107 protein-coding genes, 4 tRNA genes and 1 pseudogene (1 of these 112 cut by a window edge) are annotated in these 113,618 nt (G+C 59.4%); 37 read left to right on the forward strand and 75 right to left on the reverse strand.

The genetic code is table 11. The features are described from left to right. Positions 1 to 77: 77 nt before the first annotated feature. The 8 genes from murB to J3P84_RS19275 all read right to left on the reverse strand — a co-directional run bounded on the left by murB (position 78) and on the right by J3P84_RS19275 (position 6,940). Positions 78 to 1,097: a UDP-N-acetylmuramate dehydrogenase gene (gene murB / locus J3P84_RS19240; RefSeq protein WP_434625185.1), complete on the reverse strand. Its 1,020-nt coding sequence runs from the start codon at positions 1,095 to 1,097 to the stop codon at positions 78 to 80. Then, positions 1,094 to 1,558: a low molecular weight protein-tyrosine-phosphatase gene (locus J3P84_RS19245; protein ID WP_434569365.1), complete on the reverse strand. Its 465-nt coding sequence runs from the start codon at positions 1,556 to 1,558 to the stop codon at positions 1,094 to 1,096. The genes murB and J3P84_RS19245 overlap by 4 nt, the downstream gene beginning before the upstream one ends. After that, positions 1,558 to 2,322: a 3-deoxy-manno-octulosonate cytidylyltransferase gene (gene kdsB, locus J3P84_RS19250; RefSeq protein WP_434625188.1), complete on the reverse strand. Its 765-nt coding sequence runs from the start codon at positions 2,320 to 2,322 to the stop codon at positions 1,558 to 1,560. Before kdsB ends, J3P84_RS19245 begins: the two co-directional genes overlap by 1 nt. Continuing rightward, positions 2,319 to 2,504, reverse strand: a complete 186-nt coding sequence (locus J3P84_RS19255; RefSeq protein WP_003179363.1) for a Trm112 family protein — start codon at positions 2,502 to 2,504, stop codon at positions 2,319 to 2,321. Before J3P84_RS19255 ends, kdsB begins: the two co-directional genes overlap by 4 nt. A gap of 23 nt (positions 2,505 to 2,527) precedes the next feature. After that, positions 2,528 to 3,538 carry a tetraacyldisaccharide 4'-kinase gene (gene lpxK / locus J3P84_RS19260; protein ID WP_434625190.1) on the reverse strand — a complete coding sequence of 337 codons (1,011 nt, stop codon included), beginning with the start codon at positions 3,536 to 3,538 and terminating at the stop codon, positions 2,528 to 2,530. Next, positions 3,538 to 3,966 carry an ExbD/TolR family protein gene (locus J3P84_RS19265; protein ID WP_434569368.1) on the reverse strand — a complete coding sequence of 143 codons (429 nt, stop codon included), beginning with the start codon at positions 3,964 to 3,966 and terminating at the stop codon, positions 3,538 to 3,540. Before J3P84_RS19265 ends, lpxK begins: the two co-directional genes overlap by 1 nt. Beyond that, positions 3,963 to 4,598, reverse strand: coding sequence for a MotA/TolQ/ExbB proton channel family protein (locus tag J3P84_RS19270; RefSeq protein ID WP_305496069.1), 636 nt, complete (start codon positions 4,596 to 4,598; stop codon positions 3,963 to 3,965). The genes J3P84_RS19265 and J3P84_RS19270 overlap by 4 nt, the downstream gene beginning before the upstream one ends. A gap of 95 nt (positions 4,599 to 4,693) precedes the next feature. Further along, positions 4,694 to 6,940 carry a DNA internalization-related competence protein ComEC/Rec2 gene (locus tag J3P84_RS19275; RefSeq protein WP_434625193.1) on the reverse strand — a complete coding sequence of 749 codons (2,247 nt, stop codon included), beginning with the start codon at positions 6,938 to 6,940 and terminating at the stop codon, positions 4,694 to 4,696. Positions 6,941 to 7,084: 144 nt separating this feature from the next. Between J3P84_RS19275 and J3P84_RS19280 the strand changes: the two genes are divergently transcribed. Continuing rightward, on the forward strand, positions 7,085 to 7,615 hold the full coding sequence (locus tag J3P84_RS19280) for a DUF2062 domain-containing protein (protein WP_434569369.1): 531 nt from the start codon (positions 7,085 to 7,087) through the stop codon (positions 7,613 to 7,615). A gap of 164 nt (positions 7,616 to 7,779) precedes the next feature. Here J3P84_RS19280 and J3P84_RS19285 read toward each other — a convergent pair whose 3' ends face one another. The 3 genes from J3P84_RS19285 to J3P84_RS19295 all read right to left on the reverse strand — a co-directional run bounded on the left by J3P84_RS19285 (position 7,780) and on the right by J3P84_RS19295 (position 10,252). Continuing rightward, positions 7,780 to 8,559 (reverse strand): ABC transporter permease, encoded by a 780-nt coding sequence (locus tag J3P84_RS19285; RefSeq protein WP_434574258.1) that lies wholly within the window; start codon positions 8,557 to 8,559, stop codon positions 7,780 to 7,782. Positions 8,560 to 8,561: 2 nt separating this feature from the next. Further along, positions 8,562 to 9,494, reverse strand: coding sequence for an ABC transporter ATP-binding protein (locus tag J3P84_RS19290; protein ID WP_305496072.1), 933 nt, complete (start codon positions 9,492 to 9,494; stop codon positions 8,562 to 8,564). A gap of 134 nt (positions 9,495 to 9,628) precedes the next feature. Beyond that, positions 9,629 to 10,252, reverse strand: coding sequence for a glutathione S-transferase family protein (locus J3P84_RS19295; protein WP_434625195.1), 624 nt, complete (start codon positions 10,250 to 10,252; stop codon positions 9,629 to 9,631). Between the two features lie 278 nt (positions 10,253 to 10,530). Between J3P84_RS19295 and J3P84_RS19300 the strand changes: the two genes are divergently transcribed. Both J3P84_RS19300 and J3P84_RS19305 read left to right on the forward strand, forming a co-directional pair. Further along, positions 10,531 to 12,978, forward strand: coding sequence for an acyl-CoA dehydrogenase (locus tag J3P84_RS19300; RefSeq protein WP_434625197.1), 2,448 nt, complete (start codon positions 10,531 to 10,533; stop codon positions 12,976 to 12,978). A gap of 88 nt (positions 12,979 to 13,066) precedes the next feature. Beyond that, a complete protein-coding gene (locus tag J3P84_RS19305; protein ID WP_305496075.1) occupies positions 13,067 to 13,474 on the forward strand; it encodes a PA2817 family protein in 408 nt (135 codons plus the stop codon). A 173-nt stretch (positions 13,475 to 13,647) separates the two neighbouring features. On the opposite strand, the gene J3P84_RS19310 is transcribed toward J3P84_RS19305, so the two are convergent. The 4 genes from J3P84_RS19310 to J3P84_RS19325 all read right to left on the reverse strand — a co-directional run bounded on the left by J3P84_RS19310 (position 13,648) and on the right by J3P84_RS19325 (position 14,060). Beyond that, positions 13,648 to 13,723, reverse strand: a tRNA-Gly gene (locus J3P84_RS19310). A gap of 3 nt (positions 13,724 to 13,726) precedes the next feature. Further along, positions 13,727 to 13,802 (reverse strand) — tRNA-Glu (locus J3P84_RS19315). 104 nt (positions 13,803 to 13,906) lie between these two features. After that, positions 13,907 to 13,982, reverse strand: a tRNA-Gly gene (locus tag J3P84_RS19320). A 2-nt stretch (positions 13,983 to 13,984) separates the two neighbouring features. Continuing rightward, positions 13,985 to 14,060 (reverse strand) — tRNA-Glu (locus J3P84_RS19325). Between the two features lie 371 nt (positions 14,061 to 14,431). On the opposite strand from J3P84_RS19325, the gene J3P84_RS19330 reads away from it, so the two are divergent. After that, a complete protein-coding gene (locus tag J3P84_RS19330; protein ID WP_434625199.1) occupies positions 14,432 to 15,190 on the forward strand; it encodes a hypothetical protein in 759 nt (252 codons plus the stop codon). A 225-nt stretch (positions 15,191 to 15,415) separates the two neighbouring features. Here J3P84_RS19330 and J3P84_RS19335 read toward each other — a convergent pair whose 3' ends face one another. From J3P84_RS19335 to J3P84_RS19350, 4 genes and pseudogenes are all read right to left on the reverse strand, one after another. Continuing rightward, complete coding sequence (locus tag J3P84_RS19335) at positions 15,416 to 16,297, reverse strand: methyl-accepting chemotaxis protein (RefSeq protein WP_434631434.1); 882 nt, start codon at positions 16,295 to 16,297, stop codon at positions 15,416 to 15,418. Between the two features lie 27 nt (positions 16,298 to 16,324). After that, positions 16,325 to 17,383: pseudogene (locus tag J3P84_RS19340) on the reverse strand (methyl-accepting chemotaxis protein); the annotation flags it as partial. A gap of 110 nt (positions 17,384 to 17,493) precedes the next feature. Further along, complete coding sequence (locus J3P84_RS19345; protein WP_434625201.1) at positions 17,494 to 18,891, reverse strand: PLP-dependent aminotransferase family protein; 1,398 nt, start codon at positions 18,889 to 18,891, stop codon at positions 17,494 to 17,496. Positions 18,892 to 19,098: 207 nt separating this feature from the next. Then, complete coding sequence (locus tag J3P84_RS19350; protein WP_434625203.1) at positions 19,099 to 19,860, reverse strand: SDR family oxidoreductase; 762 nt, start codon at positions 19,858 to 19,860, stop codon at positions 19,099 to 19,101. Positions 19,861 to 20,085: 225 nt separating this feature from the next. Between J3P84_RS19350 and J3P84_RS19355 the strand changes: the two genes are divergently transcribed. Then, a complete protein-coding gene (locus J3P84_RS19355; RefSeq protein WP_434625205.1) occupies positions 20,086 to 21,090 on the forward strand; it encodes an NADP-dependent oxidoreductase in 1,005 nt (334 codons plus the stop codon). Positions 21,091 to 21,224: 134 nt separating this feature from the next. Here the strand turns inward: J3P84_RS19355 and pyrF are convergent, their stop codons facing one another. Next, complete coding sequence (gene pyrF / locus J3P84_RS19360) at positions 21,225 to 21,923, reverse strand: orotidine-5'-phosphate decarboxylase (RefSeq protein ID WP_434569389.1); 699 nt, start codon at positions 21,921 to 21,923, stop codon at positions 21,225 to 21,227. 272 nt (positions 21,924 to 22,195) lie between these two features. Here pyrF and J3P84_RS19365 point away from each other — a divergent pair, with 272 nt between their 5' ends. Together J3P84_RS19365 and J3P84_RS19370 are read left to right on the forward strand one after the other, a co-directional pair. Then, positions 22,196 to 22,954 (forward strand): response regulator, encoded by a 759-nt coding sequence (locus J3P84_RS19365; RefSeq protein WP_434625207.1) that lies wholly within the window; start codon positions 22,196 to 22,198, stop codon positions 22,952 to 22,954. Then, positions 22,954 to 24,000: a sensor histidine kinase gene (locus J3P84_RS19370; RefSeq protein ID WP_434625209.1), complete on the forward strand. Its 1,047-nt coding sequence runs from the start codon at positions 22,954 to 22,956 to the stop codon at positions 23,998 to 24,000. The genes J3P84_RS19365 and J3P84_RS19370 overlap by 1 nt, the downstream gene beginning before the upstream one ends. Before the next feature lie 32 nt (positions 24,001 to 24,032). On the opposite strand, the gene J3P84_RS19375 is transcribed toward J3P84_RS19370, so the two are convergent. From J3P84_RS19375 to J3P84_RS19410, 8 genes are all read right to left on the reverse strand, one after another. Then, positions 24,033 to 25,070 (reverse strand): AI-2E family transporter, encoded by a 1,038-nt coding sequence (locus tag J3P84_RS19375; protein WP_434603211.1) that lies wholly within the window; start codon positions 25,068 to 25,070, stop codon positions 24,033 to 24,035. Positions 25,071 to 25,130: 60 nt separating this feature from the next. Then, on the reverse strand, positions 25,131 to 25,937 hold the full coding sequence (locus J3P84_RS19380; RefSeq protein WP_434625211.1) for a DUF4892 domain-containing protein: 807 nt from the start codon (positions 25,935 to 25,937) through the stop codon (positions 25,131 to 25,133). Positions 25,938 to 26,084: 147 nt separating this feature from the next. Continuing rightward, a complete protein-coding gene (locus J3P84_RS19385) occupies positions 26,085 to 26,936 on the reverse strand; it encodes an alpha/beta hydrolase (protein ID WP_434625213.1) in 852 nt (283 codons plus the stop codon). Next, positions 26,933 to 27,727 carry an alpha/beta fold hydrolase gene (locus tag J3P84_RS19390; RefSeq protein ID WP_434569392.1) on the reverse strand — a complete coding sequence of 265 codons (795 nt, stop codon included), beginning with the start codon at positions 27,725 to 27,727 and terminating at the stop codon, positions 26,933 to 26,935. Before J3P84_RS19390 ends, J3P84_RS19385 begins: the two co-directional genes overlap by 4 nt. A gap of 291 nt (positions 27,728 to 28,018) precedes the next feature. Next, complete coding sequence (locus tag J3P84_RS19395; protein ID WP_434569393.1) at positions 28,019 to 28,462, reverse strand: hotdog fold thioesterase; 444 nt, start codon at positions 28,460 to 28,462, stop codon at positions 28,019 to 28,021. Positions 28,463 to 28,511: 49 nt separating this feature from the next. Next, complete coding sequence (gene sixA / locus J3P84_RS19400; RefSeq protein WP_434625216.1) at positions 28,512 to 28,964, reverse strand: phosphohistidine phosphatase SixA; 453 nt, start codon at positions 28,962 to 28,964, stop codon at positions 28,512 to 28,514. Continuing rightward, a complete protein-coding gene (locus J3P84_RS19405; RefSeq protein ID WP_434569395.1) occupies positions 28,961 to 29,308 on the reverse strand; it encodes a DUF4389 domain-containing protein in 348 nt (115 codons plus the stop codon). The genes sixA and J3P84_RS19405 overlap by 4 nt, the downstream gene beginning before the upstream one ends. Positions 29,309 to 29,338: 30 nt before the next feature. Beyond that, positions 29,339 to 30,364: an NAD(P)H-dependent glycerol-3-phosphate dehydrogenase gene (locus J3P84_RS19410; protein ID WP_434625219.1), complete on the reverse strand. Its 1,026-nt coding sequence runs from the start codon at positions 30,362 to 30,364 to the stop codon at positions 29,339 to 29,341. Between the two features lie 164 nt (positions 30,365 to 30,528). Between J3P84_RS19410 and J3P84_RS19415 the strand changes: the two genes are divergently transcribed. From J3P84_RS19415 to fabB, 5 genes are all read left to right on the forward strand, one after another. Continuing rightward, on the forward strand, positions 30,529 to 32,688 hold the full coding sequence (locus tag J3P84_RS19415; protein WP_434625220.1) for a TonB-dependent receptor plug domain-containing protein: 2,160 nt from the start codon (positions 30,529 to 30,531) through the stop codon (positions 32,686 to 32,688). Beyond that, on the forward strand, positions 32,689 to 33,621 hold the full coding sequence (locus J3P84_RS19420; protein WP_305496092.1) for an ABC transporter substrate-binding protein: 933 nt from the start codon (positions 32,689 to 32,691) through the stop codon (positions 33,619 to 33,621). Further along, entirely contained in the window at positions 33,618 to 35,519 is a 1,902-nt protein-coding gene (locus J3P84_RS19425; protein ID WP_434625222.1) for an ATP-binding protein, read from the forward strand. The genes J3P84_RS19420 and J3P84_RS19425 overlap by 4 nt, the downstream gene beginning before the upstream one ends. A 249-nt stretch (positions 35,520 to 35,768) precedes the next feature. Next, entirely contained in the window at positions 35,769 to 36,284 is a 516-nt protein-coding gene (fabA, locus tag J3P84_RS19430; RefSeq protein ID WP_030138344.1) for a 3-hydroxyacyl-[acyl-carrier-protein] dehydratase FabA, read from the forward strand. An 11-nt stretch (positions 36,285 to 36,295) separates the two neighbouring features. Continuing rightward, positions 36,296 to 37,516 (forward strand): beta-ketoacyl-ACP synthase I, encoded by a 1,221-nt coding sequence (gene fabB, locus J3P84_RS19435; protein WP_434625224.1) that lies wholly within the window; start codon positions 36,296 to 36,298, stop codon positions 37,514 to 37,516. A 194-nt stretch (positions 37,517 to 37,710) separates the two neighbouring features. On the opposite strand, the gene J3P84_RS19440 is transcribed toward fabB, so the two are convergent. Both J3P84_RS19440 and J3P84_RS19445 read right to left on the reverse strand, forming a co-directional pair. Next, on the reverse strand, positions 37,711 to 38,175 hold the full coding sequence (locus J3P84_RS19440) for a DUF3859 domain-containing protein (RefSeq protein ID WP_134925307.1): 465 nt from the start codon (positions 38,173 to 38,175) through the stop codon (positions 37,711 to 37,713). Positions 38,176 to 38,384: 209 nt separating this feature from the next. Further along, entirely contained in the window at positions 38,385 to 39,401 is a 1,017-nt protein-coding gene (locus J3P84_RS19445; RefSeq protein WP_434631437.1) for an amidohydrolase family protein, read from the reverse strand. Between the two features lie 119 nt (positions 39,402 to 39,520). Here J3P84_RS19445 and J3P84_RS19450 point away from each other — a divergent pair, with 119 nt between their 5' ends. After that, entirely contained in the window at positions 39,521 to 40,381 is an 861-nt protein-coding gene (locus tag J3P84_RS19450) for a pirin family protein (protein ID WP_434625226.1), read from the forward strand. Between the two features lie 142 nt (positions 40,382 to 40,523). On the opposite strand, the gene J3P84_RS19455 is transcribed toward J3P84_RS19450, so the two are convergent. The 4 genes from J3P84_RS19455 to J3P84_RS19470 form a co-directional block, all read right to left on the reverse strand. Next, on the reverse strand, positions 40,524 to 41,252 hold the full coding sequence (locus J3P84_RS19455) for a dienelactone hydrolase family protein (RefSeq protein ID WP_434625228.1): 729 nt from the start codon (positions 41,250 to 41,252) through the stop codon (positions 40,524 to 40,526). 70 nt (positions 41,253 to 41,322) lie between these two features. After that, positions 41,323 to 43,227 (reverse strand): molecular chaperone HtpG, encoded by a 1,905-nt coding sequence (gene htpG, locus J3P84_RS19460; protein WP_434625230.1) that lies wholly within the window; start codon positions 43,225 to 43,227, stop codon positions 41,323 to 41,325. Positions 43,228 to 43,314: 87 nt separating this feature from the next. Beyond that, complete coding sequence (locus J3P84_RS19465; protein ID WP_434625232.1) at positions 43,315 to 43,776, reverse strand: PaaI family thioesterase; 462 nt, start codon at positions 43,774 to 43,776, stop codon at positions 43,315 to 43,317. Then, a complete protein-coding gene (locus J3P84_RS19470) occupies positions 43,773 to 44,249 on the reverse strand; it encodes a PaaI family thioesterase (RefSeq protein WP_434625234.1) in 477 nt (158 codons plus the stop codon). Before J3P84_RS19470 ends, J3P84_RS19465 begins: the two co-directional genes overlap by 4 nt. Positions 44,250 to 44,407: 158 nt before the next feature. Between J3P84_RS19470 and J3P84_RS19475 the strand changes: the two genes are divergently transcribed. Further along, complete coding sequence (locus J3P84_RS19475; RefSeq protein ID WP_030138335.1) at positions 44,408 to 44,659, forward strand: hypothetical protein; 252 nt, start codon at positions 44,408 to 44,410, stop codon at positions 44,657 to 44,659. 72 nt (positions 44,660 to 44,731) lie between these two features. On the opposite strand, the gene J3P84_RS19480 is transcribed toward J3P84_RS19475, so the two are convergent. The 11 genes from J3P84_RS19480 to sdhC all read right to left on the reverse strand — a co-directional run bounded on the left by J3P84_RS19480 (position 44,732) and on the right by sdhC (position 58,855). Continuing rightward, positions 44,732 to 45,469, reverse strand: coding sequence for a DUF599 domain-containing protein (locus J3P84_RS19480; RefSeq protein WP_434603187.1), 738 nt, complete (start codon positions 45,467 to 45,469; stop codon positions 44,732 to 44,734). Positions 45,470 to 45,701: 232 nt separating this feature from the next. Next, entirely contained in the window at positions 45,702 to 47,015 is a 1,314-nt protein-coding gene (brnQ, locus tag J3P84_RS19485) for a branched-chain amino acid transport system II carrier protein (RefSeq protein ID WP_305496103.1), read from the reverse strand. 454 nt (positions 47,016 to 47,469) lie between these two features. Beyond that, positions 47,470 to 48,354 (reverse strand): succinate--CoA ligase subunit alpha, encoded by an 885-nt coding sequence (gene sucD, locus J3P84_RS19490; protein WP_305496104.1) that lies wholly within the window; start codon positions 48,352 to 48,354, stop codon positions 47,470 to 47,472. After that, the gene (gene sucC / locus J3P84_RS19495) at positions 48,354 to 49,520 is read right to left on the reverse strand and encodes an ADP-forming succinate--CoA ligase subunit beta (protein WP_305496105.1); all 1,167 of its coding nucleotides are present in this window, start codon (positions 49,518 to 49,520) and stop codon (positions 48,354 to 48,356) included. Before sucC ends, sucD begins: the two co-directional genes overlap by 1 nt. 196 nt (positions 49,521 to 49,716) lie before the next feature. After that, on the reverse strand, positions 49,717 to 51,153 hold the full coding sequence (gene lpdA / locus J3P84_RS19500; protein WP_434569407.1) for a dihydrolipoyl dehydrogenase: 1,437 nt from the start codon (positions 51,151 to 51,153) through the stop codon (positions 49,717 to 49,719). Between the two features lie 111 nt (positions 51,154 to 51,264). After that, positions 51,265 to 52,488 (reverse strand): 2-oxoglutarate dehydrogenase complex dihydrolipoyllysine-residue succinyltransferase, encoded by a 1,224-nt coding sequence (gene odhB, locus J3P84_RS19505; protein ID WP_434625238.1) that lies wholly within the window; start codon positions 52,486 to 52,488, stop codon positions 51,265 to 51,267. A gap of 44 nt (positions 52,489 to 52,532) precedes the next feature. Continuing rightward, positions 52,533 to 55,364 carry a 2-oxoglutarate dehydrogenase E1 component gene (locus J3P84_RS19510; protein WP_434625240.1) on the reverse strand — a complete coding sequence of 944 codons (2,832 nt, stop codon included), beginning with the start codon at positions 55,362 to 55,364 and terminating at the stop codon, positions 52,533 to 52,535. A gap of 262 nt (positions 55,365 to 55,626) precedes the next feature. Next, positions 55,627 to 56,331: a succinate dehydrogenase iron-sulfur subunit gene (locus tag J3P84_RS19515; RefSeq protein WP_039594133.1), complete on the reverse strand. Its 705-nt coding sequence runs from the start codon at positions 56,329 to 56,331 to the stop codon at positions 55,627 to 55,629. 11 nt (positions 56,332 to 56,342) lie between these two features. Further along, entirely contained in the window at positions 56,343 to 58,115 is a 1,773-nt protein-coding gene (gene sdhA / locus J3P84_RS19520; RefSeq protein WP_434625242.1) for a succinate dehydrogenase flavoprotein subunit, read from the reverse strand. Positions 58,116 to 58,118: 3 nt separating this feature from the next. Next, complete coding sequence (sdhD, locus tag J3P84_RS19525; protein ID WP_053182233.1) at positions 58,119 to 58,487, reverse strand: succinate dehydrogenase, hydrophobic membrane anchor protein; 369 nt, start codon at positions 58,485 to 58,487, stop codon at positions 58,119 to 58,121. After that, the gene (gene sdhC / locus J3P84_RS19530) at positions 58,481 to 58,855 is read right to left on the reverse strand and encodes a succinate dehydrogenase, cytochrome b556 subunit (RefSeq protein WP_053182236.1); all 375 of its coding nucleotides are present in this window, start codon (positions 58,853 to 58,855) and stop codon (positions 58,481 to 58,483) included. Before sdhC ends, sdhD begins: the two co-directional genes overlap by 7 nt. A gap of 364 nt (positions 58,856 to 59,219) precedes the next feature. On the opposite strand from sdhC, the gene gltA reads away from it, so the two are divergent. Further along, complete coding sequence (gltA, locus tag J3P84_RS19535; protein ID WP_092400176.1) at positions 59,220 to 60,509, forward strand: citrate synthase; 1,290 nt, start codon at positions 59,220 to 59,222, stop codon at positions 60,507 to 60,509. 125 nt (positions 60,510 to 60,634) lie between these two features. Here gltA and J3P84_RS19540 read toward each other — a convergent pair whose 3' ends face one another. The 13 genes from J3P84_RS19540 to J3P84_RS19600 form a co-directional block, all read right to left on the reverse strand. Further along, on the reverse strand, positions 60,635 to 62,221 hold the full coding sequence (locus tag J3P84_RS19540) for a (2,3-dihydroxybenzoyl)adenylate synthase (RefSeq protein WP_434625245.1): 1,587 nt from the start codon (positions 62,219 to 62,221) through the stop codon (positions 60,635 to 60,637). Further along, a complete protein-coding gene (locus J3P84_RS19545) occupies positions 62,218 to 63,468 on the reverse strand; it encodes a hypothetical protein (protein ID WP_434625247.1) in 1,251 nt (416 codons plus the stop codon). Before J3P84_RS19545 ends, J3P84_RS19540 begins: the two co-directional genes overlap by 4 nt. A 41-nt stretch (positions 63,469 to 63,509) precedes the next feature. Further along, positions 63,510 to 64,691, reverse strand: coding sequence for a beta-ketoacyl synthase N-terminal-like domain-containing protein (locus J3P84_RS19550; RefSeq protein ID WP_434625249.1), 1,182 nt, complete (start codon positions 64,689 to 64,691; stop codon positions 63,510 to 63,512). 4 nt (positions 64,692 to 64,695) lie between these two features. After that, positions 64,696 to 66,510, reverse strand: a complete 1,815-nt coding sequence (locus J3P84_RS19555; protein WP_434625251.1) for a non-ribosomal peptide synthetase — start codon at positions 66,508 to 66,510, stop codon at positions 64,696 to 64,698. Between the two features lie 112 nt (positions 66,511 to 66,622). Further along, complete coding sequence (locus J3P84_RS19560; RefSeq protein WP_434625253.1) at positions 66,623 to 67,465, reverse strand: metal-dependent hydrolase; 843 nt, start codon at positions 67,463 to 67,465, stop codon at positions 66,623 to 66,625. Between the two features lie 62 nt (positions 67,466 to 67,527). Beyond that, the gene (locus J3P84_RS19565) at positions 67,528 to 68,940 is read right to left on the reverse strand and encodes an isochorismate synthase (RefSeq protein WP_434625255.1); all 1,413 of its coding nucleotides are present in this window, start codon (positions 68,938 to 68,940) and stop codon (positions 67,528 to 67,530) included. Then, complete coding sequence (locus tag J3P84_RS19570) at positions 68,940 to 69,284, reverse strand: isochorismate lyase (RefSeq protein ID WP_434625257.1); 345 nt, start codon at positions 69,282 to 69,284, stop codon at positions 68,940 to 68,942. Before J3P84_RS19570 ends, J3P84_RS19565 begins: the two co-directional genes overlap by 1 nt. 83 nt (positions 69,285 to 69,367) lie before the next feature. Beyond that, the gene (locus J3P84_RS19575; RefSeq protein ID WP_434625259.1) at positions 69,368 to 70,363 is read right to left on the reverse strand and encodes a Rieske 2Fe-2S domain-containing protein; all 996 of its coding nucleotides are present in this window, start codon (positions 70,361 to 70,363) and stop codon (positions 69,368 to 69,370) included. Positions 70,364 to 70,399: 36 nt separating this feature from the next. After that, positions 70,400 to 71,398 carry a beta-ketoacyl synthase N-terminal-like domain-containing protein gene (locus tag J3P84_RS19580; RefSeq protein WP_434625261.1) on the reverse strand — a complete coding sequence of 333 codons (999 nt, stop codon included), beginning with the start codon at positions 71,396 to 71,398 and terminating at the stop codon, positions 70,400 to 70,402. Continuing rightward, positions 71,398 to 71,844: a 3-hydroxyacyl-ACP dehydratase FabZ family protein gene (locus J3P84_RS19585; protein WP_434625263.1), complete on the reverse strand. Its 447-nt coding sequence runs from the start codon at positions 71,842 to 71,844 to the stop codon at positions 71,398 to 71,400. The genes J3P84_RS19580 and J3P84_RS19585 overlap by 1 nt, the downstream gene beginning before the upstream one ends. Continuing rightward, positions 71,841 to 72,146, reverse strand: a complete 306-nt coding sequence (locus J3P84_RS19590) for a phosphopantetheine-binding protein (protein WP_434625265.1) — start codon at positions 72,144 to 72,146, stop codon at positions 71,841 to 71,843. Before J3P84_RS19590 ends, J3P84_RS19585 begins: the two co-directional genes overlap by 4 nt. A gap of 31 nt (positions 72,147 to 72,177) precedes the next feature. Next, on the reverse strand, positions 72,178 to 72,927 hold the full coding sequence (locus J3P84_RS19595) for an alpha/beta fold hydrolase (RefSeq protein ID WP_434625267.1): 750 nt from the start codon (positions 72,925 to 72,927) through the stop codon (positions 72,178 to 72,180). 6 nt (positions 72,928 to 72,933) lie between these two features. Beyond that, entirely contained in the window at positions 72,934 to 73,200 is a 267-nt protein-coding gene (locus tag J3P84_RS19600) for an acyl carrier protein (protein ID WP_434625269.1), read from the reverse strand. 968 nt (positions 73,201 to 74,168) lie between these two features. Here J3P84_RS19600 and J3P84_RS19605 point away from each other — a divergent pair. Both J3P84_RS19605 and asnB read left to right on the forward strand, forming a co-directional pair. Further along, the gene (locus J3P84_RS19605) at positions 74,169 to 75,173 is read left to right on the forward strand and encodes a Rieske 2Fe-2S domain-containing protein (protein WP_434625271.1); all 1,005 of its coding nucleotides are present in this window, start codon (positions 74,169 to 74,171) and stop codon (positions 75,171 to 75,173) included. Between the two features lie 53 nt (positions 75,174 to 75,226). Then, positions 75,227 to 77,224, forward strand: coding sequence for an asparagine synthase (glutamine-hydrolyzing) (gene asnB, locus J3P84_RS19610; RefSeq protein ID WP_434625273.1), 1,998 nt, complete (start codon positions 75,227 to 75,229; stop codon positions 77,222 to 77,224). A 96-nt stretch (positions 77,225 to 77,320) separates the two neighbouring features. Here the strand turns inward: asnB and J3P84_RS19615 are convergent, their stop codons facing one another. The 3 genes from J3P84_RS19615 to J3P84_RS19625 all read right to left on the reverse strand — a co-directional run bounded on the left by J3P84_RS19615 (position 77,321) and on the right by J3P84_RS19625 (position 80,461). Further along, positions 77,321 to 78,979: a cation acetate symporter gene (locus J3P84_RS19615; RefSeq protein WP_434625277.1), complete on the reverse strand. Its 1,659-nt coding sequence runs from the start codon at positions 78,977 to 78,979 to the stop codon at positions 77,321 to 77,323. Continuing rightward, the gene (locus J3P84_RS19620) at positions 78,976 to 79,287 is read right to left on the reverse strand and encodes a DUF485 domain-containing protein (protein ID WP_305496111.1); all 312 of its coding nucleotides are present in this window, start codon (positions 79,285 to 79,287) and stop codon (positions 78,976 to 78,978) included. Before J3P84_RS19620 ends, J3P84_RS19615 begins: the two co-directional genes overlap by 4 nt. Before the next feature lie 319 nt (positions 79,288 to 79,606). Then, positions 79,607 to 80,461: a glycine betaine ABC transporter substrate-binding protein gene (locus tag J3P84_RS19625; protein ID WP_434625280.1), complete on the reverse strand. Its 855-nt coding sequence runs from the start codon at positions 80,459 to 80,461 to the stop codon at positions 79,607 to 79,609. 427 nt (positions 80,462 to 80,888) lie between these two features. Here J3P84_RS19625 and J3P84_RS19630 point away from each other — a divergent pair, with 427 nt between their 5' ends. Then, a complete protein-coding gene (locus J3P84_RS19630; protein WP_434625282.1) occupies positions 80,889 to 82,187 on the forward strand; it encodes a serine/threonine protein kinase in 1,299 nt (432 codons plus the stop codon). After that, positions 82,180 to 82,968 carry an MlaA family lipoprotein gene (locus tag J3P84_RS19635; RefSeq protein ID WP_434569412.1) on the forward strand — a complete coding sequence of 263 codons (789 nt, stop codon included), beginning with the start codon at positions 82,180 to 82,182 and terminating at the stop codon, positions 82,966 to 82,968. Before J3P84_RS19630 ends, J3P84_RS19635 begins: the two co-directional genes overlap by 8 nt. A gap of 132 nt (positions 82,969 to 83,100) precedes the next feature. On the opposite strand, the gene J3P84_RS19640 is transcribed toward J3P84_RS19635, so the two are convergent. Further along, entirely contained in the window at positions 83,101 to 84,015 is a 915-nt protein-coding gene (locus J3P84_RS19640; RefSeq protein ID WP_434625284.1) for a DUF808 domain-containing protein, read from the reverse strand. Positions 84,016 to 84,146: 131 nt separating this feature from the next. Here J3P84_RS19640 and J3P84_RS19645 point away from each other — a divergent pair, with 131 nt between their 5' ends. Continuing rightward, positions 84,147 to 84,755 carry a TetR/AcrR family transcriptional regulator gene (locus tag J3P84_RS19645; RefSeq protein ID WP_198798355.1) on the forward strand — a complete coding sequence of 203 codons (609 nt, stop codon included), beginning with the start codon at positions 84,147 to 84,149 and terminating at the stop codon, positions 84,753 to 84,755. 133 nt (positions 84,756 to 84,888) lie between these two features. Here J3P84_RS19645 and J3P84_RS19650 read toward each other — a convergent pair whose 3' ends face one another. Beyond that, positions 84,889 to 85,347 carry an REP-associated tyrosine transposase gene (locus J3P84_RS19650; protein WP_434625286.1) on the reverse strand — a complete coding sequence of 153 codons (459 nt, stop codon included), beginning with the start codon at positions 85,345 to 85,347 and terminating at the stop codon, positions 84,889 to 84,891. Positions 85,348 to 85,556: 209 nt separating this feature from the next. After that, a complete protein-coding gene (locus tag J3P84_RS19655) occupies positions 85,557 to 85,997 on the reverse strand; it encodes a GlcG/HbpS family heme-binding protein (RefSeq protein WP_434625288.1) in 441 nt (146 codons plus the stop codon). Positions 85,998 to 86,264: 267 nt separating this feature from the next. On the opposite strand from J3P84_RS19655, the gene gcl reads away from it, so the two are divergent. The 9 genes from gcl (at position 86,265) to J3P84_RS19700 (ending at position 97,258) form a co-directional block, all read left to right on the forward strand. After that, positions 86,265 to 88,040, forward strand: a complete 1,776-nt coding sequence (gcl, locus tag J3P84_RS19660) for a glyoxylate carboligase (protein WP_305496119.1) — start codon at positions 86,265 to 86,267, stop codon at positions 88,038 to 88,040. 127 nt (positions 88,041 to 88,167) lie between these two features. Further along, positions 88,168 to 88,950 carry a hydroxypyruvate isomerase gene (gene hyi, locus J3P84_RS19665; protein ID WP_434625290.1) on the forward strand — a complete coding sequence of 261 codons (783 nt, stop codon included), beginning with the start codon at positions 88,168 to 88,170 and terminating at the stop codon, positions 88,948 to 88,950. A gap of 164 nt (positions 88,951 to 89,114) precedes the next feature. Then, positions 89,115 to 90,005 carry a 2-hydroxy-3-oxopropionate reductase gene (locus tag J3P84_RS19670; protein WP_434625292.1) on the forward strand — a complete coding sequence of 297 codons (891 nt, stop codon included), beginning with the start codon at positions 89,115 to 89,117 and terminating at the stop codon, positions 90,003 to 90,005. A gap of 143 nt (positions 90,006 to 90,148) precedes the next feature. Beyond that, positions 90,149 to 91,429, forward strand: coding sequence for a glycerate kinase type-2 family protein (locus tag J3P84_RS19675; RefSeq protein ID WP_434625294.1), 1,281 nt, complete (start codon positions 90,149 to 90,151; stop codon positions 91,427 to 91,429). Beyond that, positions 91,419 to 92,834, forward strand: a complete 1,416-nt coding sequence (pyk, locus tag J3P84_RS19680; protein WP_434625296.1) for a pyruvate kinase — start codon at positions 91,419 to 91,421, stop codon at positions 92,832 to 92,834. The genes J3P84_RS19675 and pyk overlap by 11 nt, the downstream gene beginning before the upstream one ends. A gap of 121 nt (positions 92,835 to 92,955) precedes the next feature. Then, positions 92,956 to 93,867 carry an urea transporter gene (locus tag J3P84_RS19685; protein WP_434625298.1) on the forward strand — a complete coding sequence of 304 codons (912 nt, stop codon included), beginning with the start codon at positions 92,956 to 92,958 and terminating at the stop codon, positions 93,865 to 93,867. A gap of 21 nt (positions 93,868 to 93,888) precedes the next feature. After that, positions 93,889 to 94,713, forward strand: a complete 825-nt coding sequence (locus J3P84_RS19690; RefSeq protein WP_434625300.1) for an ion transporter — start codon at positions 93,889 to 93,891, stop codon at positions 94,711 to 94,713. 93 nt (positions 94,714 to 94,806) lie between these two features. Beyond that, positions 94,807 to 95,805: a sulfate ABC transporter substrate-binding protein gene (locus tag J3P84_RS19695; RefSeq protein ID WP_434625302.1), complete on the forward strand. Its 999-nt coding sequence runs from the start codon at positions 94,807 to 94,809 to the stop codon at positions 95,803 to 95,805. Positions 95,806 to 96,058: 253 nt separating this feature from the next. After that, on the forward strand, positions 96,059 to 97,258 hold the full coding sequence (locus tag J3P84_RS19700) for an MFS transporter (protein ID WP_434625304.1): 1,200 nt from the start codon (positions 96,059 to 96,061) through the stop codon (positions 97,256 to 97,258). A 60-nt stretch (positions 97,259 to 97,318) separates the two neighbouring features. Here J3P84_RS19700 and J3P84_RS19705 read toward each other — a convergent pair whose 3' ends face one another. The 4 genes from J3P84_RS19705 to J3P84_RS19720 all read right to left on the reverse strand — a co-directional run bounded on the left by J3P84_RS19705 (position 97,319) and on the right by J3P84_RS19720 (position 100,637). Continuing rightward, the gene (locus J3P84_RS19705; protein WP_053149901.1) at positions 97,319 to 97,510 is read right to left on the reverse strand and encodes a PLDc N-terminal domain-containing protein; all 192 of its coding nucleotides are present in this window, start codon (positions 97,508 to 97,510) and stop codon (positions 97,319 to 97,321) included. 70 nt (positions 97,511 to 97,580) lie between these two features. Next, the gene (locus J3P84_RS19710; protein WP_434569425.1) at positions 97,581 to 98,111 is read right to left on the reverse strand and encodes a hypothetical protein; all 531 of its coding nucleotides are present in this window, start codon (positions 98,109 to 98,111) and stop codon (positions 97,581 to 97,583) included. Positions 98,112 to 98,201: 90 nt separating this feature from the next. Next, the gene (locus J3P84_RS19715; protein WP_305496129.1) at positions 98,202 to 98,720 is read right to left on the reverse strand and encodes an ankyrin repeat domain-containing protein; all 519 of its coding nucleotides are present in this window, start codon (positions 98,718 to 98,720) and stop codon (positions 98,202 to 98,204) included. A 93-nt stretch (positions 98,721 to 98,813) separates the two neighbouring features. Further along, complete coding sequence (locus J3P84_RS19720) at positions 98,814 to 100,637, reverse strand: long-chain-acyl-CoA synthetase (RefSeq protein ID WP_434625307.1); 1,824 nt, start codon at positions 100,635 to 100,637, stop codon at positions 98,814 to 98,816. 355 nt (positions 100,638 to 100,992) lie between these two features. On the opposite strand from J3P84_RS19720, the gene J3P84_RS19725 reads away from it, so the two are divergent. After that, the gene (locus J3P84_RS19725) at positions 100,993 to 101,271 is read left to right on the forward strand and encodes a DUF3509 domain-containing protein (RefSeq protein WP_186637286.1); all 279 of its coding nucleotides are present in this window, start codon (positions 100,993 to 100,995) and stop codon (positions 101,269 to 101,271) included. An 87-nt stretch (positions 101,272 to 101,358) separates the two neighbouring features. Here J3P84_RS19725 and mtnC read toward each other — a convergent pair whose 3' ends face one another. Genes mtnC through aroC form a run of 5 tightly spaced genes read right to left on the reverse strand, consistent with a single transcriptional unit; the run spans position 101,359 to position 105,499 of the window. Next, the gene (gene mtnC / locus J3P84_RS19730; RefSeq protein ID WP_434625309.1) at positions 101,359 to 102,042 is read right to left on the reverse strand and encodes an acireductone synthase; all 684 of its coding nucleotides are present in this window, start codon (positions 102,040 to 102,042) and stop codon (positions 101,359 to 101,361) included. Positions 102,043 to 102,046: 4 nt separating this feature from the next. After that, a complete protein-coding gene (locus tag J3P84_RS19735; protein ID WP_305496132.1) occupies positions 102,047 to 102,592 on the reverse strand; it encodes a 1,2-dihydroxy-3-keto-5-methylthiopentene dioxygenase in 546 nt (181 codons plus the stop codon). 18 nt (positions 102,593 to 102,610) lie between these two features. Then, a complete protein-coding gene (locus tag J3P84_RS19740) occupies positions 102,611 to 103,231 on the reverse strand; it encodes a methylthioribulose 1-phosphate dehydratase (RefSeq protein ID WP_434625311.1) in 621 nt (206 codons plus the stop codon). Next, complete coding sequence (locus J3P84_RS19745; RefSeq protein WP_434625313.1) at positions 103,228 to 104,373, reverse strand: MFS transporter; 1,146 nt, start codon at positions 104,371 to 104,373, stop codon at positions 103,228 to 103,230. The genes J3P84_RS19740 and J3P84_RS19745 overlap by 4 nt, the downstream gene beginning before the upstream one ends. 34 nt (positions 104,374 to 104,407) lie before the next feature. Then, positions 104,408 to 105,499, reverse strand: coding sequence for a chorismate synthase (aroC, locus tag J3P84_RS19750; RefSeq protein ID WP_434625315.1), 1,092 nt, complete (start codon positions 105,497 to 105,499; stop codon positions 104,408 to 104,410). A gap of 129 nt (positions 105,500 to 105,628) precedes the next feature. Between aroC and J3P84_RS19755 the strand changes: the two genes are divergently transcribed. Both J3P84_RS19755 and J3P84_RS19760 read left to right on the forward strand, forming a co-directional pair. Beyond that, positions 105,629 to 106,594 (forward strand): alpha/beta hydrolase, encoded by a 966-nt coding sequence (locus J3P84_RS19755; protein WP_434625317.1) that lies wholly within the window; start codon positions 105,629 to 105,631, stop codon positions 106,592 to 106,594. Between the two features lie 118 nt (positions 106,595 to 106,712). Continuing rightward, positions 106,713 to 107,501: a hypothetical protein gene (locus J3P84_RS19760; RefSeq protein WP_434569433.1), complete on the forward strand. Its 789-nt coding sequence runs from the start codon at positions 106,713 to 106,715 to the stop codon at positions 107,499 to 107,501. Positions 107,502 to 107,770: 269 nt separating this feature from the next. Here the strand turns inward: J3P84_RS19760 and prmB are convergent, their stop codons facing one another. After that, the gene (prmB, locus tag J3P84_RS19765) at positions 107,771 to 108,679 is read right to left on the reverse strand and encodes a 50S ribosomal protein L3 N(5)-glutamine methyltransferase (RefSeq protein ID WP_434625319.1); all 909 of its coding nucleotides are present in this window, start codon (positions 108,677 to 108,679) and stop codon (positions 107,771 to 107,773) included. A gap of 252 nt (positions 108,680 to 108,931) precedes the next feature. On the opposite strand from prmB, the gene J3P84_RS19770 reads away from it, so the two are divergent. The 4 genes from J3P84_RS19770 (at position 108,932) to J3P84_RS19785 (ending at position 111,585) form a co-directional block, all read left to right on the forward strand. After that, positions 108,932 to 109,522: a cysteine hydrolase family protein gene (locus tag J3P84_RS19770; RefSeq protein ID WP_434625321.1), complete on the forward strand. Its 591-nt coding sequence runs from the start codon at positions 108,932 to 108,934 to the stop codon at positions 109,520 to 109,522. Positions 109,523 to 109,651: 129 nt separating this feature from the next. Next, positions 109,652 to 109,972, forward strand: coding sequence for a hypothetical protein (locus tag J3P84_RS19775; RefSeq protein WP_305496140.1), 321 nt, complete (start codon positions 109,652 to 109,654; stop codon positions 109,970 to 109,972). 74 nt (positions 109,973 to 110,046) lie between these two features. Further along, entirely contained in the window at positions 110,047 to 110,604 is a 558-nt protein-coding gene (locus tag J3P84_RS19780; RefSeq protein ID WP_434603147.1) for a Smr/MutS family protein, read from the forward strand. Positions 110,605 to 111,393: 789 nt separating this feature from the next. Next, positions 111,394 to 111,585, forward strand: a complete 192-nt coding sequence (locus tag J3P84_RS19785) for a hypothetical protein (protein ID WP_434625323.1) — start codon at positions 111,394 to 111,396, stop codon at positions 111,583 to 111,585. A gap of 892 nt (positions 111,586 to 112,477) precedes the next feature. On the opposite strand, the gene J3P84_RS19790 is transcribed toward J3P84_RS19785, so the two are convergent. Continuing rightward, a complete protein-coding gene (locus J3P84_RS19790; RefSeq protein WP_434625325.1) occupies positions 112,478 to 112,942 on the reverse strand; it encodes a hypothetical protein in 465 nt (154 codons plus the stop codon). A 651-nt stretch (positions 112,943 to 113,593) separates the two neighbouring features. Between J3P84_RS19790 and J3P84_RS19795 the strand changes: the two genes are divergently transcribed. Beyond that, positions 113,594 to 113,618, forward strand: the 5' portion of a protein-coding gene (locus J3P84_RS19795; RefSeq protein WP_434625327.1) for a metal-binding protein. It continues 797 nt past the right edge of the window; the window shows 25 of its 822 coding nt (coding positions 1–25); its start codon is at positions 113,594 to 113,596; its stop codon lies beyond the right edge, outside the window.

Below are 113,618 nucleotides of genomic sequence, written 5' to 3' on the forward strand. Positions count from 1 at the left end.
CCCTGCACAATCCTGCACGAATGAGCGTGTGCAGGTCATGCAGGGCGTTTTTTTGTTCGCGCAGGGCCAAGCGCCTGTCAATACCGATTCGGCTCCATCTCCAGATCGACCTGGAAACGTTCGGCAATGTCCTTCTGGATCCGTTGAGCCAGGTCCAGCAATTGCAGGCCCGTGGCGTTGCCATAATTGACCAGCACCAGTGCCTGCAACTTGTGCACGCCAGCGTCGCCCTCGCGAAAGCCCTTCCAGCCGGCCCGTTCGATCAGCCAGCCGGCCGCGATTTTCATCTGCCCTCCAGGCTGTGGATAAGCCACCAGGTCAGGGTATTGCAGCTTGAGATGCGCCACATGACTGACCGGCACCAAGGGGTTCTTGAAGAAGCTGCCGGCGTTGCCGAGTACGGCGGGGTCCGGAAGCTTTTCGCTGCGAATGCTGCAAATCGCCCGGCTGACGTCCGAAGGCGTTGCCTGATCGATGCCTTGCTCGCTCAGGCGCTGGCGGACCGGGCCGTATTCCAGGTGCAGATGCGCGACACGACTGAGGGCAAAACGTACCCGCAGGATCAGCCAGCGTCCCGCCTGCTGCTTGAACAGGCTGTCGCGGTAGGCGAAGGCGCATTCTTCAAGAGTGAAGTCGCGCAACTCGCCGTTATGGCGATCCAGCGCGGTAAGGCCGGCGAAGACATCCTTTATCTCGACGCCGTAGGCACCGATATTCTGCATCGGTGCCGCCCCTACCGTACCGGGAATCAGGCTGAGGTTCTCCAGCCCCGACCAACCTTGCGCCAGCGTGTGCTGGACAAAAGGATGCCAGGGCTCCCCGGCCTCGGCCTCGATCACCACGCGTTCGCCGTCGTCGCTGAGCAGGCGGATCCCCCGACTGGCCATGCGCAACACCAGCGCGTCGATGTCGTCGGTCAATAGCAGGTTGCTGCCGCCGCCGATCACCAGCAACGGCAGATCATGCCCGGCGGCATAGACCAGCGCCTCGCGGACATCGGCATCGCTGTGGGCCTCGGCGAACAACCGTGCGGCGACGTCCACGCCAAAGCTGTTGAACGGCTTGAGGCTGACACCGGCCTGGACATGCAAGGTCATAACCGCCCCTTCACTTCGATGACCAGACGATCCGTGGCCTGTTCGATCAGGTCGAGCACCTGCTCGAAACCCTGTTCGCCGTCGTAGTACGGATCTGGGACATCATCGAGCTCAGCCTCGTAGCGACGCAGAAACAGATCGAGCTCGGCCTTGCCACTGGCCGGTTGCAGTGCCTTGAGGTTGCGCAGGTTATTGCTGTCCATCGCCAGGATCAGATCATAGGCGGCGAAATCGGCGCGGGTGACTTGCCGGGCCCGCTGGGCCGACAGATCGTAGCCACGTCGCAGGGCCGCGGCCATGCTGCGTTTATCCGGGGCCTTGCCGACGTGCCAATCACCGGTACCGGCAGAGGCGACTTCCACTTGCCCCTCCAGCCCGGCTTCGCGCAGCTTATGGCGCAAGATGCCTTCGGCGGTGGGCGACCGGCAAATGTTGCCAAGGCAGACGAACAGAACCCGCATCAAGCCTCCAGCAGGCGACGAACGCGCTCGAGGTCTTCGGCAGTGTCTACACCGGTCGGCGGCGCGATCAGCGCATCGGCGACATGGATCCGCACGCCATGCCACAACGCTCGAAGTTGCTCGAGGGCTTCGGTGTTTTCCAGCCAGCAGGGGCCCCAAGCGACGAAGTCCTGAAGGAAACCGGCGCGGTAGGCATAGATGCCGATATGGCGACGGTACGGCACGCCTTCGGGCAGCACTTCGCGGTCCTGAGCGAATGCCTCTCGGGCCCAAGGCAAGCTGGCACGACTGAACGTCAGTGCCAGGCCGTCGAGGTCGCTGACCACCTTGACCACGTTGGGATTGAACAGCGTCTGCACGTCCTCGATCGGCTCGGCCAGGGTGGCCATGCGCGCCTCTGGGTGCGCCGCCAGGTTCGCGGCGACCTGATCAATTACGCTCGGCGGAATCAGCGGCTCGTCACCCTGCACGTTGACGACGATGGCGTCGGGCGCCAGACCGAGTTTCCCAGCCACTTCCGCCAGGCGGTCAGTACCGGAGTTGTGATCCTCGCGAGTCATCACCACTTCGGCGCCAAAGCCCTGGCAGGCCTCCACGATGCGCGCGTCGTCCGTTGCCACCACCACACGCTGGGCGCTGCTCTTGCAAGCCTGCTCCCAGACATGCTGGATCATCGGCTTGCCGGCGATCAGCAGCAGCGGTTTACCGGGCAAGCGCGTGGAGGCAAAGCGCGACGGAATGACAACAGTAAACGCTGTATTCATTTATCCAGGCGCTCGTCGGTGGTCAGGGTACGGGCTTCGCTTTCGAGCATCACCGGGATGCCGTCGCGAATCGGATAGGCCAGGCCGGCGCCCTTGCTGATCAGCTCGGTCTTGTCGGCACTGAGCTTGAGCGGGCCTTTGCAGACCGGGCAAGCCAGGATATCGAGCAGTTTGGTGTCCATGAAATTCCCCTGGGTATAACGTTTTAAGGCAAGAGCCGATCCGGCAACAGGCGCATCAGCTGCGTATCGAACCAGGCCGCGAAGGCTGGCGAAGGCGCTGCGTCAACCGCCAGGTACCACCAGTCGGGCGCGGCGAAGGCACGGCATTTGACCGCGTCCTTTTCCGTCATGACCACTGGCAATGACGGTTCGAAATCGAAGGCCTGGGCACTGTATTCGGCATGATCGGCAAACCCGTGCGGTACAGGCCGCCAGTGTAGCGTTTCGAGGGTCTTGAAGAAACGCTGGGGATTGCCGATGCCGGCCACGGCATGCAGGGTCTGGCCGGGAGGAAAATGGTCGAGGGGGCGCCGCTCGCCGCTGGCCAGGTTGATCAGCGCGGTGGGCCGCAACTCGAACGCGAAGCCGTCCTCGCGATCAGCGCTGGCGCCGTTGAACAGCACGGCGTCGACCGAGCGCAGGCGCTCCACCGGCTCGCGCAACGGGCCGGCCGGCAGGCAACGGCGGTTGCCCAGGCCACGGGCGCTGTCGATCAATACCAGTTCGAGGTCGCGGGCCAGGCGGTAATGCTGCATACCGTCGTCGGACAGGATCAGGTCCAGCGGCTCGGCGTCCAGCAGCGCCCGGACAGCGCGGCTGCGATCAGGATCGATCATCAACGGCACGCCGCTGCGCTGGACGATGAGCAGCGGTTCGTCGCCCGCGACGTCGGCGCCCTGCTCGGCCTCGACTCGCCATGGCAATTGCGGCGGCCTGGCGCCGTAACCCCGGCTGACCACGCCGACCCGCAGGCCACTGCGCTGGCAATGCTCGATCATCCAGAGGATCAACGGCGTCTTGCCGGTGCCGCCGACGGTAATGTTACCCACCACAATCAGCGGCACCGGCGGCTGGTAGATCTCGCCCTCGCCCGCCAGGAAGCGCTCGCGCTTGCCGGTCACTACGCGTCGGTACAGCCATTCAAGCGGGCGCAGCAGCACCAGGGCGGGATGCCCCTTGTACCACGCGGCAAGCAATCGATCGGACATGGCCATCAAGGTGCCGGCGCCGCCTCGATCGTGGTCATGCGCAGGTGGCTGAAGCCGAGCTTGCCAGCCGCGTCCATGGCGGTGATGACCGATTGGTGAGGCGTCTTGCCGTCGGCGCTGATGGCCAGCGGCAGGTTGGTATCACCGCCGGACTCCCTCTGCAGCGCCTCGATCAGGCTCGCCAGGTCGCTCTTGGGCAGCAACTGGTTGTTCACCGAGAACGCGCCCTCGGCGCTGATGGTGACTTCCAGGTTTTTCAACTGCTGGTCCTCGGCCGGCGAGCCACTCACCGCTTGCGGCAGCTCAACCTTCAACTGGGTTTCCCGGGTGAAGGTGGTGGTCACGACGAAAAAAAGCAGCAGGATGAACACCACGTCGATCAGCGACGCCAGGTTGATCTCGATATTTTCCCGTGGTTTGCGGCGGAATTTCACTTCTTGCCCCCGGCCAGGTCCACGTCACGGTCGCCCTGCACCACCTCGACCAGCTTGATGGCTTCCTGCTCCATGCCCACCACCAGCTCGTCGACGCGGCGTTGCAGGAAGCGATGGAAGAACACCGCCGGAATACCCACCATCAGGCCCGCGGCGGTGGTGATCAGTGCCTTGGAAATACCGCCCGCCAGCACGGCGGCATTGGTCGTCATGCCGGAACCGGTGAACGCGCTGAAAATGTCGATCATGCCCAGGACCGTGCCCAACAGGCCCAGCAATGGCGACATGGCCGCGATGGTCCCAAGGGCATTGATGTAGCGTTCCAGGTCATGGATGACGCGCGCGGCGGCCTCCTCGATGCACTCCTTCATGATCTCGCGACCATGCTTGGAATTCGCCAGGCCTGCCGCGAGGATCTCCCCCAGCGGCGAGCTGGCTCGCAGTTCCTTGAGCTTGTCCTTGTTCAGCTGCTTGTCCTTGATCCAGACCCAGACCTGCCCGAGCAGATGCTCCGGGGTCACGCGGCTGGCCCGCAGGGTCCACAGGCGTTCGGCAACGATACCCAGTGCCGCGATGGAACTCAGAATGATCGGCAACATCATCCAGCCGCCGGATTTGACCAATTCCCACACAGTGACAGCCCCCTCGAAAAAGTGCGCCACTTTATCATACAGACTCGCTGTGCAGGCCCGCCCTGCCGACAACACGGCAAGAACGCTGCGCCAGATCAATGCTCCGACGCTGGCCCGGCGGGCGGCGGATCGCGCCAGTAACGGCGAATGCCCGCCTGCCCAAGCGCAGGTGTAAAGGCGCCGAGTTGCAGACGAATGGCACCTTGTTCAGCACTGTCGTAGATCACCATGCCCAAGCGTCGATAACGCTCCATCACCCACGGATGGGGATGGCCGAACGCATTGTTGCGCCCCCGGGAAATCAATACCGAATGGGGCTCGAGGCGCGCCAGCAGCGCCATCGACGATGAGCTGCGGCTGCCATGGTGCGGCGCTGCCAGCCACTGGGTCGGCATCGCCAAGGGACTGTCAAGCAAGGCCCGTTCGGCATGGGTATCGATATCTCCGGTCAGCAGCAACCGCTCGCCACCGGCCTCGACCAGCAAGACACAGGATTTCTGGTTGCTCTCGACAGCCGATGCCCAGCGCCACAGTTCGAACCTCACCCCGTCCCATTCCCAGCGTTCGCCGCTATCGCACGCCCCTGCCTGCAGATCGACGGGCAGCGCCTCGGGATCGCCGCTGACCACCCGACGGGTCGGCAATCCGTTGCGTACGGCTTGTGCACCGCCGGCGTGATCGGCGTCGGCGTGACTGAGCAGCAGCATGTCCAAGGTACGCACACCGAGCCTGTGCAAGGTCGGCACCACCACGCGCTCGCCCGCATCGGCGTCGCCAAAACGCGGCCCCGCGTCATAAAGCAAGACGTGCCGCTGGGTGCGCACGAGGATCGCCAGCCCCTGGCCGACGTCCAGTTGCCAGATTTCGGCTTGCCCGTGGGGTACTTCTTCCCGTGGGGGAAAAACCATCAGCATCAGCATCGGCCAACCCAGGATCCGCAGCGGTACGCCCTTGGGCAGCAACAGCAGCGCAGTGCCGAGCGCCGCCACGCACCAGGCCCACAGCGGCACCGCGGGAGGCACCCAGGCTGGCATCTGCCCGGCTGCCAGCGCGAGCGCCTTGAACAGCAGATCGAGCAAGCCGCCGGCAATCCAGAGAAGGCTCTCGCCTATGTAAGGTATCGGTAGCAACGCGGTGCCAAGCAAGGCCGAAGGCAACACCAGCAGACTGACCCAGGGCACCGCCAGCAGATTGGCCAACGGACCGCTGAGGCTGACCGGCAGCCCGAGGATCAAGAGTAGCGGGCACAGCCCGAGAGCAATCAGCCACTGGGCGCGGGTCCAGGTCTGCCACCAACGCCAGGGGCCCAGGCGACCGCCGAAGGTAAACATCAGAACGGCCACCGCGGCGAACGACAACCAGAACCCCGGCCGCAGGCTCGCCAGCGGATTGAGCAGCAGCACTGCCAGGAGCGCCAACAGCCAGGCTTTCCAAGGATCGGCCTGGCGAAAGCGCAAGCGCCACAGCAGCACCAGTCCGATCATCACACAGGCCCGCCGCACCGGCACTTCGAAACCGGCGAGCAGGCCGTAACCCAGCGCCGCGGTGAACGCCAGCACGCACGCCCAAGGCAGCCATGGCAACCACGCCGGCCAGACACCATGACGCGCCGCGCCGGCGACCAGCAGGTATACGAGGCCGGCGAACAGGCCGATGTGCTGCCCGGAAATGACCAGCAGATGGATCGTGCCGGTGTCTTGCAGCACCTGCCAATCTTCGCGACTCAACCCGGAGCCATCGCCAAGGACCAATGCCATCAGCGCCCCGGAACGCCCTTGGGCATCGACTTTCGCCAATGCCTGGCGCACCCCGTCGCGCCAGGCGCCCTGGGCCGGTTGCAGGCGTCGCCCTTGCTTGACGCTGCCGGTCGCGCCAATGCCGCGGCTCAACAGCCACGCCTCATAGTCGAAGCCATGGGGATTGAGCAGCCCCGCGGGTCGCTTGAGCTTTACCGCCAGGCGCCATTTCTCACCGCTGCTGACCGGCGGCCCGCCATACCAGGCCAGGCGCATCGAGGTTGGCAAGCGCGTGCGCCTTGACTGGATATCGGCCAATTCGAAACGCACCGTTCCATCGCCGTGTTGCGGCAAACCGACGACCCGCCCTTCGACCCAGCGCGTCTCGCCGTCCAGTGCGAAGGGCAACCGTCCGTCCAGTGCATGGTGTGCGGCGAGGCTCGCCCAGACCAGCCCGAAGAGGAAGCAACCCGCCGGGTACAGGCGAAACGGCAGTACCATCAACGCCAGCGTCGCCATGGCTGCGATCAGCCATGGCGACGGCAGTACCGGTAGAAAAACCGGGGCCAGCAGCCCCAGTGCAAGCGCGACCATTGCCGTGCGCATAAGCCCATCCTTGAGAGTCCCTCTCCAGGCTTAGCCGGTGCGGGGCACCGTGGGCGTTAACAATTGTCACAAAGTCTGAATCTCCCGGTTGTAGAATCCGGACATACTTGCGGCCTTACTGCTCTGACCCGACCGAGAAGCCTTATGCCCCGGCGATTATTCAAACGTTACATGCCTGACCCCGCGAGCATTCGGGAACATAAATCCTTACGCTTTCTCGGCACCCTGCTGCACGATCCCAACCTCTGGCACCTCAATCGTCATTCGGTGGCGCGGGCGATGGCCGTTGGCCTGTTCGCCGCTTTTCTGCCGATACCGCTGCAAATGCTCCTGGCCGCCGCGCTGGCCGTCACGGTTCGCGGCAACATCCCGATCGCGGTAAGCCTGGTCTGGCTGACCAACCCCATCACCATGCCCGCGGTATTCTTCTGCACCTATCAGACCGGCGCCTGGCTGATGGACGTTCCAGCCCGGACGCTGCCGGACGAATTGACCTGGGAGTGGATCACCAACCAGCTGTCAACGTTGTGGCAGCCGTTTTTGCTGGGGTCGGTGGTCACTGGGTTGGTGCTTGGAGTCTTGGCTTATTTCGTCACCATGGCGTATTGGCGATGGTGGGTTGCCAGGCAGTGGCGGCGGCGCAAGCGCAGTCGGATGAGAGAAAAGCTGGACTGACCGCGTTTCCCCTCCAGACACGAAATTAGAGGGTAATCCGAACTCCTTGTGGGAGCGAGCCTGCTCGCGAAGAGGCCATCACAGCCAACATCTGCATCGGATGATGCTCAGCCTTCGCGAGCAGGCTCGCTCCCACAGGTACGACACTTCAGACACAGACCGGGTCAGGTACGCATCCCTCGCCCACTCACCAGCAACCGCGCACAGCTCACATAAAGCACCACGGTCGCCACTAGCATGAAGGTAATTGCAATACTGATGCGAATGTCCGAAACGCCAAGGATCCCGTAGCGGAAAGCATTGACCATATGCAGCACCGGGTTGGCCAGCGATACGGTCTGCCAGAACGGTGGCAGCAGGGAAATCGAGTAGAACACCCCGCCCAGATACGTCAGCGGCGTGAGCACGAACGTCGGGATGATGGAGATGTCATCGAAGTTTCGCGCGAACACCGCGTTGATGAAGCCCAGCAGCGAAAAGATCGTCGCCGTCAGGACCACCACCAGGATCGTCACCCCCAGGTGATGCACCTGCAGATTAGTGAAGAACAGCGACAGCAGCGTCACGATCAGGCCGACCGCCAGCCCGCGCAGCACGCCACCCAGGGTGAAGCCGATCAGGATCGTATGGGGTGAAACCGGTGAAACCATCAGCTCTTCGATGGAGCGCTGGAACTTGCTGCCGAAGAAACTCGATACCACGTTGCCGTAGGAGTTGGTGATCACCGACATCATGATCAGCCCCGGCACAATGTAGTCCATGTACGTGAAACCGCCCATGTCGCCGATCTGCCGGCCGATCAGGTTACCGAAAATCACGAAGTACAGGACCATGGTGATCGCCGGGGGCAGCAGGGTCTGCGGCCAGATCCGCATGAAGCGCCGGACTTCACGATAGACAATGGTATTGAGGGCGATGAGGTTGGGGCGCAGTTCCGAACTCATACTCATACCGCCACCTTCGCCAGGTTTTTTTCCACCAGGGACACGAACAACTCCTCAAGGCGATTGGTCTTGTTGCGCAGGCTCAGCACTTCGATGTTTTGCACGGCCAGCTGGGTGAACAGCCCGGTGATACCGGCGGACTTGTCAACCTGGACCTCCAGGGTATGGCCGTCAAGCAGGCGAGCCGGATAACCCACCAACTGCGGCGCGGCGCTCAGGTCATGCTTGAGATCCAGCAGGAAGGTTTCCACATGCAGCTGACTCAGCAACTGCCGCATGCTGGTGTTCTCGACGATGGTGCCGTGGTCGATGATGCCGATGTTGCGGCACAGCTGCTCGGCCTCTTCCAGATAGTGCGTGGTGAGGATGATGGTGATGCCTTTCTGGTTCAGCTCGGTGAGGAAGGTCCACATCGAACGACGCAGCTCGATGTCCACGCCGGCGGTGGGTTCGTCGAGGATCAGCAGGCGCGGTTCATGCACCAGCGCGCGGGCAATCATCAGGCGTCGCTTCATGCCGCCGGACAACGAACGGGACGGCACATCGCGCTTGTCCCACAAGCCAAGCTGGGTCAGATACTGCTCGGCGCGCTCGTTGGCGATCTTCGGCGGGATGCCGTAGTAGCCGGCCTGGGTCACGACGATGTCGAAGGTCTTTTCGAACTGGTTGAAGTTGAATTCCTGGGGCACCACGCCGATGCAGCGCTTGAGCGCGGCGGGCTCGCGGTCCAGGTCATGGCCGAAGACGTTCACCGTCCCGCCGGATTTGTTCACCAGCGTGGAAAGAATGCCGATGGTGGTGGATTTGCCGGCACCGTTGGGGCCCAGCAAGGCAAAAAAATCACCTTCGGCGACATCCAGATCGATACCACTCAGGGCCTGGAAACCGTTGCCGTAGGTTTTGGTTAGCTGCCGTATGGACAGAGCGGAACTCATATCGGATTACGCACCAAGAAGGGGAGGAAGAAGAATAGATAAGGGCCGGCGGCGAGCAATACAACCACGGCGCATGAAGGCAATGGTGCGTGGCGTCGCCGCACAAGTACAGTGAAGTGTGTCGATAGTAAGTATTAAGTCAACGCGGTCATGACGGCCTTGCGATAAGCCGGACGCTGCTGGAGCCGCGCATACCAGGCCTCCAGCCGAGGCAATGCGGCGCGCTCGATGGGCATCTCGAACCAGGCATAAATGAAACTGCCCAAGGGAATGTCGCCCATTCCGATTTCCTCACCGCAGAGGTAAGGCTGTTCGCCGAGGGCTTGCTCCACCATTGCCAGCAACTGGTCGCACTCCTTGATTGCCGCATTGATGGCCGGCCAGTCCTGCTGCTCGGCCGGGGTGCGCAGCACGCCCCAGAACACCGTGCGAAACGGAGCGGCAAAGCTGGACGTGGTCCAGTCCATCCATTTTTCAGCGCTGGCGCGGGCCTGTATGTCATCGGGATACCAGGCCGAGCCTGAGGCATGGCGAGCCACCAGGTAACGCACGATGGTATTGGATTCCCAGAGCACGAAGCCGTCGTCTTCTATCATCGGAACCCGGCCGTTGGGATTTTTCGCGCGGTACTCGGGCGTATCCACCACGCCAAACGCGCCGCCCGCGTCGATGGCCTCGTAGGCCAGCCCCAGCTCTTCGGCACACCACAGCGCCTTGCGTACGTTCGACGAATTCTTCCGACCCCAGATCTTCAGCATCACGGCTTCCTCAATGGATAAATGCCGCAGCAGCATACGCCGGATCAACCGCGACTCAAATCACCCCTGCACGTCGCCGAGCAATAACGGCGTTTCAGCCAAACAATGGCGTTTTCTCACCTGACCAACGAACGATTTCCTACCGGTGTTGCCAACCAGACTGGCGCAATGCATCCAAGGTTTCCCACGAAATCAATCACATCGCGCCGACCGCCGGTTTTACAGAGGACGTCTAAGCTCTGAGGGTCGGTCTTGCCCTGGTTCACGGAGGATTATTTATGCTGTTGTTGTGGATACTGGTTCTGGTCGTCGGGATAGCCTGGCTGGCACACCGCCGCACCGCCCCGCTGCCAGCGCTGGGCATCGTTGCGGTCTACCTGTTGGCGATGGGCATCTTCAGCCATGCGCCCGGGTGGCTGCTGCTTGTCCTATGGTTGGTACTTGCCGCCGTTGCAGCCCCGCTGTTGCTACCTGACCTGCGCCGTAGATATTTCAGCGCGCCGATGTTCGACTGGTTCCAGAAAACCTTGCCACCGATGTCCGAGACCGAGCGCGATGCCATTGATGCCGGCACGGTGTGGTGGGACGGGGAATTATTCAGCGGCCGGCCGGACTGGGACATGCTGCTGGCCTACCCAAAAGTAAAACTGACTGACGAAGAGCAGGCGTTTCTCGACGGTCCAACCGAAGAACTCTGCGCGATGGTCAGCGACTGGCAGATCGGCCAGGCCATGGACCTGCCGCCCGAAGCCTGGGCCCATATCAAGGAACATGGTTTCTTCGCCCTGATCATTCCGAAGGAATACGGTGGCAAGGGGTTTTCCGCCTACGCCCATTCCCAGGTAGCGATGAAACTGGCGACCCGCAGTGGCGACCTGGCGTCCACCGTGATGGTCCCCAACTCCCTCGGCCCGGCGGAACTGCTGCTGCACTACGGCACCGATGAACAACGCAACCATTATCTGCCGCGACTGGCCCGGGGTGACGATATTCCCTGCTTCGCCCTGACCGGGCCGCTGGCTGGCTCCGATGCGGGGGCGATGCCCGACACCGGGATTATTTGCAAGGGCGAATGGCAAGGCCAGGAAACCATCGGCCTGCGCTTGAACTGGGAAAAACGCTACATCACCCTCGGCCCCGTCGCCACCCTCCTCGGCCTGGCCTTCAAAGCCTATGATCCCGACCATCTGCTAGGTGACGAAGAAGACCTGGGGATCAGCCTGGCGCTGATCCCCACGGATACGCCCGGTGTCAATATCGGTCGCCGTCACCTGCCTCTTGGCGCCGCCTTCATGAACGGACCGAACTGGGGCAAGGACGTGTTCATCCCGCTGGACTTCCTCATCGGCGGCCAGGCCATGCTCGGCAAGGGCTGGATGATGCTGATGAATTGCCTGTCGGTCGGGCGCTCGATTTCCCTGCCAGCGGTAGGGACCGGCGCGGCGAAGTTCACCAGCCTGGTCACCGGCCAGTACGCCCAGGTAAGGGAACAATTCAACGTGCCGTTGTCCGCCTTCGAGGGCATCCAGGAAGCCATGGCACGTATCGGCGGCAATGCCTGGCTGATGGACGCCGCACGCATGCTGACCGCCAACGCGGTGGACCTCGGCGAAAAACCCTCGGTACTCTCGGCCATCCTCAAGTACCACCTGACCGAGCGCGGCCGCGAGTGCATCAGCCACGCCATGGACGTGCACGGCGGCAAGGGCATCATCATGGGGCCGAACAATTACCTGGGCCGCAGCTGGCAAGGTGCGCCGATTTTCATCACGGTCGAAGGCGCGAATATCCTCTCGCGCAACCTGATGATCTTCGGCCAGGGGGCGATTCGCTGCCATCCGTTCGTATTGAAGGAAATGGCCCTGGCAACTCGAGAAGACAAAGACCAGGCATTGGTCGAATTCGACGGGTTGCTGCTCAAGCACATCGGTTTTGCCATCGGCAACGCCGCCAGCACCCTGGTCCTGAACCTCGGCCTGGGGCACTTCGACAACGTGCCGGGCAATGCCCTGAGCCAAGGGTATTTCCGTGCCCTCAACCGGCAGGCGGCGGCATTCGCCTTGCTGGCGGACCTGAGCATGATGCTGCTGGGTGGCGAACTCAAACGTCGCGAACGCCTGTCGGCCCGCCTGGGGGATGTATTGAGCAACCTTTACCTGGCCTCGGCGGCGCTCAAGCGCTATCACGACCTTGACTCGCCAGACCATATGGCGCCGCTGTTTCGCTGGGCCATGGAGGAAAGCCTGGGACAATCGGAGCGGGCACTGGACGAACTGCTGGTCAACTTCCCGAACCGGCTGCTGGGCGGCCTCTTGCGAGTGGTGGTGTTTCCTTTCGGCCGCCGTCACAAGGGACCGAGCGACAGGCTGGACGCCGAGGTGGCTGCCGTTATCGGTCGCGCCAAGGGCGATCCGACTCTGGAAGAGCTGCTCCAAGGCTGTTATCGCCCGCAGTCGGAAGAGGACCCGGTGGGTGCGCTGCAACATGCCGCCGACCTGCTGGCCGCCGCCCAGCCCCTTCACAAAAAGCTCCATGGAGCGTTCAAGCAGGGTCAACTCAACCCGGCGCCCGGCGAACCTATCATCGATGCGGCCCTGGAGGCGGGTGTCCTGCAAGCCGGTGAGGCGCAGACCCTGCGCGCAGCCGAAGCGGCACGCCGCAAGGTCATCGATGTGGATGATTTCGACAAGGAGGAACTGACGCTCGCCGAGGCCAAGGTGCGGTGATGCTGGCAGCGATCTGATCGATAGCATGTAAAAGCGGGCGCAGGAGCTTTATACTCCTGCGCCCGTTTTGCTCTTGAGGACTTATCTCGTGTCCAACGTCGTTGCCGATCACCTCGTCTTGCTTGACCACTTGCGCAGCATCCTGGTCGCCGTGGGTGAGGCCGAACAGGTTCCCGAAGAAAGCCATGCGCTGTTCCTGGAGCGCTTTGACGAATTGCGCGCGCAACTGCCAGTCGACCCGATCGAAAGCCAGTACCTGGGCCAGGACCTGCTGTGCCAGGTGATCGTGCGTTATCCACAGATCGCCCACCTGGTGCCCCGAGACCTGCTGTGGTATTTCGGCGGCGATTGCCTGCACTACATGCCCGACGAAGAGATCGCCCTGTACCAGGCCCTCGAGGAACGTCGTTTCGAAGCCGAGCAAAACGACGAGCCGTTCGACTGGAACCAGGAAAAACAATTGCTGGCCATGTCTGATCAGGACAGCAAGCACTGATTGCAAACAGCACGACAAAGACCCGCATGGCTTAAAAACTCTGCGGGTCTTTTTTTGATCTTTTATCGAGCCAGGTTTGGCAGTGCGCGCGTGGTACACAGCCTTGAGGGCTGAATAGACTTTTTTCACGCGCATAAAAAAACGCCGCTCAATGAGCGGCGTTTTTTTGAATTTGGAGCGGGAAACGAGACTCGAACTCGCGACCCCGACCTTGGCAAGGTCGTGCTCTACCAACTGAGCTATTCCCGCAAATGGCGTCCCCTAGGGGACTCGAACCCCTGTTACCGCCGTGAAAGGGCGGTGTCCTAGGCCACTAGACGAAGGGGACACGCTAACTGGAACACATGGTGTGTATCCCAGTGCCCAAATCCGCATCCGAAGATGTCGGCTCTGGTTTCACTCAGCCCTGCCCGAAAGCAACGCTGTTTAAATTGGAGCGGGAAACGAGACTCGAACTCGCGACCCCGACCTTGGCAAGGTCGTGCTCTACCAACTGAGCTATTCCCGCATTGGCGTCCCCTAGGGGACTCGAACCCCTGTTACCGCCGTGAAAGGGCGGTGTCCTAGGCCACTAGACGAAGGGGACACACGTACAACATTCACTGCTTATCGCGTTTGGCTGAGTGCTTTACGCTGTAAGTGGCGCGCATTCTATGGATGGATTGGAGGGTCGTCAACCCCCGAATATAAATTTATTTAAATCAATGACTTCGCCCGGTTTGAGGAGGATTCGCGGATTTTCCCCGTCCGCTCTCTGGCGCCTATATTCTGTCGCCCGCCAAGGGGTTATAGTCGCGCCCGACAAATAGTGGCAATGTGCATCTACTCCGCTACGCGCCGCGTGAACAGTACGTCGCCCGTCTAATCGCGTCGCTCGGGCCTATGCGCTTAAAAGCCAAGCCACTACACTCATGACATGCGAACGCTAATAAAGAGGTCTTACCGGTGACACCACTCATGATCACCCTGCTCGTCGTAGCCGGGATCGCACTGTTGATCGCCATTGGCTACATGAACCATGTGGTGGAAAACAACAAGCTGGAAAAGGCCCGCACCAAAGTCGAACTCAACGACCGCTTGCGGCGTTGCGGCGAGCTCACGGAAACCTTCCCCGGCCAGTTGATGACCCCGGCCCTGAAGTTGCTGATGACACGCCTGGAGATGAATGTCTGCCAGCGCTTGCTCAATCTTGAAAAGTCCAACGCTGCGGTCAAGGCTCGCCTGGATGAACTGTCCGCATTGGCTGCTCAGGGTGAGTCGATCCCGGTAGGCAACCCGCCGGCACCGATACAAACCGAGGCCAAGGCCAAGGATGTGCGGTTTCTGCTCGAAGCGTTGCACGGCCAGATCACCCGCGCCGCGCAGGATGGCTTCCTGCCGCCCAACGAGGCCAAGCGCTGGATCCGTGAAGTGCGGCACCTGCTGGTGCTGCTGCACATCGAGTTCTTCAACAATCTCGGTCAGCAAGCCTTGCAACAGGAGCAGCCGGGGCAGGCCCGCCTGGCATTCGAGCGAGGCGTGCAATACCTGCGCAAACAGCAGGAGCCGCAGGTCTATGCCGAACAGTTGGCCTATCTGGAGAAGCTTCTGGCCCGCGCCAATGCCCAGGTCCTGGCCAGCACCCAGCCGGTCGAGGGCGAGGTTAACCAGTTGACTGAAGGGTTGAAGGAAGACGAAGCGAACGACGAGTGGAAGAAAAAGAAAGTCTACGATTGAGTTCGGACTGATAGCCCGCCCGTTTCTTGTGCAAACACATTTCTCTGTGGGAGCGAGCCTGCTCGCGAAGACGGTGGTTCAGCCAGCATGAATAGTGGCTGACACACCGCTTTCGCGAGCAGGCTCGCTCCCACACGGTTTCGCGGCGTGCATTAACTCTGTGACTGATGAAGATCCAAGGTGGTAGCGAGCCTGCTCGCGAAGGCGCTCAGTGCAGCCCCACACTCACAACCTGAAATGCCCCACCATCCCCTTCAACTCGCTCCCCAGCTGTGCCAGCTCAATGCTTGAAGCGGCATTGCCCTGCATGGCCATGGACGATTGATCGGCGCTGGCACGGATACTGGTAACACTGCGGTTGATCTCTTCAGCCACCGAACTCTGTTGCTCGGCTGCCGCCGCGATCTGTTGGTTCATCTGCTGGATCAACGACACCGCCGCCGCAATGCTGCCCAATGCGCTTTCGGTCTGCAGCGCATCGCTGACGGCCATTTTCACCAATTCGCCGCTGCTCTGGATCTGTTGTACGGAGGTCTGGGCGGCCGAGCGCAGGGCGCTGACCAATCGCTCGATTTCCTCAGTGGACTGTTGCGTACGCTTGGCCAGGGCTCGCACCTCATCGGCCACCACGGCAAAACCCCTGCCCTGCTCGCCCGCCCTGGCCGCCTCGATAGCGGCGTTGAGCGCCAGCAGGTTGGTTTGTTCGGCGACGCTCTTGATCACGCTCAGCACCGTGCCGATGTTCTGTATCTCGGCGCTGAGGCTTTCGATGCTGGTGCTGGCCGACGTCGCCGAATCAGCCAGTTGTCCGATACGCACCATGCTCTGGCGCACCACCCGCTGGCCGCTTTCAACCTTGTCGTCGGCGGTCTGGGCTGCTCGCGCGGCCTCTTCGGCGTTGCGCGCCACGTCATGCACGGTGGCGGTCATCTGGTTCATGGCCGTGGCCACCTGCTCGGTTTCCTCCTTCTGGCTGCTGACTTCAAGGTTGGTCTGCTCGGTCACGGACGACAGCGACTGTGCCGAGCTGGCCAATTGCTCGATGCCGGCCTGCAAACCGCTGACGATGCTGCTCAAGCCGGCCGCCATCTGCTGCATGGCCAGCATCAACTGGCCGATCTCATCCCGACGTGTCACATCGACCTTGGCACTCAAGTCACCTGAAGCAATCTGTTGGGCGACGCGAATGACACTGCGCAGCGGCGTAACGATCAGCCGGGTGATGAGCCAGGCAGCGATCAATCCCACCAGCAGGGCCAGGGCCGACGAACCGACGATCATCAGCGAATTTTTCTTCAGCTCCGCCTGCATTGCACTGTCTTCAGCGTTGTAGGCTTGGTCGACCCGCGCCACAACCTGGTCGGCACGCTCATGCAATTGCTGGTAGACGGTTTTCTCCTTGGCCAGCAAACCGGTGTATTCGGCCAACTGCTGATTGAATCCGCCGATGTGCCCGGCCACTTCGTTGAGTACGGTCTGGTAACCCGGATCCTTGACCGCGCCCTTGAGTACTTCGGCCAGTTTCATGGCCTGCTCGGCCTGTTCGATGTTGCCTTGCCCGGCGTTCTCCTCGCTGCCTTTACGGCTCTGGTCCAGGCGAACCCGCGCTTCGTTCATGGCCTGCAGCATCAGCCGCGAGACCTCGCTGACCTGGTTGGCCTGCTCGATGAATTCCGCACCGTCCTTGCCTTCGGACTCTTTCAAGGTATAGGCGCCGTCATCGGCCAGACCCGCCTGCAACACCTCCAGGTTGTTGGCGACACTGGAAACAGACCAACTGGCCATTTCCAGGGCCAGGTCCTTGCTCTGGCTCAGATCCACAAACTCATCGAATGCCTTGCGATACGCCGCCAGAGCCTGCTCCACTTCATTCATCACCGGTACATTGGCAGCCGATTGCGCCTTGAGCTCATTCGCCAGGGCAACCAATGCATCGACACCCTGGCGCAAGGCATCGGCCGTCTTGGGGTCGGAGCGCGAGGCGTATTCCTGCTCAAGTAACCGGACCTTGAGCAACCCGCTGTTGAGGGACGACATCTGTTTCAAACCATCGAAACGCTGACTGATGGTTTGCAGGGACCAGACACCGATGGCCGCCACCAACGCAGTGAGCAGCAACACCAGGAAAAACCCGATGCCCAGTTTTTTCGCCATACCGAGGTTGGCGAAACGTCCTTGCACGGCCGTAATCATTGCGCCCAGTCCTCTGCCAGTGTGTGTTGCTTGCAGATTCGCAACGAGACACCTCGCAACACAAGATGCCTGCGTCGGAATAATGGCAAAAAGCTACATCCGCGTCGTTTTCAGGACACTTGAGGTCGATCCAGAGCCGTGGCATGGAAAAACGCCAACGCCTTGGGGTCTCGGGCATGGGCCACGTTGATCCGCAACCAGTCAGTGTCGGTGCCTGAAGGACTGAACGCCGTACGCGAGGACAGCTGGATGCCGGAGTACCTGGCCAGACGCTGCAACCTGCCGTAGTCGCAAATGGGCGGGCGCGCCCAAATGAACAGCCCCCCTGCCGGTTTGCCAAAAACTTCCCAGTCGGCCTCGTCGAGCAACTGCAACGTCATGGCCATATCGGCATTCAGCCGCTGCCGCTGGCGCTGGACCAGTTTTCGGTAGGCACCGTTGGCCAACAGATTGGTCAGTACCGCTTCAGAGAATCGCGACCCGCCCATGCTGGTTATCCCCTTGACCTCGCTCAATCGCGCGATAACGCAGGGCCCGGCCACCACGAAGCCGACTCGTAACGAACTGCTGAGGGTTTTCGAGAAACTGCCGAGGTAGATCACATCGGCATCCAGAGCGGCCAGGCGGACTCGCGTCGAACCCTGGAAATCGGCATAGACATCGTCCTCGATAACCAGCATGGCGTGCTCTTTCGCCAACTCAAGCAATCGCTGGGCTACAGCCGGGGAAAGATTGCTGCCGGTTGGGTTGTGGCAGGCACTGTTGATGAACAGGGCGTTGGGGCGATGCATCGCCAACAGACATTCGAGCGCAGCGATGTCCGGGCCGTGCGGTGTTCTCGGCAGTTCGATCATGTCGATCCTGTGCAGCCTGAGCAGGTCGAACAGTTTCGAATAACCCGGGCTTTCCACCACGACGCAGCTTCCTGGCAGCAGAAGAGTGCGCACGATCAGGTCCAGCCCGTGGCTTACCCCCGTCGTGGTCAGGATCAGGTTTTCATCGGCATCGATATCGAACTGTTTCAGGCGCCTGGACAATTGCTCGCGCAAGGCCGGCAGCCCCATCGGCGTGCTGTAGTTGAACAACCCCGCCATATCGGTGCGGGTAACCTGGCGGATCGCATAACCAAGGTCGTCGCTTTCACGCCAGCTCTCGGGCAACCCGCCGCCCCCCAGTTCCAGAGCCCCTGGCGAACCGTCCCCCAACCCCGCCTGCTGGCAAGAAATGCCCGGCGGCCAAAACTGATCGACCGGCTCATGCCATGCCAAAGGGCCTGAGGCGACCAGAAAACCTGAGCCATGACGAGAGGCCAGCAGCCCCTGGGCCACCAGCCGCTGGCAGGCTTCGTGGACACTCGCCTGGCTTAGCAGGTTTTCCCGCGCGAGCCGCCGGATCGATGGCAGGCGCGCCCCTGGCGGCACCACACCCTGGCGGATCCGGCTGGCCAGCGCGTCGACAATTTGCTGCACGACAGGCACCAGGGCCTGCCGGTCGATTCTCAACTCCATGAGTAAACCAAGCTCCTAAGCGAATGTTTTACGTTCGAAAGAGTTAAGCACAGGGCCGAGTCGGACGATGTAAGCCAAAGACGTGAAAACGCCTGCTTCTCATCCTTTGAAATACATTGGCCGGTCAATCGAGCGCACCTGCCTCCAAAAACGAAGCCCGCATCCAGTGCGGGCTTCGTCCTGCATGCAGGGTTGCAACCATGACGATCAGAACGCCGTGACCCCGCCGTCCACGGCCAGCGAATGCCCCGTAGTGAATGCCGCCCCGTCGCTGCACAGGTACAGCACCGCGCTGGCGATCTCCTCGACCTTGCCAATACGCCCCACGGGATGCATCGCATTGGCGAATTCGCCTTTCTTCGGGTCCGCCTCGTAGGCGCGCCGGAACATATCGGTGTCGATGACCGCCGGGCAGACCGCGTTCACACGGATTTTCTTCTTGGCGTATTCGATGGCAGCCGACTTGGTCAGCCCGATCACCGCGTGCTTGGATGCTGCATAGATGCTCATTTTCGGCGCGGCCCCTAGCCCGGCCACCGAGGCCGTATTGACGATAGCGCCGCCCCCTTGGGCCAGCAGCAACGGCAATTGATACTTCATGCACAGCCAGACGCCTTTGACGTTGACCCCCATGATCGCGTCGAACTCGTCAAGCGTGCCATCGGCCAGCTTGCCCTTCTCGATCTCGATGCCGGCGTTGTTGAATGCGTAATCCAGGCGACCGTAGGCACTGATCACCTCGTCCATCAGACGTTGCACATCGCTTTCCACGGTCACGTCACAGCGCACGAACACCGCCTCGCCACCGGCATCGCGAATCAACTGCACCGTACCCTCGCCGCCCGCCATGTCCAGGTCCGCCGCGACCACTTTCAGGCCTTGCGCCGCGAACGCCTGGGCGGTGGCGCGGCCAATGCCTGCCGCCGCGCCCGTGACCACGGCAACCTGTCCGGAAAACGTCATGCTCATCGTCAATGCCTCGAAGAATTACGGGAGTCACTGAATATAGTCATCGTCCGCGCTACTGCGGCAGCACTATGCAAATGCCGGTTGGATATTCATGGATGCCAGTGATAACAGCCCCGCCCGCATCATCACCGCGTTGGATCGACGTGCATTCGCTGTGTCGGCAAACCTTGCGGTCAACCCGCCGAGGGTCTATCAACAAGGCTTCATTCATCTTGAGTCCCAGCCATGACTGCCCAGATCAATCGCCAGTTCCTGCTCGCCAAACGCCCGGTAGGCGCCGCGACCCGCGAGACATTCACTTATCAACAAGTGCCGGCCGGCGAACCGGCAGCCGGTCAGATCCTGGTGAAGAACGAATACCTGTCTCTGGACCCGGCCATGCGTGGCTGGATGAACGAGGGTAAGTCCTATATCCCGCCGGTCGGCATCGGTGAAGTCATGCGAGCCTTGGGCGTAGGCCAGGTGGTCGCGTCGAATAATCCGGGCTTTGGGGTCGGGGACTACGTCAACGGTGCATTGGGCGTGCAGGATTATTTTCTCGGCGAGCCACGAGGTTTCTACAAGGTAGATCCGAAACTGGCGCCGCTGCCGCGTTATTTGTCCGCGCTGGGCATGACCGGCATGACCGCCTATTTCGCCCTGCTGGATGTCGGCGCCCCCAAGGCCGGCGAAACCGTAGTGCTCTCGGGAGCCGCCGGGGCGGTGGGCAGCATCGCCGGGCAGATCGCCAAAATCAAAGGCTGCCGCGTGGTCGGCATTGCCGGCGGTGCCGATAAATGCCGGTTTCTCATTGATGAGCTGGGCTTTGACGGCGCCATCGACTACAAGAGCGAAGACGTCCACGCCGGCCTCAAGCGCGAATGCCCGAAAGGCGTGGATGTGTACTTCGACAACGTCGGCGGCGACATCCTCGATGCGGTGCTCAGCCGCCTGAACATGAAGGCCCGCGTGGTGATTTGCGGTGCGATCAGCCAATACAACAACAAGGAAGCGGTGAAAGGACCGGCCAACTACCTGTCGCTACTGGTCAATCGCGCACGCATGGAAGGCTTCGTGGTCATGGACTACGCCGCGCAATTCGCCGCCGCCGGGCAGGAAATGGCCGGCTGGATGGCCAAGGGGCAGCTCAAGAGCAAGGAAGACATCGTCGAAGGGCTGGAGACCTTCCCCGAGACGCTGACCAAGCTGTTCAGCGGGGAGAACTTCGGGAAGTTGGTGTTGAAGGTCTGACAGGAAGCAACTGTGGGAGCGAGCCTGCTCGCGAAGGGGCCGTGTCAGACAATATCTAATTGACTGACATACCGCTTTCGCGAGCAGGCTCGCTCCCACAGATGGGGTGAGCAGATTTGAACCGCAGGTGGGCGTCAGGCCAGCTCGGCCACCACCGCCGCCAGCGCCTTGGCCGGATCGGCGGCCTGGCTGATCGGACGGCCGATCACCAGATAGTCAGAACCGGCATCCAGTGCCTGGCGCGGCGTCAGGATACGACGCTGGTCGTCCTGGGCGCTGCCCGCTGGACGAATCCCCGGGGTCACCAGTTGCAGCGACGGGTGGGCCGTCTTCAGGGCGCCGGCTTCCAGGGCCGAACAGACCAGACCGTCCATGCCGGCCTTCTGCGCCAGCGCCGCCAGACGCAACACCTGCTCCTGGGGCTCGATGTCCAGGCCGATTCCCGCCAGGTCCTCACGCTCCATGCTGGTCAGCACGGTCACGCCGATCAGCAGCGGTTTCGGACCGCTGCGCTGGTCCAGCACTTCCCGGCACGCCGCCATCATGCGCAGGCCACCGGAGCAGTGCACGTTGACCATCCACACGCCCATCTCCGCAGCGGCCTTGACGGCCATGGCGGTGGTGTTGGGGATGTCGTGGAATTTCAGGTCGAGGAAGACCTCGAAGCCCTTGTCGCGCAGGGTACCGACGATTTCCGCAGCACAACTGGTGAACAGTTCCTTGCCGACTTTGACCCGGCAGAGCTTGGGGTCCAACTGGTCGGCCAGCTTCAGGGCGGCGTCACGGGTAGGGAAATCCAGGGCGACGATGATAGGCGTCTGGCAGGCGGACATGAGCGGGCTCTCAGGCAAGTCGAAATCGGCGCGCATTGTAGCGGAACCAGCGCCTGTGCGGGACCCGATGATCGGTAAATCGTCGTCAGCCCTGGCGCCCTTTGTGTCCGCGCCGATACATTCATGACACGCATGCAACACGCCGGCACGTTAATCTGCGCCGCCGCACCCGGTTATTCCGGCGCTTCACGGCCCACCGGCCGAAGCTTATGCTCTAACCACGCCTCGCCGCCTCTCTGCGGTTGGCAGTCAACCTGGCAGATGATGCACCCATGCAGAACACCCCTGTTGCAAATTCTGGCGACCCACAAGTACTCGACGACGATAAGCGTTGGAGCACCCACGCACTGATCGTCGATGACGACGTACCGATCCGAGAACTGCTGATCGACTACCTGGCCCGCTTCAGCATTCGCGCCATCGGCGTGACCGATGGCGCGGCCATGCGCCAGGCGCTGCAGGCCGGGCATTTCGATGTGGTCGTCCTGGACCTGATGTTGCCGGGCGAGGACGGCTTGCAGCTGTGCCGCTGGCTGCGGGCCGAATCGGACATTCCGATCCTGATGCTGACTGCCCGCTGCGAACCCACCGATCGCATCATCGGCCTGGAACTGGGTGCCGACGACTACATGGCCAAGCCCTTCGAACCCAGGGAGTTGGTGGCGCGAATCCAGACCATCCTGCGCCGCGTGCGTGATGATCGCACCGAGCAGCGCGCCAATATCCGCTTCGACAACTGGCGGCTCAACAGCGTACTGCGCCAACTGATTTCCGCCGACGGGCTGGTGGTGCCGCTATCCAACGCCGAGTTCCGGCTGCTATGGGTGTTCATCGAGCGTCCGCACCGAGTGCTCAGCCGTGAACAACTGCTGGACGCGGCCCGCGGTCGTTCGATCGAAGCCTTTGATCGCAGTATCGACCTGCTGGTCTCGCGCTTGCGTCAAAAGCTGGGTGACGACCCGAAGGCCCCGCAGTTGATCAAGACCGTACGCGGTGAAGGCTACCTGTTCGACGCGCGAGCCATCAGTTGATGCGCATGCGCCTGGACACCCTGTTCGGCCGGCTGTTCGGCGTGCTTTTGCTGGCGATCGTCCTGGCGCACCTGCTGGCTTTTGCCTGGTTTTTCTACTACGGCCCGCCACCGCCTCCGGGACCACCACCCGAGTCTTCCCGGCCAATCGAAGGCGGCCAAGGCTCGGCGCCACCAACCGATCGTCCTTTGCGCCCGCGGTTCGGCGGTCCCGTGGTGCCGCTGACATTTCAGTTTGTGTTCCTGATCGTAGCCGCCTGGTACGGCGCCAAGCTGTTGACCCGGCCGATCCAGCGCCTGAGCGAGGCCGCCGAACGATTAAGCGAGAACCTCGACAGCCAGCCATTGGATGCAAGCGGCCCCAGGGAGGCACGCCAGGCGGCCCATACGTTCAACTTGATGCAGCAGCGGATCCGTGAGCAGGTACAACAGCGCTCGCGGATGCTCGGCGCGGTCTCCCACGATTTGCGAACGCCGCTGTCACGGCTAAAGTTGCGCCTGGAACAGATTGACGACCCCAAGCTGCAAAACCAGATGCGCCAGGACCTGGACGACATGATCGGCATGCTCGACGCCACGCTTTCCTACTTGCATGAACAACGCACCAGCGAAGCGTTGCAATGGATGGATGTGCAAGCCTTGGCGGAATCACTGAGCGAGAATGCCCAGGATCAGGGTGCCGATGTCCAGGTCAGTGGTGCCTGCGCCCCGCTGCTGGTGCAGCCCATGGCGCTGCGCTCGTGCATCAACAACCTCATCGACAATGCCTTGCGCTACGCCGGTCATGCCTCGATCGTCCTGGAAGACCAGCGCCACCAATTGCTGATCCGAGTGATCGATCACGGCCCCGGCATCGCCGCAGACAAACGCGAAGCTGTGTTCGAGCCGTTCTTTCGCCTGGAAGGCTCGCGCAACCGCAACTCCGGCGGCGTAGGCCTGGGCATGACCATCGCCCGGGAAGCCGCCGAACGTCTGGGTGGGCAACTGAGCCTGGAGGAAACTCCCGGGGGCGGATTGACGGCGGTGATCGGCCTGCCCCGTCGTTGATGTGAGGCAATCGAAAATCCGTGGCGGTAGCGTTACCGCGCGTGGCTCTTGCTCCAATCCGTCAGCAAGCTGTACGCCACCGCCAACAGCGTCGGACCGATGAACAGGCCGATGAAACCAAAGGCGATCAACCCGCCGAAAACCCCCAGCAGCACGATGACCAGCGGCAGGTTTCCGCCGCGGCTGATCAGGTAAGGCTTGAGCACGTTATCCACGCCGCTGATGATGAAGGTGCCCCAGATACCGAGGAATACCGCCATCCCGTATTCGCCCTTCCACGCCAGCCAGGCCGTGGCGGGGATCCAGACCAGCGGCGGGCCCATGGGAATCAGGCTGAGCAGGAAAGTGACAATACCAAGCACCAGTGCTCCCGGCACGCCCGCGATCAGGAAACCGATCAGCGCGAGCACGGCCTGGGCCGCCGCGGTACCGATCACGCCGTTGACCACCCGCTGCACCGTACCGGCCACCAGGTCGACGTAGTACCCGGCACGGTCACCAATCAACCGCTCCAGCAAGCCTTGGACAAAGGCCGCCAGGCGCGGGCCGTCACGGTAGAAAAAGAACACGAACACGATGCTCAACGTCAGTTCGAGAATACCGCCGCCTACTTGCGCGCTACGGGCCAGCAACCAATTGCCGACCCTTCCGAGGTATGGCTTGATGGACACCATCATCGCCGCGCCCTGTTGGTCGATGCTGTCCCAGAGCGTCACCAGCCGCCCACCTACCAGCGGCACACCAGCCAGCCATTCCGGCGCTGCGGGCAGGCCGTCGACCTGGACATCCCTGATGAACGCCGTGGCATCGCGCACATGATCGGCCAGGTTGAATCCCAGCCACACCAGCGGCACCGCCACCAGTAACATCCAGCCGACCGTCAGCAACGCCGCGGCGAGGGATTCACGCCCGTTGACCCAGCGGGTCAGCAAGCGCATCAGCGGCCAGCTGGCGAAAGCCAGCACGGCGCCCCAGAATAGCGCCGACCAAAATGGCGCCATCACCCAGAGGCTTGCGCCGAACAACACCAACAGCAGGATCTGCACCAATAGCCGATCGTTATTGAGCATGAAAGGTCTCGAAAAATTAACGGGGCCGGTCAACGGCGTGGGGTGCATCCCTGAAACAGCTTATCGCAACAGTTCAAGGTGCAGACCCTTCGCGTCATCGCTGGCCGTCTCCATGCGCGCGGCCCGCACACCCTGGCCAATGAGGGCCTGGCGCCACACCTCGGCCTGCGGGCCGGCGATGCTGACCCGAAGGCCGGTGTCCAGGTTCAGCGCCCGGGAGAGCAAACGCAGCCAGGCGTCGTCCGGCTCGCCGGCAAGACGCGGCAGATCCAGCACGCCGGTGTCCTTGAGCTGGCGCAGCAACGTCGCAGACGTCGGCAGCAGATCCCCCAGGGGAGCGTTCGCTTCGAACTGTTCGACGTGCAGGTAGGCCTTGCGGTTGCCGCGGGTGATGGCATACAGCGCGATCAGCGTGTTGTCCGCCGGCGGCGCCAGGCGCAACAGCAGATAGGCCTGGCCGCTGTCGGCACCATAGAGCTTGGCATTGCCAAACACCTGGTTGGCCCACAGGCTGCTCTCACCGCAATCACGCGCCTGGCACCAGAAAAGCAGCTCGGCGTCCTGCTTCTGCAGTGCTTCGCGAGCAGCAGTAAAAGCCTGGGTGGCGGTGTGCTCCGGCGGTAATTCATAGGTGACTGACGTGACGTTGCCACGGGCGTCGACCTGCCCATCGAAGCGCAGCTGGCCGCTGATCCTGCGGATCGAGCCCATCGGGTAGATACGCTCAAGGTCGCTGGTTTGCTTGTAATCGACGATTTGCGCGTCGGGCATCCGCGGCACGCGCGCCAGGTCCCGGCTGCCGGGCACATCGGCGGCCAGGGCGGCCGGACCGAAAGCGGCCAGCGCCAGCAGGGCGAATGAATACATGGATAGTTTCATCGGATCGACTGTGCCTGGACCCGCGCGACGCGAAGGCGTCTTTTAATGCTGATGCGCAGCAAGGCGAATGTACGGTTTTCTGTCATGGTTGGCTCCCTTTCCACCCGCCAAGCCTCGACAGTTGCCCGGCGCAAGTCAAGAAACGCTGAAGAACCGATTGAAACAGTCTGCTACAAGAGCCGCACCGACCTCATCGTTCAGGTGCAAATGATGACCGCCAGGCAACCGCTCATGACTGAAGGGTAGCCGTTCCAGCAACTCCGGATGCTGGGCCAGCATGCCGTCAGCTGCCACCACCAGGTGCGCTGGACAGGCGACTCGGGCCAAGAACGCCATGGCCTGTTCATCGGTCAGGCGCAGTGGCGATGGCAAAGTCAGGCGGTTGTCGGTGCGCCAGGTATAGCCGCCCGACACTGGCATCAGGCCGCGCTGGGCGAGCAACTCGGCGGCCTCGCGACTGACCGCCACCAGCCCTTTCATGCGCGCTTCGATGGCTCGGTCGAGGGTTGTGTAGACCGGTTTGCGCTTTTCCTGCAAATCCAGCTGCGCCTGCAGGGCCATGCCCATCCGCTCCGCCGCATTGTCGCCCTTGGCTGTAGGCGGAATCACCCCGTCGATCAGGCCCAGGTGCGTGATCCGCTCCGGCAGGGAGCCGGCCAGCACCAGCGAAACGATGGCGCCCATCGAGTGCCCCAACAGCGCGAAACGTTTCAAGCCCAATTGCTCGGCCACTTGCAGCACATCATGGGCGTAGTCCCACAGGGCGTAACCGGCCCCGGGCGGGCGGTGTCCGGAATGACCGTGGCCGGCCATGTCCAGGGCAATCACCCGCACACCCTCCAGCCGTGGGGCGAGCCGGGCGAAGCTGTTGGCGTTGTCCAGCCAGCCATGCAGCGCGATCACCGGCCGGCCATCCTCCGGTCCGAACAGGTGGGCGGCGAGTTCGATATGGGGCAAGCTCAGGCGAACCTCTTCGACGGCGTTCATGCGTCAGGCCCTTGCCAGCGCTGAAGCAGGTCCTTGAGCAGGTTGGCCGTGTCCTGGGGATATTCGAGGGGAAACATGTGGCCACCGGGCATGGTCAGGGATTCACCCTGCGGCATGCGCCCCACCACACGCGTGTGATGACGCATCACCACGCGACTCTGCCGGCCCCGTACTACCGCCAGCGGAACCTGGAGTGTTCCAGCCCTCGCGGGGCGGGTATGGGGCACGCCACGGTAGATGCTGATCTCCGTGGCCGGGTCGAAGCGTAGCCGCAGCCGGTCACCGACAGGTTGCAAGCCATGTTGCAGATAAGCTTCAAAGCATTCCGGGTCGAAACCGCGAAACAGCGTTTTGCCGGCAAAATAGGCCCGCGCCGACGCCAGGTCGCTGAATTCCTCGCGCCGTCCCAGGGTCCGCCCGGCCGGGGTCAGGCGATCAATGAACCCCATGCGCTTGGCGGCCAGGATCAGCCATCGGTCGGCGCGGGTCAGCACCGGGGAATCGAGCATGACCACGCCGCGATACAACCGAGGGCAACGCAACGCCGCGTGCAAGTGCAACACACCGCCCAGGGAATGCCCGACGCCCCACACCGGTTCCGGTTGCTGCTCCAGGTGATGAATCAGCTCGTCCACCAGGTTGTTCCAGTTGTCGTCCACCGGAAACCGTGGGTCGTGACCGTGCAGTTCGAGGTGCGCGACCTCATATTGCGGCGCCAGCGCGGCGAACAGCTTGCCGTAGGTAGCCGAGGGGAAACCATTGGCGTGGGCGAAAAACACCTGTTGTGACATGTTGGCCGATCCGTTGCGAGAACTGCCACCGATTGTCCGCAGAACCCGATAGCCCGGCAATGACCGTAACTGACAGGAATGATGACAGTCGGGGTTGGGATATGGCACTGCAAGCCGAGTGAGCAGCGAAACCTGTGGCGAGGGGATTTATCCCCGCCGGGGTGCGAAGCGCCCCCAGGTTTGCCGACTCGATTAGCCTGGTACACCGAGTTGCCTGATTTTGGGGCTGCTTCGCATCCCAGCGGGGATAAATCCCCTCACCACAAAAGCCTGCTCCAGCGTCGCGGGCAATCAACGCGCCGGCGGCTGCTCGCCCAGCGGCACCACCGCCATGGTCAGGCGCGATACACAGTTGACCTTGCCATCATCATTGACCAGGCGAATGTCCCAGACCTGCGTGGTGCGGCCCAGGTGAACCACGCGAGCCGTCGCGGTGACCCGCCCGCTGCGCACGCCGCGCAGGTGGTTGGCGTTGATTTCCAGGCCGACGCAATAGAACTTGCTGGTGTCCACGCACAGGTAGGCGGCCATGGACCCGACCGTTTCGGCCAGCACCACCGACGCGCCGCCGTGCAGCAACCCGAACGGTTGGTGGGTACGGTGATCCACCACCATGCTCGCCGTCAGGGATTCGTCATCGAAGGATTCGAAACGGATGTCCAGCACTTCGCTGATGGTATTTTTACCGGCGGCGTTCAGTTGTTCGATGTTGGGGGTGGTGCGCCAAAGACTCATCGTGCCCTTCCTTCGTGATTTTTTGTTTTGCCCGCCCGGAAGCGGTTTCTCAGGGATGCCTGAGGCTCTTGAGTTTCATCGAGCCGGCCAACGGCAGGTCGCCTTCCAGCTCGGCCAGACCGGCCGTTTGCACCTGTTCAGGTTGCTGCAAGTGGCCGTGCTGCAACAAGCCCAACAGGCTGCCCACCAGCGGGTTGTGGCTGACCAGCAGCACGTCGTCCTGGTCCTCCAGATGTTTCAACACATCGGCCGGCCGGGTCTCCGGGGTGAGCCAGTCGACCGTGATCAACTCTGGCTCGAACCCCAGGGCTTCACGCAACAGTTGCGCGGTTTGCTGGGCACGCACGTAGGGACTGGCATAAATGGCCCGCAACGGCTCAGCCATCAACTGCCCGGCGCTGCGCAGCACCTCTTCGCGGCCATGGACCGTCAATACCCGCTCAGGGTCCGGACGAGCCCCGTGCGGCTCTGCTTCACCGTGACGCAATACCCACAGTTTCATAGTTTCGGCTCCTCGTCACGGACCGGGTGCGGCGCCGGCGCCACGGTGTGAGGCGCTTCGCCTTCCGGTGTCCGCGGGGTCGGCCAGTCAGCGAAGGGCCAGGGTTTCTGGTCGCTGTGGAAAGTGCCGAAGCGGCCGATCTGCGCGAGGAACTGGCTCAGGCTGTCGCCAAAATTCATCAGGCTGGCGCTGGGTGCGCCGTAGATCAGTCGATAAACCAATTGCACCAGCACCACGGCGCCGAGGATGAATTGCGCCACCTGCCAGACCAGCAGGTAGATCACCATCCACAGCACACGCAGCAGGATGGATTCGTATTGTGGCTGCCCTTTCGGATCGTTCATGGTTCGCTCCTGCTTGCGGTCGATACGGAATCAGTTGAAACCGCTGGTGGAAATGAAATCGACATCGGTCTTCGGTTCGCCACGCATCAACAGTTCGATGACCTGCTCCAGCGTGCGCCCTTCAAACAGAATGGCGTGCAGTCCCGCGACCAGCGGCATATACACCCCGGTCTCCTGGGACTTGGCCTTGAGGACCTTGAGGGTATTGACCCCTTCCGCCACTTCACCCAGGCGCGACACGGCCTCGTCCAGGCTCAGGCCCTGGCCGAGGGCGAAGCCGACCTGGTAGTTGCGACTCTTGGGCGAAGAGCAGGTGACAATCAGGTCGCCCACCCCAGCCAGCCCGAGGAATGTCATCGGGTTGGCTCCCTGGCTGACGGCAAAACGGGTCATCTCCGCCAGCGCCCGGGTGATGAGCATGCTCTTGGTGTTTTCGCCCATGCCCAGCGCGACCGCCATGCCGGCGATGATCGCGTAGACGTTCTTCAGCGCCCCGCCCAGCTCCACGCCGAAACGATCGGCGCTGGCATAGACCCGGAAGGTTCGGCCATGAAGGGCGGCCTGGACCCGCTGGCAAAGCTCCTCGTCTTCACTGGCGACCACGGTGGCGGTCAGCGCATGCTCGGCGATTTCCCGCGCCAGGTTCGGCCCGGAAATCACGCCGATGCGCGCCTTGGGGGCGATTTCCTCAAGAATCTCGCTCATCAGCTTGAAGGTCTGCGCCTCGATGCCTTTGGTCAGGCTCACCAGCAACTTGCCGCTCAGGCGTTCGGCGTGGGACGCCAGCACCGAGCGCAGGGCGCTGGAAGGCAAGGCAACGAAGAACAGATCGCTGCCCTCGAGCGTGGCCTGCAAATCGGTGACCGGCTCCACTTCAGGGCGAACCTTGATGCCTTTGAGGTAACGCGGATTCTCCCGGTTGAGCCGGATGGCCTCGGCCTGCTCCGGGTCACGCATCCACTGGCGCACCGCGTGGCCGTTCTCCGCCAGCAGGTTAGCCACGGCGGTGCCGAAACTCCCGCCTCCCAGGACCGCGATCGGGCGCTGTTCAGTCATATGCAATCCGCTCTTCCATACCAAGTGGCAATGCCCGGCATTATACGGAGCAGCCGAACCGCGACCAGCCCCGTCAGCAATTACCGATGGCAGTAGCAAGCTGACAATCAACTGCGAGGAAAATGCTGCCAACGTGAATGGAAAACTCGCACGGCTCGGTTAACATGCCCGCCATCCCTCCTTCAATCAAAGGCTGTGCCGTGTTCGTTGGCCCTTCCCGTCCAGGTTCATCACTGCTGTTGGCGCTGGTCATCAGCCCCTCCGTGGTGGCCGATGATCTGTTCGTGGACAACCAGCCCCTGCCCCAGGTACTTACCGCCACGCGCCTGAAACAGTCGCCGGCGGCGGTGCCGGGCAGCATGACCGTGCTTGACAGCGAGTTGATCAAGGCCAGCGGTGCCCGGGACATCAGCGAACTGTTGCGCCTGGTGCCGGGCATGATGGTCGGCAACCTCAGCGGCAACCAGGCCACGGTGAACTACCACGGCACCAACGCCAGCGAAGCGCGACGCATGCAAGTGCTGATCGACGGCCGCTCGGTGTACCGCGCCGGCCTCGCCACGGTGGACTGGAGTGACATTCCGGTCGCCATGGAAGACATCGACCGGATCGAAGTCTTCCGCGGCCCCAACACCGTCAGCTACGGCGCCAATGCGCTGATGGCAGTCGTCAATATCATCACCCGCGCCCCGGCAGGTAGCCACGGCACCCGGTTGAAAATGACCCGGGGCCAGCGTGGCATCAGCGACTGGTACGCCAGCCAGGGCAGCGGTTGGGAAAATGGCGATATGCGCCTGTCCTTGTCCGGCCAGGAAGACGACGGTTTCGACAGTGACCGCAACGGCGCGGACTACCGCGACAGTCGGCGCCTGAATCGCATCAACCTTTCCGTCAGCCAGGCCCTGGACGAATGGCAGAGCATCGATTGGCAACTGAGCGCCAAGGAGGGCAGCAACCAGCGGCCCTATACCTATCGCCCGGTTTTCGCCGGGATAACCGCGGCCGGGGACAACTCCGATGTCATCGCCAAGGACTACGCCGGTTCGTTGCGCTGGAACCTCGACCTGGACCCCAACCACAGTCTCTACGTACAGGGCTCGATCCAGCATTGGGATCGCCAGCAGACCTGGCGCGCCTGCGATGCCGAGGTGTCCTTCAGCCCGCAATTGACCGACCTCTGGCAGCTCAACCCGAATTACGCCGAGAAGCTGGCGCGCAATATTCCAAGCTTCCTTGGCACAGGGGCACCTGCCGGCACGGCCCAGGAGCAGGCGCTGGCCAACCAGGTGATCGATCAATGGCGCAACGGTGCCTCGCGAACCCTGTGCGGCGACATCGACCAGAGCGCCCGGGAGTCACGTTACGACCTGGAAATCCAGGACACCCTGAGCCTGTCCGATAGCCTGCGCCTGGTCACCGGGGCGAATTATCGCTACGACCGGGCCGACTCCGAGACGTACTTCAACGGCACGCTGGACGACACCACCTGGCGTCTGTTCGGCCAACTCGAATGGCGCGCCAGCGAGCATTGGCTGCTGCAGGGTGGGGCGATGTTCGAAGACACCCGCCTGACCGGCAGCTCACTGACCCCGCGAGTCGCGGTCAATTACCTGATCAACCCGCGACACGGGCTTCGGGCGGTGTACTCCGAAGCGGTGCGCTCGCCAGACATGTTCGAGAACAACGTCAACTGGAGCTACCAGGTCACCAACCTGCGGCCCGCCGCGTTCGGCCAGGACAGCGCGCGCTATTTCGTCCGCACGCGCGGCCCGGGGAACCTCGAGCAGGAGCACATGCGCTCGCGAGAGCTGGGCTACAACGGTTATTTCATGGACCTGGGCCTGACGGTGGATGTGAAGCTGTTCCATGACGAAATCACCGGCATGATCAGCGAACCGCTGCGCAACAACCAGTACATCGCCAGCAATGCCAACGACTCGCAGTTCGACGGTGCCGAGACCCAGCTCGACTGGCGCCTGACCAGCGCCGATCGCCTGCGCCTGACCTATGCCTACGTCGATGCCCAGGCCAGCAATCCTCTCGACGAACAACTGACCGCCCGCAACAGCGGCTCGGCCGGATGGCTGCACGACTGGGGCCAGGGCTGGAACAGCGCGGTTTTCTATTACGGGGCCGACGATCTCAATGGCTACCGCTACGAGCGGGTCGATACCCGCGTCGCCAAGCGGATCCCCCTGGGCAAGGCCAGCCTGGAGCTGGCGGGTATCGTGCAGCAGCGCCTCGATCACCAGCCGACCACGTTCGCCGACAATCGCTACGACGCCCGTCACGTCCTGTATTTCAGCGCGGAGCTGTCGTTCTAGATGTCTGCGGACCAACCGCGCAAGACGCCCCTCCGCGGCCGCCTGCCGCTACTCCTGTGCCTGGCGTTTGTCAGTCTGCTGACGACCCTCGATGCCCGGGCCGCCGAGATTCTCTTGACCGGCGCCCAGGATAGCCCCGGCGTGCAATCGTTCACCCAGGCCCTGCAAGCCCGACGCCCGCAAGACAACGTGCGGTTCGCGCCATTGGCCAGCCTGCCGTCGCCGGACCGTCTGCCCGGCGATGTGCGCCTGGTCCTGCTTGATCCGCCAAGCCTCGACTGGCGCCTGCAAAAAAACCACGGCCCGGCCACGCTGGTCCTGCGCATCAGTCGCTTGCAGGCATACGAACGCCTGGGCGAGGCAACGCCTGAGCGTCTGAGCCTGCTGTGGAGCGATCCGCCCATGGCGCGGCAACTGCAACTGATCCGCAGGGTGCTGCCGCAAGTGCGGCGGGTCGGCGTGCTGTTCGACCGGCACAGCGAATTCCTGCTCAAGGACATCCAGCAGGCAGCCAGGCCGCTGGGCCTGGAAATCGTCAGCGAACGCTGGGACGACAGCAGTGACAACCGTCCCTTGCAGAACCTGCTGGGCCGCAGCGACGTACTGCTGGGCCTCGATGACCCCGACCTCTACAACCCCAAGACCGTGAAAAACCTGCTGCTCAGTAGCTACGCCCGGCAACGCGCGCTGATCGGGCCAAGCGCCGCGTTTGTCAGGGCCGGCAGCCTGGCCAGCACCTACAGCGACCAGGACGACTGGCTGGCGATCCTCGACGAATTGCTCGACCGTCCCACCGCCAGCTGGCCGCGCACGCTGTATCCGGTCCGTTTCAAAGTCATGAGTAACCAGCAGGTCGCCCGCTCGCTGGGCATTGAACCGATTGATGCCGAAGCCGTCGCTGCGCAGTTGGCAGAAGGAGAACACCGCCCATGACCTTGCGTCGACGTTGGGATATCAATACCCGCACCCAGCTCATTGCGCTCGGCCCGGCATTGTTGCTGACCGTGCTGTTGATCAGCTTCTTTACCTTCGTGCGAATCCAGGACTTGCGCCAGGAGCTCAACCACACCGGGCAACTGATCGCCAACCAGCTGGCTCCGGCTGCGGAATACGGGGTGATTTCCGGCAACAACGAGGTGCTGGAAAGTTTGCTCACCGCCACCCTGGCCACCCCTCATGTACGCTTCCTGGAAGTCCAGGACCGCACGGAGCGGATCCTCGTGTACGTCGAGCAACCGGCGCAGACGCGCAACCACTCGCGGCAGGTAGAAGTGTTCCAGGCTCCGGTTCGCCTGCAACGCATTGCGCTGAACAATGACTTCCTGCAAGGCACCAGCCCGTCCACCGAGGCGCCCGGCGAAGACTACCTGGGCCGCGTGATCGTCGGCATGTCCAGCGATGCCTTCAGCGAGCGCCAGCAGGAGATCCTGCTCAAGGCCGCGATCCTGGCGTTGTTCGCCCTGCTCTTTACCTTCCTGGTGGCGCGCCGACTGGCCGCCAGCCTGTCACAGCCGATCCGCGACATCGGCAATGCGGTCAAGGCGATCCAGCAAGGCGACTACAGCACCCCGTTGCCAATCGTCGACGACGGCGAACTGGGCGCTCTGTCGCGGCACATCAACAATCTGGCCGACGGCCTCGAACAGGCCAGCCGCGAACAGCAGCAAGCCATGGCGCAGCTGATCCAGACCCGCGAGGAAGCGGAAAAGGCCAACAGCGCCAAATCGGAATTCCTGGCCATGATGAGCCATGAACTGCGCACGCCCATGAATGGCGTCCTGGGCATGTTGCAGTTGCTGGAAACCACCCAGATGACCGACGAGCAGCACGAGTACACCGCGCTGGCTTCGGAATCCACCGAGCACCTGCTGAAGGTGATCAACGACATTCTCGACTTCTCGCGCATCGAACGTTCGGCCCTGGAACTTGAACATATCGCTTTCAACCTGGCGGAACTGGTCGGCAGCTGCGCCCAGTCGTTCCAGCACAGCGCCGCGCAACGCAAGCTGGGCCTGGACCTGCTGATCCCCGACGACATGCGGGCCCTGCAAGTGCAAGGCGACCCGACGCGGATCCGCCAGATCCTGGTCAACCTGATCGGCAACGCACTGAAGTTCACCGACCAGGGGCGCGTCATCGTGCAATGCCAGTGGCAGGCGCTGGATCACGAACTGCTGTGGTTCACCTGCACGGTACGCGACAGTGGGATCGGCATCCCGGCCGACAGCCTGGAGCGCATGTTCGATGCGTTCCAGCAGGCCGACAGTTCGATTTCCCGGCGCTATGGCGGCACGGGCCTGGGCCTGCCGATCGCGCGCACCCTGGCCGAACGCATGGGCGGCACACTGCGGGCCCAGAGCGTGGAAGGCCAAGGTTCGGTGTTCACCCTGGAAATCCCGCTCGCGCTGTCCCGGCAGTCCCCACCGACCCTGGCCCCGCGCGCGCCCGGTGGCGGCAATGATGGCGAGGGCCGCAACGTCTTGCTGGTGGAAGACAATCCGGTCAACCAGACCGTGATCGAAGCCATGCTGCGCAGCCTGGGCTTCACGGTCAGCGTCGCCACCGATGGCGCCCAGGCCGTGCGCAGCGCCGAAAGCCTGATTTTCGAAGTGATCCTGATGGACTGCCGGCTCCCGGTGATCGACGGCTACGAAGCCACGCGACAGATCCGTCAGTTGCCGGGCTGTGCCGAGGTGCCCATCATCGCCCTGACGGCCAACGCGTTGCAGGGCGACCGTGAAGCCTGCCTGGCCGCAGGCATGAACGATTACCTGGCCAAGCCATTCAAAAGAATTGACCTGCAGCAGATTTTGCAGCGCTGGGTACGTTGATCCGGGGCCCCGGACCATCTGTGACTGGCGTGAAAGGCGAAAGTGCGGCAGTCTTAAGCACCCGGACAAGACTCGATCGGGAAACGAATAACAATTTCAGTGCACAGGTGTACATTCATTTTCCCGTGTGCTGTGACTTTCACTACAACGCAATAGTCTATGAGTAGGCTGCCGACTCGAGGCATGAACGCTTCGATCGGCCGGGAAGATTTGCCCCACCCTGCCGCATGGGACTATTGAGGAGCTCGCATGACCAAACAAAACGCCTTTACCCGGGAAGATCTGCTGCGCTGCAGTCGCGGTGAGCTGTTCGGCCCAGGTAACGCGCAACTGCCCGCCCCGAACATGCTGATGGTGGATCGCATCACCCATATCAGCGACGAGGGTGGCAAGTACGGCAAAGGTGAATTGGTCGCCGAGCTGGATATCACTCCGGACCTGTGGTTCTTCGCCTGCCATTTCGAAGGTGACCCGGTGATGCCGGGCTGCCTGGGCCTGGATGCCATGTGGCAACTGGTCGGCTTCTTCCTTGGCTGGCAGGGCCTGCCGGGTCGCGGTCGCGCCCTGGGTTCGGGCGAGGTGAAGTTCTTCGGTCAGGTGCTCCCGACCGCGAAGAAGATTACCTATAACATCCATATCAAACGCGTCCTCAAGGGCAAGCTGAACATGGCCATTGCCGATGGTTCGGTGGCTGTCGACGGTCGCGAGATCTACACCGCCGAAGGCCTTCGGGTCGGCGTTTTCACCTCCACTGACAACTTCTAAGGGTTATCCGCATGCGCCGCGTCGTTATCACTGGTCTGGGCATCGTTTCGTGCCTGGGCAATGACAAAGAGACCGTCTCCGCTAACCTGCGTGCAAGTCGCCCTGGCATCCGGTACAACCCGGAATACGCCGAAATGGGTCTGCGTAGCCAGGTTTCCGGCTCCATTGACCTCAATCTCGAAGAGCTGATCGATCGCAAGATCTACCGTTTCGTCGGCCACGCGGCAGCTTATGCCTACCTGGCCATGAAGGACGCAATCGCTGACTCCGGCCTGACCGACGAGCAGGTTTCCAACGTGCGCACCGGCCTGATCGCCGGTTCCGGTGGCGCGTCGACCCTGAACCAGATGGAAGCGCTGGACATCCTGCGCGAGAAAGGCGTCAAGCGCGTCGGCCCGTACCGCGTCACGCGGACCATGGGCAGCACTGTGTCGGCCTGCCTGGCCACGCCATTCAAGATCAAGGGCCTGAACTACTCGATCTCCTCCGCCTGCGCCACCAGTGCCCACTGCATTGGCACCGCGGTCGAGCAGATCCAGATGGGCAAGCAGGACATCGTCTTCGCCGGTGGCGGCGAAGAAGAACATTGGAGCCAGTCGTTCCTGTTCGACGCGATGGGCGCCTTGTCCAGCAAGCGTAACGACTCTCCGCAGACAGCTTCCCGTGCCTACGATGCCGACCGTGACGGTTTTGTCATCGCCGGCGGTGGCGGCATGGTCGTGGTCGAGGAGCTGGAACACGCCCTCGCCCGTGGCGCGAAAATCTATGCGGAAATCGTCGGCTACGGCGCCACTTCCGACGGCTACGACATGGTCGCGCCAAGCGGCGAAGGTGCCGTGCGCTGCATGCAGATGGCCATGTCCACCGTCGATACGCCAATCGACTACCTGAACACCCACGGCACCTCGACTCCGGTCGGCGACGTCGCGGAGATGAAAGGCGTACGTGAAGTGTTCGGCGACAAGGCCCCGGCCATCAGTTCCACCAAGAGCCTGTCGGGTCACTCCCTGGGCGCCGCCGGCGTTCATGAAGCGATCTACTGCATGCTGATGATGGAAGGCAACTTCATAGCCGGTTCGGCCAACATCGACGAGCTGGACCCGGAAGTGGCCGACCTGCCAATCCTGGCCAAGACTCGCGAAAATGCCACCATCAACACCGTGATGAGCAACAGCTTCGGCTTCGGTGGCACCAACGCCACCCTGGTGATGAAGCGCTGGCAGGGCCAGTAAGCCCCGCTGCTACGCCGCATACAAAAACGCCCCGACTGGTTCGGGGCGTTTTTTTGTCCGGCAAATGTGCCTGGGTTCATTTGTGGGAGCGAGCCTGCTCGCGAAAGCGGAGTGTCAGGCAACGATTCCCTGACTGTCGCCCTGCCTTCGCGAGCAGGCTCGCTCCCACATTTTTGATCTGCGCAAATGAAGGTTCAGCGCACGACAAACCGCTGCTGCGTCAGCAACCGATCACCCTGGAACACCATGAATCGCCACTCCCCCGGCACCACTTCGTGGCTTTCGGTGAATTCGTAGGCCATCACATCCTGCGGCGCGCCAGGCACCAGCTTCTGGATGACTTCGAATTTGTCATGGCGCACGCCATCGGGGGTACGGATGCCCGGGGTGAAATACAACAAGGTCAACGGCTGCTCATCGGCGACCTTGCCGGCCAGCTGGTAGCGCATGCCAAATTTGGTACCCAGCTTTGCCGGTACGCTCTCGGTCTGGCGGATCTGCTCATTGCTGCGCCGCAGGACCCGCTCGCCCGATTGCAACTCGGCTTGCGGCCCTTCGAAGACACCGTATTCCACCGGACCTTCGACACGGACTTCGGCCTGTGCCAGGCCGCAGGTCAACAACAGCGCGACCAGTGCGCTTGAACGGGTGAGATGCATAGTGCGCTCCTTGATTGAGATGAGCGCGAGGGTATGACGCGGGAGTGACAGCCTGATGACAAAGCGATGTTCGCCATGCCACCGATAGCCCAGGGACTGGCAGACCTGTGGCGAGGGAGCTTGCTCCCGCTCGGCTGCGCAGCAGTCGCCAGATTTTGGGGCTACTGCGTAGCCCAGCGGGAGCAAGCTCCCTCGCCACAAAAACGGACTTAGCGGGTCACTGAGCGCGGCAATACCGAAAGGAAGTTATCCCGCGCCACTTTCCTCGCGACATCTTCCGGCAAGGCATCAAGGAACGGGTCGAAGCTGTGCAGCTCCTTGCCCAGCTTGTTGAAGCGTCCGACCACATCAGACCCGAGCATGAAGCGCTCCGGGAAGCGCTCCACCAGTTTTACCCATTCCTCGCGGGGCTTACCCGCCTCGTCGAGCAAATACGGCGTGAGCATGCTCCAGGACAGGTCGATGAACAGATTGGGATAAGACTCAAGCATCCGCGTCAGGGTGGGCAACAGGAAATCCAGCCGAGTCTGGTGCCGATGGATTTCCATGCTGGTGCCGGCATGAGCCCAGATGAATCGCGTATGGGGATGATTGCGCAACGGCTCTTCGACCTCCGCCAGGTACAGCGCATTTTTCTCACGCTTGGAGGTGATGTTGGAATGCAGCATCACCGGCAGGTCATTTTCCGCCGCGAGGTGATAGATCCGCGTCATCGCTTCGTTGTTGGCGCGCGGTGTGTCGCCGGAGGTCAGCGCCGTCAGGTCATCATGGCGGGTGAAGACTTCGCCGATGCCTTGCCACAGCCCCGGATACAGGTCGAGCATGCGCTGGATATGAGCGTCGGAGTTCTTGTCATTGGGATTGAAGCCGGACAGGAACGGATGGAAGTACTGCCGCTGTTCGGCGGGCAGTTTGTTTACCGCGGCGGCCACAATCACATCGGTGGCGCTGTACCAATAGGCGTCGGCATCGTCACCGGCGTAATAGCGCGGGCGCTTGGGTTCGTCTTCATGCCATTTCTTGGCCACCGGCACGCCGGAGATCATCACATGCTCGATGCGATTGTCCGCCATGGCCTTGAGCAACTTGGGCATGCCGGCCGTTTCCTGGAAGAAATCGACGTAGTGCAGGTGCGCATCGCTGTAGGTGTATTCGCGAGCCACAGCGCCGGTGCTCGAAACAGCCAGCAGCCAAATGAAGATCAAACGGGTCAAAGGCACAGGCAGTCTCCGAAAAGCCATAAGCAGCATAGACCCATCCGTCCCGCCTGGGTTCAGCCAGCGCTGCCGTCCGCTGTAGCCTCGGGTTATGCTTTGCGCATTCGTCGTTCAACCTGGAAGACACCATGACCGCTCCCCTGATCGTTCGTCCCCGCGCAGAAGACGTGGAGGGCCAGCCGATTCTTCGCCCGCTGCCGTCCGCCAAATGCCGCAGCGTCGGGCCTTTCGTGTTTTTCGACCATATGTTGCAAACCACCTACCCGGCAGGCAAAGGCATGAACATCCGCCAGCACCCGCACATCGGGTTATCCACCCTCACCTACCTGTTCGAAGGGAAACTCCAGCACAAGGACAGCCTGGGTTCCGACCAGGTAGTGGATGCCGGGGATGTCAGCTGGATGACGGCGGGCAGCGCGATCGCCCATGTCGAGCGCACTCCGCAATCGTTGCTGGGCAGCGCTTTTGTCATGCATGGCCTGCAAGTCTGGCTGGCCTCGCCCCAGTCTCATGAGCAGGGACCCGGGCACTACAGCCATCATCCGGCACCGACCCTGCCGGTCACCGAGAACCTGGGCGTCAGCATCCGCATGATTGCCGGGTCAGGCTTTTGCCTGGAGTCGCCAGTACCGGTGCTCTCGCCTACGTTGTATGCCGAACTGAACCTGCAAACCGCGACGACATTGTTGATCCCCACCGAGCATGAAGAGCGCGCACTGTATGTATTGAGCGGCGAGGCACAGCTGGACGGTGAGCCGCTGGAGCCTCATTCGCTGGTCATCCTGCCGGCCGGAGAAGAGATGGCCCTGTTCGCCAGCAGCGACTGCCATGCCGTGCTGTTCGGCGGGGCACCGCTGGACGGGCCACGGCGGATGAACTGGAATTTCGTCGCCAGCGACCCGGCCCGTATCGATGAAGCCCGCCGGCGCTGGGCGGCCGGGGACTGGCCGACTGTGCCGGGTGAAAGCGAGCGGATCGAATTGCCCTGATTTCAGGGGTGTCTCATATGCAGCCATCGCGAGCAGGCTCGCTCCCACACTGGATCGGCGCGGTTCGCAGGTCTCGCGTACAACTCGATTCAATGTGGGAGCGAGCCTGCTCGCGAAAGCAATATGACAGAAGCCAGGGCAATCAGCCCTTGAACACCTCATCCAGCAAATTATGCATCGACCGGAACGCCCGCCCGGCGACCTTGGCGTTGTACATCATCTTGCCCGGCACATTGGCCTGTGGATCGGTGAAGGAATGCACCGCGCCGCCATAACTCAGCAATTGCCAGTCCACCCCAGCGGCGTTCATCTCCTCCTCGAAGGCCGGCAACTGTTCTTTCGGCACCAGCGGATCGGAGGCGCCATGCATCACCAGGACGGCGCCCTGGATATTCTGCGCATCGGCCGGGTTCGGCGTATCCAGGGTCCCGTGGAACGAGATCGCAGCCTTGAGCGGTGCGCCGCTGCGAGCCAGCTCCAGTGAACAGCAACCACCGAAGCAGAAGCCGAACGTGGCCAGTTTCGCCGTGTCGACCTGCGCTTCGCCCTGGTTCTGCAATTGCTCCAGCGCTACCTGCATGCGCTTGCGCAACAAGGCCCGGTCGTTCTTGAGCGGCATCATTGCCGCTCCCGCCTCGTCGGCGTTGCTCGGGCGCAGCGTCTGCCCGTACAGGTCGGCGATCAGCACCACGTAGCCGTTGGCGGCCACCAACCTGGCAATGTCTTCGGCCCCCGCCCCCACGCCCATCCAGTTCGGCGCCATCAGCAACCCCGGACGCGGGCCCTGCTGGTTGACGTCGAAGGCCAGGCGACCTTCATAGCTTTGCCCATCGATCTGATACACCAGTGAACGAACCGTAACCTGACTCATGACGGACTCCTTTATTGACTTAACACCAGAAATGACAAAACCCGCCTGAGCGGGTTTTGTATTCACTTGATCAAGCTGACAGCTCAACCAGCAGCTTGTTCAAACGCCGGACATAGGCCGCCGGGTCCTTCAGGCTGTCGCCGGCCGCCAGGGCCGCCTGGTCGAACAGGATGTGCGAGAGGTCGCCAAAACGCTCTTCGCTCTGCTCGTTGTCGAGTTTTTCCACCAGCGGGTGAGCCGGGTTGAATTCGAAGATCGGCTTGGAATCCGGAACCTTCTGGCCGCTGGCCTCAAGGATCTGGCGCATCTGCAGGCCGAGGTCCTGCTCGCCGATGGCCAGGATGGCCGGGGAGTCGGTCAGGCGGTGCGAGACACGCACTTCGCTGACGGCATCGCCCAACGCAGTCTTGATCCGCTCGACCAGGCCTTCCTTGCTCTTGGCGACTTCTTCGGCGGCTTTCTTGTCTTCTTCCGAATCCAGGTTGCCAAGGTCGAGGTCGCCACGGGCCACATCGACGAAGCTTTTGCCGTCGAACTCGTTGAGGTAGCTCATCAGCCACTCGTCGATGCGGTCGGTCAGCAGCAGCACTTCGATGCCTTTCTTGCGGAAGACTTCCAGGTGCGGGCTGTTCTTGACCTGCGCATAGGTTTCGCCGGTCAGGTAGTAGATCTTGTCCTGGCCTTCCTTGGCGCGGGCCAGGTAATCGGCCAGGCTGACGCTCTGCTCGCCGTCGTCACTCTGGGTCGAGGCAAAACGCAGCAGGCCGGCGATCTTCTCTTTGTTAGCGAAATCTTCGGCCGGGCCTTCTTTCATCACCTGGCCGAAGTTCTTCCAGAAGCTCTTGTATTGCTCAGGCTCGCTCTTCGCCAGCTTTTCCAGCATGTCGAGGACGCGCTTGGTCAGCGCCGACTTCATGGAGTCGATGATCGGATCTTTCTGCAGGATTTCCCGCGAAACGTTCAGCGACAGGTCATTGGAGTCCACCACACCCTTGATGAAGCGCAGGTACAGCGGCAGGAACGATTCGGCCTGGTCCATCACGAACACGCGCTGCACGTACAACTTCAGCCCGCGTGGTGCTTCGCGCTGGTACAGGTCGAATGGCGCACGGGTCGGCACGTACAGCAGCGAGCTGTATTCCAGCTTGCCTTCGACCTTGTTATGGCTCCAGCTCAGCGGGTTCTCGTAGTCGTGGGCGATGTGCTTGTAGAACTCCTGGTATTCCTCGTCCTTGATCTCGGTACGAGGACGGGTCCACAGGGCACTGGCGCGGTTGACGGTTTCCCATTCCACTTCAGGTTTTTCTTCGCCTTCGGCAGCGGTGACTTCCTTCGGCAACTCGATCGGCAGCGCGATATGGTCAGAATATTTCTTGATGATGTTGCGCAGGCGCCAGCCATCGGCGAACTCTTCTTCACCGGACTTCAGGTGCAAGACGATGCGGGTACCGCGCTCAGCCTTGTCGATGGTCGCGACTTCAAATTCGCCTTCGCCCTTGGAGGACCAGTGCACGCCTTCGCTCGCTGCGAGGCCGGCACGGCGGCTGAACACTTCGACCTGATCGGCAACGATGAACGCGGAATAAAAACCGACGCCGAACTGACCGATCAGATGGGAATCCTTCTTCTGGTCGCCCGACAGGTTTTTCATGAAATCGGCGGTGCCTGACTTGGCGATGGTGCCCAGGTGCGTGATCACCTCGTCGCGGCTCATGCCGATGCCGTTGTCTTCGAGCGTGACGGTTTTCGCGTCCTTGTCAAAGCTCACACGGATTTTCAGCTCCGCGCCGCCTTCCAGCAGTTCTGGCTTGGACAGCGCTTCGAAACGTAATTTGTCGACTGCGTCAGAGGCGTTCGAGATCAGCTCGCGAAGAAAAATTTCCTTATTCGAATACAGCGAGTGAATCATCAGGTGCAGCAGCTGCTTCACCTCGGTCTGGAAGCCCAGGGTTTCCTTTTGAGTTTCCACGCTCATGGTCATCAAACTCCAAGTGGATGGTGGTGTCCGCCTCGCTGAGATTGGCGGCGGGATGTCCACAAGGTGGGGGCACCGGTGATGATTTCAAGGGGCGGTCGGCCTGGAGGGTGCAGGGATCTTGAAATGGGCCCTAGCCGTGGCAATCGGTTCGGCTTCGGATTCCTGCCAGGCGGTGATCGCCACATTGGCCACGCGCCGGCCCTGGCGCCAGACCTGACACCGGGCATAGGTGTCACGAAACTGCCCGGCGCGCAGGTAATCCAGGGAAAAATCGATGATCTTCGGCACCCCGGTCGCACGGGTCGCAATCAGCAGATGAACGGCGGCCGACAGCTCCATGAAACCGGCAATCACCCCGCCATGGATCGCGGGCAGTAAAGGGTTACCAATGTTGTCCTTGTTGGCCGGCAGGCAAAACAGCAACTCGTCGCCCTGACGAGAACATTCGACGCCGATGAGGCGCGCATAGGGGATCGAGGCCAGCAGCAGCGCGTAGTCGCCATGCTCGCAGGCCTGGCGCAGTTGTTCCTCGGTGATATCGCTCATGGCTTTTGCGCCGCAGCCGTCAGGCCACCCTTTCCCATTCCCCGAGCGCTATCGCCCAGGCGCATGAAAGTGCCCACCACATGGGCGATGGGTTGCCCGGGATCATCCTGGTAGGCAAAACCCCGGCTGAAAATCACGTCCGGCGTGACCCTATAGCACTGTGCGAAACCATAGATGGCTTTATCAGGCATGGCCGCGTGCATGTAATCGATGCGCAGATCCAGGGTCGGGCAGACCTCGAATTGCGGCAGCACGCACAAGGTCGACATGCCGCAAGCGGTATCCATCAGCGTGGTCAGCGCTCCGCCATGGACGATGCCTGTCAGCGGATTACCGACAATGGAGGGGCTGTAGGGCAACATTACCGTCAACCCTTCGGAACTGGCGCTGTGCAGCGTCAGACCCAGCACCTGGCAATGCCTCAGCGCGGATAAAAAGCGTGTCGCACGCTCAAAAACGGAATCCTCAGCCATTTGTGTTAATGCCCTTATGTATGAAGAAGCCCAACAACCACCGTGGGCCATAAAGTTCCGCTGCGCTGCAAAGTTATATATCTAGAGCAAAAGAGGAACTTAACCCGAGGGGGCGCGCTCAAAAGGCCAGTAGTTATATCCATAAGGAGAAACACCCCATGCGTAAGACTTTTGCTATTGCCTTGATGTTGGCCGCCTCCCTCGGTCTCGCTGCCTGCGATAAAAAATCCGAGGACAAGGCTCAAGATGCCAACCAACACGCTGAACAAGCTCAGCAAGACATGAACAAAGCACAGGATAAAGTGAACGACGCGGCGAAAGAAAACGCCGAAGCTGCCAAAGCTCAGTCTGAATCGAACAGTGCCGCCCAGCAGGAACAAGCCCCTGCTACCGCGCCTAAAACCAACTGATACGGTTTCAGTGGTAAAAGAAAACCCGCCTGGTGCGGGTTTTCTTTTGCCTGCGATTTGAGAAAGCTGCGATCAAGCCGCTTCCTTGCCGGTTTCGGGCACCGGCGCTTCGGTAGGCGTGTAGACCATCACGTCCAGCACATCCGAATGAAACTCGCGTTGATACAACACAAACACCACGCCGGCGCTCATCAGCATGAACAGCCAGGGGCTGACGAACCATGCCAGCATGGTCATGCCGAAATAATAGGCACGCAAGCCGAAGTTGAACTGGTTGGCCGCCATCGAAATGACCCGCGCCGCCCTCGAAGCAAAGGCCTTGCGCTCCAGCTCGGACACATGCCGCTCGCCGATCATCGGCGCAGAACCTACCAGGACCGCGGCGAAGTTGTATTGGCGCATGCACCAGCTGAACGTGAAGAACGCGTAGACGAACACCAGCGCAAGACACAGCAGCTTCACTTCCGCCATGCCCTGGGAGGCCTGTTGTACCAGCGGCAGGTCCGCAAGCAGCGATACCGCGCGGTCAGACGCCCCGAGCACGGTCAGGATACCGGCCAGGATGATCAGCGTGCTGGAGGCGAAGAAGGACGCGTTGCGCTCCAGGTTGCCGATCACGCTGGCATCGGCAATGCGGTTGTCGCGCAGCAGCATGCGACGCATCCAGTCTTCGCGGTACAGGTGCATCACGCTGGCCAGGCACGCCGTGTCGCGGGCCTTCCAGGAGGCGTAACGGGTATAGCCGGCCCAGCAGATGATGAACCAGACGGCGGCGAGCAGATGGATCAGGTTGGCTTGGATGAATGACATGCAGTTCCCTGTGATGAAACAAAACCTGCGGCAATAATATCAGCGAACCCTGTGGGAGCGAGCCTGCTCGCGATAACGATATAACTTTCGCTTCTATGTCAGCAGTTCGGGCGCTTTCGCGAGCAGGCTCGCTCCCACAGGTCCACGGAAAAAGACACTGTCCCAATAAAAAATGCCCCGCATCGATTGATACGGGGCATTTCGTTTTACCGATGGGCCTGCTGGAAGCCGCTTACGCCAACGCTTCGCTGCGCTTGCCCAGCAGTCGATCGCAGACCACCGCGACCACCAGGGTCATGACCGAAGGGACCAGCCAGGCCAGGCCCTGGTCGCTCAACGGCAGGTGGGCCAACTGCGTCGGCAGCCAATCCGCCAGCCCGGCGCCCTTGAGGGCGTCGATCAAGCCGAACAGGAACGACACCAGCATGACCGGGCCGACGATCCGCCCCTGCTCATGCCAGAAGTCTTTGCAGAAGCTCAGGGCGACCAATGCGATGCAAGGTGGATAGATCGCGGTGAGGACCGGAATCGAGAAAGCGATCAGCTTGGTCAGCCCGAGGTTGGACACCAGCAGCGAAAACGCCGCCAGGATGATCACCAGCGTCTTGTAGGACAGCGGCAGGACGCGGCTGAAGTACTCGGCGCAGGCGCAGGTCAGGCCAACCGCCGTCACCAGGCACGCCAGGGAGATCAGTACCGCAAGGAAGCCGCTGCCCAGGCTGCCGAAGGTATGTTGCACGTAGGCATGCAGGACGGCCGCGCCGTTGGTCGCGCCCGCGGCGACTTCATGGCTGCCCGAACCCAGGCGGAACAGGCTGACATAGACCAGCGCCAACCCCACCCCGGCGATAAGCCCGGCGATGATGGCGTAGCGGGTGATCAAGGCCGGAGACTCGACCCCTCGGGAACGGATGGCGTTGACGATGACGATGCCGAACACCAAGGCACCGAGGGTATCCATGGTCAGGTAGCCATTGATGAAGCCTTGGGAAAACGGCGCCGCCACGTATTCGGGAGTCGCCACGCCGATGTCGCCCGCCGGCAAGGCAAACGCGGCGATGCCCAGCACCGCCAGGGCGATGATTTTCAGCGGCGCGAGAAAGCGCCCGACGGTGTCCAGCAAGCGGCCCGGATAAAGCGAGATGAAGAACACCACCAGAAAGTACACCGCGCTGTACAGGAACAACGCCAACGGGCTCTCGCCGGTCAGCGGTGCCAGGCCGACTTCGAACGATACGGTGGCGGTTCGCGGGGTGGCGAATAGCGGGCCGACCGCCAGGTAGCACACCGCTGCCAGCAAACCACCGGCGATCTTGCCGATGGGGCTGCTCAAGGCGTCCATCGCGCCACCGACCTTGGCCAGCGCAACGACCGTGATCACCGGCAGCCCGACCGCCGTGATGAGAAAGCCCAGCGCCGCCATCCAGACATGAGGCCCGGACTGCAAACCGACGATAGGCGGAAAGATGATGTTGCCGGCCCCGACGAACAGGGCAAATGTCATGAAACCAAGCGCCAGGATGTCCTGGCCTTTCAACACTTTCATTAAGGAAACCACACTACTGAATCGGAATTTAGAGAGGGATTTCCCTTATGGGTGAGGGAAATGCTGCCGATCCGTATGAGACCGACCCGTTTAGCGCGTCGCTTCCTTGTGGGCAGCGGTCGCAAAAATGGCTGCTAGCCTAACGAATTCAAGTGAAAAACGCACTGTTACAGGGCGAACTATCCGATACACGACATTGCTGTGTCGCATTTACGTATCTATTTTTCCACCAGGCCGCAGCAATGCCCCCCGTGGCGAGGGAGCTTGCTCCCGCTGGGCTGCGCAGCAGCCCTCATTCAGGCGCCTGTATTTATGCAGACAAAAATGCGCTGTCCAGTTTACGACTGCTACGCAGCCGAGCGGGAGCAAGCTCCCTCGCCACAAGAGCGAACCAGAAACGACAAAGGCCACCCGAAGGTGGCCTTTGTTGCTGGAACGAAGGGTCAGCCGAAGCTTACTTCTTCATTTCCCAGCCAGTCAGCTCGGCCAGGGCCTTGCCGATGTCTGCCAGCGAACGCACGGTTTTCACGCCTGCGTCTTGCAGCGCAGCGAACTTCTCGTCCGCAGTGCCTTTGCCGCCGGAGATGATTGCACCCGCATGGCCCATGCGCTTGCCCGCAGGGGCAGTCACACCAGCGATGTAGGAAACGACCGGCTTGGTCACGTTTGCCTTGATGTAGGCAGCGGCTTCTTCTTCAGCGGAACCGCCGATCTCACCGATCATGACGATCGCTTCGGTCTTCGGGTCTTCCTGGAACAGCTTCAGGATGTCGATGAAGTTGGAGCCTGGGATCGGGTCACCGCCGATGCCGACGCAAGTGGACTGACCGAAACCGGCGTCAGTGGTCTGCTTCACGGCTTCGTAGGTCAGGGTGCCGGAACGGGAAACGATACCGACCTTGCCTGGCAAGTGAATGTGACCTGGCATGATGCCGATCTTGCATTCGCCTGGAGTGATCACGCCTGGGCAGTTAGGGCCGATCAGGGTAACACCCAGTTCGTCGCACTTGACCTTGGCATCCAGCATGTCCAGGGTAGGAATGCCTTCGGTGATGCAAACGATCAGCTTGATGCCGCCGAATGCTGCTTCCAGGATGGAGTCCTTGCAGAAAGGAGCTGGAACGTAGATCACGCTGGCGGTGGCGCCAGTGGCAGCTACAGCGTCTTTCACGGTGTTGAACACTGGCAGGCCCAGGTGCTCGGTGCCGCCTTTGCCCGGCGTTACACCGCCGACCATCTGGGTGCCGTATTCGATGGCTTGCTGGGTGTGGAAGCTACCTTGCGAACCGGTAATGCCCTGGCAGATAACCTTGGTGTCTTTGTTGATCAGGACGCTCATTATTTGCCCTCCGCAGCTTTGACGACTTGTTGAGCAGCGTCGGTCAGGCTGGTAGCAGCGATGATGTTCAAACCGCTTTCTGCCAGTACTTTAGCGCCCAGTTCAGCGTTGTTGCCTTCAAGGCGCACAACAACCGGGATTTTCACGCCGACTTCTTTCACGGCGCCAATGATGCCTTCGGCAATCATGTCGCAGCGAACGATGCCGCCGAAGATGTTGACCAGTACTGCAGCGACGTTGGAGTCGGACAGGATGATCTTGAACGCTTCGGTAACGCGTTCCTTGGTAGCACCGCCGCCCACGTCGAGGAAGTTGGCTGGCTTGCCGCCATGCAGGTTGACGATGTCCATGGTACCCATGGCCAGGCCGGCACCGTTGACCATGCAGCCGATGTTGCCTTCCAGCGCTACGTAGTTCAGTTCGAACTTGGCAGCGTGCGCTTCGCGCGGATCGTCCTGCGACGGATCGTGGAAAGTCTTCAGCTTAGGCTGACGGTACATGGCGTTGGCGTCGATGTTGATCTTGGCATCGAGGCAGTGCAGATCGCCGTCGGCCTTGATCACCAGCGGGTTCACTTCCAGCAGGGCCAGATCGTGATCCTGGAACAGTTTGGCCAGACCCACGAAGATCTTGGCGAACTGGGCAACCTGCTTGCCTTCCAGGCCCAGCTGGAAAGCCAGCTCGCGACCCTGGAATGGCTGTGCGCCAACCAGTGGATCGATGGTGGCCTTGAGGATTTTTTCAGGGGTGTCGTGAGCGATTTTCTCGATGTCCACGCCACCTTCGGTGGAAGCCATGAACACGATACGACGGCTCGAACGGTCAACGACAGCGCCCAGGTACAGCTCTTTAGCGATATCAGTGCACGATTCAACCAGGATCTTGGTGACTGGCTGACCGTTGGCGTCAGTCTGGTAAGTCACCAGACGCTTGCCCAGCCACTGCTGCGCGAAGGCTTTGGCGTCTTCTTTGCTGCGAACCAGCTTGACGCCGCCCGCTTTACCGCGACCACCGGCGTGAACCTGGGCTTTGACGACCCATTCGCTGCCGCCGATCTTGTCGCAAGCTTCTGCTGCCGCTTCCGGGGTGTCTACCGCGTAACCGGTGGATACTGGCAGGCCGTACTCAGCGAACAGCTGCTTACCCTGATACTCGTGAAGATTCATGCTTATTACCGTCTTCGTTAGGTACTGCGCATTCGGTGCTGCACCGTTGTGGTGCCGCACCACCTGTGACTGCTGCTTGCGTAGCGTTCCGGTTAACCGGTGCCGCTACGCAAGACTGCGTCCAGCGGACATTCCGCGGTGAGTCTTGCACGCAAGGCTCGCGACGGGCCGCACCGCCGTGGTTTCTTATTATCCGTTAACGCTTCTTGCGGTTGGCCACGTGGATGGCGCCGCCATTCACGGCCAGGGCCGCTTCGTGCAAGGCTTCGGACAGGGTCGGATGGGAGAAGACCATCATGCCCAGGTCTTCAGCGCTGGTGCCGAATTCCATACCGATCGCGCCTTGCTGTACCAGCTCGGCAGCGCTTGGGCCAATGACGTGAACGCCCAATACGCGGTCGGTCTTGGCGTCGGCGATGACTTTCACGAAACCGCCGGTGTCGTTGGCTGCCATGGCGCGGCCGCTGGCGGCGAACGGGAAGGTGCCGACGTTAACTTCAACGCCTTCGGCTTTCAAGGCCTGCTCGGTTTTACCGACCCATGCGATTTCCGGGTGGGTGTAGATAACCGATGGGATCAGGTCGTAGTTCATCTGGGCCTTGTGGCCCTTGATGCGCTCGACAACCATGATCCCTTCTTCGGACGCCTTGTGCGCCAGCATCATGCCGCGAACCACGTCACCGATGGCGAAGACGCCCGGTACGGCGGTTGCGCAATGGTCATCGACCGCGATGAAGCCGCGCTCGTCGATTTCCACGCCGCAGTCGGCGGCCAGCAGGTCAGTGGTCACCGGACGACGGCCGACCGCTACGATCAGCTTGTCGAACGTGATGGTCTGTTCGCCGTTGGCGTCGGTGTAGTTGACCACGACTTCTTCGCCGTTGACCTTGGAGCCGGTCACGCGAGCGCCCAGCTTGATGTCCAGGCCTTGCTTGGTCAGGGTTTTCAGCGCTTCCTTGGAAACCGCGGTGTCGGCGGCCATCAGGAAGGTGTCGAGGGCTTCGAGCACGGTCACTTCAGCGCCCAGGCGCGACCATACCGAACCCAGCTCCAGGCCGATCACGCCAGCGCCGATCACGCCCAGGCGTTTTGGCACGGTCTGGAATTCCAGGGCACCGGTGGAGTCGACGATGACGTTCTGGTCGACCGGAGCCGGCGGGATGTCGATCGGACGCGAGCCTGGCGCCAGGATGACGTTTTCGGCTTCGATCACTTCAACCGAGCCGTCTGGCTTGGTTACTTCGACTTTCTTGCCCAGCAGCAGCTTGCCGTGGCCTTCGATGGAAGTCACGCCGTTGGCCTTGAACAGGGTGGCAACACCGCTGGTCAGGTTCTTGACGATGCCGGCCTTGCGGCCAACCATCGCGGCGACGTCCATTTTCACTTCACCGGTAGAGATACCGTGAACGTTGAAGCTTTCTTTCGCTTCCTTGTATTTCCAGGAGCTGTCCAGCAGCGCCTTGGAAGGAATGCAACCGACGTTCAGGCAAGTACCGCCCAAGGCTTGCTTGCCTTCCTTGTCGGTGTATTTCTCGATGCAGGCAGTGGTAAGGCCCAGTTGCGCAGCCTTGATGGCCGCTACGTAGCCGCCAGGGCCCGCACCAATCACTACCACGTCGAATTTCTGAGTCATGAGTCATTCCTTTTCGAATCAAACCGGACGGTCACTTGTGGTGACCGTCGAGGGACGAAACCGGTTGTTTCAGCAAGAGGCCGGTCAACAGACCGGCCCTCGCGGCGAAAATCAGATATCCAGCAGCAGACGAGCCGGATCTTCAAGCAGGTTCTTGATGGTGACCAGGAACGTCACGGCTTCTTTGCCGTCGATCAGGCGGTGATCGTAGGACAGTGCCAGGTACATCATCGGACGAATCACGACTTGACCATTGATCGCCATCGGACGCTGCAGAATGTTGTGCATGCCGAGGATAGCCGCTTGTGGCGGGTTGACGATCGGGGTCGACATCATCGAACCGAATGTACCACCGTTGGTGATGGTGAACGTACCGCCGGTCATCTCTTCGATGGACAGCTTGCCGTCACGGGCCTTCTTGCCGAAGGTGGCGATGCCGCCTTCGATTTCGGCCAGGCTCATCAGCTCGGCGTTGCGCAGTACCGGAACCACCAGGCCACGGTCGCTGGAGACCGCGACACCGATGTCGGCGTAGCCGTGGTAGACGATGTCGGAACCGTCGATCGACGCGTTGACGGCCGGGAAGCGTTTCAGCGCTTCGGTGGCAGCCTTGACGAAGAACGACATGAAGCCCAGGCGTACGCCATTGTGGGACTTCTCGAACAGATCCTTGTACTTCGAACGCAGGGCCATGACTTCGGTCATGTCGACTTCGTTGAAAGTGGTCAGCATCGCCATGTTCGACTGGGCTTCGACCAGACGCTCGGCAACCTTGGCACGCAGGCGGGTCATCGGAACGCGTTTTTCCACGCGGTCGCCGGCAGTGAACACTGGTGCGGAAGCGGCAGGCGCGGCAGGCTTGGCTGGTGCTGCGGCCGGTGCGGCTTTCTTGGCGGCAACAGCTGCAACCACGTCTTCCTTGGTCACGCGACCACCCTTGCCGGTGCCGGCAACGGAAGCGATGTTGATACCGTTCTCTTCAGCCAGCTTGCGAGCAGCAGGGGCAGCGACTGGATCGTCTTCGCCCGATGCAGCAGGAGCAGCGGCCTGAGCGGCAGCCGGTGCAGCAGCAGCGGCTGGAGCGGCGGCGGCAGCGCCGCCCTCTTCGATCGAGCCCAGGACCTGGTTCGACAGAACGGTAGCGCCCTCTTCGGCAATGATTGCGCCCAGCACGCCGTCGGCTTCGGCCAATACTTCCAGCACGACCTTGTCGGTCTCGATGTCGACGATCAGGTCGTCACGCTTGACGGCCTCGCCTGGTTTCTTGTGCCAGGTGGCAACGGTGCCATCGGCAACCGATTCCGGGAATGACGGGGCTTTGATTTCGATAGCCATTATCTGTGGGTCCTTAAAATTCGGTTTCAGTCAGCACGAAGGCGTTAAACAGTGAAGGCATCTTGCAGCAGTTTTTCCTGCTGCTCGGCGTGCATCGACGCATAACCACACGCAGGGGCGGCAGAAGCGTCACGACCGGCGTACTCCAGGCCCAGGGCCTTGTTATGGTTGCCGATGCTGCGACGCAGGTGATGCTGGCTGCTGTACCACGCGCCCTGGTTCATCGGTTCTTCCTGACACCACACCACGTGGGTGAGGTTGGTGTAAGGCGCGATGGCCTCCATCAGGTCGTCTTCCGGGAACGGGTAGAGCTGCTCGATACGCACGATGGCGATGTCTTCGCGGCCTTCGGCACGACGTTTTTCCAGCAGATCGTAGTAGACCTTGCCGCTGCACAGGATCAGGCGAGTCACCTTTGCCGCGTCCAGGGTATCGATTTCCGAGATAACGGTCTGGAAGGAGCCTTCGGCCAGGTCTTCGAGCGTGGAAATCGCCAGCTTGTGCCGTAACAGCGACTTGGGCGTCAGCACGATCAGCGGCTTGCGCAGCGGACGGATGACTTGACGACGCAGCAGGTGGTAGATCTGCGCCGGGGTCGTCGGTACGCAAACCTGGACGTTGTGCTCGGCGCACAATTGCAGGTAACGCTCCAGACGTGCCGAAGAGTGCTCCGGCCCCTGCCCTTCATAACCGTGTGGCAGCAGCATGGTCAGGCCGCAGAGACGACCCCACTTGTGCTCGCCGCTGGTGATGAACTGGTCGACAACCACCTGGGCACCGTTGGCGAAGTCGCCGAACTGGGCTTCCCAGATCACCAGCGCGTTAGGCTCGGTGGTGGAGTAGCCATATTCGAACGCCAGGACGGCTTCCTCGGACAGCAGCGAATCGTACAGGTCGAAACGTGGCTGGCCTTTGTACAGGTGTTGCAGCGGGATGTAGGTGCTGGCGTCTTTCTGGTTGTGCAGCGCCGCGTGGCGGTGCGAGAAAGTACCGCGGCCTACGTCCTGGCCGGTGATGCGAATCGGGTGACCTTCGAACGCCAGGGTCGCGTACGCCATGGTTTCGGCGTAACCCCAGTTGATCGGCAGGCCGCCGGCTTGCATCTTCTGGCGGTCTTCGTAGATCTTCGCAACCTGGCGCTGGACCACGAAGCCTTCCGGGATTTCCAGCAGCTTGGCCGACAGTTCCTGCAAGGTCTTGAGGTCGAAGCGCGTGTCGTGACGCGCGGTCCAGGCGTGACCCAGGTAAGGACGCCAGTCCACGAACAGTTCCTTGTTCGGTTCCTTGACCAGGCTTTTTACAACGTGCAGGCCGTTATCCAGGGCGTTGCGATATTCATCGACTTTTTCCTGGATACGTGCGGCATCCAGAACACCGCTCTGGGTCAGGCGATCGGCGTACAGCTCGCGGGTGGTGCGCTGCTTGGCGATCTGCTGGTACATCAGTGGCTGGGTACCGCTTGGCTCGTCGGCCTCGTTGTGGCCGCGACGACGGTAGCAGACCAGGTCGATCACCACGTCGCGCTTGTACTGCATGCGGTAGTCGATGGCCAGCTGGGTCACGAACAGCACGGCTTCCGGGTCATCACCATTCACATGGAGAATCGGCGCCTGGATCATTTTCGCGACGTCGGTAGCGTACTCGGTGGAACGCGAGTCCAGCGGGTTGCTGATGGTGAAACCGACCTGGTTGTTGATGACGATGTGAACCGTACCGCCAGTCTTGAAGCCGCGGGTCTGCGACATCTGGAAGGTTTCCATGACCACGCCCTGACCGGCGAATGCCGCGTCACCGTGGATGGAAATCGGCAGGACCTTTTCACCGGTCGGGTCGTTGCGACGATCCTGGCGGGCACGGACCGAACCCTCGACCACCGGGGAAACGATTTCCAGGTGGGACGGGTTGAAGGCCATGGCCAGGTGGACTTCGCCACCGGTGGTCATCACGTTGGACGAGAAGCCCTGGTGGTATTTCACGTCACCGGAACCCAGCTCGACCTTCTTCTTGCCTTCGAACTCGTCGAACAGCTCGCGCGGGTTCTTGCCGAAGGTGTTGACCAGTACGTTCAGGCGACCACGGTGGGCCATGCCGATGACGACTTCCTTGGTACCGTAGGAGCCGGAACGCTGGATCAGCTCGTCGAGCATCGGAATCAGGCTTTCGCCGCCTTCCAGGCCGAAACGCTTGGTGCCCGGGTATTTGGTACCCAGGTATTTCTCCAGACCTTCACCGGCGGTGACGCGCTCGAGCAAGTGGCTCTTGATGTCGGCGGAGTACGTCGGACGGCCACGAACGCTTTCCAGACGCTGCTGGAACCACTGGCGCTGCTCGGAATCGGTGATGTGCGTGAATTCAGCGCCGATGGTGCGGCAATATGTCTGCTGCAACGCTTCGTGAATTTCGCGTAGGCTCGCTTCCTCTTTGCCGATGAACAGGTCGCCGGCACGGAAGGTCGTATCAAGATCGGCATTGGTCAAGCCGTAATGAGTGATCGACAGGTCTGCAGGTGCAGGACGCTGCCACAGCCCCAGCGGGTCCAGCTGGGCTGCCTGGTGGCCGCGCATCCGGTAGGCCTGGATCAGTCGCAGTACTTCAACTTGCTTCTTCTCATGCTCGGAGCTCACGCTGCCGGCAGACACCGGTTGGGCGCGGCGCTGGTTCTTTGCCAGCAGCACGAAATGATCGCGAATCGTCGAGTGCGAAACATCGGTGGCAGAGTTACCGTCAGCCGGCAACTTCTGAAAGTAGGTGCGCCATTCTTCTGGCACAGCGTTAGGGTCGTGCAGGTAGAGCTCGTAGAGCTCTTCCACATAGGCAGCGTTACCACCGGAGAGGTGGGCACTGTTCCACATGCGCTGCATCACGCTTTCTTGCATGCTTGGTCACCCTCGATTAGGGGAACACCACCGGCGAAAACACCGAGCAAACTTGCAGAAGTCCGAGTGCAGCGACTAAAACAAGCCACTTAGGATCACGCTGATAGTCCGGGTACCAGCCCGGATGCCCCTGCTTGTCTCATTTCTTCAAAATAAGAACGGCCGCTTTGTGAGTGGCTGCTCTGGTTATAGCCAGGACGTGGGTTGAAGCCCACGCCCTCGCCTTTACGGGTACAGCGGTTCTACGGGTACAGCAGCTGAATCACACGCCGTTTTGCAGCAGCATGTTACGTACGTGACCGATAGCCTTAGTCGGGTTCAGGCCTTTCGGGCAGACGTTGACGCAGTTCATGATCCCGCGGCAGCGGAATACGCTGAACGGGTCATCCAGTGCGGCCAGACGCTCGGACGTCTTGGTGTCACGGCTGTCTGCCAGGAAGCGATACGCTTGCAGCAGGGCGGCCGGGCCCAGGAATTTGTCCGGGTTCCACCAGAACGATGGGCACGAGGTCGAGCAGCAGGCGCACAGGATGCACTCGTACAGACCGTCGAGCTTTTCACGCTCTTCAGGAGACTGCAGACGCTCGATGGCCGGAGCCGGCGTGTCGTTCTGCAGGAATGGCTTCACCTTCTCGTATTGCTTGTAGAAGATGCTCATATCGACGACCAGGTCACGGATGACCGGCAGACCTGGCAGCGGCCGAACGATCAGCTTGTTGCCCTTGACCACCGCCGACAGCGGCGTGATGCAGGCCAGGCCGTTCTTGCCGTTGATGTTCATGCCGTCGGAGCCGCAAACGCCCTCGCGGCACGAGCGACGATAGGAAAAACCTTCGTCCTGCTCTTTGATCAAGGCCAGCACGTCCAGCACCATCAGGTCTTTACCACCGGTATCGACCTGGAAGTCCTGCATGAACGGCGCGGCGTCCTGATCAGGGTTGTAGCGATACACACTGACTTGCAACATAGCGGTCACCCTTAATAAGTCCGGACTTTAGGTTCGAAAGTCGGAACAGTCTTCGGCGAGAAGTTCACGGCACGCTTGGCGACGCGTTTTTCACCCGGGAAGTACAAGGTGTGGCACAGCCAGTTTTCGTCGTCACGGTCTTCGAAGTCTTCGCGGGCATGGGCACCACGGGACTCTTTACGCACTTCAGCCGCGATGGCGGTGGCTTCGGCCACTTCCAGCAGGTTCTGCAGTTCCAGCGCTTCGATACGGGCAGTGTTGAACGCCTGCGACTTATCGTTGATCTTCACGTTGGCGATTCGTTCACGCAATTGCGCCAGCTGGGCAATACCCTTCTGCATGTATTCGCCGGTACGGAACACACCGAAGTAGTTCTGCATGCAGCTTTGCAGCTCGCGACGCAGGGTGGCGACGTCTTCGCCTTCGGTACGCTCGTTGAGACCGGCCAGACGCTTGAGGGCCACGTCGATGTCGGTGTCGCTGGCGTCGCGGTATTCGATACCGTCGGTCAGCGCTTTTTCCAGGTGCAGACCGGCAGCGCGGCCGAATACCACCAGGTCGAGCAGCGAGTTGCCACCCAGGCGGTTGGCACCGTGCACCGATACGCACGCCACTTCACCCACTGCGAACAGGCCAGGGATGATTTCGTCCACGCCTTCGGCGCTTTGGGTGATTGCCTGGCCATGAATGTTGGTGGCAACGCCGCCCATCATATAGTGGCAGGTTGGAACCACTGGAACCGGCGCAACGACTGGATCGACGTGAGCGAAGGTCTTGGACAGTTCGCAGATACCTGGCAAGCGGCTGTGCAGCACTTCTTCGCCGAGGTGGTCGAGCTTGAGCATCACGTGGTCGCCGTTCGGGCCACAGCCGTTACCGGCAATGATCTCTTTAACCATCGAACGAGCCACGACGTCACGACCGGCAAGGTCCTTGGCGTTCGGAGCATAACGCTCCATGAAACGCTCGCCGTGCTTGTTGATCAGGTAACCACCTTCACCACGGCAGCCTTCGGTGACCAGTACACCAGCGCCGGCGATGCCGGTCGGGTGGAACTGCCACATCTCGATGTCCTGCACCGGCACGCCGGCACGCAGGGCCATGCCGACGCCGTCACCGGTGTTGATCAGGGCGTTGGTGGTGGACGCGTAGATACGGCCCGCACCGCCGGTCGCCAGCACGGTGGCCTTGGCGCGGATGTAGGTGGTTTCGCCAGTTTCGATGCAGATCGCGATCACGCCGACGAAGGCGCCGTCCTGGTTCTTCACCAGGTCGACAGCGTAGTACTCGTTCAGAAACACGGTACCGGCTTTCAGGTTGCCCTGATAAAGGGTGTGCAGCAGTGCGTGACCGGTACGGTCGGACGCAGCGCAAGTGCGTGCAGCCTGGCCGCCCTTGCCGTAGTCCTTGGACTGGCCGCCGAACGGACGCTGGTAGATACGGCCCTGTTCGGTACGCGAGAACGGCATGCCCATGTGGTCCAGCTCGTAAACAGCAGCCGGGCCTTCCTGACACATGTATTCGATAGCGTCCTGGTCACCGATGTAGTCGGAACCCTTGACGGTATCGTACATGTGCCAGCGCCAGTCATCGTTCGGGTCGGCCGAAGCGATGGCGCAAGTGATGCCACCCTGGGCGGAAACAGTGTGCGAACGGGTCGGGAAAACCTTGGTGATCACGGCAGTCTTGTGACCGCCCTGTGCCAGTTGCAGCGCTGCGCGCATGCCGGCACCGCCACCACCAATGATGATGGCGTCGAAAGAAATCGTTGGAATGTTAGCCATGAATCAGATACCCCAGAGAATCTGCACACCCCAGACGAAGTAAGCGAACATCGCAACGCCGCATACCGCCTGGAAGAGGAAACGCACTACAGTCGCAGACTTGCCAAGCGCCATAGGCGTTAGATAGTCGGTCGCGACGGTCCACATCCCAACCCAGGCGTGAGCCCCTAGCGCAACAAGAGTCAGGAGGCTGAAAATACGCATCCAGTTATTTGCAAACAGCGCGTGCCACTGGTCGTAGCCAATGCCAGGATTTGCAATGAGATATCCAATCAGGAAGATGAAATAAGCCGCGAGAACGACCGCAGACACCCGCTGAGCCATCCAGTCGTACAGACCCGAACGCGAGAGGTTCGTGACATTAGTTACCATATCCATACTCCTGCCAAAACGATCAGTACCGCGGATACGGCAATAATTATCTTCGAGCCCAGCTTGCCACCCTCTAGCGTCTCGCCGATGCCCATGTCCATCATCAGATGGCGCACGCCGGCCACCATGTGATAGAGCAACGCCGAAAGCAGGGCCCAAGCTATGAACTTGGCCAAGGGGCTGGTCATGTACGCCTTCACCTCGGCAAACCCTTCGGCGGACTCCAGCGACTTGCTCAATGCATAAAGCATGATCACAAGGCCAAGAAACAGAATGATGCCGGATACACGATGAGTGAACGACGTGACGGCTGTAATGGGGATTTTGATGGTTCTAAGGTCTAGGTTTACAGGTCGTTGGCTTTTCACGGCTTTTTTTCACACTGAAGAGCCCCTAACAATCAGGGCAAAGTTGTTGGGGCGCGCACTGGTCAGGTACTCACCACCCAGGGAGTGACGACCCCCAAGAAAGCAGGCCCAAAAGCCCCTGGCGGTCGGTGGCCGAGTATAGACAGTTAGGCTACTAATGACAACGCGTTCACCTTCCCCTAATAGCGCATTGCACAAGCGCGGCAAAAGGCGTAAACGGCAGGTAATTTCGCGGAAAAAGTCCGCTTAAAGCCTTCTGGAGCAAGACTTTAGGCAAATTGACATTCGGATTTATCTCACTATAGTGGTGCGGGCCCTGCGTGGGGGGTCTGTCTGATGATTCCAAGCATTAATAGGAGGCCACATGGCTGACAAAAAAGCGCAGTTGATCATCGAGGGCGCAGCCCCCGTCGAGCTGCCCATTTTAACCGGCACCGTTGGTCCCGATGTAATCGACGTACGGGGCCTGACGGCCACGGGCCGTTTCACCTTTGACCCAGGTTTCATGTCGACCGCCTCGTGCGAGTCGAAAATCACCTATATCGACGGCGACAACGGCATCCTGCTGCACCGCGGCTACCCGATCGAGCAACTGGCTGAAAAATCGGACTACTTGGAAACCTGCTACCTGCTGCTCAACGGCGAGCTGCCAACCGCAGAGCAAAAGGCCCAGTTCGTCAGTACCGTGAAGAACCACACCATGGTTCATGAACAGTTGAAGACCTTCTTCAACGGTTTCCGTCGCGATGCCCACCCGATGGCCGTCATGTGCGGCGTTGTCGGCGCCCTTTCGGCCTTCTACCACGACTCCCTGGACATCAATAACCCCCAGCATCGCGAAATCTCCGCGATCCGCCTGGTGGCGAAGATGCCGACCCTGGCAGCCATGGTCTACAAGTACTCCATGGGCCAGCCCATGATGTATCCGCGCAACGACCTGACCTATGCAGAGAACTTCCTGCATATGATGTTCAACACCCCGTGCGAGATCAAACCGATCAGCCCGGTGCTCGCCAAGGCCATGGACCGGATCTTCATCCTCCATGCCGACCACGAGCAGAACGCCTCCACGTCCACCGTGCGCCTGGCCGGTTCGTCGGGTGCCAACCCGTTCGCCTGTATCGCCGCCGGTATCGCTGCACTCTGGGGCCCGGCCCACGGCGGTGCCAACGAAGCGGTACTGACCATGCTCGATGAAATCGGCGATGTCTCGAACATCGACAAGTTCATCGCCAAGGCCAAGGACAAGAACGATCCATTCAAGCTGATGGGCTTCGGTCATCGGGTCTACAAGAACCGCGACCCACGCGCCACCGTGATGAAGCAGACCTGCGACGAAGTGCTCAAGGAACTGGGAATCAAGAACGATCCGCAACTCGAACTGGCCATGCGCCTGGAGGAGATCGCCCTGACCGACCCGTACTTCATCGAGCGCTCGCTCTACCCGAACGTCGACTTCTACTCGGGGATCATCCTCAAGGCGATCGGCATTCCAACCAGCATGTTCACCGTGATCTTCGCCCTGGCGCGGACCGTGGGCTGGATCTCCCACTGGAAGGAAATGCTCTCCAGCCCGTACAAGATCGGCCGCCCACGCCAGTTGTACACCGGCTACGAGTCGCGTGACATTACCCGGTTGGAAGACCGCAAGTAACCGCACACAATCGAAGCGCCGATAGCTACAAAAAAACCTGCCCTTTGTGGCAGGTTTTTTATGCGGTCACGATATTAGTTCGTTTCAGTCCAGCAATCGCTACCGCTACGATAAACACGACGAGCTCACGCCATCGACGCGTACTGCGCGGCCAGCTTCTTCTTATCAATTTTGCCAACAGCCGTAAGCGGTAGGGCACTGACCATGATGACCTCATCGGGATATTTGTAGCCTGCGACGCCCTGGACCTCAAGGTAGCGACAAACCTCTTCCCTACTGAGGGTCTGCCCACGAGGCTGGATAAAAAATATAACCCGGTCACCCTCCGCTATGCGCTCCACCCCAACTACGGAACAAGCATCGATTCTGTCCCACGCGAGCAATACTCCTTCGGTATCTGCGGGCGAGTACTTTTCTCCCGCTCGATTGATCTGCTCTTTGACTCTGCCCAGCACTATCACATTGCCACCCTCATCAAGCCGAACCAAGTCTCCAGTCTTATAAAAACCTTCCGAGTCGAACCCCTCACGGTTGGCTTCTGCATTATTGAAATATCCCCGAATCGTGTAGGGGCCTCTGACATACAGCTCTCCCACCCCACCTTGTGGCAAATCCTGACCGTGTTCATCAACAACGCGCAGAAGATCGACGGCGCTCAACGGCCGTCCCTGGGTGCTGATCTTGAGTGACACCGGATCAAAACGACGGTTGAAACAGAGCAGCCCTTCCGCCATCCCATAAATATGCTGGAGCTCACAATTCAAAAAAGACCGTATCTTCTGGGCTGACGCTTCGGAAAACTTCGCCGCACCGACCTGGATCAGTGTGAGGCTGGAGAACGCCTCGACGCCCAACTCCATATACTCAACAAGCAGCTCAGCCAAAGCAGGCACCAGCGCCGTAACGGTGATCCGCTCCTGAGAGACTATTTCAGAAAAAACCAGGATATCGGGGCGCGCCAAGAGGTAAGCAAATCCGCCCATGGCCATGATGCCCAGAACGCCCGGGCAGCCAAGCGCGAAGTTATGAGCCACCGGCACTGCACACAAATAACGAGAAGAAGTGTCAAGCAGGCACTCGGTGGCCATGTGGGTGAAATTGAACACATAATCGGCATGAGTCCTAGGAATCAGCTTTGGTGTATTCGTAGTGCCTCCCGACAACAACAACAAGGCAATATCATCAGGTGCAGGAGGAACAAAGGCATCTTCTTCGTGCTCATCGATCGCCCTTGAAAAGCCGAGATCATCGAAAAAGACAACACTATTTTTATCCAGCCCCTCACCGATCAGCATCGTCGCAATGCTTTCATAGCTGAAGTGATCATGCTCGCGTTGCGCTATATAGAAACGAGCGTCAGCGACCTTATGCACGCCCCTGATCTCATGCGACCGATGCCCCGGCAGTACCAGAACCGGCAAGGCCCCCACACGAATAACAGCGAACAGTACGATAAAAAAATTGACACAGTTAGGTAACTGAACAAGCACCCGATCGTCACGCTGCAAACCACGAGATGAGAGTAAGCGGGCAAATCCTGATGCTTCCTCAAGCAACTGCCGATAAGACAGTTGCCGAAACTCATCCTTCAACGCAACACGTTCGCCAAACTCATCAGCCCAATCAACGAGCGATGAAAATAGATCGGCCTTAGGTAGCACCCCCTTCTTGAAATAATCATCGAATATGATTTCAGGCGTGCTCGACTTCATTCTTGTAGTCCTTTCGTGTATGCCTCACTGAATAAAATCAACTCGGCCTCTGGCAAATTTACCTTAACAACCAAACACCCCGGATTAGCGACCGACGGATATATTTGAACAAATCGAATAGGGTCCGAAAGAGGCAAGTCAATGTGAGACGGGCCACCACCAAAATCAAATTCCTTATAAGGCATGGCCATCAGGTTATTAAATAACAGCCCCGAGCCGTACATACTGTCATAAAGCGGCTTAAGCAAATAACGGCCTTTAGCGCTCCGCTGAGAAAAACACGCAATCTCCTGAATCTCTTCAAGCAATTCGTCACCCTTAACGACGAGATCAAAAGCCCCTTCGCGTATCAACGAGGACAGCATATCCAACTTAATAGTGGCAATGTCTGACGTCGACAGGTGGATAGAAGGGTAACATAATAAATTCCCAACATAGTTTGGTCCCACCGTGGTAAGTTGCCTTGCGTCATACACTGGATAGAGTGACACAGTATCATCAACGTCCAAAGCCAAACCTGCACTGATGTACTTCCATGCGTCCGCTATGATGTAGTCGTAACGCATAAAACCAACGCAGTCGAAGCCGCCTACGATTCGAGCCACTGACGCTTCATTCAAAACGAAAGTGGCCTCCGAAAAGAGGGGAGATTTTTCCGGGCCGGTAGGTGTATCCCATACATCAACAAGCAACGAAGTGACATCTGCCCCCCTTCCCTTGCCGATACGAGCAAAATCCGGTGTATGGCTTTCGGTCTCGAGCCCCATGTACAAACGTGACAGGAGCCGGATGAAATTAAAGAAGGTGGAGCCATCCGACAACGAGTGCCAGACACTCAAACCCAAAACGCTCGCCCCCTCAAATTCAGATAGTTTTATCTGGAACAGGGGGTGCTTGAAGCTTGAGCGTGAAAGCCTATGCCCTGCCCTGAAGTCCTTCCCACAGAGCAGGTCATACCCGTGGTAGTCGTTCTCGTAGAAGCGCGATGGTAACTCAACGTTGAACTGTTGGGTCTCCAGCAACACACCTTCATTTCCACCAGTGACAAACGTTTGAACACCATCCTTGGAATATTTCCTTCCGGAAAAATAGGGATTAATATCAAGCGCAGCCTGAAGACTCGTAACGAAGCGCTCCTTATCCAAGGTGTGCGGATACACAATTATATAATCCGCCCAAGATTCAAGCATTACATCAACACCATTCAATAATAGCGCTGGCACCTCATTTTTCCCTGCAACAATCATCTCGCCTCCCTTGCATCAAAAATATCTACCCGCCTGATGCTTCAGGCTCGCGTAAAGACGACCGATACATTCTGCCCACCAAAGCCGAATGAGTTAGAAATGACACTTTCAATATGAGCATGGTGGTGATTGGCATCAACAATCGTGACACCGTGATCCGCCATGCCACCATCATAGTTTAGCGTTGGTGTTACGACCTGATGCTTCAAACTTAAAACCGACACCACCGCCTCAATCACGCCGGCGGCATGAATGGTATGACCGATCAACGACTTAACTGACGTCACTAATGTTTCTTTTCCCAACAACTCCCCAATAATCTTGGTTTCCATCCGATCATTCTCGGGTGTACTCGTACCGTGCGCATTCACGCAACTGATCGCCGAGGGAGTCAGTCCGGCATCTTCAATCGCTTTGAGCATGCAGTTCTTGATACCGGCCCCTTGCGGATCACCTTTGGTCCGATGAACGTTATCCGTGGTATTTCCGCAGCCGCTGAGATAAGCGTAGATTCTCGCGTTTCGTTTCTTGGCTATATCTTCCCTTTCAAGCACGATACACCCACCCCCTTCACCAATTACAAACCCGTCACGACTTTGACTAAAAGGGCGACATGCCGTACTCGGCGAATCATTACGTGTTGACAACGCCGACAGGTTATTAAACTTAGTAACGGTTTCGTCATAAATCGAGCTGTCCGCGGCTGCAACTAAGACCCTTTTGGCATTCCCGCGGACAATTGCTTCGTAACCCAACTGAATTGCGCTTGCAGAGGATGCGCATGCGGTTGCGATGATTGCCGGATACTGAGCAAGGCCATACGTTTCAAAAAAAAACGCAGACAATTCCTCCTCAGAAGAAAACGTCTCAAAAGCATTGCGTACCGATTGGGGGCTTGCCGTTCGATCCGCGAGACGCTCATGCCAATAATACATGCCATTAGGAAGCGAATAATACATGCGATCAAACGTACCACCGCCGGCATCAATGCAGGCTTCCGCAACAACCTCCTTAATATACGTTTCTATAACTACCCGAGGATTTAATTCTTCTTCGAAGCGATCATCGACTGCCGCGAAAGAAGTTCGTATACTTTTCCCGCATAGCCGCTTTGAATGTTTAAAATTTGACCCACCGCTCACCATCGCCTGCCAATTTTCATTAACCCCCTGACCAACAGACGTACTCACACCCAGCCCCACCACCACAACTTTGCTTTTCATGATCTCATCCGACCTTAATTAAAGAGGCTGTATTTTTAACGTTAGGCCTCAACAAAAAACTACTTAAATTAATCCTAACGCCACACTGGTCCTCTAACGCCTTGACAAATCGAACGGCCAACAGTGAGTTGCCACCTTTTTCAAAAAAATCTGTTTCAAGGCTGGTTACAGGAATACCTAAGAGCTTTGAAAACAACTTCGCAACGACAGCCTCGTTTTCGTTGAATCCAAGCGACGTCGAGTTGATCCGAGCATCAAGCAGCGCCTCAATTGCCCTTCGATCCAGCTTACCGTTGCTCGTCACAGGAATTTTGTTGATTGCATACATCTGTTTGGGCTGCATAAAAGCAGGCAGTTTTCCGATAAAACCGGAAAAGTAGGTCGCGTCCACTTCATCGATTTCGAGCGGCCCCTCCCACGCCCTACCCGTTAACACGACGAGCCCGATTAAAACTTTCTCAACGGAGCTCTCGCCCAGCTGCCTGACGACAGCAACGGCCTCTTTGACCTCCGGAATGCTCTTTAAGCCAGCCTCGACCTCACCCAACTCGACACGATATCCGTTCAACTTTATCTGTGTGTCTCGACGCCCTTTGTAAATAATCTCACCGGCCTCATTGACTTGAGCAATATCCCCGGTTCTATAAACACGTTGCGCCTTCCCGGAGGGGGTTAATATTTCAATATATTTATCATGGCTACCGGCAGCCGAATTAATATACCCCTTTGACAGGCATGCTCCGCCCACACATAGCTCACCGTCCTCCCCCATCGCGCATGGCTGAAGTAACTCATTTAGAATGTACGTCTGCACATTGCCAATCGCTTTGCCAATGGGAACGTGATAAGGCCAGCGATCAAATGGGGCATTATTACTATACGTGGTAACCACATGCGTTTCTGTCGGACCATAATGATTGATCAAGCGGCAGTCCAATCGACTTAACCATTTGATGATTTCTTTGGTCATTAGCAACTGTTCGCCAGCGGTGATCATGTGTATAAAGGCGCCAGGACCTTTCGCCTCCTGACGTTCATACTCTATCGCTAAGGTCTGCAATACAGAGTAAGGGAGAAATGCTCTTTCCAGTTCGTGGACACGAATGAACTCGAACAGCTTCGATGTATCGGCTCTAATATCGTCAGGAGCAATGACCAACTCACCACCGACCGCGAGACATGAAAGTACCTCTTGGCAAGAGACATCAAATCCAGGTGATGCAAATTGCAGCGTACGCAGGGGCCGTCTAAACAAAGCATCATTTTCCAACTGGTCGTCAATCAGATTGGCTATCGACTTGTGCGGCATTTCCACACCCTTGGGCATCCCCGTTGACCCAGACGTGTACAAAACATAGGCAATTCTATCGGGGTCGGCACTCTCTATGCCTCGTGGTCGCTTCTGCCGTTGCAGTGTAGAATCACTTCCCCCCTGCCTTGGTATATTCATGAACAGTGTGCGTACGCCCTCTTGCATCAACGCAGAAGCGTGAACAGGATCGGTGATCACAAAAGCCAGATCACTGTCGTTGATCATATATCGACAACGTTCAAAAGGAAGCGTCACATCAATAGGAACATATACCAAGTCCGCTCTAAATATGGCCAGCATCGCGATGAAGACATCAAACTTATCACCCAGATACACACCTATTCTTCTCTGTTTCTCCGGCGTCATTTCTGTCAAGATTTCCGCAAGTGCGCGGACATCTTGTTCTAGTGTAAAATAATCGTACGAACCTTTATCGCCGGTCAGTGCCGGGGCATACGGAGTCCGCTCAGCCTGAGCGCTTAAATAAAAACTTAAACATTTATCCATAATAACCACGCTCCTCTGCAGCCGGATTAAGTTAACGAACTCACCGACGTTAACTATAAATCAGCGCTCACCTTTATCGATTCTAAAAGCCACTCGTGCCTGTTGCAAAAAATCACGCTAGCGCATTGTCAAGATGATTGACGACCGAGGCAATCAGATGACTATTATCGTGATCCCACGGGTGAAAATCGTCACGATAAAAATCTTCTATGTATTTCATCATACCTTTCAACAACCCGTCGCCAGCATTCAAAAACTCCGTTTTCTCCAACCATTCCTTGATGACTCGAGGTTTCCCACCTTCCATCATGTACATCTGGCAAATTGTGTACGTTAGGTTTTTGCACAGCTGGCCGACGGTAAAATCCATCGTCTGATTAAGCAGGGCTTTATCGCCACATACGTTCATATAAACATCAAAGGCAACTGCTTTATGTTCAATCTCCTCCAACGAATGCCATAACCAAAAGTCTTTCACTGCTCCTTTCGCACGGCCGAGGCAACGCTCATCAGTAATTACCAAGTGCGATGTAACGGCCGTCAGGTGTTCCATGCACACTGTAGTGGCTAACAACGAAACTGGCGAAGCGTGCTCCGAAATATATTCATTGTGTTTTTTATAGGGAGCTTCTAACCGCTCCAGATCGTAGCCTCGATGTTCTGCAATCAAACGATTATAGGCAATATGCTCTTTGGTGTGAGCCGACTCTTGTTTAAAAAAAACACCGACCACCCTCTTCAACTGCGGATCACTTAATTGTTCAAGAAAATACCTGACTGATTTTATGAATAGCTTTTCACCACTGGGCAATGGAATGGAAAGCGCGTTGGCCAAAATTGTTTTAAATTGGTCATCCTGATTCCAGTTCGCACTCAGGTCCCTTTCCAAACAGAACTCGTACCGCCGGGATACCATATCCAGATCAACATCACGAGAACTTTTATTTCTATCCATTTATCCCTCGCATAGCCGCAATCGATATTTGGAGCAGCTGAGACGGCCAGAGTAATTCCTAGTCAAGCCAGCATCAGACTTGCAATAGGTCGAGCGCTATCAATTAGCGCCTGTTGCAGACCGGATAATTTCAGACATGTTTCTTGATATTCTTGTTCTGGGTCCGAGTCGCTGACAATGCCGCATCCCGCAAAGAGCCTACAATTAACGCCTGATACTAGTGCGGATCTGAGCCCTACAATAAAATCTCCATTCCCGTCGGCATCAAGCCAACCAAGAGGAGCAGCGTACCAACCTCGATCCAGTTCTTCGTGCTTGCGAATATAATCAAGCGCCGCCTGGCGTGAATGGCCGGCAACCGCAGGCGTTGGATGCATAGCCGCGACTATATTGAGTAAGCTAACCTCCCCTTTGACTTGAGCACGAATGGCGGTATTGAGATGCTGGACTTTGGGAAGGCAGTGCAAAGTCGGCTCTTGGGAGATTTCCAGCTCGGATACCAACGGCGTCAGCGCCTCACGAATCGCCTCGACGACAAGGGCATGCTCGTGCCGCTCCTTGCTCGACTCAAAAAGCATCTCCCCTAAGCGCCGGTCTATTGCAGCGTCCTCATCCCGGCGAGTGGTTCCCGCCAATGCATGGGTGTGAAGATTTCCGTCGAGGACACAAGCCAGACGCTCAGGCGTTGCTCCAACAAAGCAACTATCACCCCGGCTAAAAGCGAACAGATGCGCTTGGCTATTGCTGCTTAAAGCTCTCACCAAAGCGCCGGGATTGATGGGCTCGTCATGTACCTGCTGGACGGACCGGGCCAGCACGACTTTGGTAAATGCCTGGCACTGTATTTTCTCGACAGCCAGCCTGGCTTTTGACTTCCATTGACCAGCGTTCGCCGGTTCGTACAACGCAAAGTTGGACGATCCGTGCGCCAGTTTCTTTTCGCGCCCGCATAAAAGTTCGATGTGTTTTTTGTAGCTAGCCACCAACAAAGCCACATCCGCACCTGGATCGACATAGCAGTGGCAAAGCAGCCAATCCCGATCTGGCGCATGGACAACCAGCGTTTTGTACAAACTCATGCAGGCGTCGGGGAAGTCCCTCCAACACGGATCCTTGTCACCATCCACATCAAATCGAAATCCGCCAACCAACCTAGGCCCTAAAGGTCCACGGCATACCGAGTGCTCAAGAAGCGAACGCCAGAGTGCCTGCACCTCGGAAAAACGTGTTTCGCCTTGGACGTTGATTTCAACCTCCGTACCCCAGCCAAACATGCAGACCGCCGGGTCTCTAGCCTTCCAAAACGCGTAGGAATCGTGGTAGCCCTGAGCTCTTTCCAACAGCGACAGCGGATCCACCGTTGCGACAACACAAGAAAAAGCCGCGAGCACAGGGCTTGCCGTTTCAAGCGCTTTTTTATGAGCCTCTTCAATACATAGATAAAGCCCTGTGTAATCCACATCGAGAATACTCATTATGCGAGGCCTCGTTGTTGTCGCCAATAACCAACCTGCTCAGCGATATACCAATTGATAATCTGGCTAAACAGACCTTGTACAAAATCACCATCCAACCCCGCCTCTTCTGCCCAGTTCCGACGCTGAGGAAGCATTTCTGCCACACGCGCAGGCGCTGGGATACTAGATTCAGAGGGTTTGAAACGAGACGCGGACCGGACATATAACATACGTTGTCCCATCGCACGGATAATGTGTTCATCTAAGCCGTCAATCGCCCTACGGATATCTGCGAGATTTTCACACTCATCCGGTTGTTTGGCGGTAAGTTCTCTAAATATTTTATCGACCGTCATCATCATGAGCGCCTCATCGCATTACTACAAAGCAGGAAGAAATACACAAAACAGATAGGATTTAGCATAAATGCCATAGTACTCAGACACTACCGACCTTGAAATGCCGCACTTCCGTCGTAAAACCCCTGGCACCATTGGCGAAACTTGGCAATCGGACCATCAACGCGACTTAATGGAGGGCGTTCTATATACTTTTTGTTCTCCCAAATATCGAAATCCTTGGCCAACTCACCAGCTAATCGAGGGATAAGGTATTTAATCAGCATCGCATCTTTACGAGGGTCGCCCGTGTGTTTAACGGAAACGCTCATGCGGATTACAACGTTCTCATTGTCTATCGGGGAAACGTAGAGAAAACTCCTAAACCTTATCTTCCCACCATCCACATTGACTTCAACTTTATGCAACCCCAACCCATCCAATACGACGTTGGCGTGCGCCACCGAAGACTTCCCACCGATATCACTGGAGCTAATTGATGTCCAACTAGCACGTGGCCAAGTGAATGAGAGCTCTCTTAACTCGCCAATGGATTCCGCATTATGTACCGTTGTAAAGTGAGCAACATCCACTCCATTTTCCGCCACCTCTTGGACGTGCGTCTTCAATGACCAGACACTTCCCTTATCCAGTCGCGGCGAGGTCCATCCAAAGGAATCCACTGGGTCCACATTCCAACCAGGCTCACTTTGCGTGCCGCCGTACCAGACTTGGAGCATGCCTGCGTGAATAATCGAGTGCCACCGTTTCAAGCCAACTTTCATGGTACCGTCATAGAATGGAATACGGCTACACTGCCCACCGCTACCAAACTCCCAGCCATGAAACGGGCACCGGATATTTTCACCGATGACCACCCCACCAAACCCCAAGTGTGCGCCTAGATGAGGGCAATGGGCATCATATACCGCAACTTCCCCTGAAGCAGTCCTAACGACAACAATGTCTTTGCCGCAGAGCCGCACACTTCGGATAGTTTCATTATCAATATCGTCAGCCCATGCTACGGCATACCAGCCGCAGGGATACGAGCCAAATGGAAACCGATTAGTCACCGGGTGAATTTGATTTTGCGAGTCCATGAAAAACCCCGTTAATGCATTCCGAATGCTGTCCGACTATAAAACATCCACGAGAAATGCTTCGAAATGTGCTCTTCCTACCTGGGTTATCAGTAGTATTCGCTTGCGGCGTTGCAACTGCAGCATTGGCTTAAAATGCAACAATGAAAACAGGACTTGAGTGGGCAATGTCGATTCAAATAGACTGCCGAAATAATCGGCGATATTGACGCCTACAATCCCAACGCCTTCAGGGAACCAATATGCAGGAGGACTGATGCCGGGATGAAAACTTGCCGAAACGGCCGACACTTCATTCTCGATAATAATCTCGGCTAAGTTCTTCAGATCAAAGCGCTCAAGTCGTGAAATACCGGCTATCGCGTCGGTCGGTACCGATCCGAGTACCATACAAGTCGCTGCGCTGCCGAATACGATGGGCGTTGATCCACAATGGTTTATTGAGGCAACGTACTCATCGTGAATTTCCTGATCACCGTTGAACACGCCCCCTACGATAGAATGGTGCGCCTGCCCACTCGAGAGTTTCTCGATAGCATGCGTCACCGCTTGTACCGAAGCAGACGCTTCTCCGACGAACGTTACGCTCTCGCCTTTAGCACCAAACACTATCGAAATGTTAGCTGAATACAAATTCGGTAGTTCAGCAAGGAAATGGGTAGGCCGTAAACGGCTCAACTCGGCGTTGATGTCGAGCGTACCGATTTTAGCCGCTTGTATAATAGCGGCATCGACATCCTTATTTCGTTCACCGATTTTCGAAGCCATAAAAATGTCATAGCTTGTAAGATCGCTGCCCAGCAAGCGTGCGTCCTCCAATGCCAAGCCTGCGGCACAGACCAACATTTTTTGTCCCAAACCCATAGAGTTGATATCACGCTGTTTAGTAATATATCTACTCACCGGGAATTCAGACGCGCTGACTTTGCTCGTGCCGATAAGGAGCGGCGAAAAAGCCATCCATGGATCGCGGGCCTGTAAACATCCCAAGTTGGAGACTCCGCCGACACCCAGAATAAAGGCGCTGTTATTCATCACTCACCCCTCGCCGACTTTACCGAACTGACAACACTTTCCTTGAGAACGTCATTAGGAAAATCCATTAGTTTCAACATGAGCTCGGCGTTGGCCACCATCAACGGCGCGCTAATACTGGCTTTGAAAACCAAATAACCGTCTCCTTGATGAGTTAACTGCGACTTCACGTCAAGCACCTCACCTGGCGAGACAAACCGCTTAAACTTCGCGCTTTTGATATTTACCAGGTAAGGCATCCGCTCAAAACCCGATGACAACATATAAAGATAACCACTCGCTTGAGCCATCATCTCCACCAGCAACACGCCTGGAACGATTGGGTTACCTGGAAAATGCCCCTCAAAGAGAGGGGCCTGTGTTGGCACCGTGCTGCGACAGGTAATACGTTCCCATTCAGAAACGTCCACAACCTTATCGACCAACGCGTTAACTTCGAAATTCATGCCTCAACCAATTTCGGCACTATTAGTGCGTAAACTGCATCCACGAAATCGCACATCTTGGATTCATTTTTTTTACCGTCAGGCACATCCGCCGACCATTGCTCAAGTGGAAACTGAATTTTATAGGTATCTTCGATCTCAAAAACGATATCGAGGAAGTCAACACTGTCAACGCCTAGCTCTTGGGTCAGACTGACGTCGGGATCGATACCGGTAATACCCAGATCCGCCGCATCGCAGTACTGCAAAATGATTCGTTCAATATTGCTGTACAGCGCCTCTTTGGTCACATCAGCTTCCATTTTGCCATCTCCATTATTTATTAATGTTTATTTACGAAACAATAAAACTCTTAACTTCTTCCATTATCGTTTCACTCCTAAAAAACCCAGAGTGTCCTTGCCCATTCGTCGCTCGAAACAAGGCGCCGCCCCAACGTTCCGCAAGTTGCTCGCCACCTTGTTCGAATTCAATTACCGGATCATCGCGATCGTGATAGATCAGCGCATCTAGCGTCAGGAATTGGCATAGGTTGATCGTCGAATACTCCTCCCTCCATGAACTGCCGAATGACGATGATATTTCTTGCTCCAGGTCATCCATGCAAACACCCCGGTCAGCCTGAAGCGCGAGGAACCGCTTGAAGACATATTCCTGAGTCGCAGCGGGGGACAAGCAGACCACACGTTGGACGTGTAATCCGTTCCTCATCGCCCACAGTGCCCAGCTGCACGCCATGGAATGCGCGACAACCGCATAGATTTCGCCGTATTTTTTTTGCAGGGCGAGGAGGCTGAACCCGATATTGTTGGACGGGATAAAACGACCCTGCGCATCGTGGGATGGTATATCTACCGCAATAACGCCATGACCCACTTCAGTCAACTTGGAAATCAGCTTTCCAAACTGAGCCGAATTGCCATTGGAACCGTGGAGGCATAACACAGTACGTTCGCCGGGCCAGCGATACAGCCTCACTTCGAGGTCCCCCACTAAAAGCCGGTCCTGCTCGGCTTTTTCAAATAGAGATTTATATGCCTTGGGGATTTTTGGAGCGGTGACGACCGCAATCGGACTGTGCATACTTTCCTACTCAAGCTGTGCTTCAAGCTGCAACTCGCTTGTAATGAAAGCGCTTTGCCTATTGATAGTATTCAATGCGTAAAAATTTTTGACTTCCATCTTCACACCAAATTTCTTCATACACTTTACGAAAAGACTCATGACCTTTAATGAACTGCCACCGACACTTAGAAAATCTGAGTCTTCATCGAAGCTCTGCGAGGGGAGCAACTCTCTCCATAGGTGATGTAACTCCTCTTTGACTTGAGCCGTGTTCATATCTGTAATTCTCATGGTAATTAGTCCAAAGCAAAACTCGTCTAACACGACGGCCGGCAATCAAGCGAATAGATTTTCCACATATCTTAGCCGCTGGTTTAATAAGAGCCAGCGAGAATACTCCGTGCCCCGGGATACTCAGCCGATACCAAAACCTTCATCATGCTGTTCCGCCAGCCTGGGGTTGGTATTTATGAGTTCATTTAGATTTGCTTGGCTAAGTAGAGTTTACGACTCACAGTCTTTCGAACAGGTGGCACTCGCCCGCGCTTGGATTATTAAGGCACGATCAGTTTTGCAATTGAATCGACCACTCGGAGAGGCAACGGTTCGTTGTGCCTGGCGGCGATAGGATGAAAATTTTTTAAACGATACCGCACACCCGCCATTTCCGAGCGAGTAGTTAGGTAGAGGATTATTGCGAATTTTGCATCCATTCATCGAAGCATGTCCTTATCATTCCTTGATAGAGCTTACTGCCTGAATCATCAGCATCAATCAAACCAAAAGCCTGACCTTGACAGTGTCCATTGCTGCAACGTGCCATCGAGCAGCAAAGGCTTGAGTTGCTATCTAGCCTAATCATCCAGAGATCGACTTTGCAACAAAAATTTATGGTTTCGTATTCTCCTAATGTCCCTGTTCCCTACAGCGCGGGGGCGAAAGAGCGAATTTATCCTAACGCTCCTTCGTTTTTTGTACGATCGTGCTTGAATCATACATAACCAGGAAATAGCCGTTTAAAATCAGCAGGTTATGTGTTTTTCACAAGAGCCACGACCGCTGAAATTTCCGATCCTGGGAACTCACTGTTTTTCTTGGTTTGTTTTAGGAAGGGGTGAATTTTTTCCAGCTAGAGTGTTGCGTCAAATGTCAATTTACGTCTACTCTCTGCCGCGGCCGATATGGATCACGGCCATTTTTCAGGCTTCTTTTGCATCTAAATCCGGCTGTAAGCAGAGCATCAATTATGGAGAATTGAGATGGCTGTTGATTTTTCCTGGAGTAAAATTTCCCAGTATTTCCATCCTGTTCTTGATGAAAAGAAATTGCGTAATTCACCCGTTCAGGTCGAAATTGGTGATTTCAAGATTGTGCTTTTCAGGGGGGCGGAAAACGAAATCGTAGCCATGCCTGATCGGTGCCCTCATCGATTTACTCCCCTGTCAATGGGAACTGTTTTACCCAACGGTTCGATAGAATGTCCTTACCACGGCTGGACCTTCGATAAAGACGGCAAAGGCGCCATTCCTTCCTCTCCAAAAGTAAAAACATGCACGATTCCTGTATTAAAGACGGTGCAACGCCATGGCGTCATTTGGGTAGGAGGACAGGAAGCCTCTCCTCCTCCTGAGTTTGAAGATCCTGATTACGTATTTTTGGGACAGTTCCCCGTTGTCTTCAAGTGTCCCTTACACGTTGCCCTGGATAATTTCTCTGAAGATGAGCATTTTCCGTATGTACATCAAACGTTCGGTTGGGACCGGGAAGGCGCAAAGCACGTCGAATACGAATTTGAACAGTTCGATGACAGCACCAATAACTATTACCGAGGTCCCATTCGAAAATTTCCGCTAATGTTCCTTACCGGTGTTCAGCCAGGGGATATCTCCCACAACCGGTTTATTACGTTTTTTAATCCAGTTCGCAGTACCTACGAGTCCTGGGTCACGCGTCGGGAAACCGCCGCATCTATTGGCGGGCGGATCAAAACCACCATATTCTTTGTTCCAAACAGTGCGCAGCGCACTACCCTCTACAGCTTCGTCTTTGGAAAAGCGGAGGATAAGAAATCTGCTTTCCTTCAAAAGAACCTTAAACGCTTTGTCTTGAAATTCATAAAAAAAGAATTTGAAGCAGACGGTAAATTCTCCGAGCGTCTTGCTCATCTTCCCTATGCACTGAACGGCACCAGGCTAGGAAAATATGACAAGCCTCTGGTTGTGCACAGAAAAATGCTTGAACGTATTTATTTAGGCGATCGCTAGTAACCCGGGCTCATCGAGACTGCCCTTCCTCATTAAAAATTGGCGCGAACGTTATGTGCGGTATTTTCTCATCCCTTGGTTTTGACATCGATACTCATTATGTGGAGCGTGCGCTAGACGCTTTGCACCACAGGGGTCCTGATGGACGTAGCTCCTACTTTGATCATGAGGAAAAACTCGTTCTGGGTCATACCCGACTGTCCATTATCGATCTTGATAATGGTGGTCAGCCACTGTTCAGCAAAGACGGCAACAAGGTCCTTGTTTGTAATGGCGAGATCTATGATCACGACCGGTTAAGAGCCGAGTTGATCGAAGAGGGTTATTCATTTTCCTCATGTTCGGATTCTGAAGTCATTCTTCATCTTTATGAACGTGATGGGATCGATTTTACCAGCTCCCTGCGGGGCGAATTTGCGTTCATACTATTTGACCGAACTCAACGAAAACTGCATATCTGCCGAGACCGTTTTGGTATTAAGCCGTTGTACTATCATCTGGATCAAACCTGTGGCCTGAAGATAGCCTTCGCCTCGGAAGCCAAGGCCCTTTTCGCGGCTGGCATTCTTGCTCCAAAGCTAGATGTCGTTGCTATTCGCGACATGCTCAGCTTTGTGCCAATGGACAGTATTTTTGAAAATATCAATGTGGTGAAGCCTGCTACGTTGATCACCATCGACCTTGAGCGCTCAAGTCTCGAAAGCCATGTGTACTGGGAACCAGACCTGCTACCTGATGCCTTTGATGCCAAACGGCACGATGAAGCTCAGGTATTGGCAGAACTGAAGCAAAGACTTGAGGAATCCATCTCACTAAGGCTTCGAGCGGACGTGCCCGTGGGCATTTATCTCAGCGGTGGCCTGGATTCGGCGGCGGTCGCTGCGATCGCCGCGAAAATCCTGCCGTCGCCACCCGAAGTTTTTTCCATTTCCTTCAATGAAGATGAGGACTATGACGAAGCAGCCATTGCAATGCGCATGGCCGCGAAAATTGGCGCCAACTTCCATAAAATTCAATGCAGCGAAGACGACCTGCTGGGTAACCTTGAGGATTGCCTCTGGTTCAGTGAAACCCCGGCAGTCAATTACAACGGCGTCGGCAAATACCTGTTATCCAAACTAGCAGCCCAGCATGTCACCTGCGTCCTGACGGGGGAGGGCTCAGACGAACTGTTTCTAGGCTATGCCTACTTCAAGGACCGCAACGAGGGGTTATCGAGTCACGCCTATCGGCGCGCGCCGAAGAAGCCCACAAGAGCGCAAAACCGCTCGGAACAACGGATCAATCGAACCTTCGGGTTCGTTCCTCAGGTCGAGATGATTGATCTTTTTTCTACCAGTACTCAGGCGTTTCTGCACAATCTCTTCGCCAAGTGCAAGCGGCCGATATTGCGCACTACATCGCCGATAAGCCGTTTAACACAACGTATCGACAAAGCGCAGACCGACCCGCTTGAACCGGTCAATAAGATGCAGATGTTCAGCATCAAGGGTTTGCTGTCCCCCTTCATTCTGTCCAATCTTGGGGATCGCCAGGAAATGGCTCACTCCCTTGAAGGTCGAACTCCTTTTTTGGATCATCATTTGTTCGACTGGGCGTGCAAGCTGCCGAACACGCTGAAGATCAAAGACGGTGTAGAAAAATACATTCTTCGTGAGCTGGTCAAAAATGACATTACGGATGAAGTCTATGCTCGCAAGAAGTGGCCCTACATCACGCCTCCCATTTGGGTCGACGCCGGAAGGTCAGAAAAAATGGCCAAGCTGGTCGACACCTATCTAACGCCTCAAGCGATCAAGACCAGCGGGATATTTTCAGCATTTTCCATTCGACTGATGCTCAAGCTGGTGAAAACGCGCGTGGTGCCACGACACCTTCGAGAGAGGCTCAACAACATCCTGCTTTATGTTCTGACCGTACAGATCCTTGACAACCAGTACGTTCAGAATCTCGATACGTGGTTGGAGTCAAGTAAAGCGACCAGGTCTCGTAAAGCGCAAAATGACGTCCCTGTATCGCGCCATCGAGCGCCTCCGATGATGATTCCATAAGCCCATCCGTGCGGACAAAAAAATACCCCGGCCTCTCGACCGGGGTATTTCTTTAAACACAACGCTTTAACTTGATGCCTTCAGCTTGCCGCTGCCTCAGTGATTAACCGCCCCACTCGCCCCCAGGCCAGTCTGCGAACGCACGAATTGCGGGAAGAACAGCGCCCGCTCGTTTGCACCTTCAGCCGACTTGTCGGTGATGGAGAAGAACCAGATGCCGATGAACGCAATGGCCATCGAGAACAGCGCTGGGTATTCGTACGGGAAGATCGCCTTCTCGTGACCCATGATCTGCACCCAGATGGTCGGACCGAGCACCATCAGGCCCACGGCACTGACCAGGCCCAGCCAGCCGCCGATCATGGCGCCACGGGTGGTCAGTTTCTTCCAGTACATCGAAAGCAGCAGTACCGGGAAGTTGCAGCTCGCCGCGATGGAGAACGCCAGGCCCACCATGAACGCGATGTTCTGCTTCTCAAACAGGATACCCAGGCCGATCGCCAGCACCGCCAGACAGATAGTGGTGATTTTCGAAACCCGAATCTCATCCTTCTCGTTGGCCTTGCCTTTCTTGATCACGCTGGCGTACAGGTCATGGGACACCGCCGAGGCACCGGCCAGGGTCAGCCCCGCTACCACCGCCAGGATGGTCGCGAACGCCACCGCCGAGATGAAGCCCAGGAAGATGCTGCCGCCAACCGCGTTGGACAGATGCACCGCCGCCATGTTGTTGCCGCCCAGCAAGGCACCTGCCGCGTCCTTGAAGGCCGGGTTGGTGCTGACCAGCAGGATCGCGCCGAAGCCGATGATGAAGGTCAGGATGTAGAAGTAGCCGATGAAGCCGGTGGCATACAGCACGCTCTTGCGAGCTTCCTTGGCGTCGCTCACGGTGAAGAAGCGCATCAGGATATGTGGCAGGCCAGCGGTACCGAACATCAGCGCCAGGCCGAGGGAGAAGGCCGAGATCGGATCCTTCACCAGGCCGCCAGGACTCATGATCGCTTCACCTTTAGGGTGAACCTTGACCGCTTCGGCAAACAGCATGTTGAAGTCGAAGTTGACGTGCTTCATCACCATCAGCGCCATGAACGAAGCACCCGACAGCAACAGCACGGCCTTGATGATTTGTACCCAGGTGGTGGCCAGCATACCGCCGAACAGCACGTAGAGGCACATCAGGATACCGACCAGGATCACCGCAACGTGGTAGTCCAGGCCGAACAGCAGCTGGATCAGCTTGCCGGCACCGACCATTTGCGCGATCAGGTAGAACGCCACCACCACCAGCGAGCCGCAGGCGGACAGACTGCGGATCTGGGTTTGCCCGAGGCGATAGGACGCCACGTCGGCAAAGGTGTATTTACCTAGGTTGCGCAGACGCTCGGCGATCAGGAACAGAATGATCGGCCAGCCCACCAGGAAGCCGATGGAGTAGATCAGGCCGTCATAACCGGACGTGAACACCAGCGCGGAAATACCCAGGAAGGAAGCCGCCGACATGTAGTCGCCGGCAATCGCCAGGCCGTTCTGGAAGCCGGTGATCTTGCCGCCAGCCGCATAGTAGTCGGCCGCCGAGTTGTTTTTCTTGGACGCCCAGTAGGTGATGTACAGAGTCGCGCCGACGAAGGCCACGAACATCAGGATAGCCGCGACGTTGAGGGGCTGTTTCTGCACAGCCCCCGCCACGGCATCAGCCGCCCAGACGCTCGGTGCGAACGCAGCGATGCTCAAAAGAGCCAGTAGACGCCGGATCATTGCTGAGCCTCCTTGAGAATCGCATTGTTCAGGTCGTCGAACTCGCCATTGGCGCGTCGTACGTAAATGCCGGTCAGGACAAAAGCCGAGAGAATCAGGCCGATCCCGATGGGAATGCCCCAGGTGATCGTTCCCTCAGGCGTGATCTTGGCGCCGAGAATATGCGGCCCGTAGGCAATCAGAAGGATGAATCCCGAGTAAAGCCCTAGCATGATCGCCGAGAGAATCCAGGCGAACTTTTCCCTTTTACTCACCAGCTCCTTGAAGCGCGGGCTGTTTTGTATCGAGAGGTAAATGCTGTCGTTCATTGTTTTTATCCTCGCAGCACAGATTTAAGTTGGAACGAGCCTACTCTATGCGGCTCAAGGCCAGGTTCCAGACGACCTTAGTATTAGAACGACATGACGGTTTTGCCAGTTTCCCGGATATTTTCGCAAGTGCCCCTGCCCTCCTGTGGGAGCGAGCCTGCTCGCGAAAGCTGCTTGCGGGTCAAATGCAGGGTCAGCTGGCAGATCGCTTCGCGAGCAGGCTCGCTCCCACAGGGGTGCGTCGAATTGAGGAATCACGGGCACAAAAAAACCGCATGAACAACTCATGCGGTTTTTCGGAACAGTCAGACCAGGCCGATTACTTGCCGGTCCACTCCTTCACGCGGTCCGGGTGCTTGGCAACCCAATCCTTGGCGGCGGCGTCCGGCTTGGCGCCTTCTTGGATCGCCAGCATGACTTCACCGATTTCGTCTTTCGAGGCCCACTGGAACTTCTTCAGGAACGCGACCACTTCCGGCGCCTTGGCTTCCAGGCCTTTGCTGCCGATGCTGTTTACGGTTTCAGCCGCGCCGTAGACACCCTTCGGATCTTCCAGGAAGCGCAGTTTCCACTTGGCGAACATCCAGTGCGGCACCCAACCGGTGACGGCGATGGACTCTTGTTTCTTCTCGGCACGGGTCAGCTCGGCGATCATGCCGGCGCCGGAACTGGCCTTGAGTTGATAACCGGTCAGGTCGTAGTCCTTGATCGCCTGTTCGGTCTTGAGCATCACGCCTGAACCGGCGTCGATGCCGACGATGCGTTTCTTGAAGGAATCGTCGGTCTTGAGGTCTTCCAGCGACTTGGCCTTGACGTACTCCGGCACGATCAGGCCGATCTTGGCGTCCTTGAAGTTCGCGCCGTAGTCGACCACGTTGTCCTTGTTTTTCGTCCAGTAGTCACCGTGAGTCACCGGCAGCCAGGCCGAAAGCATTGCATCGAGCTTGCCGGTGGCCACGCCCTGCCACATGATCCCGGTCGCCACCGCTTGCAGCTTCACGTCATAACCGAGTTTCTGCTTGATCACTTCGGCCGCCACATGGGTGGTCGCGACGCTGTCGGACCAGCCGTCGACATAACCAATGCTCAGGGTTTTGGTTTCGGCGCTGGCCAGGGTGGAGCTGATCGCCAGTACCAGTGCGGCACCTGCGCCCAAGAGTCGTCGCATCTTCATCGTTACTTCCCCGAAAGTGCTGCGCCCGACGGATGCCGAGCAGCGTCAACGTATTGTTATGGTGCACAGCGCCCCCATCACGCTCACCTGCAAACCGGTTCGAAGGCCAGTGGAGTACTGACAGGCTGATCATCAACCTGCGCCGATCTGGAACCTGCTCTGTCTGCGACCCTGAGGCAGCGAGAAACGACATCAGAAAGCCAGCAAGCCATTCCGGGCGTTTCAGACCGCGGATTTCGATCAAATCTTGCATGCCTGAACCAGGCGAGCCGCCAGGTCACTAGCGGTCACCACGCCTCAACGTGTATCGTCCCGCTACTATCGCGACCCGTCCGCGCTTGTTTTGCAGCCGTCATGGCACTTGGCTTCACTTCGGTGGTCATAGGCTGCGAACTTCATTCGGCACCTTCCTCTAAGGGATCCAGACATGCTCCGTTCCTTGCGCTTCGCTGCCCTCGCCGGCGGCCTTATCCTGAGTGCGTCCGCGCTGGCGGTGGATGTCGACGCCGCCAGCTATGGCTACCCCTTGACCAACCCGTTCGAGGCGACCATCGCCACCACGCCGCCGGACCTGCGCCCGGAGCTGCCGCTGAATGAGGACATCAACCAGTCAGACCAGAGCCTGACCCTGCGTCCGGAGCGCGAATTCATCCTGCCGGACAATTTCTGGCCGGTGAAAAGCCTCACCTACCGCATGGCCACCCAAGACAAACCCGCGCCGCTGATCTTCCTGATCGCCGGCACCGGCGCGCGGTATGACAGCACACTCAACGAGTATTTGAAGCGCCTCTACTACAAGGCCGGCTACCACGTGGTGCAGCTATCATCGCCCACCAGTTTCGACTTCATGAGTGCCGCTTCGCGCTTCGCCACACCGGGCATCACCAAGGAAGACGCCGAAGACATGTATCGCGTGATGCAGGCCGTGCGCGCGCAAAATCCGAAAGTGCCCGTCACCGAGTACTACCTGACCGGCTACAGCCTCGGCGCCCTGGACGCGGCCTTCGTTGCGCACCTGGACGAGACCCGGCGCAGTTTCAACTTCAAGAAAGTCTTGTTGCTGAACCCGCCAGTGAACCTCTACACCTCGATCACCAACCTGGACAAGCTGGTCCAGACCGAGGTCAAGGGCATCAACAGCACCACGACATTCTATGAACTGGTACTGAACAAACTGACCCGCTACTTCCAGCAGAAAGGCTACATCGACCTCAACGATGCCCTGCTCTATGACTTCCAGCAGTCCAAGCAACACTTGAGCAACGAGCAAATGGCGATGCTGATCGGCACCTCGTTCCGTTTCTCGGCGGCCGACATCGCCTTTACCTCAGACCTGATCAACCGTCGCGGCCTGATCATCCCGCCGAAGTTCCCGATCACTGAAAGCACCAGCCTGACGCCGTTCCTCAAGCGCGCGCTGCAATGCGATTTCGACTGCTACCTCACCGAGCAGGTGATCCCGATGTGGCGCGCGCGCACCGACGGCGGCAGCCTGCTGCAACTGGTTGACCAGGTGAGTCTGTACGCGTTGAAGGATTATCTGCAGGCCAGCACGAAAATCGCGGTGATGCACAACGCCGACGATGTGATTCTCGGCCCGGGCGACCTCGGCTTTCTGCGCAAGACTTTTGGCGACCGCCTGACCGTTTATCCACTGGGCGGCCATTGCGGCAACCTTAACTACCGCGTCAACAGCGACGCCATGCTGGAGTTCTTCCGTGGCTAAATACCTCCTGCTTATCGCCGCGTTAATGAGCGCGGGCATGGCCCACGCCGATGACAGCAAGGCCAATGCCCCCGTGGTGGTGGATTCGGACGGCTTCAAGGAGCCGCTGACCAAACTCAAGTTCAACCCCGGCCTGGATCAGCGCGAATTCGAACGCTCGACGCTCAACGCCCTGAACGTCTACGACCCGCTGGAATCGTGGAACCGCCGCGTCTACCACTTCAACTACCGCTTTGACGAATGGGTCTTCCTCCCTGTTGTCGACGGCTACCGCTACGTCACCCCGAGCTTCGTGCGCACCGGCGTCAGCAATTTCTTCAACAACCTGGGGGACGTCCCGAACCTGATGAACAGCCTGCTGCAATTGAAGGGCAAGCGTTCGATGGAAACCACGGCGCGCCTGCTCCTCAATACCACCGTAGGCATCGCCGGCCTCTGGGACCCGGCCACGGCCATGGGCCTGCCGCGTCAGAGCGAGGACTTCGGCCAGACCCTGGGTTTCTATGGTGTGCCCGGCGGCGCGTATTTCGTGCTGCCGATCTTCGGTCCTTCGAACCTGCGCGACACTTCGGGCCTGCTGGTGGATTACACCGCGGAATCCGCGATCAACTTCCTGAACGTCTCGGAGGTCAGCTCCAACCACCCGGAACTGCTGCTGTTGCGCGGCGTGGACAGGCGCTACCAGACCAGCTTTCGCTACGGGCAGCTGAACTCGCCGTTCGAGTATGAGAAGGTGCGGTACGTGTACACCGAGTCGCGCAAGTTGCAGATCGCCGAGTAACTTGCGAACACCATAGAACCCATTGTGGGAGCGAGCTTGCTCGCGATGGCGTCGGTTCAGCTACATTTGCATTGGCTGATACACCGCTATCGCGAGCAAGCTCGCTCCCACAGTTGTTTTGTGTTGCCGGACTCAGCCTTTCAGCGCTTTCCAGATTTTGCCCACTACGAGCACACCCGCCAACACGGCCGCACCCGCGACAATCCCCGCCACCGCATTGAGCAGCATCGGCACGATGAACCCGGCGCCGCCGGCACCAGCCGCCACGCCTTCGATCCAGTGATGCACCGCCGGTACGCCATGGGTCAGGATGCCGCCGCCCACTAGGAACATCGCCGCCGTACCGATCACCGACAGGCTTTTCATCATGTAGGGCGCGGCGCGCAGGATGGCGCCGCCGATGCTTTTGGCGGCCTGGCCAGGCTTTTGGGTCAGCCACAAGCCCAGATCATCGAGCTTGACGATCCCCGCCACCAGGCCGTACACGCCGACAGTCATGACAATCGCAATGCCCGACAGCACGATAACCTGCTGGGTCAGCGGCGCATCGGCGACAGTGGCGAGGGTGATGGCAATGATTTCCGCCGAGAGAATGAAGTCGGTGCGCACCGCGCCCTTGATCTTGTCCTTTTCGAAGGCCACCAGGTCCACCGCTGGGTCGGCCACCGCCTCCACCAGTTGCGCATGCCCGGCCTGGTCTTCAGCCTTGCTGTGAAGGAACTTGTGGGCGAGTTTTTCGAACCCTTCGAAACACAGGTAGGCACCGCCCACCATCAACAGGGGTGTCACCAGCCAAGGCACGAAGGCACTGATTGCCAGCGCCGACGGCACCAGGATCAGCTTGTTGATGAAGGAACCCTTGGCCACCGCCCAGACCACCGGCAGCTCCCGCTCGGCCCGCACACCAGCGACTTGCTGGGCATTGAGCGCCAGGTCGTCGCCGAGCACGCCGGCAGTTTTCTTGGCGGCCATCTTGGTCATCAGCGCCACATCGTCGAGCACGGTGGCGATGTCGTCGATCAAAACCAGCAAACTGCTTCCAGCCATGGAGGGGCTCCTTGAACAATAATGCTGCGCAGCATACCGCGAGCGGCGCCGACTTGGGGCATTCTTGAGCGGCCCGCGAGGCCGGTGCTACCATGCGCCACCGCCAGAACCGGCAAGGAACCCCAGGGTTTATGAGCACTATCCGCGAGCGCAACAAAGAACTGATCCTGCGTGCCGCCAGCGAAGAGTTTGCCGACAAGGGCTTCGCCGCGACCAAAACCAGCGACATCGCGGCCAAGGCGGGCCTGCCCAAACCCAACGTCTACTATTACTTCAAATCCAAGGAGAACCTCTACCGCGAGGTCCTGGAAAGCATCATCGAGCCGATCCTCCAGGCCTCCACGCCCTTCAACGCCGACGGCGAGCCGGGCGAAGTATTGAGCCACTACATCCGCTCCAAGATCCGCATCTCCCGCGACCTGCCCTTCGCCTCGAAAGTCTTCGCCAGTGAAATCATGCACGGCGCCCCGCACCTCAGCGCCGACCTGGTCGAACAACTCAACGCCCAGGCCCGGCACAACATCGACTGCATTCAGACCTGGATCGACCGCGGCCAAATCGCCCCCATCGACCCCAACCACCTGATGTTCAGCATCTGGGCCGCCACCCAGACCTACGCCGATTTCGACTGGCAGATCAGCGCCGTGACCGGCAAGGCCAAGCTCGACGAAGCGGATTACGAAGCGGCGGCGCAGACGATTATCCGGTTGGTTTTGAAGGGGTGTGAGGTGGATCGCTAGGCTCTGGAGCGAGTCGCCGCTTTCGCGAGCAGGCTCGCTCCCACAGGGTTTTGCTGTGAATTCAGAATCTGCGAGCAACCTGAATCCCTTGTGGGAGCGAGCCTGCTCGCGAAGGCAACGCCTCGGTTTCAAGTCAAAGCCAGATGGCATCCCACAGCGGATAGTCGCCAAGCCGCTTCACCAGGCCTGCCCGCAGTGGGTTGGCGACGACATAGCGCGCCATAACTATCAATCCATCCTCCTGCCTCAATGCTCGTTCATGGTATCCCGGCTGCCAAAGGCTGCCTCTATAGCCGGTGGATATGTTTACTGCCCGAGCGCTCAAGGACTTGGTCTTTTGCATCAGCTCGTTCAGTGAGCTTTGTTGCAACTCAACCAGCCAATGAAAATGGTCCGGCATGACCACCCAGGCTAATGACTTTGCCCATCGTTTATCCTCAGCACATCGAAATTGTTCAACGACCAATCTGCCTAAAGCGAAATCATGGAAGACGGGCTTTCGATCAGCCGTGTTAGTGGTCAATAAATAGATTCGACTCAACTCACCGTAGCGGCCGGTTCGCAAGCGGTGTGAAGCGGGTAGGTCAGACATTCCTGCGCCTCCAATGATCAGGTCATCAAAGGCTAGGCCAGTGGATTTTGAACGCCGGACAGACTCTTCGCAGGATGTGTCGGGTAGATCGTCATCGCGAGCAAGCTCGCTCCCACATTGGATTTGCGCATTTCTTAAATTATGTGTCCAACACCCAACCCTGTGGGAGCGAGCTTGCTCGCGATGGCGCCAGTCCAGTCACTACATAATCAAACAGCAACCCCCACATCCGCCCTCAACCCCGACACCTCCACCGCCCTGACCGCCACCTGCTCATCCACATCCGAAACATCCCCGCTGACACCAATCGCCCCCAGCACCTTCCCGTCCTGATCCCTGATCAACACTCCGCCCGGTGCCGGCACGATGTTGCTTTGGCCCATGCCGTTCAAAGCGGCAAAGAACGCCGGGCGCTGCTGGGCGTCCTGGGCCAGCAGGCGTGAGCCCTTGCCCAGGGCGATCGCGCCCCAGGCCTTGCCGATAGCAATTTGCGGGCGTAACAGGCTGGCGCCGTCCTCGCGCTGCAAGGCTACGAGGTGTCCGCCGCTGTCCAGGACCGCGACGGTCAAGGGGGCTGCGCTGATCTCGCGGCCTGCGGCAAGGGCTTGCCCCGCCAGGCTGACGGCGATTTTCAAGGTGAGATCGCTCATGGGTGCTGTCCTTCTTTAGTCATGGGAGAGCCTCGAGGCTTTACTTTCAGCAAAACCGAATTCAGCAAATAGAACACAACAAACATAATTTTTGTATACAATAATTTTCACTATCCGTCTTAAACTACAAAAGGCATCAGCAAAATCTGGCATCTGACGAACCAAACAGCTGCTTGAGAAAATCAATTGACCTTAGCCGTCTGCCGTGAATAAACTCCGAACAACAGCCACTTGTATACAATTACAAAACGTAAGAGGCACAAAACAATGAGCAAAATGAGAGCAATCGAAGCCGCCGTCCTGGTGATGCGCCGTGAAGGCGTGGACACCGCCTTCGGCATCCCGGGCGCCGCGATCAACCCGCTGTACTCTGCCCTGCAAAAGGTTGGCGGCATCGATCATGTCCTCGCTCGCCACGTTGAAGGCGCCTCGCACATGGCCGAGGGCTACACCCGGACCAAGGCCGGCAACATCGGTGTGTGCATCGGTACCTCGGGGCCGGCGGGCACTGACATGGTCACTGGCCTCTACAGCGCTTCGGCCGACTCGATTCCGATCCTGTGCATCACCGGGCAAGCGCCCCGCGCCCGCATGCACAAGGAAGATTTCCAGGCGGTGGATATCACCAGCATCGTCAAGCCCGTGACCAAATGGGCGACTACCGTGCTGGAGCCGGGACAGGTGCCCTACGCCTTTCAGAAGGCTTTCTTCGAGATGCGCTCCGGCCGTCCGGGCCCGGTGCTGATCGACTTGCCGTTTGACGTGCAGATGGCCGAGATCGAATTCGACATCGACGCCTATCAGCCGCTGCCCCTGGCCAAGCCGGCCGCCAACCGGGTGCAGATCGAGAAGGCCTTGGCGATGCTGAACCAGGCCGAGCGCCCATTGCTGGTGGCGGGTGGAGGCATCATCAATGCCGATGCCAGCGATTTGCTGGTGGAGTTTGCCGAGCTCACCGGCATCCCGGTGATCCCGACCTTGATGGGCTGGGGCACGATCCCGGACGATCATCCGTTGATGGTCGGCATGGTCGGCCTGCAAACCTCGCACCGCTACGGCAACGCCACCTTGCTCAAGTCGGACGTCGTGCTGGGCGTCGGCAACCGTTGGGCCAACCGCCACACCGGTTCGGTGGACGTCTACACCGAAGGCCGCACGTTCATTCACGTCGACATCGAACCGACCCAGATCGGCCGGGTATTCACCCCCGACCTGGGCATCGTTTCCGACGCAGCCTCGGCCCTGACCGTGTTCATCGAAGTGGCCCGCGAATGGCAAGCCGCCGGCAAGCTGAAGAACCGCAGCGCCTGGCTTCAGGATTGCCAACAGCGCAAGGCCAGCCTGCAACGCAAGACCCATTTCGACAACGTGCCGGTGAAGCCGCAGCGCGTCTACGAGGAAATGAACCAGGTGTTCGGCAAGGACACCTGCTATGTCAGCACCATCGGTCTGTCGCAGATCGCCGGGGCGCAGTTCCTCCACGTCTACAAACCACGCCACTGGATCAACTGCGGCCAGGCCGGTCCCCTGGGCTGGACCATTCCGGCCGCGCTGGGAGTGGTCAAGGCCGATCCGGATCGCAAGGTCGTGGCGCTGTCGGGCGACTATGATTTCCAGTTCATGATCGAAGAACTGGCGGTGGGCGCACAATTCAAGCTGCCCTACATCCACGTCGTGGTGAACAACTCCTACCTGGGCTTGATCCGCCAGGCTCAGCGCGGCTTCGACATGGACTACTGCGTGCAGCTGTCGTTCGACAACCTCAACGCCCCGGAGCTCAACGGTTATGGCGTGGACCACGTCGCCGTGGCCGAGGGCCTGGGTTGCAAGGCATTGCGGGTGTTCGAACCGTCAGGTATCCAGCCAGCGCTGCGCAAGGCCCAGGAGATGATCGAAGAGTTCAGGGTGCCAGTGATCGTCGAGATCATCCTTGAGCGGGTGACCAACATTTCCATGGGCACCGAGATCAACGCCGTCAATGAATTTGAAGACCTGGCGCTGGTGGGCAACGATGCACCCACCGCGATTTCATTGCTCGACTGACCTTCTCTTGTGGGAGCGAGCCTGCTCGCGAAGGCGATCTACCCTTTATTGAATGTTGAATGACATACCGCTTTCGCGAGCAGGCTCGCTCCCACAGGGACCTGCCAACTATTTACAGGAGACCACCATGCCGCGTTTCGCCGCCAACCTGTCCATGCTGTTTACCGAGCAGGATTTCCTCGCCCGTTTCGAAGCGGCCGCCAAGGCCGGTTTCAGTGGTGTCGAATACCTGTTTCCCTACGACTACAGCTCCGCTGAACTCAAGACCCTGCTCGATGCCCATGGCCTGACCCAAGTGCTGTTCAACCTGCCGGCCGGCGACTGGGCCAAGGGTGAGCGCGGTATCGCCTGCCTGCCGGATCGGGTCGAGGAGTTCCGCGCCGGGGTCGACCTGGCGATTGCCTATGCCAAGGTGTTGGGCAACACCCAGGTCAATTGCCTGGCCGGGATCCGTTCGCAGAAGTGCGACGAAGCGCTGGCGGAAAAAACCTTCGTCGCCAACCTGAAGTACGCCGCCGAGAAGCTCCAGGGCGCCGGCATCAAGCTGGTGATGGAAGCCATCAACACCCGCGACATCCCGGGTTTTTTCCTGAACAACACCGCCCAGGCCCTGTCGATCCGCGAACAGGTGGGCAGCGCCAACCTGTTCCTGCAATACGACATCTATCACATGCAAATCATGGAAGGCGACCTGGCCCGGACGCTGTCGGCGCACCTGGGCGAGATCAACCATGTGCAACTGGCGGACAACCCGGGCCGCAACGAGCCCGGCACCGGCGAGATCAATTATCGGTTCCTGTTCGAACACCTGGATCGCATTGGTTATCAAGGTTGGGTCGGCTGCGAATACAAGCCGCTCACCACGACCGAAGCAGGCTTGGGCTGGCTGAAGACCCATAACGCGATCTGACCTGACACGAGCTTTTGTGGCGAGGGAGCTTGCTCCCGCTCGGCTGCGAAGCAGACGCATGTTTTTTTACCGATGGATTTCTGGGGCCGCTTCGCGGCCCAGCGGGAGCAAGCTCCCTCGCCACAGAATCCGCGGGGCACCTTAAACAAGAGAGGATTTTCCACATGGCTAAAATCGGATTCATCGGCACCGGCATCATGGGCCACCCCATGGCACTGAACCTGCAAAAGGCCGGGCACAGCCTGTTCCTGACCCAGCATCACGACGCTGCCCCGGCCGACCTCGTGGCAGGCGGCGCGGTGGCGCTGGCCAACCCGAAGGAAGTCGCCCAGGAGGCCGAGTTCATCATCGTCATGGTCCCGGATACCCCCCAGGTCGAGGACGTGCTGTTCCGCGCCGACGGCGTAGCGGCCGGCGTGGGCGCGGGCAAGGTGGTGATCGACATGAGTTCGATCTCCCCCACCGCCACCAAGGCGTTCGCGGCGAAGATCAACGAAAGAGGCGCGCAGTACCTCGACGCCCCTGTATCGGGCGGTGAAGTCGGCGCCAAGGCCGCGACCCTGAGCATCATGGTCGGTGGCGACAGCGCCGCGTTCGAGCGCGCGCTGCCATTGTTCCAGGCGATGGGCAAGAACATCACCCTGGTGGGCGGCAACGGCGATGGCCAGACCGCCAAGGTGGCGAACCAGATCATCGTCGCGCTGAACATCCAGGCCGTGGCCGAGGCCCTGCTGTTCGCCTCGAAGAACGGCGCCGACCCGGCCAAGGTCCGTGAAGCGTTGATGGGCGGTTTCGCCTCGTCGAAGATCCTCGAAGTGCACGGTGAGCGCATGATCAAGGGCACCTTCGACCCGGGCTTCCGCATCAGCCTGCACCAGAAGGACCTGAACCTGGCCCTGCAAGGCGCCAGGGAGCTGAACATCAACCTGCCCAACACCGCCAACGCCCAGCAAGTGTTCAGCACCTGCGCGGCCATGGGTGGCAGCAATTGGGACCACTCGGCGCTGATCAAGGGGCTGGAGAATATGGCCAATTTCTCGATTCGCGACAAATAGGCCCTGCCCCTGTGGGAGCGAGCCTGCTCGCGAAGCGGTGTGTCAGTCAACGCTTGATTGGCAGGTTGACCGCCTTCGCGAGCAGGCTCGCTCCCACAGGTAACCGAGTCGCCTCAGCCAATAATAAAAATCGGGAGCCCGCCATGTCGGTCGATCCGCAACAATTGCTGCGCGAGCTGTTTGCCACGGCCATCGACGCGGCCCATCCGCAGCACGTCCTCGAACAGTACCTGCCCGCAGACCGCAGCGGTCGGGTGATCGTCATCGGTGCCGGCAAGGCCGCCGCGGCCATGGCGCAAGTGGTCGAGCGCTGCTGGCACGGCGAAGTCAGCGGCGTGGTGGTGACCCGCTACGGCCATGGCGCGCCCTGCGAGAAAATCGAAGTGGTCGAGGCCGCTCATCCAGTACCGGACGCCGCTGGCCTGGAAGTGGCCGGACGGGTGCTCGAACTCGTCAGCAACCTCAACGAAGACGACCGGGTAATCTTCCTGCTGTCCGGCGGGGGCTCGGCGTTGCTGGCCTTGCCGGCGGCCGGCATCACCCTGGCCGACAAGCAATCGATTAACAAGGCCCTGCTCAAGTCCGGCGCCACCATTGGCGAGATGAATTGCGTGCGCAAGCACCTTTCGGCGATCAAGGGTGGCCGACTGGGCAAGGCCTGCTGGCCGGCGACCGTCTACACCTACGCGATTTCCGATGTGCCCGGCGATCTCGCCACGGTTATCGCCTCCGGCCCCACCGTGGCCGACCCCAGCACTTCGGCCGACGCGCTGGCGATTCTCAAGCGCTACGGCATCGAGATCCCGGCCTCGGTGCGCACCTGGCTGCAAAGTCCGGAATCGGAGACCGTCAAGCCCGGCGACCCGAGCCTGGCGCGCAGTCATTTCCAGCTCATCGCCCGCCCTCAGCAATCCCTCGAAGCCGCGGCGGTGAAAGCTCGCCAGGCCGGTTTCAGCCTATTGATCCTCGGTGACCTGGAAGGCGAATCCCGGGACGTGGCGAAGGTCCACGCCGGCATCGCCCGGCAAATCGCCCTCCACGGCCAGCCCTTGGCTGCGCCGTGCGTGATCCTCTCCGGCGGCGAAACCACGGTCACCGTGCGCGGCAATGGCCGTGGCGGGCGCAACGCCGAGTTCCTGCTGAGCCTGACCGACAGCCTCAAGGGCCACCCCGGCATCTATGCACTGGCGGGCGACACCGACGGCATCGACGGCTCCGAAGACAACGCCGGCGCCATCATGACCCCGGACAGCTATCGCCGCGCCACCGAGCTGGGCCTTAACGCAAGCGATGAACTGGATAACAACAACGGCTACGGCTACTTCGCCGCGCTGGACGGGTTGATCATCACCGAGCCGACCCGCACCAACGTCAACGATTTTCGCGCCATCCTGATCCTCGAGAACCCGAAAAATGACGCCTGACAAGAAGGTCAAGATCCTCGCGACACTCGGCCCCGCCACCCGTGGGATCGATGACATCCGCGAACTGGTGCAGGCCGGAGTGAACATCTTTCGCCTGAACTTCAGCCACGGCGACCACGCCGACCACGCCCAGCGCTACCAGTGGATCCGTGAAGTCGAGCAGCAGCTCAATTACCCGCTGGGCATCCTGATGGACCTGCAAGGACCAAAACTGCGGGTCGGCAAGTTCGCCGATGGCAAGGTGCTGTTGCAGCGCGGTCAAGCCTTGCGCCTGGACCTGGACCCGACGCCGGGCGATCAGCGTCGGGTCAACCTGCCCCACCCGGAAATCATCGCCGCGCTGGAGCCGGGCATGGACTTGCTGCTCGATGACGGCAAGCTGCGCCTGCGGGTAACCGCCAGACACACCGACGCCATCGATACCGAGGTGCTCAACGGTGGCGAACTGTCGGACCGCAAGGGCGTGAACGTGCCCCAGGCCGTGCTTGACCTGAGCCCACTGACCGCCAAGGACCGCCGCGACCTGAGCTTCGGCCTGGAGCTGGGCGTGGACTGGGTGGCGCTGTCATTCGTGCAGCGTCCCGAGGACATTCGCGAAGCCCGCGCGCTGATCGGCGACAAGGCGTTCCTGATGGCCAAGATCGAGAAGCCCTCGGCCGTCGCGCAACTGCGGGAAATCGCCGAACTGAGCGACGCGATCATGGTTGCCCGAGGTGACCTGGGCGTCGAGGTGCCGGCCGAGAGCGTGCCGCAGATTCAGAAAAACATCATCGGCACCTGCCGCGCCCTCGGCAAACCGGTGGTGGTGGCGACACAGATGCTTGAGTCGATGCGCTTCTCCCCGGCGCCGACCCGCGCCGAAGTCACCGATGTCGCCAACGCCGTGGCCGAAGGTGCCGACGCGGTGATGCTGTCGGCGGAAACCGCCTCGGGCGACTATCCCCTCGAAGCTGTGCAGATGATGAGCAAGATCATCCGCCAGGTGGAAAACGGCCCGGACTACCAGGCACAACTCGACGTCAGCCGACCGAAAGCCGAGGCCACGGTGTCGGACGCCATCAGTTGCGCGATCCGCCGGATCAGCAACGTGCTGCCCGTGGCGGTGCTGGTCAACTACAGCGAGTCGGGCAGCTCCAGCCTGCGCGCGGCGCGGGAACGGCCGACGGTGCCGATCCTCAACCTGACGCCCAACCTGCAGGCGGCCCGTCGCCTGACCGTCGCGTGGGGCGTGCATTCGGTGGTCAACGATCGGCTGCGGCAGGTGGACGAAGTGTGTTCCACCGCGCTGGAAATCGCCCAGGCCCAGGGCATGGCCCAGCGTGGCGACACCCTGCTGATTACCGCCGGCGTGCCGTTCGGGCAGCCGGGGTCGACCAACTCGCTGCGTATCGAGACCCTCATCTGATTTTCCGTGGCGAGGGAGCTTGCTCCCGCTGGGTCGCGTAGCGGCCCCTTTTTTTGCGGTCGCTACGCAACCGAGCGGGAGCAAGCTCCCTCGCCACAGTGCTCCCTTATCCCTGACCCATATGCCCAACCATTCTTCATCCTCCCACTGCCCAGACTGGGCCACCGCCCTGCTCAACGGCTTCAGCCAGATTTTCCTCCAGCGCCATCCCCTGTGCGGCCTGTTCTGCCTCTTGGCGATTCTGCTCACCGCGCCAGCGTTGTTCGGCGGCGCGCTACTGGGCGGCGTGGCCGGATTGCTGACGGCCCAACGACGTGGTTATGCCAAGGAGGATCGGCAGGCCGGGCTGTTCAGCTATAACGGCATCCTGCTGGGTTTGCTGCTGAGCCTGGCATTGCCTTGGTCAGCCCTGTTGCCGCCATTGATCATCGCCGCTGGCGGCCTCAGCGCAATGCTCACCCAACAGTGGCTCAAGCGCACCCGAGGCCCACGCTGCCTGCCCGCCTACACCGTGCCTTTCGTCGGGCTCGGCTGGTTGCTGCTGGGTCTCGCCCCGCCTGCGCCCTCGCCCGCAGCACTAGAGCAGACACTCCCCAACCTGTTGCTTGCCCCGCTGAACGGCCTGGGCCAGGTCATGTTTCTCGACCAGCCTCTGGCTGGTGTGCTGATCACCATCGGCCTGCTGATCGCCAACCGTCGCGCCGCAGGCTGGGCGCTGTTCGGTTCCGTCGCAGGCTTTGCCTTTGCCTGGCTGCACGACAGCCCGCACACCTTGTCCGGCCTGGGCGGCTACAACCCGGCGTTAGCGGCCCTGGCTCTCGGCCAATACGCACGCGGGCCATGGCAGCCGCTGGCGGGCGTGCTGCTGGCGGTCCTTCTCGCACCGGGTTTCGCGGCGCTGGGCGTGGCGCCATTGACGGCGCCTTTCATTCTCGCGTGCTGGCTGGTGCATGCCACCGCGCGGCTTTGGCACCCAGCCTGTCGCGACATCGCGCCTTGCGCTCTGCGGGGCAATCACCCTAGGCTGCGCTGATCATTGGTTCAGGCGAAGGTTATGGACAGCAACAACAACTGGCGTGAACGCCTCTACGTGATCATTTTCCAGACCGACACGGTGGCCGGCCGGCGCTTCGACAGCACGCTGCTGTTGATCATCCTCGCGAGCCTGGTGATCGTGATGCTCGACAGCATCGACAGCGTGCACAAGAACTACGCGGCCCTGCTGGCCTACATCGAGTGGGGTTTCACGTTGATTTTCATCGTTGAATACGGCCTGCGCCTGTACTGCTCGCCCAAGCCGCTGCGCTATGCGTTCAGCTTTTATGGCCTGGTGGACCTGCTGGCGATCGTGCCGGGCATCCTCGCGTTGTACTACAGCGATGCCCAGTACCTGCTGATCGTACGGATCATCCGCATGCTGCGGATTTTCCGCGTTCTCAAGCTCAGCCCCTACCTCAAGCAGGCCAACTATCTATTGGCCGCACTGCGCGGCAGCAAGCAGAAAATCATCGTGTTCCTGGTCAGCGTGTCGACACTGGTGACGGTGTTTGGCACCCTGATGTATGTCATCGAAGGCCCCGAGCATGGTTTCACCAGCATTCCCAAGGGCATCTATTGGGCTATCGTGACATTGACTACCGTAGGCTTCGGCGACATCGTGCCGAAGACGCCGCTGGGCCAAGTGGTTTCGTCCCTGGTGATGATTACCGGCTACTCGATCATCGCCGTACCGACGGGTATCTTCACTGCGGAACTGGCCACCGCCATGCGCGGTGACCAGCTCAAGCACAATTGCCCGGTGTGCAGCAAAAACAACCACGACCATGGCGCTGCTTTCTGTTCTCGTTGCGGTAACGCACTTTTTAAGAAGTTGGAATAAGCAAAGCACTTTTTAATTCTTGATGACCTATAAGCTAATCGCTAGGGTGCTGGCTTATCGCCCGCATCCCTTGCCAATAAAAAGGACCTCGCAGTGAAGAATTTCTTTGGCGCCTCCCTCCTCGCCGCCGGCCTGGCGTTCGGCAGCCTGGCCCACGCCGCCCCGACTCTACTCAACGTTTCCTACGACGTGATGCGGGATTTCTATAAGGACTACAACGCCGCGTTCCAGAAACACTGGCAGGCCGAGCACAACGAAAGCATCACCGTGCAGATGTCCTTTGGCGGTTCGAGCAAGCAGGCGCGCTCGGTAATCGATGGGCTGCCAGCGGATGTCATCACCATGAACATGGCGACTGACATCAATGCCTTGGCCGACAACGGCAAGCTGGTTCCAGAGAACTGGGTCACCCGCCTGCCGAACAACAGCGCGCCGTTCACCTCGGCCACCGTGTTTATCGTGCGCAAGGGCAATCCGAAAGCGCTGAAGGACTGGCCGGACCTGCTCAAGGACGGCGTGCAAGTGATCGTGCCCAACCCGAAAACCTCGGGCAACGGCCGCTATACCTACCTTTCGGCCTGGGGCTATGTGCTGAAGAATGGCGGCGATGAGAACAAGGCCAAGGATTTCGTCGGCAAGCTGTTCAAGCAGGCCCCCGTGCTGGACACCGGCGGTCGTGCCGCGACGACTACGTTCATGACCAACCAGATCGGCGATGTGCTGGTGACCTTTGAGAACGAAGCGGAAATGATCGCCCGTGAATTCGGTCGCGACCAGTTCGAAGTGGTCTACCCAAGCGTCTCCGCCGAAGCCGAGCCACCGGTGAGCGTTGTGGATAAAGTCGTCGAGAAGAAAGGTTCCCGCGCCGCCGCCGAGGAGTACCTCAAATACCTGTGGTCGCCCGAAGGCCAGGAAATTGCCGCCGCCAACTACCTGCGCCCTCGCGACCCGGCGGTGCTGGCCAAATACACCGACCGTTTCCCGAAAGTGGATTTCCTCTCGGTGGAAAAAACCTTCGGCGACTGGCGCACCGTGCAGAAGACCCATTTCAACGATGGTGGGATTTTTGACCAGATCTATAGCGGGCAGTGACGCAATAGTGAGCTGAACGCGGTCCTGTGGCGAGGGAGCTTGCTCCCGCTGGGCTGCGTAGCAGCCCCATTCAGGCGGTTGCCGAGCAACCGAGCGGGAGCAAGCTCCCTCTCCACCAGAGCACTTTCACATTCCCTCTGGCGCGTTCTACCATCAACCGCAGGCATGACTGCTATCAACCCCAAGCCCTGTTCCAGTGCCCTGCAAGTCTTTAGCCTCTCGCCATCCCTTTCAATCGATCGATGAGATTGCCATGAGTGCTCATTCACCCGCCTCGCCCGCTGCCCTGACCCGGGGCATGGTCCTGCTGTTTGCCTTCTGCTGCGGCGCCATCGTTGCCAATATCTACTACGCCCAACCCATCATCGAACTGATCGCGCCCGACGTTGGCCTGTCCAGCACCATGGCCAGCCTGATCGTCTCGCTGACCCAGATCGGCTACGCCCTGGGCCTGTTTTTCCTGGTGCCGCTGGGGGATTTGCTGGAAAACCGGCGCTTGATGATTCTCACCACCGTGGTGGCAATCGCCAGCCTGCTGGGCGCGGCGTTTACCGAGCAGCCGAACGTGTTCCTGCTGGTGTCATTGCTGGTGGGGTTCAGTTCCGTCTCGGTACAAGTGCTGATTCCGCTGGCGGCGCACCTGGCGCCGGAAGAATCCCGGGGGCGGGTCGTGGGCGGGATCATGGGCGGGCTGCTGTTGGGGATCCTGCTGGCGCGGCCGGTGTCCAGCCTTGTCGCCGATCACCTTGGCTGGCGGGCGATGTTCATGATCGCCGCCGCGTTGATGGCGGCAATCAGCATCGTCCTGGCATTCACCGTGCCCAAGCGCCAGCCCGAGCACCGCGCCTCCTACGCGCAACTGCTGGGCTCGCTCGGCACCCTGTTACGCCAGCAACCGCAGTTGCGCCAGCGGGCTTTGTACCAGGCGTGCATGTTTGCCACGTTCAGCCTGTTCTGGACCGCCGTCCCCCTGGAGCTGTCGCGCAACCATGGTTTGTCCCAGACTGAAATTGCGCTGTTTGCGCTGGTCGGCGCCATCGGTGCCGTCGCCGCGCCGATTGCCGGCCGCCTGGCGGACGCCGGCCACACCCGAATTGCTTCGCTGCTGGCCATGCTGTTCGCCAGCCTGAGTTTCCTGCCGGCGTTCATCCATCCCGCTTATAGCGTGATCGGCCTTGCGGTGACCGGCGTGGTCCTGGATTTCTGCGTGCAGATGAACATGGTCCTGGGCCAGCGCACCATCTACGCCCTTGACGCAAAAAGCCGCAGCCGCCTGAACGCGCTGTACATGACCAGCATCTTTGTTGGCGGCGCTTTCGGTTCGTCCATCGCCAGTGCCGTCTACGAACATGGCGGCTGGCTGTGGGTGGTGATCATCGGTAGCGCCTTCCCGTTGCTGGCCCTGTTGCGTTTCCTGAGTGCTTCGCAGAAGGCTTCGCTGGCGACGGCCTGATACCGTCGAGCAAAAAAAACCCGACAGGCCAGGACCTGTCGGGCTTTTTTCATGGAGCGGTCAGACCCGCACGTTGCCCCGCGGCCCGGCAATCGCCCAGATGATCAGGCCCAACACCGGCAGCAGGAGAATCAGCAGCACCCACAGGACTTTCGCCCCGGTGCCCGCGCCACTCTTGAGCACATTGATGATCGCCCAGATATCGAGCGCCAGGATGATCAGGCCAATCAGGCCGTTGAAAGTGGAACCCATGGTGTCGCTCCCGAATGGTGGTATGCACACTTAGGATAGCGGGGTCCGGGCAAGGGTTCCGTTTATTGTTTCAGACGTGAACCGCGATCTTGAGCGCTTCCAGGGCGGGGGCCGCGGCGATGCCGACTTCGCCACACAGCTCCAGCACACGCGGCACGTCGTTGCCGTACACCAGCACCATCTGCAATTCATCGTCGAGCAACTGGCTGAAGTTCATCAGCACGTAGCCGCCGCTCTCCTTGTTCAGGCTGCTCATCTGAATCTGGATACGATTGAGCGCGGTCAGCGCCTCGGTCTTCGCCAGTTGCTTGGGCTTGAGGTTGAACGCGACGCCAGGGCCGAACGAGGCGACGATCTGCTCGAACAGGTCGACGTAGGAGTCGGCCTGGAACAGCACGGTGTCCGGCAGACTGCCTACCACCACCCACTCCCCCAGCGGGATCGGGAAGCTGTCGTCATAGTTGATGTCCGGGTTCGCCGCCAGGAACGTCACCGGGTCGGCGTAGGCCTGGGCCGCTTCGTCGGCGATTTTCTCGATGTCCGCCTCGCCCAGGCAGCCGGAGCTGATTTTGCTGATGAGTTCGACGAGTGCGGCTTTCATGGGGCGGATCCTGTGGCTGAATTTTCTGGCGCGCAGGATAGCGCATCACCCCAGGTCAAGTCAGGAACCCTGTGGCCAGGGAGCCAGGCTTCAGCCCAACAACTTTTCCAACTGCGCCGTGGTGTCCACCGCGCCCATGGTCCTGGCCGCGTCCAGCGCCGAGACGCCGTTGGCATCCTTGGCCTTCGGGTCGGCGCCTTTGCTGATCAGGTAATCGACTATTTCCACTCGGTTGAACATCGCCGCCATCATCAGCGCCGTGCGGCCATCGAACGAGGAGCCTTCGACTTGCGCGCCGCCATCGACGAGGGCCGAAACCACCGCCAGATCGCCCTTGAACGCCGCACCGGCAATCGGGCTCTGGCCGTTGTCGTTGCGGATTTCCGGATCGGCCTTATTCTCCAGCAGCACTTTTACCGTCTCCACGTGCCCGTGGTACGCGGCCAGCATCAGCAAGGTGTCGCCCTTGTGATTGCGCAGGTTCGGCGGCAGGCCCTTGCTCAACAGCGCGGCCATCATCGCGGCATCGCCCTGACGAGCGACGTTGAATACCTGCTCGGCAAACTCCGCAGCTTCTTCCGGGGTCATCTGGCGGCTTGTATCGGACATGGACAACTTCCTCTGGCTTTTGCAAAGCCGCTAGTTTCCCGAGGGACTCAAAGCCTGTCATCCCTTTTTTCTCTGCAAGAGCCATAGCCACAATCAATAGCGGTACTGCCCACCCTGGATCAGCGTCGCCAGTTGCTGGTCCACCCGCACGTAGGTCGAAGTGTCGGGGAGCCAGGCGTAGATCGGTTCCTCGCCCGTGAGGCAGGGGTCAAAGGCTTCGGCCTTGAGGCGGGTTTTCTGATACTTGAACGTGCCGGTCGTTTCCATCTTCACCTTGATCCGCAGGAACAGCGGCACCGCGTAGGCCGGCAGCTTGCCTTGCAGAAATTGCAGCAGCTCGCTGAAATCCAGGGTCGCCAGGGACTCGGCCGGGGTGATCGCGGCCATCCCGGCGCGGCCGTTGGTTCCGGTGATCTCCACGCCGTAGGCCACCGCCTCGGCGATCTGTGGATGTTGCAGGAGCACGTTTTCGACTTCGGTGGTGGAGACGTTTTCGCCTTTCCAGCGATAGGTGTCGCCGAGGCGATCAACGAACTGCCCGTGGCCGAAGCCGATATTGCGCAGCAGGTCGCCGGTGTTGAAATAACGATCGCCTGGGACGAAGACGTCTCGGCAGACGGTTTTTTCGGTCTTGGCCGGATCGGTGTAGCCATCCAGCGGCGCCTTGTCGTCGATGCGCGCCAGCAGCAGGCCCGGCTCGCCCTTGGGGACTTTCTGCATGCGCCCTTGCAGGTTGCGCAAGGGCGCACCGCTGTCATGGTCGTACTGCACCAGTTCCCAACCCATCAGGGAAAACCCGACCGTGTTATCGAAGTTCAGGATGTTGGTGAAGCCGATATTGCCGTCGCTGGCCGCATACAGTTCACAGATATGGCCAATCCCGAAGCGGGTCTTGAAGGCCAGCCAGGCGCCCGGGCGCAAGCCGTTGCCGATCATCTTCCGGACCTCATGCCGCCGGTCGTCGGCGCTGGCGGGCTGCTCGATCAGGTAGCGACACAGTTCGCCGACATAACCCAACGTGGTCGCTCGGTAGCGACGCACGTCGCTCCAGAATTGGCTGGCGCTGAACTTGCGGCGGATGGCGAACCCCGAGGCACCGCAAACTGCCGCGCCCCAGCACACACACAGGCCGGTGGCGTGATACAGCGGCAGCGTGCAATAAACGACGTCATCGGGCTGCATGTCCAGGGCGATCAGGCCAAAACTGGTGGAGGTGCGCATCCAGCGTCCATGGCGGAATACGCCGGCCTTGGGTAACCCGGTGGTGCCCGAGGTGTAGAGATAAAAACAGGGGTCGTTGTAAAACACCTGCCTGCCAAGCGGATTATCGCCTGGGTAATCCTCGCTGCCGACCATCAGGTCGACGAATCCGTACGGAACCGCGCCACTGTCCTGGTCGGCAACCCACCAGGTCCGCGCATCCGCCAGCGCCGTTCGGCCGCGCACGTCGTTGAAGACAGCGACCCGTTCATCCCCGACCACCACCGCCACCGGCGCGACCAGCGCCAGGCTGTGCACCAGGGCATCTCCGGTTTGCGATGTGTTGATCATCGCGCTCACCGCCCCGACCTTCGCCACCGCCAACACCGTAATCAGCAGCTGCGGGCGGTTTTCCAGAACAATCGCCACGCAGTCGCCCTTGCCAAGACCTTGCGCCAGCAAGTAATGGGCAATGCGATTGGCCTGTTCGTTGACCTGTGCGTAAGACAGCACCGTGTCGCCGCAGAGCAGCGCCGGGCCGTGGGGATTGCGTTGCGTGGCCTGTTCGAAACACCAGCCAAGGCCGCAAGGCTGGGTGGGGTCCTGGACGTTGGCGAGTTTCAGGCCTTTGATGATTCGCGGAACAACTCTGGCGATGACGGGCAGTTTGCGCAGCATCATCCCCCAGGTAATAGCGTCGCTGGGTGTACGACTCATGGACGATCCTTCCCCGTTCGACCTTGTGGGCCGCGGTTCTTGTTATGGGTTGGGCGAATCTGGAGGGAAATTACGCCAGCGATTCCGGTGCTGTACATGCGGTTTTTGCAATGTTTTGTATCCGCTGCGGGGAACAGGCGAAGCGGGAGCGCCAGGATGCGGTTTGGTTCCAAAAATAATCGGGCATCCCCGCAAAATGCAGGATGCACGATGGCCGTTCATGCAAGATGCACGAATACAAAAAACCCTGAAAATATTAACTTATTGTTTTTAAAGGCATTTTTTATAATTACAATGCTGGCATAGACACTGCAACTACCCCTCCACGGTTTGCCATACCATGGAGCAGTCAACTATGAACATGATTCAAGAGAAGTTTGCATCGCTGTTTTCCAACTACGAAGTCACCACGCAGCCTCGCCCGGACGGCGGCATTCTGCTGACCTTGCGCAACAGCGATGGCAAACTGTTCAAGCGTACGATTTCCTACGCTCAGTTGCATGCCGGGGATCAACTCTCCTGGGCGATCAGTGCCATTCGCCGTGATCTGGCTGAACAGGCCAGCGAACTGCCACCGGTCGCGATGCTGCAGAGCCAGCACCGTTTCGCGCTGCCGACCTATCACAGCGCCTGACAGCAACCAGCTTCAAGCTCTGAACAAAGACAGGCCATGGAACCCAGCGGTTCCATGGCCTGATTTTTTTTAGCCGTCAGAAGGCGTTCAGAAGCGCGAAGGTTCGATCTGCGCGAAGCTTTCAACCGTCGTGTGGCCGGCCAGATCACCGCCCTCGCGGGCCAATCCACAGGTCGCCATTCCGGCATTCCTGGCCGCGTCCAGTTCCTCGACGATATCCGACAGAAACAGGATTTCCTGCGGCGCGATCCCCATCGCCTCGCTGATTCGCCGATACGACTGCGCGTCCCGCTTGGCTCCCGACGTGGTGTCGAAATAACCGCTGAACAACGGCGACAGGTCGCCAGCCTCGGAACAGCCAAAAATCAGCTTCTGTGCCTGGATCGACCCCGAGGAATAGACAAACAACCGGTAACCTTGCTGATGCCAGGCCTCGAGCGCCTGCGCCGCGTCAGGATAAACGTGCCCTTTCAACTGGCCGGCCGTGTATCCCTGCTCCCAGACCATACCCTGCAAGGCCTTGAGCGGCGTGGCCTTGCGGTCTTCGGCAATCCAGCCCAGCAGGATCGCGATGACCCGTTCGACGTCTGCGTCCGGCTCGGCACTGTCGCGGCGCACGGCGTCCAGTTGCTCCGCGACGTCGGCACGCCCGGCGTTGTGCCGGACAAAATCCGGCAGGTGTCGGGCGGCATAGGGAAACAGCACGTCGAATACAAAACTGACGGCGCTGGTGGTGCCTTCAATGTCGGTGAGGATGGCCTTGATCGTCACGGGCTCAGTCCTCCAGGCGCGGGAAACGGCTGGCGATTTCATCACCGGTGAACTTGGCGACCCAGCCTTCCGGGTTATTGAACAGCCGAATGGCGACGAAATGTGGGTGTTCGCCCATGTCGAACCAATGCGGCGTACCGGCGGGCACCGAGATCAGATCGTTCTTTTCGCACAGTACCGCATAGACGTAGTCGTCGATGTGCAAGGTGAACAGGCCACGACCGGCGACAAAAAAGCGCACTTCGTCCTCGCCGTGACGGTGTTCATCCAGAAACTTGGCGCGCAGTTCGGCTTTTTGCGGGTGGTCGCTGTTGAGGCTGATGACATCCACCGTGACATAGCCGCGCTCGGTCATGAGTTTGTCGATCTGGGTCCGGTAGGCGCCAATCACCTCCTCCTGGCTGGCGCCGGGCTGGATCTTCGTCGCAGCTTCCCAACGATCGAAGCGCACGCCTTTTTCGGCGAGGGTCGCGGCGATGTCTTCGAAATGGGTCAGGACCTTGTTCGGAATCTCGGGACTTGAAACGTGATAGACGGACAGGCTGCTCATGGTCATGGCTCCAGCAATTTAACGGTTCAGGAGTGTGCGAGTCTTGAGCTCGCATTCGAACAGGAACTCGAACGCCTCGATTTGCCGCAGCGCATCGTTCATGCCCGGCCCCCAGGTGTACAGGCCGTGCCCACGGATCAGATAACCGACGCAATCGGGGTGCGCGTCGAGCCAGGGCTGAACCTTGGCGGCGAGACGCGCGATGTCCTGGTCGTTGTCGAAAATCGGCACGCGAACCTGGGACTCATGGGTCGTGACTCCGCTGAAGGCCTTTTGCAGCTCGTAGTCCTCGAAGTCGATGAAGTCTGCGCCGGTCAAGCGCGAGAGCACCGTGGCATTCACCGAATGGGTGTGCAGCACCGCGCCGATCTGCGGCCGCCAGCGATACAGCTGCGTGTGCAACAGGGTTTCGGCAGACGGTTTCTTGCCCGGCTCCAGGCTGTTGCCATCCAGGTCGGTGGCGAGCACATCGTCGACGCCCAGTTGCCCCTTGTGTTTGCCGGAAACGGTGAGCAGGGCCTGGTCGGAAGACAACCGGGTCGAATAATTGCTGCTGGTGGCCGGGGACCAGCCGCGACCATACAGAAAACGCCCGGCGTCGATGATTTCCCGGGTGAGTTGTTCACGGGTAAGGCTCATGGCCTGTCCTCTTGCATGCGTGTGGCAATGATAACGGCTGCGGCGAAGGCTGCGAGACTGGCGATGTTGAAAGTCCAACCGGCGCCCAGGGCATTCCAGCTGTAGCCGGAATACAACGCGCCCAACGCCCCGCCGGTTCCGGCCAGCGCGGCGTACAGCGCCTGCCCCTGACCTTGCTGGCGTGAACCGAAGCTACGTTGCACGAAATGGATGGCAGCGGCGTGAAAGCTGCCAAAGGTCGCTGCGTGCAGGACCTGGGCAAGCAACAGCACCCAGAGAAACTCCGCCAACGACCCCAGTAGCAACCAGCGCAGCGCCGCCAGCAGGAAGCTGGCCATCAACACCCGGCGCACGGAAAACCGCGCCAGGATCCGGCTCATCAGCAGGAAAACCAGCACTTCCGCGACCACGCCGACGGCCCAGAGCATGCCGATCAATCCGCGGCTGTAGCCCAGGCGCTCCAGGTGCAACGTCAGGAAGGTGTAATACGGCCCATGGCTCAGTTGCATCAGGCCGACGCAGGCATAAAACGCCAGCACGCCCGGATTGCGCAACTGCCGCAGGAAACCGTCCCCGGCCACCCGCGGCCCCTGAACGGGCTGGGCGTTGGGCACCCAGAAACTGCTGAGCACGATGCCACCCATGATCAACGCCAGCGCCACGGGATAGATGTCCAGGCTCAACCATTCGAACAACCGACCGAGCGCGACCACGGTGATGATGAAGCCGATGGAGCCCCACAGTCGGATCTGGCTGTAGCGCGCCGCCTGCCCGCTCAAGTGGGCCAGGGTGATGACTTCGAATTGCGGCAGCACCGCGTGCCAGAAGAACGCATGCAGCGCCATGACCATCGCCAGCCAGGCGTAGCTTTTGTCGATGAAGATCAGCGAGAAACTGAGCAGCGTACAGATCGCGCCAAACCGCACGATTGCCAGGCGCCGGCCGGTGTAGTCACCCAGCCAGCCCCAGAGGTTCGGCGCGACGCAACGCATCAGCATGGGAATCGCCACCAGCTCGCCGATGCGCGCGGCGTTGAACCCGAGGTGATCGAAATACAGCGCCAGGAACGGTGCGGTCGAACCGAGCAACGCAAAGTAAAACAGATAGAAGCTGGAAAGCCGCCAGTACGGCACTGCCGCCATGGTCGTCAGGCCACGGCGGTCGGCAGGCCAGCCATCAAAGCTGACCCAACACCGGCGTGCCGACCCGAACGTCGGCGTTCTGTCCGCGATGACGCAACAGGTGGTCCATCAGCACGATCGCCATCATCGCCTCGGCAATCGGCGTTGCGCGAATGCCCACGCAAGGGTCGTGGCGGCCCTTGGTGATGACATCCACCGGGTTGCCGTGGATGTCGATCGAGCGTCCCGGCGTGGTGATGCTGGACGTCGGCTTCAACGCCAGGTGGGCAACAATCGGCTGGCCCGAAGAGATGCCGCCAAGGATGCCGCCGGCGTTGTTGCTCAGAAATCCCTCGGGAGTCAACTCGTCGCGGTGTTCGGTGCCACGCTGGGCGACACAGGCGAAACCGGCGCCGATCTCCACGCCCTTGACTGCGTTGATGCTCATCAACGCATGGGCCAGTTCGGCGTCGAGACGGTCGAAGATCGGCTCGCCCAGGCCAGGCATCACGCCTTCGGCGACCACGGTGATTTTCGCGCCGACCGAATCCTGGTCCCGACGCAACTGGTCCATGTAGGCTTCAAGCTCGGGGACTTTGTCCGGGTCGGGGCTGAAAAAGGCGTTCTGCTCCACCGAATCCCAGGTCTTGAACGGGATTTCGATCGGGCCCAGCTGGCTCATGTAGCCACGAATGACGATGCCCTGGCTGGCCAGGTACTTCTTGGCAATTGCCCCGGCCGCTACGCGCATGGCGGTTTCCCGGGCCGAACTGCGACCGCCGCCACGGTAGTCGCGCTCGCCGTATTTGTGATGGTAGGTGTAGTCGGCGTGGGCCGGGCGGAACAGGTCCTTGATGGCCGAGTAGTCCTTGGACTTCTGGTCGGTGTTGCGAATCAGCAGGCCGATGGCGCAACCGGTGGTGCGACCTTCGAACACACCGGAGAGGATTTCGACTTCATCGGCTTCCTGGCGCTGGGTGGTGTGGCGGCTGGTGCCGGGCTTGCGGCGATCAAGGTCACGCTGCAGGTCCTCCAGGGAAATCTCCAGGCCCGGCGGGCAGCCGTCGACAATGGCGACCAACGCCGGGCCATGGCTTTCGCCCGCGGTGGTGACGGTGAACAGCTTGCCGTAGGTATTGCCGGACATGCAGGGTGCTCCGTGGAATCGCTGAAAAATCGAGATGGGCGCCAGTATACGCAGGCTCCCCGAGTAGTTCATCCTCGAACCTTATCGGTGCGCGCCAGTCCAACCGGCACCTTCGCAGCTAATGGCTTCATGATGTTAAAACTGTTTGCCTTGAGTCTTGCCCTCTTGACAGGCCTGGTTAGCGGCCTGGCCCAGGCCACCGTCCTGCAACGCCCCATCAGCCTCGACACCGGCAACGGTGAACTTTTCGGCTCGCTGCTGTTGCCCAAGTCCGACACACCGGTGCCCGTTGTCCTGATCATTTCCGGCTCAGGTCCTACGGATCGTGACGGAAACAACCCCGAGGGCGGGCGCAACGACAGCCTCAAGCGCCTGGCCTGGGTACTCGCCAGGCACAACATCGCCAGCGTGCGCTACGACAAGCGCGGCGTGGCCGCCAGCCTCGCCGCCACGCCGGACGAGCGCAACCTCAGCGTCGAGGCCTACGTCGCCGATGCCGTGGCCTGGAGCCACAAGCTCGCCGCCGATCCGCGACTGGGCCCGTTGATCCTGCTGGGCCACAGCGAAGGTGCGCTGATCGCCAGCCTCGCCGCGCCCCAGGCCAACGCTGCGGCAGTGATTTCGGTGTCCGGCAGTGCACGGCCGATCGACCAGGTGCTACGGCAACAACTGAGCAGCCGCTTGCCACCGGCGCTGATGTTGCGCAGCAACGAGTTACTCGACAGCCTCAAGGCCGGGCGCCCCGACGCGGACGTTCCTGCGCAGCTGCAGGTGATTTTCCGTCCCAGTGTGCAGCCTTACCTGATCTCGTTGTTCCGCCAGGACCCGGCCCAAGCCTTCGCGGCATTGAAGATGCCGGCGCTGATCATCCAGGGCAGCCATGACATCCAGGTCAGCGTCGAGGATGCCAGGCAGCTGAAAGCCGCCAAGCCTGACGCACAATTGGCCCTGATCGAGGGCATGAACCATGTGATGCGCATTGTGCCCAACGACGTGAAGCGGCAACTGGCGTCCTATAAAGACCCCAATCTGCCCCTGGCGGCTGAACTGGGTGTGCAGATCCTGCGCTTTATCGGCTCGATCGGTTCCCGTTGAGCGGACTTGATCGCCATACCGGCCAATTGCCCTCCAGTCCTGGCGAAAACGGCCGATAAACCGACGTCGGGCAGCGCAATGGCTGTCGACAAGCCGGCCTGGACAGGATTTTGCCGTTATGACTGAGACTCAAACTTCTCCCGACACCGTCGCCGAACCGGCCGCCGCGCCTGCGGTGGAGCAGCCTTGGGCGGATGTGCAGGCCGAGCAGCATAAAATGCTCCGGCTGGCCCCGCTCAAGACCGATCGCGCCACCGGTGTGAGGCCCTTGCGCTTTGTCGAGTTCAGCTACGCCGAGCGTCACAGCAAGGAGCGCAGTTTGCTGCGCATGAGCATCAAGTTGCCGGGCCAACGGGTGCGCAAGGAACAGAACCATCTGGACGTCTGGGCCGACCACGTCGAGAAACGTCTGTCTTTCTCCCCTGACAACTTGCAAGTCGAGCCTTTGAATCGTGGGCTCGGACGCTTTCTCGCCGCTCAGGGCATCACCTGGGCGAAGAAGCGCTGGTCGAGCTATCGGGTGGACGGCAGCGACCTGAACAACAAGGACGCGCTGAACGAAGACACGCGCCTGCGCCGCGATCACTTCCTCAAGGCCCACGGCTTCGAGGTGGTCTACGCCGACGCCCAGCATCTCAAGGGCAGCGTCAAGGCCGCCCAGGTTGGCGACCTGGTGGGCGACTGGAACACCGAGAAGCTGCAGTTCGTCGAGATTCTCGAAGCCGCGCAGATGCTGCAACAAGCCGAGCAGAACCTGGCGGAGCAGGAAGTCAAACTCAAGAAGCAGGAAGAGAAGGTCAACAAGTTCAAGCGCGAAGACACCGGCTTGCGCTTTACCATCACTTGCCTGGTGGCGTTTGCGATGTTCCAGGCGGGATTGCTGATCTGGATTGCGACGCGGCATTGATCCAAGCGCGTGAATAACCCTGTGGGAGCGAGCTTGCTCGCGATAGCGATTGAACAGGTAACACATCTGTTGAATGACAGGCCGTCATCGCGAGCAAGCTCGCTCCCACAGGGATCGCGGCGGAACGCAGAAACCGTGGCGAGGGAGCTTGCTCCCGCTCGGCTGCGCAGCAGTCGTAAACCTGGCGACTCCTATCTCAAACCTTTGAAGCGGGGGCTGCTTCGCAGCCCAGCGGGAGCAAGCTCCCTCGCCACAAAAGCAGCACAGCGTCAAATCCTTGAAGCAAACAACGCCTGGTGCTCACGGCACTGTTCGGCGCTGAGCATGAACACGCCATGCCCGCCGCGTTCGAAGTCCAGCCAGGCGAAGTCGACCTCCGGGTAAAGCGCCTCGACATGTACCTGGCTGTTGCCCACCTCGACAATCAACAGGCCCTTCTCGGTCAGATGGTCGGCCGCCTCGGCCAGCATCCGGCGAACCAGGTTCAAGCCGTCATCGCCACAGGCCAGGCCCAACTCAGGTTCGTGCTGGTATTCCTGGGGCATGTCGGCGAAATCCTCCGCGTCGACGTAAGGCGGGTTCGACACGATCAGATCGAAACGTTGCCCCGGCAAGCCATCGAAACCATCGCCCTGGACTGTGAACACCCGCTCATCGACGCCATGGCGCTCGATATTCTGATTGGCCACCTCCAGCGCTTCGAACGACAGGTCGGCCAGCACCACTTCGGCTTCCGGGAATTCATAGGCACAGGCGATCCCGATGCAGCCGGAACCGGTGCACAGGTCGAGGATCCGCGCAGGCTCCTGGCCCAGCCAGGGCTCGAAGCGTTTTTCAATCAGCTCGCCGATGGGCGAACGCGGGATGAGCACGCGTTCGTCGACGATGAAAGACATTCCGCAGAACCACGCTTCACCGAGCAGGTAGGCAGTCGGAATGCGCTCGGCAATACGACGGCGCAGCAGGCGCTGCACATGCACCAGCTCTTCGTCTTCGAGACGGCAATCCAGATAGCTGTCGGCAATTTCCCAAGGCAAATGCAGCGCGCCCAACACCAGTTGGCGAGCCTCATCCCAGGCATTGTCGGTGCCATGGCCAAAGAACAGATCCTCGCCATGGAAACGGCTGACGGCCCAACGAATATGGTCGCGCAGGGTACGAAGGCGGGAAGTGATCACAGCGGCAAACTCCAGAGAAATCGACGGGCGAGTCTACCAGCCAAACCCGCACTCTCCCAAACACCCCCGCGAGAAACGAAAAACTCCGATCCAGCCGTAGGATCTTTCCATTTTTTGCACCGCCCGTTGAATAAGATGGCGATCTTGATAAGGCTGTAGGCCAGCAACGACGGCCCTTGCGATGGAAGCGATTCACAGAACCGCTCAGCCGGAGGAGAATGTCGCAAAAGCCCCACTCGAAGGAGCCCCAGAATGTCCGTTCCAAAAACGATGTTTCAACTCAGCGGCCGCGGTTATGCAGCGGCCAACCTGAGTCAAGCGACGCTGATCATCATCGATGCCCAGAAAGAGTATCTCGCCGGCCCCCTGGCCCTCAGCGGCATGGATGCGGCGGTCGCGAACATCAAGCAACTGCTCGGCGCAGCCCGCACCGCCGGCCGGCCGATCGTGCATGTACGCCACCTCGGTACCCACGGCGGGCTGTTCGATCCACAGGGCGAACGGGGGGAATTCATTCCAGGCCTTGAGCCGCGGGACGACGAAACCATTATCGAAAAGCTCTTGCCGAGTGCTTTCCACGGCACCGAACTGAAGAAGCGCCTGGAAGATTTCGGCCCACTGGATCTGATCGTCTGCGGTTTCATGAGCCATTCCAGCGTCAGCACCACCGTGCGCGCCGCCAAGAACCTGGGCTTTCGCTGCACCCTGGTCGAAGACGCCTGCGCCACTCGTGATCTGCCGCACAAGGGCGGCGTGCTGAGCGCCGAACACGTCCACCAGACTGAAATGGCGATCATGGCGGACAACTTCGCCACCCTGGCCATGACCCGCGACTTCATCTGACAGCGCTGATGAGCGGCTGGTTGCGCCGCTCATCCGCAAAAACGTCTCATTTGCTGCAATTGTCCCGGCTTCAGGAACAACCCGAACATCTTCCGGTCGAAGGGCCGATACCCATTGAGGAAGGTCGGAATGAAGTTATCCGATGGTTTTGACGCACGTCGCTTGCGGCCCAAGGGCCCGAGCAACTGGCGATTTCGTATCGGCGCGGGGATCGCGGCGCTGCTGGCAACGCTCGGTGTGCTGCTGGCGATGGCCGGCGCCGCCAGCCTGCTCGGCCGTCCGCCCGCGCTGGGCGAGTTGAACGCCACCCCGCTCGGCTCGGCGATCATCCTGGCAATCGGTCTGTTGGTTCTGCTATTGGGCATCTGGCTCTGGCGCCGTTGCCGCCGTCGCGCCCGCCAATCCCTGGAGCTGGCCATGGCTCCCCATCTGATGAAAAAACACGACTGATCCGCCATCCGACGTTTTGTCGCGCCCTATCCCAGCGGAGTTGGGTAAACTGGCCGGCCTTCGCGGAGGCTGACATGCAAGACGACGACTTTTCCCTGTTCAAAAGTGCGATCCAGGGCGTAAAACCGATCAAACACGATCGCGCCGAAACCGGCAAGCCAAAGGCCGATCGCGCGCAGATCGCCAAGTTGCGCCAGGCCGCCACCGTGCGCACCGATGCAACAACCGTGGATGGCCTGTCCGATCAGTTCGTCATCGACGTCGGCCCTGAAGACGAATTGATGTGGGCGCGCGACGGGGTCCAGGAAAGCCAGATGCGCAAGCTGAAGGTCGGTCAGATCCCCTTCGAAGGCAGCCTCGACCTGCACGGCATGACTGTCGAAAAGGCCCGGGAAACCCTCTGGGCCTTCCTCGCCGAAGCCACCCGATTCGAAATCCGCTGCGTGCGCGTCACCCACGGCAAGGCGGTGCGGCTGGACGGCAAGCGACCGATGATCAAGAGCCACGTCAACACCTGGCTGCGCCAGCACCCGCAAGTGCTCGGCTTCACCTCCTGCCAGGCCAGGCACGGCGGCGCCGGGGCGGTCTACGTGATGCTCAAGCGCACCATGATGGAAGGTCGCGACGAGTAACCCTCGATTGCCGAGCTTGCAGCGCCGTGTCCGCCACCGTACCCTTGCCCTTTGCGTAAAATCCCACAGGTAGTTTCATGTCTCTGGAACAGAATTACACCGCTATGTAGGGTGGGTTCTGCTTGGTGGTCAGAGGTAATGAAATCGGGGCGCTCGTACTTAGGCCAACCTGATTTTTCTCGCCAAAACGCAACGATTGGTATGGAAATTGGTACAACAATTCTGTCTTCAGCTGCGGTGACGTGGGGCTATTCTTTCCAGTAGACGTGCTTTTCGCTCGCTCAGTGTTGGCTTTAGGCCAGGCGCGAAAAGCGGGCGGTCTCAGAAAGGATTGCAAGGGACGGTTATCCGCTGGAGTCATGGAGATAGGGCAGTGGATTACATAAGGCGCTTCATCGATAAGCACCGCCATGGAATGTGGAAAGAGATACTGATCGGCTATGCCATTTTGTGTCTGCTATCAGGAGTGGTTTCTGCGTGGGGGAGTCGCCACTTTGTTTCGTCCTTTGCGCTCTGGACTCTTACACATGCTCTCTACCTACCCGTTATATTTGCTTGCTTAGGGCTTTCTATCTGGGTAGGCGTGTGCGCCGGAAAACTGTCTAGGTTGACGGTGATAGGTTGGGTCGCGGGCATTGCTGCATTCGCAATTGTGAGTTGGGCGATCACGAATTTTGCTGGCCAGATACCCGGTATGGCGGTTTCTGGCTGTCCTTAATTCCCCGCATTCCGACTACTAGCAACTCCGGGACGTACTACACTCTGCCATCATCATAAGGATCGGTATCTATGCAGATTAGTGACGCGGTAGAAGTGGTGCAAGTTGCCGGGCCGACTAATGCCAACCAGAAGTTGGCTGAGGGTTGGACGCTGTTGGCCGTGGTACCCGGAGCCAACGCCGAAGGCAAGCCGCATGTGGCGTACGTGCTGGGTAAGCCGAAGGAAAAGACCGGTACCGGGCTGTACGGCCAGCCGGTCTAAGCGTGACGCCGCGCTACGAGTAACGGCGCTTATGTTCAAAAGGTCGGCCAGGGGTGGATTTTTAGGGGACTAAAATAACTGTTCCTTTTCCGCACTTTTCCGCAAGGAGCTATTCCTTATGACCCCATCGTTCGTTCTTGCTTTCGTCGAGCGACAGACAGGCATCCCGCGTCCAGACGGCCTTTTGCTGTACGGTCAAGACGATCTAACCGAAAGAAACGACACGTTTGAGGTCGCACAGTACTTACCCGGATACTTGCTGATTGGAGACGATAGCGGCGGCCGTGGAGTATTTGTCCATTATGTATTACCAGCGTACCCGGTCTATATATGTGACCTTGGCGTCTTGGCTGAAGAGGAACTCGTCCCTCTCGCCCCTACGCTCCACCAATGGGTAGAGTTGAGTTGCCCTCTTCCAGGTTAGGGGGACTGGGTGCTGCCAGGCAATTCATTCAGGTCGGAGCCGCTTCGCCGTAGCGCTTAGCTTCTGCGTTGCGCATGTCTGCAATGAGTCGAAAGTGAACATGCTGCCCCCAATGATGGATTGGACGGCTTAATCGCCGTGGCTCCCGCCCCGCTTGCTTCGCTGCGCTTTGCACGCCCTTCATGTAGCAAATATTGAGCAAACTGTAGCTTGGTGTCTTTCAGCCGCATTGCGTGGGATGAGAATTACACCGGCATGGGGGGTAGGTTCTGCTTGGTCGTTAGCGGTAATGAAATTGGGGGTTTTGTGCTCAGGGCTACCTGATTTTTCTCGCCGAAACGCAACGACTGATACGGAAATTGATCCCAGAGCCCCACGTCAGTTACCGTAACGCAGCAATTGAGGAGTCGCCCGTCTGGGCGAATGATCAGTGTCCGCTCTTGATAGCGAATGGCCATAAATGATCTGTCACTTCTGCTTGCCATGCCACCACCTGCGCTTCTTTGTTACTCCACTAAAATCCTTTTCCCACCCATTCATCCATTCTTCATAGGCGCTATCCGGAGGGATCAAATCCGCATTCTTTCCAATTGAGCTCACCCGCCGAATTAGACGCTTTTCTCCAGACAACTCCTCATATCGGTCACGAACTATAATCCCTTGTGATGTGAGGCAATGGGAGAGTTTCCACGCGAAGAAAATAATATCGTCGACGTAGTTCGCCATCCCCCGTACAGCCGAGCCGTACTCATTGTTTACAACCCCTCCGACGGGCAGCGCAAGATGATAGTGCTCGGACGTGAAGCCTGCCGGCAAGCCACCGTCTCTAAACATCTCAAGGAGCCGGTTATACGCGTCAATCATGCCGTTAAGATTCCCGACGGCGTCCGCCAGGGCAATCAATGATTTCACCCCATTGGGCGAAATGCTCATGCTCTTAAGAACGAGGCCCTGTAGCTCCACAATCGGCGGCGCTATGGCTTGAAACTCAAGTTATTGATACTCAACGTGAACGGCCCCGCTCGCCTTTCAGCTGCCTTGTACTGATCGAATCTTTCCAAATCCGATTCATACTTTTTTAGAAGTCCCGTTACGTGCTGCTTTTTGAGAGCCCCGGCCACATCTATTATCGATATACACAGCGTTATTGAGACATCGATACTGCGAAGCTCTGCCAATAGCTCGTCCCTCAGCTTTGAGTTCCTGGCGATGCGTCCGGCCATCCATGCACCAACGCCGGCACCGACCCCCGCGCTGATCAGAGCGCTACCCCATTCGCCAGCGTCAATGCTCGGGAGGCTGGCAACCCAAGGAAACAGCGATGCCGTCGCCGTATAAACGCCGTGAATCGGCTCCCACAACTCCGACATTGCTAACCCTCACACTCGGCGCCCCGACCATCGAGGCAGATGTATCGGCATTTTAATGCATTCGTCGCCACTAGAGTGATCCGTCCCTGAGGGGATGGACTGGCCAGCCACCGGCTATAACCGGCAAGAGAACGCGTTCAATGCGTCTGCTACCCAATGGTGATTCAGCAGTCTGCTAAGATCGAGGCGTCTGCCTCATGCAAAGGATGCAGTAATGGGAAACTACACGAAGGGGCTCA

The organism is Pseudomonas sp. Z1-29, assembly GCF_051131995.1.
GTDB lineage: Bacteria > Pseudomonadota > Gammaproteobacteria > Pseudomonadales > Pseudomonadaceae > Aquipseudomonas.

Coding starts and splice junctions, on each gene's coding strand:
- murB (WP_434625185.1), bottom strand. CDS start 1,097: ATGACCTTGCATGTCCAGGCCGGTGTCAGCCTCAAGCCGTTCAACAGC.
- J3P84_RS19245 (WP_434569365.1), bottom strand. CDS start 1,558: ATGCGGGTTCTGTTCGTCTGCCTTGGCAACATTTGCCGGTCGCCCACC.
- kdsB (WP_434625188.1), bottom strand. CDS start 2,322: ATGAATACAGCGTTTACTGTTGTCATTCCGTCGCGCTTTGCCTCCACG.
- J3P84_RS19255 (WP_003179363.1), bottom strand. CDS start 2,504: ATGGACACCAAACTGCTCGATATCCTGGCTTGCCCGGTCTGCAAAGGC.
- lpxK (WP_434625190.1), bottom strand. CDS start 3,538: ATGGCCATGTCCGATCGATTGCTTGCCGCGTGGTACAAGGGGCATCCC.
- J3P84_RS19275 (WP_434625193.1), bottom strand. CDS start 6,940: ATGCGCACGGCAATGGTCGCGCTTGCACTGGGGCTGCTGGCCCCGGTT.
- J3P84_RS19280 (WP_434569369.1), top strand. CDS start 7,085: ATGCCCCGGCGATTATTCAAACGTTACATGCCTGACCCCGCGAGCATT.
- J3P84_RS19285 (WP_434574258.1), bottom strand. CDS start 8,559: ATGAGTTCGGAACTGCGCCCCAACCTCATCGCCCTCAATACCATTGTC.
- J3P84_RS19290 (WP_305496072.1), bottom strand. CDS start 9,494: ATGAGTTCCGCTCTGTCCATACGGCAGCTAACCAAAACCTACGGCAAC.
- J3P84_RS19295 (WP_434625195.1), bottom strand. CDS start 10,252: ATGCTGAAGATCTGGGGTCGGAAGAATTCGTCGAACGTACGCAAGGCG.
- J3P84_RS19300 (WP_434625197.1), top strand. CDS start 10,531: ATGCTGTTGTTGTGGATACTGGTTCTGGTCGTCGGGATAGCCTGGCTG.
- J3P84_RS19330 (WP_434625199.1), top strand. CDS start 14,432: ATGATCACCCTGCTCGTCGTAGCCGGGATCGCACTGTTGATCGCCATT.
- J3P84_RS19335 (WP_434631434.1), bottom strand. CDS start 16,297: ATGCTGGCCATGCAGCAGATGGCGGCCGGCTTGAGCAGCATCGTCAGC.
- J3P84_RS19345 (WP_434625201.1), bottom strand. CDS start 18,891: ATGGAGTTGAGAATCGACCGGCAGGCCCTGGTGCCTGTCGTGCAGCAA.
- J3P84_RS19350 (WP_434625203.1), bottom strand. CDS start 19,860: ATGAGCATGACGTTTTCCGGACAGGTTGCCGTGGTCACGGGCGCGGCG.
- J3P84_RS19355 (WP_434625205.1), top strand. CDS start 20,086: ATGACTGCCCAGATCAATCGCCAGTTCCTGCTCGCCAAACGCCCGGTA.
- pyrF (WP_434569389.1), bottom strand. CDS start 21,923: ATGTCCGCCTGCCAGACGCCTATCATCGTCGCCCTGGATTTCCCTACC.
- J3P84_RS19365 (WP_434625207.1), top strand. CDS start 22,196: ATGCAGAACACCCCTGTTGCAAATTCTGGCGACCCACAAGTACTCGAC.
- J3P84_RS19370 (WP_434625209.1), top strand. CDS start 22,954: ATGCGCATGCGCCTGGACACCCTGTTCGGCCGGCTGTTCGGCGTGCTT.
- J3P84_RS19375 (WP_434603211.1), bottom strand. CDS start 25,070: ATGCTCAATAACGATCGGCTATTGGTGCAGATCCTGCTGTTGGTGTTG.
- J3P84_RS19380 (WP_434625211.1), bottom strand. CDS start 25,937: ATGTATTCATTCGCCCTGCTGGCGCTGGCCGCTTTCGGTCCGGCCGCC.
- J3P84_RS19385 (WP_434625213.1), bottom strand. CDS start 26,936: ATGAACGCCGTCGAAGAGGTTCGCCTGAGCTTGCCCCATATCGAACTC.
- J3P84_RS19390 (WP_434569392.1), bottom strand. CDS start 27,727: ATGTCACAACAGGTGTTTTTCGCCCACGCCAATGGTTTCCCCTCGGCT.
- J3P84_RS19395 (WP_434569393.1), bottom strand. CDS start 28,462: ATGAGTCTTTGGCGCACCACCCCCAACATCGAACAACTGAACGCCGCC.
- sixA (WP_434625216.1), bottom strand. CDS start 28,964: ATGAAACTGTGGGTATTGCGTCACGGTGAAGCAGAGCCGCACGGGGCT.
- J3P84_RS19405 (WP_434569395.1), bottom strand. CDS start 29,308: ATGAACGATCCGAAAGGGCAGCCACAATACGAATCCATCCTGCTGCGT.
- J3P84_RS19410 (WP_434625219.1), bottom strand. CDS start 30,364: ATGACTGAACAGCGCCCGATCGCGGTCCTGGGAGGCGGGAGTTTCGGC.
- J3P84_RS19415 (WP_434625220.1), top strand. CDS start 30,529: ATGCCCGCCATCCCTCCTTCAATCAAAGGCTGTGCCGTGTTCGTTGGC.
- J3P84_RS19420 (WP_305496092.1), top strand. CDS start 32,689: ATGTCTGCGGACCAACCGCGCAAGACGCCCCTCCGCGGCCGCCTGCCG.
- J3P84_RS19425 (WP_434625222.1), top strand. CDS start 33,618: ATGACCTTGCGTCGACGTTGGGATATCAATACCCGCACCCAGCTCATT.
- fabA (WP_030138344.1), top strand. CDS start 35,769: ATGACCAAACAAAACGCCTTTACCCGGGAAGATCTGCTGCGCTGCAGT.
- fabB (WP_434625224.1), top strand. CDS start 36,296: ATGCGCCGCGTCGTTATCACTGGTCTGGGCATCGTTTCGTGCCTGGGC.
- J3P84_RS19440 (WP_134925307.1), bottom strand. CDS start 38,175: ATGCATCTCACCCGTTCAAGCGCACTGGTCGCGCTGTTGTTGACCTGC.
- J3P84_RS19450 (WP_434625226.1), top strand. CDS start 39,521: ATGACCGCTCCCCTGATCGTTCGTCCCCGCGCAGAAGACGTGGAGGGC.
- J3P84_RS19455 (WP_434625228.1), bottom strand. CDS start 41,252: ATGAGTCAGGTTACGGTTCGTTCACTGGTGTATCAGATCGATGGGCAA.
- htpG (WP_434625230.1), bottom strand. CDS start 43,227: ATGAGCGTGGAAACTCAAAAGGAAACCCTGGGCTTCCAGACCGAGGTG.
- J3P84_RS19465 (WP_434625232.1), bottom strand. CDS start 43,776: ATGAGCGATATCACCGAGGAACAACTGCGCCAGGCCTGCGAGCATGGC.
- J3P84_RS19470 (WP_434625234.1), bottom strand. CDS start 44,249: ATGGCTGAGGATTCCGTTTTTGAGCGTGCGACACGCTTTTTATCCGCG.
- J3P84_RS19475 (WP_030138335.1), top strand. CDS start 44,408: ATGCGTAAGACTTTTGCTATTGCCTTGATGTTGGCCGCCTCCCTCGGT.
- J3P84_RS19480 (WP_434603187.1), bottom strand. CDS start 45,469: ATGTCATTCATCCAAGCCAACCTGATCCATCTGCTCGCCGCCGTCTGG.
- brnQ (WP_305496103.1), bottom strand. CDS start 47,015: ATGAAAGTGTTGAAAGGCCAGGACATCCTGGCGCTTGGTTTCATGACA.
- sucD (WP_305496104.1), bottom strand. CDS start 48,354: ATGAGCGTCCTGATCAACAAAGACACCAAGGTTATCTGCCAGGGCATT.
- sucC (WP_305496105.1), bottom strand. CDS start 49,520: ATGAATCTTCACGAGTATCAGGGTAAGCAGCTGTTCGCTGAGTACGGC.
- lpdA (WP_434569407.1), bottom strand. CDS start 51,153: ATGACTCAGAAATTCGACGTGGTAGTGATTGGTGCGGGCCCTGGCGGC.
- odhB (WP_434625238.1), bottom strand. CDS start 52,488: ATGGCTATCGAAATCAAAGCCCCGTCATTCCCGGAATCGGTTGCCGAT.
- J3P84_RS19510 (WP_434625240.1), bottom strand. CDS start 55,364: ATGCAAGAAAGCGTGATGCAGCGCATGTGGAACAGTGCCCACCTCTCC.
- J3P84_RS19515 (WP_039594133.1), bottom strand. CDS start 56,331: ATGTTGCAAGTCAGTGTGTATCGCTACAACCCTGATCAGGACGCCGCG.
- sdhA (WP_434625242.1), bottom strand. CDS start 58,115: ATGGCTAACATTCCAACGATTTCTTTCGACGCCATCATCATTGGTGGT.
- sdhD (WP_053182233.1), bottom strand. CDS start 58,487: ATGGTAACTAATGTCACGAACCTCTCGCGTTCGGGTCTGTACGACTGG.
- gltA (WP_092400176.1), top strand. CDS start 59,220: ATGGCTGACAAAAAAGCGCAGTTGATCATCGAGGGCGCAGCCCCCGTC.
- J3P84_RS19540 (WP_434625245.1), bottom strand. CDS start 62,221: ATGAAGTCGAGCACGCCTGAAATCATATTCGATGATTATTTCAAGAAG.
- J3P84_RS19545 (WP_434625247.1), bottom strand. CDS start 63,468: ATGATTGTTGCAGGGAAAAATGAGGTGCCAGCGCTATTATTGAATGGT.
- J3P84_RS19550 (WP_434625249.1), bottom strand. CDS start 64,691: ATGAAAAGCAAAGTTGTGGTGGTGGGGCTGGGTGTGAGTACGTCTGTT.
- J3P84_RS19555 (WP_434625251.1), bottom strand. CDS start 66,510: ATGGATAAATGTTTAAGTTTTTATTTAAGCGCTCAGGCTGAGCGGACT.
- J3P84_RS19560 (WP_434625253.1), bottom strand. CDS start 67,465: ATGGATAGAAATAAAAGTTCTCGTGATGTTGATCTGGATATGGTATCC.
- J3P84_RS19565 (WP_434625255.1), bottom strand. CDS start 68,940: ATGAGTATTCTCGATGTGGATTACACAGGGCTTTATCTATGTATTGAA.
- J3P84_RS19570 (WP_434625257.1), bottom strand. CDS start 69,284: ATGATGATGACGGTCGATAAAATATTTAGAGAACTTACCGCCAAACAA.
- J3P84_RS19575 (WP_434625259.1), bottom strand. CDS start 70,363: ATGGACTCGCAAAATCAAATTCACCCGGTGACTAATCGGTTTCCATTT.
- J3P84_RS19580 (WP_434625261.1), bottom strand. CDS start 71,398: ATGAATAACAGCGCCTTTATTCTGGGTGTCGGCGGAGTCTCCAACTTG.
- J3P84_RS19585 (WP_434625263.1), bottom strand. CDS start 71,844: ATGAATTTCGAAGTTAACGCGTTGGTCGATAAGGTTGTGGACGTTTCT.
- J3P84_RS19590 (WP_434625265.1), bottom strand. CDS start 72,146: ATGGAAGCTGATGTGACCAAAGAGGCGCTGTACAGCAATATTGAACGA.
- J3P84_RS19595 (WP_434625267.1), bottom strand. CDS start 72,927: ATGCACAGTCCGATTGCGGTCGTCACCGCTCCAAAAATCCCCAAGGCA.
- J3P84_RS19600 (WP_434625269.1), bottom strand. CDS start 73,200: ATGAGAATTACAGATATGAACACGGCTCAAGTCAAAGAGGAGTTACAT.
- J3P84_RS19605 (WP_434625271.1), top strand. CDS start 74,169: ATGGCTGTTGATTTTTCCTGGAGTAAAATTTCCCAGTATTTCCATCCT.
- asnB (WP_434625273.1), top strand. CDS start 75,227: ATGTGCGGTATTTTCTCATCCCTTGGTTTTGACATCGATACTCATTAT.
- J3P84_RS19615 (WP_434625277.1), bottom strand. CDS start 78,979: ATGATCCGGCGTCTACTGGCTCTTTTGAGCATCGCTGCGTTCGCACCG.
- J3P84_RS19620 (WP_305496111.1), bottom strand. CDS start 79,287: ATGAACGACAGCATTTACCTCTCGATACAAAACAGCCCGCGCTTCAAG.
- J3P84_RS19625 (WP_434625280.1), bottom strand. CDS start 80,461: ATGAAGATGCGACGACTCTTGGGCGCAGGTGCCGCACTGGTACTGGCG.
- J3P84_RS19630 (WP_434625282.1), top strand. CDS start 80,889: ATGCTCCGTTCCTTGCGCTTCGCTGCCCTCGCCGGCGGCCTTATCCTG.
- J3P84_RS19640 (WP_434625284.1), bottom strand. CDS start 84,015: ATGGCTGGAAGCAGTTTGCTGGTTTTGATCGACGACATCGCCACCGTG.
- J3P84_RS19645 (WP_198798355.1), top strand. CDS start 84,147: ATGAGCACTATCCGCGAGCGCAACAAAGAACTGATCCTGCGTGCCGCC.
- J3P84_RS19650 (WP_434625286.1), bottom strand. CDS start 85,347: ATGTCTGACCTACCCGCTTCACACCGCTTGCGAACCGGCCGCTACGGT.
- J3P84_RS19655 (WP_434625288.1), bottom strand. CDS start 85,997: ATGAGCGATCTCACCTTGAAAATCGCCGTCAGCCTGGCGGGGCAAGCC.
- gcl (WP_305496119.1), top strand. CDS start 86,265: ATGAGCAAAATGAGAGCAATCGAAGCCGCCGTCCTGGTGATGCGCCGT.
- hyi (WP_434625290.1), top strand. CDS start 88,168: ATGCCGCGTTTCGCCGCCAACCTGTCCATGCTGTTTACCGAGCAGGAT.
- J3P84_RS19670 (WP_434625292.1), top strand. CDS start 89,115: ATGGCTAAAATCGGATTCATCGGCACCGGCATCATGGGCCACCCCATG.
- J3P84_RS19675 (WP_434625294.1), top strand. CDS start 90,149: ATGTCGGTCGATCCGCAACAATTGCTGCGCGAGCTGTTTGCCACGGCC.
- pyk (WP_434625296.1), top strand. CDS start 91,419: ATGACGCCTGACAAGAAGGTCAAGATCCTCGCGACACTCGGCCCCGCC.
- J3P84_RS19685 (WP_434625298.1), top strand. CDS start 92,956: ATGCCCAACCATTCTTCATCCTCCCACTGCCCAGACTGGGCCACCGCC.
- J3P84_RS19690 (WP_434625300.1), top strand. CDS start 93,889: ATGGACAGCAACAACAACTGGCGTGAACGCCTCTACGTGATCATTTTC.
- J3P84_RS19700 (WP_434625304.1), top strand. CDS start 96,059: ATGAGTGCTCATTCACCCGCCTCGCCCGCTGCCCTGACCCGGGGCATG.
- J3P84_RS19705 (WP_053149901.1), bottom strand. CDS start 97,510: ATGGGTTCCACTTTCAACGGCCTGATTGGCCTGATCATCCTGGCGCTC.
- J3P84_RS19710 (WP_434569425.1), bottom strand. CDS start 98,111: ATGAAAGCCGCACTCGTCGAACTCATCAGCAAAATCAGCTCCGGCTGC.
- J3P84_RS19715 (WP_305496129.1), bottom strand. CDS start 98,720: ATGTCCGATACAAGCCGCCAGATGACCCCGGAAGAAGCTGCGGAGTTT.
- J3P84_RS19720 (WP_434625307.1), bottom strand. CDS start 100,637: ATGAGTCGTACACCCAGCGACGCTATTACCTGGGGGATGATGCTGCGC.
- J3P84_RS19725 (WP_186637286.1), top strand. CDS start 100,993: ATGAACATGATTCAAGAGAAGTTTGCATCGCTGTTTTCCAACTACGAA.
- J3P84_RS19735 (WP_305496132.1), bottom strand. CDS start 102,592: ATGAGCAGCCTGTCCGTCTATCACGTTTCAAGTCCCGAGATTCCGAAC.
- J3P84_RS19740 (WP_434625311.1), bottom strand. CDS start 103,231: ATGAGCCTTACCCGTGAACAACTCACCCGGGAAATCATCGACGCCGGG.
- J3P84_RS19745 (WP_434625313.1), bottom strand. CDS start 104,373: ATGGCGGCAGTGCCGTACTGGCGGCTTTCCAGCTTCTATCTGTTTTAC.
- aroC (WP_434625315.1), bottom strand. CDS start 105,499: ATGTCCGGCAATACCTACGGCAAGCTGTTCACCGTCACCACCGCGGGC.
- J3P84_RS19755 (WP_434625317.1), top strand. CDS start 105,629: ATGATGTTAAAACTGTTTGCCTTGAGTCTTGCCCTCTTGACAGGCCTG.
- J3P84_RS19760 (WP_434569433.1), top strand. CDS start 106,713: ATGACTGAGACTCAAACTTCTCCCGACACCGTCGCCGAACCGGCCGCC.
- J3P84_RS19770 (WP_434625321.1), top strand. CDS start 108,932: ATGTCCGTTCCAAAAACGATGTTTCAACTCAGCGGCCGCGGTTATGCA.
- J3P84_RS19775 (WP_305496140.1), top strand. CDS start 109,652: ATGAAGTTATCCGATGGTTTTGACGCACGTCGCTTGCGGCCCAAGGGC.
- J3P84_RS19780 (WP_434603147.1), top strand. CDS start 110,047: ATGCAAGACGACGACTTTTCCCTGTTCAAAAGTGCGATCCAGGGCGTA.
- J3P84_RS19785 (WP_434625323.1), top strand. CDS start 111,394: ATGCAGATTAGTGACGCGGTAGAAGTGGTGCAAGTTGCCGGGCCGACT.
- J3P84_RS19790 (WP_434625325.1), bottom strand. CDS start 112,942: ATGAGCATTTCGCCCAATGGGGTGAAATCATTGATTGCCCTGGCGGAC.